The following is a 112,368-nucleotide window of genomic DNA, read 5'->3' on the forward strand; positions in this document are numbered from 1 at the left end:
ACGTATGTACTGGGGGGTTTTGCTTTTTAGGGCGGCCAAATTGGCTTCCGCCTCAATCACGTCGGCAGCGCGACTCCGATGACCGCGTAAGAGGCCCGCGCCGCGGCCCCACTGTCGCGTCCGCCCGTCAGAACCCCCGCATTGGCATGCATCAGGGTACTGGAGCCTTCCTTCCCCCATATCGTTCTGTTACCGTAGCTCCAAGCGCGGCTCGGGAAGCTGCGTGAAGCGGTTCGATGCATTGCGCAGTTCGAAAGATTTTCCAGAAAACCAAGGTCAGGCGACGCCGTCGCGCGCCGCGACAGGCCGCGGGATCCAGGTTTGGGGGAACGATGGCGGCCAGATTTTGCCTGCCGGCGCTGACCGGCGTGGTTGGCGCGCTTATTTTGGCGGGTTGCGGCACATTGGGAACACCTCCCCAGGAGCAGGTCTCGGCCGTGCAGTCGGGACCGGGCGCCATCGCCGCGCCGTCGGCGATCGACTGCGGCCGCTTCGCGGCGCATATCGAGGCGCTCAAGCAGGCCAGCCTGTCCGAGACAGGCGCTTCGGCCGACCGTCCCGCCGAGAAACTGATGGCCGCCAACGCGGCCGGCGCCGAAGCCGAATCGCTCACCGATGCGGTCGAGCCGCCGCCCCTGCTGGCGCGGCTGCCGCTGTTTTCCTCAGCTCCCGCCGGGAGTGCCGAACCACCCGGCTGGCAGCCCTGGAAGGTCAATCGCAACAAGACGCCCACGCGCTATACGCTGACGGAAGTCGGGCATCGCACGGTGTTGCATGCAGAAGCCGACAGTTCGGCCTCCGGCCTGTACGTGCCGCTGATCAGCCGCGACCCCGGCATGCTCAACTGGACCTGGAAGACGCGCGACGTGATCCGCAGCGCCGACAACGCCCAGGCGCCGCGCGAGGATTCGCCGCTGCGCATCTTCGTGGCATTCGATGGCGACAAGGGCAGCCTGTCGCTCAAGGACCAGCTGATGTACGAAATGGCGCGGCTGACCACCGGGCGCGAGATGCCCTATGCCACGCTGATGTACGTCTGGGGCAGCCGCAAGCCGGAAGGCTCGGTGGTCTCCAACCCCCACACGGACCGCGTGCGCATGATCGTGGTGGACTCCGGCACCGCCCACGCCAACGAATGGCGCTGCCATCGCCGCGACCTGAGCGAGGATTACCGCAAGGCCTTTGGCGCCGATCCCGGCAAGGTGCTGGCGATCGGCATCATGACCGACACCGACAACACCAGGAGCCACGCGGAAAGCTGGTACGGCGACATCGCGTTCGACTGAAACCCGCGCCGCGCGAACCCCGCATCGCAAGGCGAACCATCAAACAAAAAGCGCCGGAAGTCCTCCGGCGCTTTTTGTTTTGCGAACGGGACCGCGGCAGCGCGCTCAGGCAGGCGCCAGCCACTTCTCCACCAGTTTGACGAAGAACGTGGAGCCTACCGGAAGGATCTCGTCGTTGAAGTCATAGCTGGGGTTGTGCAGCATGCACGGGCCGAGGCCGTGGCCGGCTTCGCGATGCACGCCTTCGCCATTGCCGATGAACAGGTAGCAGCCCGGCCTTTCCTGCAGCATGAAGGAAAAGTCCTCGGCGCCCATCGTCGGCTCGTACTTGCCGTCGACATTGCCCGCGCCCACCAGATCGGCGGCGACCTCCACGGCGAAAGCGGTTTCCGCCTCGCTGTTGACCGTGGGCGGATAGTTGCGGCGGAACTCGAAATCGACGGTGCAATCGAACGCGCTGGCGACGGCGCGGGACACCTCTTCCATGCGGCGCTCGATCAGGTCGAGCACCGGCAGCGTGAAGGTGCGCACCGTGCCGCCGATCCAGGCCTGGTCGGGCACGATGTTGGTGGCGTCGCCGGCATGGAACTGCGTGACCGAGATCACCGCGGCGTCGATCGGGCGCTTGTTGCGCGTGATGATGCCCTGCAGCGCGGAGACGATCTGCGCGCTGGTGAAGACCGGGTCGTTGCCGTTGTGCGGCAGCGCGGCGTGCGCGCCCTTGCCGCGCACGACGATGCGGAATTCGTTGCTGGACGCCATGAACGGTCCCGGCGTGGTGCCGAACGAGCCGGCCGGCATGCCGGGCCAGTTGTGCATGCCGAACACGCCGTCGCACGGGAAGCGCTCGAACAGGCCGTCCTTGATCATCTCGCGCGCGCCGCCGCCGCCTTCCTCGGCCGGCTGGAAGATCAGGTTGACGGTGCCGTCGAAATTGCGGTGCTCGGCCAGGTAGCGGGCCGCGCCCAGCAGCATGGTGGTGTGGCCGTCGTGGCCGCACGCATGCATGCGGCCGTCGTGCTGCGAACGATGGCCGAAGGTATTGGCTTCCTGCAGCGGCAGCGCGTCCATGTCCGCGCGCAGGCCGATGCTGCGCCCGCTGCTGCCGTTGCGGATGACGCCGACCAGCCCCGTGGTGCCGAGCCCGCGATGGACTTCGATGCCCCACGCGGCGAGTTTCTGCGCCACCACGTCGGAGGTGCGCTGCTCATGGAAGCACAGTTCGGGATGGGCGTGGATGTCGCGTCGGATGGCGCGCATCTCGGTTTGCGCCTGAAGGATTTCGGGGAGAAGAGTCATGATGCCGGTTTGCCGGTGTCGGGCGTTGGATACCCGGATCATACGATGCCTGCGGATAAAGCGCCAAAGCGGCCCGGCGCGCCGGCGGCCCGCGCGGAGCGCCGCAGCGGCCGCGCCGGGTTGCATCCAGGGGGCATCCAGGCAGCATGCGGGCGGCACGCGGATCGCGTCCAGGCGCGCGTCCGCGCGCGGGGGTTTCCCCGCATTGCCCCGCTTGGTCCACTGCTGGAACAGTTCATGCTTGATGTGCCTGCCCGGCAACGCTGCCGCATCCGGCCGTCCAGCCGCCGCACCAAAATGCGGCGCGGGGGACGATGCGCCGCGCTGTCCCAACTGTCGTTTGCTACATTACTTTCCTGGAGAGTCGCGCGATGTCCCTTCGCACATGCAAGAAGGCATTTGGTGCCGTGGTAGTGACCGCAGCCATGAGCTTCGGCCTTGCCGGACAGGCCCAGGCAGTCGATTTCAAGCTGGCCATGAGCTCGCCGCCGACCTCGATGGACCCGCACTTCTACAACCTGTTCTCCAACATCAACGTCTCCGAGCACGTCTTCGAGTGCCTGGTGAAGATGGACGCGGACAGCAAGATCATCCCGGGCCTGGCCGAGTCCTGGAAGCTGGTCAACAACCTGACCTGGGAATTCAAGATCCGCAAGGGCGTGAAGTTCCACGACGGCTCGGAGCTGACCACCGACGACATCGTCTGGTCGCTCGACCGTCCGTCCACCATCCAGAACAGCCCCGGCAAGTTCGACGTCTACACCAAGGCGATCATCAACAAGAAGGTGATCGACAAGTACACCATCCAGCTCACCACCAACGCGCCGTATCCGCTGATGCTGAACGACCTCACGTCGATCTTCGTCGTGCAGAAGAAGGCCACCCAGGGCCTGACCTCGGACGACTTCGCGCAAGGCAAGGGCATGGTCGGCACCGGCCCGTTCAGGTTCGTCAGCTACGCGCGCGACGACCGGGTCGAGCTGGTCAGGAACCCCGATTACTGGGGCCCGAAGCCGGCCTGGGACAAGGTCACGCTGCGCTTCATCCCGAACCCCGCCACGCGCATGGCGGCACTGCTGTCGGGCGACGTGCAGGCCATCGAGAACGTGCCCACGCCGGACCTGCCGCAGGTGCGCAAGGACCCCAAGCTGAACTTCTTCTCCAAGATCTCGCACCGCGTGATCTACCTGTACACGGATGACAAGCACGACAAGTCGCCGTTCGTCACCACCAAGGACGGCGCGCCGATGGACAAGAATCCGCTCAAGGACACGCGCGTGCGCACCGCCATCAGCATGGCCATCAACCGCCAGGGCATCAAGGACCGCCTGATGGAGGGCCTGTCCGAGCCGACCAACAACCTGGTGCCGCCCACGCTGTTCGGCTACAACCCCAACCTGAAGACGGTCAAGTACGACCCCGACGGCGCCAGGAAGCTGCTGGCCGAGGCTGGCTACCCGAACGGCTTCGGCATCACGCTGCACACGCCCAACAACCGCTACGTCAACGACGAGAAGATCGCCCAGACCATCGCGCAGAACCTGACCCGCATCGGCATCGCCACCAAGGTCGAAGGCATGCCGATGGCGACCTACTCGGCCAAGGGCATCAAGCACGAGTTCTCGTTCGGCCTGCTGGGCTGGGGCGCGCAGACCGGCGAGGTGAGCTCGCCGCTGCGCGCGCTGCTGGCGTGCGAGGATGCCAAGAAGGGCTTCGGCACCGTGAACTGGGGCGAATACTGCAATCCGAAGATGGACGTGGTGCTGGAAAAGGCCCTGTCCACCGTGGACGACGGCGAGCGCTCCAAGCTGCTGCAGGAAGCCACCGCGATCGCCATCAACGATGACGGTATCATCCCGATCCATCAACAGGTGACGACCTGGGCCACGCAGAAGGGCATCACCTACGTGCCGCGTACCGACGAACGGACCTACGCGCACAATTTCCGGCCGCAGTGACGTGACGGCGGGGCGCGGCCACGAGGGCGCGCCCTTGCTGCATGACAATGTCGGCTTTTGCCGGCAGGCGCCCGCGGTCTGGGCGGGCGCCTGCCGCAGAATCACCCCCGGACGGTAGCCGGGCCTAGCCACAAGCCGACTGCCGGTGCAGCCGCGCGGCGCCCGACCGGCGCCGCGGCGGCCACCGGCGAAGGAAAGCTTCCGAACATGCTGGTCTTCATCATCCGGCGCCTGATGCAGAGCGTGGTCGTGCTCTTCGTCATGTCGCTGCTCGTTTTTCTCGGCGTCTTCGCCATCGGCAACCCGGTCGACATCCTGATCAATCCGCAGGCCGACCAGGAAGACATCAAGCGCACCATCGCCGCGCTCGGGCTCGACAAGCCGCTCTGGGAACAATACTGGATCTTCCTGCGCAACGCGCTGCACGGCGACCTGGGCATCTCGTTCGCGCACGGCACGCCGGCGCTCAAGCTGATCTTCGAGCGCATGCCGGCCACGATGGAGCTGGCCATCTGCGCCATCCTGCTGGCGGTGCTGCTCGGCATCCCGCTCGGCCTGTGGGCCGGCCTGCGCCCGAACGGCGTGGCGGGCAAGACCATCATGGGCGTGTCCATCCTCGGCTTCTCGCTGCCCACCTTCTGGGTCGGGCTGATGCTGATCATGGTGTTCGCGGTGCAGCTCGGCTGGCTGCCGTCCAACGGCCGCGGCGAGACCGTGCCGCTGCTCGGCGTGCCGGTCAGCTTCCTCACCGTGGACGGGCTGCGCCACCTGCTGCTGCCCGCGGTGACGCTGTCGCTGCTCAACATCGCGATGGTGATCCGCCTCACGCGCGCCGGCACGCAGGAAGCCATGCTGCAGGACTACGTCAAGTTCGCGCGCGCCAAGGGGCTGTCCAACACCCGCATCGTCGGCGTGCACGTGCTCAAGAACATCATGATCCCGATCGTCACCGTGATCGCGCTGCAGTTCGGTTCGATCATCGCGTTCGCCATCGTGACCGAATCCATCTTCGCCTGGCCCGGCATGGGCAAGCTGATCATCGACTCGATCCAGCTGCTGGACCGGCCCGTCATCGTCGCCTACCTGATGGTGATCGTGACGCTGTTCATCCTGATCAACCTGTTCGTGGACATCATCTACAGCGTGCTCGATCCGCGCGTGCGCATCGCCGACAACAAGGGCTGAGCCATGACAACCGCAACCGAAACCACCGCGGCGCCGGCGCCGCGCGCCGAGCAGACCCCGCTGCGGCGCTTCGCCAGCCAGTTCTTCTCCAGCAAGATCGCCGTCACCGGGCTGGTGCTGCTGGTCATCATCGTGCTGATCGCGCTGTTCGCGCCGTGGCTGTCGCCGCAGAACCCGTACGACCTGGCCACGCTCGACGTGCTCGACGCGCGGCTGCCGCCCGGCGAGCAGTCCGCCGCCGGCATGACCTTCCTGCTTGGCTCGGACGAGCAGGGCCGCGACATCCTCTCGGCGGTCATGTACGGCCTGCGCATCAGCATCGGCGTGGGCGTGGTCAGCACCGTGATCGCGCTGCTGCTGGGCGCCACGCTGGGGCTGATCGCCGGTTTCCTCGGCGGCCGCGTCGAGGCGATCATCATGCGCGTGGCCGACCTGCAGCTGTCGTTCCCGCCGATCCTGCTGGCGCTGATCCTGCTGGCCTTCCTGCGCCCCGGCATCGGCAACATCGTGATCGCGCTGGTGGCGGTGCAGTGGGCCTACTACGCGCGCACCACGCGCAGCGCCGCGCTGGTCGAGCGCCGCAAGGAATACATCGAGGCCGCCACCTGCCTGGGCCTGCCGCCGGGCCGGATCATGTTCCGCCACCTGCTGCCCAACTGCCTGCCGCCGCTGATCGTGATCGCGGCGCTGCAGGTGGCCTCGGCCATCACGCTGGAGGCCACGCTGTCCTTCCTCGGCCTGGGCGTGCCCATCACCGAGCCGTCGCTGGGCTCGCTGATCGCCAACGGCCAGCAGTACATGCTGTCGGGCAAGTACTGGATCAGCTTCTTCCCCGGCATCGCGCTGGTGGTCACCATCGTGGCCATGAACCTGGTCGCCGACCAGCTGCGCGACGTCCTCAATCCGCGCCTGCAGACGCAGTAACGCAGCACGACAGGAGCGAACATGAGCAAACCTACCCTGGTGGTGGAAGGCCTCAAGACCCAGTTCTTCACCCGCGCCGGCGTGGCGCGCGCCGTCGACGACGTCTCGTTCTCGGTCAACCGCGGCGAGATCATGGGGCTGGTGGGCGAGTCCGGCTCGGGCAAGTCGATGACCGGCTATTCGATCATGGGCCTGATCGACCCGCCCGGCAAGGTCGTGGACGGCCGCATCGAGCTGACCAGCCGCGACGGCGTCACGCGCGACCTGCGCCGCCTCACGCCCGCGCAGCAGCGCGACGTGCGCGGCAACCGCATCGCCATGATCTTCCAGGATCCGATGATGACGCTCAACCCGGTCCTGCGCATCGACACGCAGATGATCGAGGCGGTGCTGGCGCACGAGAAGGTCGACAAGGCGGTGGCGCGCGAGCGCTCGCGCAACGCGCTGGCGCGCGTCGGCATTCCCTCGCCGGACGAGCGCCTGCGGGCCTATCCGCACCAGTTCTCGGGCGGCATGCGCCAGCGCGTGGCGATCGCCATCGCGCTGCTCAACAAGCCCGACCTGATCATCGCCGACGAGCCCACCACCGCGCTGGACGTGACCATCCAGGGCCAGATCCTCTACGAGATGCAGAAGCTGTGCCGCGAATCCGGCACCGCGCTGATCTGGATCACGCACGACCTGTCGGTGGTCGCCGGGCTGGCCGACACGGTGTGCGTGATGTACGCCGGCAAGATCGTCGAGGCCGGCGACGTGCGCCAGGTGCTGGAGCGGCCCGAGCATCCCTATACCCACGGCCTGATCGGCTCGGCGCCGTCGCGCAATCCGCGCGGCGCGCCGCTGCGGCAGATTCCCGGCATGACGCCGTCGCTGCTGAACCTGCCCGCGGGCTGCGCCTTCCGCGAGCGCTGCGCCTATGCCACCGACGTGTGCAAGACGCCGCCCCCGCTCGACACCGCGGCCGACGGGCGCCGCCTGCGCTGCTTCCATCCGGTTCTGTCCCAGCAGGAGGCCGCATGAGCGCAGCCGTGATCGATCCCGCCCTCGCCTCGCGCATGCCCGAACCCGCCGCCGAGCCCACGCCCGGCGCGCCGATCCTCCAGCTCGAAGGCGTCTCCAAGCGCTTCGTCAAGTCGCTCGACGCCGCCGCCCGCATCGCCAACGTGTTCGGCGCCGGCGCGCGCGAGGAAGTCGTGCACGCGGTCGACCGCGTCGACCTGTCCATTCGCACCGGCGAGGTGGTCGGGCTGGTCGGCGAGTCCGGCTGCGGCAAGTCCACGCTGGGCCGCATGGCGGTCGGGCTGCATTCGCTGACCGAAGGCGCGCGCCGCTGGAAGGGCGTGGACCTGGACCGCCTGCCGCCCGAAAAGAAGCGCGAGAAGCAACTGGCGATCCAGATGATCTTCCAGGACCCCTACGCTTCGCTCAACCCGCGCCTGCGCGTGATGGACATCGTCGGCGAGGCGCCGGTGGTGCACGGCATGGTGCCGCGCGGCGAGCAGAAGCGCTATGTGGAAGACATGCTGGTGCGCGTGGGCATGGACCCCACCGTGCTGCGCCGCTTCCCGCACCAGTTCTCGGGCGGGCAGCGCGCCCGCATCGGCATCGCGCGGGCGCTGGCGGTCAAGCCGGAATTCCTGGTGTGCGACGAATCGGTCGCCGCGCTCGACGTGTCGATCCAGGCCCAGGTGCTGAACCTGTTCATGCGCCTGCGCGAGGACCTCGGCCTGACCTACCTGTTCATCAGCCATGACCTCGGCGTGGTCAAGCACATCAGCGACCGCGTGGTGATCATGTACCTGGGGCGGGTGGTGGAGTCGGCGCCGGCCGAGGACGTGTTCGCCAGCCCCAACCATCCCTACACCCAGGCGCTGCTGGCCGAGGCGCCCAGGCTCGAGGTCGGCAAGAAGACCTTCGTGGCGATCAAGGGCGAGATTCCCTCGCCGCTGCATCCGCCGCCCGGCTGCCACTTCCATCCGCGCTGCCCGCACGCGATGCCGCGCTGCCGCGAGGCGCAGCCGCTGCTCAGGGAAATCGCGCCGCAGCGGTTCTCGGCCTGCCATCTGAACGACATGGCGTGATCCGGCGGCCCGCTGCGCGGGCCGCCGCCGGTTGCCGTCCTGGCGCCGTTCTAGCGAATCACCTGCCCGCGCGAGTTGATGATGGTCATCTCGACGAATTTCGAGCCGATGTGGCTGTCCGGGCCGAAGTTGATGATGTAGCCGCCCAGGTCGTAGTTCTTCATGGTTTCCAGCGCGGCGATCAGCTTGTCGCGCGTGAGGTCCTTGCCGGCGCGGCGCAGGCCCTCGACGAAGGCCTTGGCGGCGATGAAGCCCTCGATGCTGGCGTAGTCGAAGTCGTTGTGCTTGCCGGCCGCCTGCAGCAGGCGCAGGTATTCGCGCACCACCGGCAGCGTGGCGTTGCCCGGATGCGGCATGACCTGCGAGATGATCACGCCGCTGCCCTTGGGACCCACTTCCTTGGCCAGCGCCTGCGTGCCGACGAAGGACACGTTGTAGAACTGGCCGTTGTAGCCGCGCCGCAGCGCTTCCTTGACGAAGGCGCCGGCGGTCCGGTACGCGCTGATCATGACCACCGCGTCCGGCGTGGCCTTCATCGCGCCCTGCATGGCGTCGCCGATTTCCGCGGTGTTGCGCACCACGCCCTCGCGCGCGACGATCTGCACGCCGCTGTCCGGCGCCGCCTTGAGCGCGCGCTCGAGGCCGTCCAGCCCGGCCTTGCCGTAGGCGTCGTCGTTGTAGACCACGGCCACGCGCTTGAGGCCGGTGGTCTGGATCTGGCGCAGGATCGCGGCGGTTTCCTCGTTGTAGCCGGCGCGCACGTGGAAGGCGTAGCGGTTGAACGGCTGGCGCAGCGACTGCGCGCCCGTGAACGGCGCGAAGAACGGCACCCGCGCCTGCGTCGCCAGCGGCAGCGAGGCCTCGCTGGTGGCGGTGCCGACGTAGCCGAACAGCGCGAAGACGTGGGCGTCGTCGATCAGCGCGCGGGTGTTCTTGGCCGCGGCCTCCGGCTCGTAGTAGTCGTCGAGCGCCTTGAGCTCGATCTTGCGGCCGTACACGCCGCCTTGCTGGTTGATGAAATCGAAATAGAGCTGCGCGCCGGCGTTCATCTGCTTGCCGAGCACCGCGGTGGGCCCGGTGAGCGCCGCCGACTGGCCCAGCATGATGCTGTCCGCGCTGACGCCGGGCTGCGCGCTGCCCTGCGCGCCGGCATTGGCAATGAACGAGCCGATGGCGCATGCCACCAGCAGGCTGGCGATGCGCCGGCCCCTGACCCCAGAATGCACTTGCATGGTTCCCCCGCGAAAACGGTCTGTTTTTCTTACCCGTGGATGCCTGCCGGTCTGCGCCGGCGCTGCCGTGCCGCCCGCCGTGGCATGGTTCCCCGGCGCAGCGCCGGGCTATCATAATCGAATACAATCGGAGCCTGATAATTTCTCCCAGCGGCGCCCGCCGGGACGACGCCGGCGTACAACACGCGAGGCAACCCGCGAGGCCCGGCCCGCGTGCCAGGCATCGGCTGGCGGCCGGCCGGAGCGGCACGGCCAGGCCCGCGGCGCGGTGTGACCGCCCGGCCGCCCGGCTCCCCGGCAATGGCAGCGCCGCCGCCCCCACTCGCTTGCCAGGAGATTTCATGGCTTCCCGCATCGTCCGTGCCGCCTGTCCGCACGATTGTCCCGACACCTGCGCCTTGCTCGTCACCGTCGAGGACGGGCGCGCCGTCAAGGTGGCCGGCGACCCCGACCATCCCGGCACCCAGGGCGTGCTGTGCACCAAGGTCTCGCGCTACCCGGACCGCACCTACCACCGCGACCGCCTGCTCACGCCGATGAAGCGCGTGGGCGCCAAGGGCGAAGGCCGGTTCGAGCCGATTTCCTGGGACGAGGCGCTCGACACCGTGGCCGCGCGCCTGTCCGCCATCGCCGCGCGCGACGCCCAGGCGATCGTGCCCTACAGCTATGCCGGCACGATGGGGCTGGTGCAGGGCGAAAGCATGGCGGCGCGCTTCTTCCACAAGCTCGGCGCCTCGCTGCTGGACCGCACCATCTGCGCCAGCGCCGGCGCCACCGCGCTGCGCTACACCTACGGCGCCAGCCTCGGCATGGACATCGAGCACGTGCCCGACGCCCGGCTCATCATCATCTGGGGCGGCAACCCGATCGCCTCCAACCTGCATTTCTGGACGCGCGTGCAGGAAGCCAAGCGGCGCGGCGCCACGCTGGTGGCGATCGACCCGTACCGCTCGCTGACCGCCGAGAAGTGCCACCGCCACATCGCGCCGATGCCCGGCACCGACGGCGCGCTGGCGCTGGCCATCATGCACGTGCTGATGCGCGACGACCTGCTCGACCACGAGTACATCGCCAGCCACACGCTGGGCTTCGAGGCGCTGCGCGAGCGCGCGCAGGCCTTCACGCCGGCGCGCGCGGCCGCGCTGTGCGGCATCGACGCGGCCGACATCGAATGGCTGGCCGGGCTGTACGGCAACCTCGCCGTGCGCGAGCGCCAGCCGGTGGCGATCCGCCTCAACTACGGCATGCAGCGCGCCCACGGCGGCGGCCAGGCGGTGCGCGCGGTGGCCTGCCTGCCGTCGCTGGTGGGCGCCTGGCGCCATGCCGCGGGCGGCCTGCAACTGTCCACCTCCGGTTTCTTCCCGGTCGACACGCAGCGGCTGCAGCGCCCGGACCTGCTGCCCACGTTGCCGGCGCTGCCGCGCACGGTCAACATGAGCACCATCGGCGACGCGCTGCTCGACGCCGGCAACGGCGCCGGCGGCCCGAAGATCGAGGCGCTGGTGGTCTACAACAGCAACCCGGTGGCGGTCGCGCCCGATTCGAGCAAGGTCGCCGCCGGCTTTGGCCGCGAAGACCTGTTTACCGTGGTGCTGGATCACTTCCGCACCGACACCGCCGACTACGCTGACATCCTGCTGCCGGCCACCACCCAGCTCGAGCACGTCGACGTGCACAAGGCCTACGGCCACACCTACTTCCTGGCCAACAACCAGGCCATCGCCCCGCTCGGCGAGGCGCTGCCCAACACCGAGATCTTCCGCCGGCTGGCGCGGCGCATGGGCTTCACCGAGCCGTGCTTCGCCGACAGCGACGAGGACATCGCCGCCCAGGCCATCGTCGCGGCCGACCCGCGCGCGGCCGGCATCAGCTGGGCGTCGCTCAAGGAAAAGGGCTGGCAGAAGCTCAACCTGCCGGCCGCGCCGCTGGCCGAAGGCGGCTTCGCCACGGCCTCGGGCAAGTGCGAGTTCTATTCCGAGGCCATGCGCCGCGACGGCTTCGATCCGCTGCCCGGCTACGTGGCGCCCTACGAGACGCCGGCCACCGCGCCGGAGCTCGCCGCGCGCTACCCGCTGGCGATGATCTCGCCGCCGGCGCGCAATTTCCTCAACAGTTCCTTCGTCAACGTCGACAGCCTGCGCGCCACCGAAGGCGAGCCGCACCTCGACATCCACCCGGAAGACGCCGCCGCGCGCGGCATCGCCAACGGCGGCATGGTGCGCGCCTTCAACGACCGCGGCAGCCTGCTGGCGCGCGCGCGCGTGACCGACCGCGCCCGGCGCGGGCTGGTGGTGGGGCTGTCGATCTGGTGGAAGAAGCTCGCGCCCGACGGCAAGAACGCCAACGAGCTGACCAGCCAGCGCCTGACCGACCTGGGCCGCGCGCCGGTGTTCTACGACTGCCTGGTGCAGGTGGAGGCCGCGCCGGCCGTGGCCGCGGCCACGCCGGAGCCGGCCGCGCCATGAGCCGCTGGCCGGCCCGCGTGCTGCTGGCCCTGGCCTTGCCGGGGCTGGCCGCCATGCTGGCCGGCTGCGACACGGTCGGCTACTACGCCCAGTCGATCGGCGGCCACCTCGGCCTGATGGCCGAATCCCGGCCGCTGCCGGACGCCATCGCCGCCGCGCGGGAGGCCAAGGACACGCGGCTGGCGCAGCGCCTGGCGCTGGCCGGCACCATCCGCGACTTCGCCTCGAAGGCGCTCAAGCTGCCCGACAACGGCAGCTACCGGCGCTACGCCAACCTGCACCGGCCCTACGTGGTGTGGAGCGTGTTCGCCACGCCCGAGCTGTCGATGGAGCTGCACAAGTGGTGCTTCCTGGTGGTGGGCTGCATCAGCTACCGCGGCTACTACGACCAGGCCGACGCCGACCGGTACGCCGAAGGCCTGCGCAAGGACGGGCTCGAACCCTACGTGGCCGGCATCCCGGCCTATTCCACGCTGGGCTATTTCGACGACCCGCTGCTCAACACCTTCGTCTACCAGCCCGAGGGCGAGCTGGCCCGGCTGATCTTCCACGAGCTGGCGCACCAGGTGGTGTACGTGCGCAACGACACCACCTTCAACGAGTCCTTCGCCACCGCGGTGGAGACCGCCGGCGTGGAGCGCTGGCTGGCGCTGGCGGCGTCGCCCGAGGCGCGCGCCAGCTACCGCCAGTACGACCTGCGCCGCCAGCAGTTCCGCGCCATGCTGCTCGAGACGCGCGACCGCCTCGACGCGCTCTACCGCTCGGCGCTGGCGGACGACGCCAAGCGCGCCGGCAAGGCCGCGATCTTCGCCGGGCTGCGCGCGCAATACGCGCGGCTCAAGGTGGAGTGGGGCGGCTACAGCGGCTACGACCGCTGGTTCGAGAAGCCGCTGACCAACGCGCAACTGGCCGCGGTGGCGACCTACCAGCAATGGGTGCCGGCCTTCACCGCGCTGCTGGCGCGCAACGGCGGCGACTGGACCGCCTTCTATGCGGCCGCCAGGCGCATCGGCGACCTGCCGCGCGCCGAGCGCGACGCGCGCCTGCGCGAGCTGGCGCCGCCGGCCACCAGGGGCGAGCCGATCCAGGCCGGCGAGGGTGGCGGCGGCGCGGCGGGCGGGGCCGTGCCGGGTGCGGCGCGCGCCAGCGGCGCGCCGGACATGCCTACCGCGCAGAATGCGCCGGCGGCGCCGGCCACTTCGGCCACTTCAGCCATAACGAGCGCGCCGGCGCCCGCCGCCCGGCCCTGATCCGGCACGTCAGGCACGTGCGCGCATCGGGCGCATCAGGCGCCCGCGGGCCGCTTCATCCGGCACAGCGACGGCAGGTTGAGGTCCCGCGCCGGCGTCATGCCGTCGAAGCGGAAACCGTACTGCGTGCCTTCCACGCCGACCTTGACCGTCTTGCCGTCCACCGGCGCGATGGTCGACACCACCTGCGGCATCAGCAGCTGGTGGTCGCCCTTGCGCATCAGCACCTCGCCGACGGCGGAGCGGTACTGCATGCCTTCGAGCGCCAGCGCGACGCTGGCCGCCTCGTCGGACTGCGCGCGGCGCATGGCCTCGCCGAGCATCTGCACGGCGATCAGCACGCGCGGCGCGAAATACTCGCCGGCCGGGGTCTGCCGCACGCGCGCGGCGAGCGCGTTGAGCGCCGCGTCGTCGCCGTTGGGCATGTACTCGGCGACCCAGGTCAGGCGCGCGTTCCTGGCCTGCGCCACGGCCGCCACCGTGCCGGGCGCGCCGCCGCCGCTGTTGTTCAGGTAGTTCAGCGCATAGCCGGTGTCGCCGGCGGCCTTGACCAGCAGGCTCAGGTCCTGGCCCCAGTTGCCCGTGACCACGGTATCGGCGCCGCTGGCCTTGATCATGCCGACGTAGGGCGCGAAGTCCTTGACCCGGGCCAGCGGATGCAGCGCCTCGCCGACGAACTCCACGTCGGGCCGCGCGTTGGCGATCATCTGCCGGCCCAGCGCCGCCCACACGCGCCCCTGGGTGTAGTCCTGATTCAGCAGGAAGACCTTGCGCATGCCGCGGTCGCCGCGCGCGAACTCGGCCAGCGCGCGCATCTTCATGGCCGCGTTGGCTTCGGTGGAGAACAGCCAGAAGCTGCAGCGCATGCCGGTCAGGTCCGGGTCGAGCGAGGCGTAGTTGACGACCAGGACGCGCTGGCCTGGGTTGCGCTCGTTGTGGCGGTTGACGGCCTCGACCAGCGCGCTCACCACCGGCGAGCCGGAGGCGCCCGTGAACACGATGCGCACGCCGGCGTCGATGGCGCCCTGCAGCGCGGTCAGGCTGGCCTGCGGCGAGAGCTTGTTGTCATAGCTGAGCAGCTCGTACTTGCGCCCCAGCACGCCGCCCTGGGCGTTGGCGTCGTCGAGCGCGAACTTCAGGTTGGCCAGGAAGATCTCGCCGACGTTGGCCAGCGGCCCGGAAAGCTGGTCGATGAACGCGACCCTGATCGGCCCGGCCGGCGGCGGCACGTCCTGCGCGCGGGCCGGCAGCGGCAGCGCCGCGGCCAGCGTGAGTGCCGCCGCCACCGCCATCGTCGCCAGCCGTCCGGCCATGCCGGCCGGGCGCATCCACTGTCCAAGCATTGCTAACCCCCTTGCGTCGGTTTTCCGGCTGGTCCCGCATGTCCCGCGTGTCCCGCAGGTGTCGATGCGGCGGCGCGCCGGGGTCGCCCGGGTGGCGCGGGGCGCCGGCGATGCGGCCGAAGGCCCGCCCTTCGATGCGGACCAGCGCGGTGATCATGCCGCCCCCGCAGGCGGCGCGCAACTCCGGCGCCCGCATGCGCTCCGGTTTCCCGTGGCCGTGGAAGCCCTGCGTCCGGGCGCGGGAAGAGCGGATTCGCTCCCGTACGTGTCCGGGGAAATCTACTCTTTGGTACGTTCATATACCATTGGGTATGATGCTATGGACAATGCCGGGTCAGGTCAAGCGCAGTGCCTTTGCCCGCCCGTCCCGCCCCCGCTGCATGCGAGAATCGCATCATGCCGACTGCACAGAAAACCGTTCCCGCCGAGGTGGTTCCGGAGGTCGCTCCCGACGCCGCGCGCGCGCGTTCGCACATCGCCGAGCGCCAGGAGGCGCGCCGCCGCCAGATCCTCGATACCGCCGCGCAGTTGTTCTACACCAAGGGCTATCCCGGCATGACCATGAACGACCTGTGCCGGGCGCTGGGCGTGACCAAGCCCGCGGTCTACTATTACTTCACCGACAAGTACGAGATCTTCGACATCCTGTGCCGCGAGTCGGCGCAGACCTGCCTGCCGGTCATCCGCGAGACCGCGGACCCGGCGCTGCCGGTGCGCGAGCGCCTGCATGCCTGCCTGCTGGAAATGGCGCGCCGCTGCATCGACTGCTACGTGCCGGCCACGCTGAGCTTCCGCGACAACCAGTACCTGCGGCCCGAGACCGTGGCATGGCTGGGCAGCATGGCGCGCGCGTTCTACCGCGATCTCTACGCGCTGCTCGAGGAAGGCCGGCGCGCCGGCGTGTTCCGCTACGGCGACGCGCGCGTGACCGCGCACGCGATCGGCAGCGTGGTCGGTTTCATGTACACCTGGCACGAGCCGGACCGCCTGCCGCCGCGCGCGCTGGCCGAGGAACTGGCGACCAACATGATGAAGATGGTGCTGCCGGTGGAAGCCTGACTAGGGAATTCCCGCGGGCCGCCTGAACTGTGCGCTAGACTTCACGTCAAACCACGGAGTTTGCCCAGAGGACTTCATCTAACGTGTTGTCTTAACAGGGTGTCGCGTTTAGCATCTGTCGAAAATCGAACGACCATTCAGAAAATCAGGAGACGGTGCATGGAAAGACTATGGCTTAAGCACTACCCGGCGGGCGTGCCCGCCGAGATCGACGGCAGCCAGTACCGTTCGCTGGCCGCCCTGCTTGAGGAATCCTTCCGCACCTACGCCGACCGCCGCGCCTTCGTCTGCATGGACAAGGCCATCACCTACGGCGAACTCGACCGGCTTTCGCGGCAGTTCGCGGCCTGGCTGCAGACGCGCGGCCTCAAGCCCGGCGCGCGCGTGGCCATCATGATGCCGAACGTGCTGCAGTACCCGGTGGTACTGGCCGCGGTGCTGCGCGCCGGCTACGTGGTGGTCAACGTCAATCCGCTCTACACCCCGCGCGAGCTCGAGCACCAGCTCAAGGACAGCGGCGCAGAGGCCATCGTCATCCTGGAGAACTTCGCCACCACGCTGCAGCAGGTGCTGCCGGTCACGCCGGTCAAGCACGTGGTGGTGGCCAGCATGGGCGACCTGCTGGGCGGCCTGAAGGGCGCCATCGTCAATTTCGTGGTGCGCAACGTCAAGAAGATGGTGCCGGCGTGGGAGCTGCCCAACTGCGTGCGCTTCAACACCGTGCTGCAGGAAGGCAGCCGGCTGGAACTGAAGCCGGCCAATACCGGCCCGGACGACATCGCCTTCCTGCAGTACACGGGCGGCACCACGGGCGTGTCGAAGGGCGCCGTGCTGCTGCACCGGAACATCGTCGCCAACGTGCTGCAGTCCGAGGCGTGGATGCAGCCGGCGCTGGCCAAGGGCGCGCCGATGGAACAGTTGATCACCATCACCGCGCTGCCGCTCTATCACATCTTCGCGCTCACGGTGTGCTGCCTGCTGGGCATGCGCGGCGGCGGCCTGGGCGTGCTGATCCCCAATCCGCGCGACATTCCCGGCTTCATCAAGGAGCTGCAGAAGTACAGGTTCAACACGTTCCCGGCGGTCAACACGCTCTACAACGCGCTGATCAACAGCCCGGACATCGGCAAGGTCGATTTCTCCGGCCTGCGCGTGGCCAACGGCGGCGGCATGGCGGTGCAGGAGGCGGTCGCCAAGAAGTGGCTGGAGAAGACCGGCTGCCCGATCATCGAGGGCTATGGCCTGTCGGAGACCTCGCCTTCGGCCACCTGCAACCCGACCGACACCGACGCCTTCTCCGGCACCATCGGCCTGCCGCTGCCGTCGACCGAGATCGCCATCCGCGACGACGACGGCCGCGACGTGCCGCTCGGCCAGCCCGGCGAGATCTGCATCCGCGGCCCGCAGGTGATGGCCGGCTACTGGAACCGCCCCGACGAGACCGCCAAGGTCATGACGCCGGACGGCTTCTTCAAGACCGGCGACATCGGCGTGATGGACGTGCGCGGCTACACCAAGATCGTCGACCGCAAGAAGGACATGATCCTGGTGTCCGGCTTCAACGTGTACCCCAACGAAATCGAGGGCGTGGTCGCCGAATGCCCGGGCGTGCTGGAAGTCGCCGCCGTGGGCGTGCCCGACGAGCACTCGGGCGAGGTGGTCAAGCTGTTCGTGGTCAAGCGCGACCCGGCGCTGACCGAGGCCGAGCTGATCGCCTTCTGCAAGGAGCGCCTGACCGGCTACAAGCGGCCCAAGTACATCGAATTCCGCGGCGAGCTGCCCAAGACCAACGTGGGCAAGATCCTGCGCCGCGAACTGCGCGACAGCCGCAAGGCGGCATAGGCAGGCGCCCGTGCGCTCGTCGGATGTCAGGTTGCCGACAGCGTTTCTATAACCAGGGGTTTTGCGCCCCTCTCCCGCACGCGGGAGCGGGGCGACCAAGAAGCGGCAAAGCCGGCCCCGTCGGCAACGCATCGGCCTCCCGCCAGGGAGGCCGTTTTCATTGGGGCGCCGCCGACGCCATCGTCAGTTCAGCATTCAGCCGACGGCACGATGCGCGGCGCCGTCCCGTCGTCGGGATAGATCATGCGCACGCAGGCGCCGGCGTCGAGTCCCGGCGCCGCCGGGCCGCTGACGGTGGCGAGCGGGCTGCCGTCCAGCGCCGTCACCTTGTACTGGTAGAGCTCGATCTGCGGCCGCGGCTGCGGGTTGAGCAACTGGTTCAGGTTCACGGCGAAGCCCATGCTCATGCCGCCGCCGCCCCAGCCGTTGCCGCCGGCCGCGCCCATGCCCACGGCGGAGCCGAAGGCGCCGGTGCCGGGCGCGTCCACGGTGCCGGCCGCGGTCTTCTCGCTGATGTGGCCGAGCCTGACGGTGTAGTCGAGCGGCGTGACCTTCGGCTGCGGCGGGCCGCTCTGACAGGCGGCCGCCAGCAGCAGCGGCGCCAGGCAGGCGGCCAGCCGCAGCGGGCGCGCGTGGGGTGCCGCGTTCATGCGCTGGCCAGCCCGCTCTTGAGCCGGCCCAGCAGGCGGAACAGCGCGCGGCGGTCGGTTTGCGGCAGGCCGCCGAACAATTGCTCGATCCAGTCTTCGTGCGCGCGCGCCATCTTCGAGAACGCCGTGCGCCCGGCCGGCGTGAGGCGGATCAGGTAGGCGCGGCGGTCGCTCGGCAGCGCCTCGCGCGATACCAGGCCTTCTTCCTGGAGCTGGTCGGTGATGCCGGTGACGTTGCCGCCAGTGACCATCATGCGGCGCGACAGCTCACCCATCTTGAGGCCCTCGGGGTGGCGGTCCAGTTGCGCCATCAGGTCGAAGCGCGGCAGCGTGCAGGCGAATTCCTGCCGCAGCCGCGAGCGGATGTCGGCTTCCACCAGGTTGGTGCAGGTCAGCAGGCGCAGCCACAGGCGCAGGCCGTCATGGCTGGCATCATCGGCGCGGGTTTCGAGATCGACCGGCGGTTCGTCGGCGCCGGCCTTGACGGGGATCTCGGCGGCAGTCGTGGTGGGCATCGCGGCAGGCAGGTTGTTTGATGCCTCAAGTATATGCCCTCCCGCGCCGGGCGGCGCGGGGATCGGCGGGTGCTCAGTCCACCTTGGCGCCCGAGTCCTTGACGACCTTGGCCCACTTGGTGTGTTCGGCGCGGATGAACACGACGAACTGTTCCGGCGTGTTGCCGACCGGTTCGGCGCCCTGGGCCTGCAGTTTCTCGCGCACGGCCGGCGTGGCCAGCGAGCGCGTGACTTCCTGCTGGATGCGCGCGACGATCTCGTGCGGCGTGCCGGCCGGCGCCAGCAGCCCGAACCAGGAGCTGGCCTCGAAGCCCGGCAGCTTGCCGGCCTCGGCCACCGTGGGCACGCCCGGCAGCGCGGGCGAGGGCCTGGCGCTGGTCACGGCCAGCGCCTTGAGCTTGCCGGCCTTGATCAGCGCCATCGAGGACGGCAGGTTGTCGAACATGAGCTGCATGGTGCCGCCGGCAAGGTCGGTCAGCGCCGGGCCGCTGCCCTTGTACGGGAAATGCACCATGAAGGTATGCGTCTGCGTCTTGAACAGTTCGCCGGCGAGGTGGATCGAGGTGCCGTTGCCGCTCGACGCCATGTTGAGCTTGCCGGGATTGGCGCGCGCGTAGGCGATCAGGTCCGGCACGCTGTTGATGCGGTTCTGCTGCGCGAAGGCGGGGTTGACCACCAGCACGTTGGGCACCGACGCCACCTCGGTGATCGGCGCGAAATCCTTGATCGGGTCGAACGGCAGCTTGCCGTACAGCGACTGGTTGATGCCGTGCGTGCCCACCGTGCCCATCAGCAGCGTATAGCCGTCGGGCGCCGACTTGGCGACCATGTCGGCGCCGATGTTGCCGCCGGCGCCGGGCCGGTTGTCCACCACCACGTTCCAGCCCGGCAGCTTGGACAGCTCCGCCGCCACCGCGCGCGCCAGGATGTCGGTGGTGCCGCCGGCCGGGAACGGCACCACCAGGCGGATCGGCTTGTTCGGGTAGGGATCGGCGGCCAGCGCCGGCGCGGCGCCGGCAAACAGGCCGAGGCAGGCGCTGGCGGCGCTGGCAAGCAGCATGAGGGTCGCGCGGCGGCGGTGGCGGTGCATGGTGTCTCCTGGCTGGTCTGGCCGCGCCGCACGGTTGCGGCTGCGGGTTTGCTGCATTCTAGGGCTCGCCGCCGGAGGTGCCGATGAGGTGATGCCCTAGGCCGCCGGCCCCGCCAACGGCAAAAAGGCACCCGAAGGTGCCGTTGCCAGGTCGCGCGGACGCGCTCAGAACTTGTGGCGGATGCCGAGGCCCACGCCGAGCATGGTCGTCTTGCCCGGGCCCAGCGGGTAGCCGTTGGCGAAGGCGATGGCCGAGGTGTCGAGGTTCACCCCCGCGTACTTCGAGAACGCGGTGGTCAGGTAGAGATCGGTGCGCTTGGACAGGTTGTAGTCGGCGATGAACGAGATTTCCCACGGATTCGGGACATTGACGCCGCCCTGGTTCTTCACGTTGTCGTAGTTATATTGCAGCGTCAGGCCCAGCGCCGCGGTGACCTGGTAGTTGGCGCCGATCCAGTAGTAGTCGTCGCGCAGCACCGTCGTGCCGTTCTGCGCCTTGCTCTGGCCCCAGCGGTAGCCGCCCATGAGCTTGGCCGGGCCCCAGGCGTAGCTGGCGGCGACGGCGGCCTTCTTGACCGTGCCGGTGCCGGCGAAGGTGGTGCCGGCCATCACGCTCGGGTTGTACTGGTCGTAGGCGATGGTCGCGCCGACCGGGCCGGCGAAATAGGACACGCCCGCGCCGTAGCCGGTGTCGCGGCGGAACTGGCCGGGGGCTTCGCCGCCGCCGGACACGCCGTTGCCGAACGACCAGTGCGCGATCGCCGTCACCGGGCCGAACACGCCGGTGTACTTGGCGGTGTTGTCCGAGCGGAAGTTCAGGCCGAGCTGGGCCACCACCGGCTCGTACTGGGTCGCGTAGCCGCTGGGCGAGAAGTTGGCGAGCAGGTCGAACAGCGTGGTGTACTGGCGGCCGAAGGTGAAGCGGCCGACCTGGGCGCTTTCCAGGCCCACGTAAGCCTGGCGGCCGAACAGGCGGCTGCCCTGCTGTGCCTTGCCGTCATCGAGGCCAAAACCGTTTTCGAGCACGAACAACCCCTTCAGGCCGCTGCCCAGGTCTTCGACGCCGCGCAGACCCCAGCGCGAGCCGGACAGGCCGCCTGACGTCAGGCGGTATGCGTTGTCGCCGGTGGGGCCGAGATGGCTGACGTATTCGACGTTCATGTCGACGACGCCATACAGCGTCACGCTGGACTGGGCTTGCGCAGCACCGGCGAAAAGGCCAAGCGCCGCCAACGCAAGAAGCGATTTTTTCATGCTCGATGATCTCCATGTAAGAATTATTGGTGGTCAGCGGGGAAACCTCCTGAGTCTCCATCGCCCGCTTACCCAACTTCGTCAGAAGTTGCCAACCACTGTAACAAACCGCCTCCGTTTCACAATCCGGGGTGCTGCCCTTGTCAGCTTTTCACAACTCAGGGTTTTGGAGTATCGGAAGCGCGGCAGGCAAGGCGAGCGCTGGCGCCGCCGCGGCAAGGCCGCCACGGCGGGCACGGTACAATGCGGGAAATCCCGAGGCCGGATCCGCGCGGGTCCGCGCAGGTCCCGTTTCCTTGCCGGCCGCGCCGCGGAGCGCGCGCGCGGGCAATCACGAGTGCAAGCATTGATGGATACCTTGATTCGAGAATTCGATGTGGCCCTGCGCGCGATCGCGGGCGTGACGCGGGCCGAGCGGGCCAATCCGGCCGCGGCGCTGGCGCCGGACGACGGCCGCCTCGACGAGCGGGAACGCCACCACGTGGCCGGGCTGATGCGCATCAACCATGTCGGCGAGGTCTGCGCGCAGGCTCTCTACCAGGCGCAGAAGCTCACCGCGCACACGCCGCAGGTGCGCGCGCAGATGGACCAGGCCGCGCGCGAGGAAGAAGACCACCTGGGCTGGTGCGCCGAGCGCCTGCGCGAGCTTGGTTCGCGCACCAGCCTGCTCAACCCGCTCTGGTACGCGGGCGCGTTCGCCATCGGCTGGGCCGCCGGCCGCGCCGGCGACCGCGTCAGCCTCGGCTTCGTGTCCGAGACCGAGAGCCAGGTCGAGCAGCATCTCAACGGCCATCTCGAACAGCTCCCCGCCGCGGACCAGCGCTCGCGCGCGATCCTGGAGCAGATGCGCGACGACGAGGTGCGCCACGGCGCCACCGCCCGCGAGGCCGGCGGCATCCCGCTGCCGGCGCCGGTGCGCGCGATGATGCGGGCCGCGTCGCGCGTCATGACCACGGCTGCCTATCGGATCTAAGGGATCCGAGGGATTCGAGAGGCCCGGCCGCCGGGCCGGCGCGGGTCCCCGCGCGGGCGGGGTAGACAACAAAACGTTGTATCCTTCCATCGGTCTCGCGAGACGGATTTTCGTGCGGCAGGCAGTTCCTTCCCCGGTCGTTCTCAGGTGGTTTCTCTGCTTTCCTCCATAAGATCTTCATTTCATTAGGGATTCACTTTTTCGGTGCGTGAAGAGTGCGCGCTAAGTCATTGTTCTGATTAAAAAAACCCGGTTTGTTGCCCCGCGGCGAGCCTTGACCCGCCAAATCGCTTCCTCTAAAGTGGGAAATAGTGTGAGGAAGTGTATTTTTGTGTGAAAAAGCGGGCTGGCTGTGGGATCATCCCCCAACGTCGGCTTTACTGGGTTTACCGTGCCAACCGACGGCAGAGCGGGCGGACACGGATCGGGAGCGAGCTTGTTTCAGGGCGCATCGGCGCTGTCACTGGATGCCAAGGGCCGGATGTCGATTCCGGCGCGGCACCGTGAAGCGCTGCAACAGCAGGCCGAGGGCCGGGTAACGCTGACAAAGCACCCGGATGGCTGCCTGCTGCTGTTTCCGCGGCCCGAATGGGAAAGCTTCCGGGCCCGCATCGCCGCTTTGCCGATGGACGCGCACTGGTGGAAGCGCATCTTCCTCGGCAACGCGGCGGACGTCGACATGGACGGCGCGGGCCGCGTGCTGATCGCGCCCGAGCTGCGCAGCGCCGCGCAGCTCGACAAGGAAGTCATGCTGCTCGGCATGGGCAGCCATTTCGAAGTCTGGGATGCCGCGACCTACGCCGCCAAGGAACAGCAGGCAATGGCGCAGGGCATGCCGGAAGCATTGAAGAACTTCTCTTTCTGACGAGGTCATGAGCTCAACTCAAACGCCGGGGACCACCGCCCTGCGCCATCGCACCGTGTTGCTGGACGAGGCTGTCGAAGCGCTCGTCTGGCGGCCCGATGGCGTCTATGTGGACGGCACCTTCGGCAGAGGGGGGCACAGCCGGGCCATATTGGCCCGGCTGGGGCCGGCCGGGGCACTGGTGGCCTTCGACAAGGATCCGGCAGCAATCGCAGAGGCGGGCACCATCGAGGATGCCCGCTTCTCCATTGAGCACACCAGCTTCGCCGACATGGCCGGCCGTCTGGCGGCCCGCGGCCCGGTGGCCGGGATACTGCTCGACCTGGGTATCAGCTCGCCCCAGATCGACGATGCGCAGCGGGGGTTCTCCTTCCGCTTCGAGGGCCCGCTGGACATGCGCATGGACACCACGCGCGGCGTCACCGCCGCCGAGTGGCTGGCGCAGGCGGAAGAGCAAGACATCGCGAGGGTGATACGGGACTATGGGGAAGAACGGTTTGCTGTACAGATTGCAAAGGCGGTTGTTGCTCGCCGGAGCGAACCCGGCCTTGGCGGGCCACTCGCCACTACGGCCGAGCTTGCCGCACTCGTGGCGAAAGCCGTCAAGACTCGCGAGAAGGGCCAGGACCCTGCGACCCGCACCTTTCAGGCTCTACGGATTCACGTCAATCAAGAGCTTGCGGACCTCGAAAGAGGACTGAGCGCGGCATACGATCTGCTGCAGGCAGGAGGGCGGCTGGTGGTGATCAGCTTTCATTCGCTCGAGGACCGCATCGTCAAGCGGTTCATGCAGGCGCACGCCCGTCCGCAGCAGGATGCCGACCCGGCCCTGCGCCGCGCGCCGCTGCGCGCCGACCAGCTGCCGCAGCCGACGCTCAAGCTGCTCGGCCGCGTCAAGCCGGGCGCCGACGAAGTGGCCGCCAACCCGCGCGCGCGCTCGGCCGTGATGCGGGTGGCCGAGAAACTGCCGGCGCGCGCGCCGGCACAGGCTGGCCACGCATGAACCGCCTGACTTTCTTCCTGCTTGCCGCGCTGATCTTCTGCGCGCTCTCCCTGGTGAGCGCGCAGCACCAGGCGCGCACGCTGTTCGTCGCCCTCGAGCGTGCCCAGGCGGAAGAAAAGCAGTTGGACATCGACTGGTCGCGCCTGCAGTACCAGCAGAGCGCGCTCGGCAAGAGCGCGCGCATCGCCGACGCGGCCCGCACCCAGCTCAAGATGACGCCGGTCATTCCCGGCCGTACCCAATACCTGGCCGGCGTGGTGCTCGACACTCCGCCGGCTACCGTGGCGACTGCGGCTTCCGCTGCGGCGGCGGCCTCGGCGCCCGCGGGGAGCAAGCCATGACCATCGCCCATCCCTCGCAGCGCGGCCAGCAGCGCGGCAGCCCCTCGCGCCCGCGCACCGGCCAGTTCGCGGCCAGCCCGGTGCTGGGCCTGCGCCTGCCGATGTGGCGCTCCAAGCTGGTGGTGTTCATGATGTTCTCCGCCTTCGTGGCGCTGGCCGGGCGCGCGCTGTGGATCCAGGGCCCCGGCAACCAGTTCTACGAGGCCGAGGGCAAGAAGCGCTTCCAGCGCACGCTCGACCTGCCGGCCACGCGCGGCAAGATCCTCGACCGCAACGGCCTGGTGCTGGCCACCAGCCTGCCGGTCAAGGCCATCTGGGCGGTGCCCGAGGACGTGCCCGACCAGATCGACGCGGACAAGATTCGCCAGCTCGGCAAGCTGCTCGACATGAGCGACAAGGAGCTGCGCCGCAAGTTTACGGAAGACAAGAGCTTCGTCTACCTGAAGCGCCAGGTGCTGCCCGACGCCGCGGACAAGATCGCCGCGCTCAAGATCGAGGGCATCCACCAGACCCGCGAATACAAGCGCTTCTACCCCGAAGGCGAGGCGATGGCGCACATCGTCGGCTTCACCAACGTCGAAGACCGCGGCCAGGAAGGCATGGAGCTCGCGCGCGAGCCGGTGCTGGCCGGCAGGTCCGGCGCGCGCCAGGTCATCAAGGACCGCCTCGGCCGCGTGGTGGAGGACGTCGGCATCCTCAAGACGCCGCGCGACGGCGAGGACCAGCAGCTTTCCATCGACGCCAAGATCCAGTATCTGGCCTTCAACGAGGTCAAGGCCATCGTCGAGCGCAGCAAGGCCAAGGCCGCCAGCGCGGTGGTGCTGGACGCCCAGACCGGCGAGGTGCTGGCGCTGGCCAACTGGCCGACCTACAACCCCAACGACCGCACCCGCCTGTCGGGCGAGCAGCTGCGCAACCGCGTGCTGACCGACACCTTCGAGCCCGGCTCGATGATGAAGCCGATCACCATCGGCCTGGCGCTGCAGCTCAAGCGGGTCACGCCGTCGACGGTGTTCGCCACCACCGGCAAGTTCACCTACGAAGGCGCCACCATCAGCGACACCCACAACTACGGGGCGCTGACCGTGGCCGGCATCATCCAGAAGTCCAGCAACATCGGCACCACCAAGATTTCGATGCTGCTCAAGCCGCAGGAGATGTGGGACATGTTCACCAGCGTGGGCCTGGGCCAGGCGCCCAAGCTCGGCTTCCCCGGCGCGGTCGCCGGCCGCGTGCGCCCGTACAAGAGCTGGCGCCCGATCGAGCAGGCCACCATGTCGTATGGCTACGGCCTGTCGGTGTCGCTGTTCCAGATCGCGCATGCCTACACCATCTTCGCCCACGACGGCGAGCTGATTCCCGTCACCATGTTCCGCCGCGACGGCCCGGTCAGCGGCGAGCGCGTGCTGTCGCCCGAAGTGGCGCGCCAGGTGCGCGGCATGCTGGAAACCGTGACGGCGCCCGGCGGCACCGCGCCCGAGGCCCAGGTGATGGGCTACCGCGTCGGCGGCAAGACCGGCACCGCGTACAAGCACGTCGGCCGCGGCTACGACCGCAGCAAGTACCGCGCCTCGTTCATCGGCCTGGCGCCGATGTCCAACCCGCGCGTCATCGTGGCGGTCAGCGTGGACGAGCCCACTTCCGGCAGCCACTACGGCGGCGCGGCGGCGGGCCCGGCCTTTGCCGCCATCACCGGCGGCACGCTGCGCGCGCTCAACGTGCAGCCCGATTCGCCGATCCGCCAGCTGGTGGTCAGCGACAAGGTGCAGGAAAGCGAGCCGTGGAGCGCATCCCAATGAGCCGCCAGCTGCTGCCCCTCGAAATCGCCGCCCAGGCCGCCGACGCGCTGGCCTGGCTGCGCCAGCGCGCGCCCGCCGGCGCCCGCCTCACCGGCGACACGCGCCGCCTGACCCAGGGCGACGTGTTTTTCGCCTACGTGCTGGGCAACCAGCGCCTGTCGACCGACGCGCGCCCGCACATCGCCCAGGCCATCGCGCGTGGCGTCAGCGCCATCCTTTATGAAGCGGACGGCTTCGCCTGGCCGCACGGCGAGGCGGTGCCGCATCTCGGCATCGCCGGCCTGCACCAGCTGGCCGGCCCGATCGCGGCCGGCTGGTACGGCAACGACGCGCGCGGCCTGGTCGTGACCGGCATCACCGGCACCAACGGCAAGACCTCGTGCGCGCAATGGCTGGCGCGGCTGCTGCAGGCCGCGGGCAAGCCCTGCGCCACCATCGGCACGCTCGGCACCGGCTTTCCCGGCGCGCTGGCCGTCACCGGCTTCACCACGCCCGACGCGGTGCAGCTGCAGGACAGCCTGGCCGCGCTGCACGACGCCGGCGCCCGCGCGGTCGCGATGGAAGTGTCCTCGCACGGCCTGGAGCAGGGCCGCGTGGCCGGCACGCATTTCGACGTGGCGGTGCTGACCAACCTGACCCAGGACCACCTCGACTACCACGGCACGATGGCCGAGTACGAGGCGGCCAAGGCGCTGCTGTTCCAGTGGCCCGGCCTGCGCGCCGCGGTGGTCAACCGCGACGACGGCATGGGCGCCCGCCTGCTGGCCGGCAAGCAGGCCGCCGCGCAGGTCATCGAATACGGCCTCGACGGCCCGGCCGCGGCCACCCGCAAGGGCGGCCAGTGGCTGCGCGCCAGCGGCGTGCGCGCCACCGCCGCCGGCACCGCCTTCCGCGTGGACGGCAGCTTCGGCAGCGCCGACGTCGCCACGCCGATGATCGGCGGCTTCAACGTCAGCAACCTGCTCGCCGTGCTCGGCGCGGCGCTGGCCAACGGCATCGCCTGGGACGCCGCCGTCGACGCGCTGCGCGCGCTCAGGCCGGTCGACGGCCGCATGGAACTGTTCGGCGGCGGCCAGGACGGCCCGCTGGCGGTGGTCGACTACGCCCACACGCCCGACGCGCTGGACAAGACCCTGGCCGCGCTGCGCCCGGTGGCGCAGGCCCGCAACGGCCGCCTGTGGTGCGTGTTCGGCTGCGGCGGCGACCGCGACCCGACCAAGCGCCCGCTGATGGGCGCGGTGGCCGAGCGCCTGGCCGACGAAGTCGTGCTGACCAGCGACAACCCGCGCAGCGAAGATCCGCTCGACATCCTCGACGCCATCGCCGACGGCATGGACGAGCGTGGCCGCGCCCACCTGATCGAGGACCGCGCCGCCGCCATCCTCTACGCCATCAAGCACGCCGCCGCGGCGGACGTGGTGCTGGTGGCCGGCAAGGGCCACGAGGCCACCCAGGAAGTGCAGGGCCGCAAGCGGCCGTTCTCCGATCGCGAACACGTCCGGCTGACGCTGGGCACGCGCGGGGTGGCCGCATGAACCGGAACACGATGACCAATCTGCAGCAAGCCGCCGGCTGGATCGCCGGCGCGCGCCTTTCCATGCCCGCCGCCGCCGATGCGGCCGCCCTGGGCTTTGCGCGCGTGCTGACCGACAGCCGCGCCGTGCAGCCCGGCGACCTGTTCGTCGCGCTCAAGGGCGAGCGCTTCGACGCCCACGATTTCCTCGCCGACGTGGCCGCGCGCGGCGCCGCCGCGGTGCTGGTGGCGCGCGCGCCCGACGCCGCGCTCGGCCTGCCCGCCATCGTGGTGCCCGACACGCGCCTGGCGCTGGGCGAACTGGCCGCCGGCTGGCGCCGCCGCTTCAGCCTGCCGGTGGTGGCCGTGACCGGCAGCAACGGCAAGACCACGGTCAAGGAAATGATCGCCGCGATCTTCGCCGCGGCGGTAGGGGAGGGCGCCCGCCTGGCCACCGGCGGCAACCTGAACAACGACATCGGCCTGCCGCTGACGGTGCTGCGCCTGGACGCCGCGCACCGGCTGGCCGTGCTCGAGCTCGGCATGAACCACCCGGGCGAGACCATTTACCTGGCCGGCATCGCCCAGCCGACGGTCGCCGTCGTCACCAACGCCCAGCGCGAACACCAGGAGTTCATGGTGAGCGTGGAAGCGGTGGCGCGCGAACACGCGGCGGCCATCGCGGCGCTGCCCGCCGACGGCGTGGCGGTGTTCCCGCTCGACGCCGAGGGCGGCGGCGCGCATGCCGGCATCTGGCGCGAGGCCGCCGGCCAGCGCCGCGTGCTGTCGTTCGGCCTGGCCGCCGGCGCCGACGTGCGCGCCGACGTGCATCTCGACGACGGCGTGCAGGTGATGCGGGTCACGGCGCCGGGCGGCGCCTTCGAGGTGCGCCTGTCGGTGCTGGGCACGCACAACGTGCGCAACGCGCTGGCGGCGACGGCCTGCGCGCTGGCGGCCGGCGTCGGCCACGAGGCCATCCGCGCCGGGCTGGCCGGGTTCGCCGCGGTCAAGGGGCGCCTGCAGGTCAAGCACACCGCCGCCGGCACGCTGGTGATCGACGACACCTACAACGCCAACCCGGACTCGGTGCGCGCCGCCATCGACGTGCTCGCCGGGTTTGCCGCGCCGCGCCTGCTGGTGCTGGGCGACATGGGCGAAGTGGGCGACCAGGGCCCGGCCTTCCACGCGGAGATCGGCGCCTACGCCGCCGCGCGCGGCATCGAGGCCCTGTGGGGCACCGGCGCGGCCATGACCGACGCGGTGCGCGCGTTCGGCGCGCAGGGCGGCGGGCAGGCGCGCCATTTCGACAGCGCCGAGGCGCTGGCCGGCGCGCTGGCGCGGGACGAGGACGGCATCGTGGCCCGCGCGGGCGCGGTGCTGGTGAAGGGATCGCGCTTCATGCGCATGGAACGGATGGTGGATGCGCTGGTCGCAGACACGTCCGCGCCGAAAGCGTGAGGGGCGTGACAGGCATGAGGGGCATGAAGGATGCGGCCGGTGGCCGGCAACGCCCGATCAGGTAATCGCAAGCAAACGAGAAGCCCGGCGCCGCCGGGCGATTGTCGAAAGGAATACGGAACACGATGTTATTGGCTCTGGCCCAGTGGCTGCAAAACGACTACAGCTTCCTGCGGGTCTTCAACTACCTGACCTTCCGCGCGGTGATGGCCAACCTCACCGCGCTGTTGATCGGCCTGTGCCTGGGCCCGTGGGTGATCCGCAAGCTGACCGAACTGAAGATCGGCCAGGCGGTGCGCACCATCGGCCCGCAGTCGCATCTGGTCAAGGCCGGCACGCCCACCATGGGCGGCGTGCTGGTGCTGGTGTCGATCGGCATCTCCACGCTGCTGTGGTGCGACTGGGGCAACCGCTTCATCTGGGTGGTGATGCTGGTGACGCTGGGATACGGCGCGATCGGCTGGGTGGACGACTACCGCAAGGTGGTCTACCGCGACCCGCGCGGCATGTCGAGCCGCGAGAAGTTCTTCTGGCAGACCCTGATCGGCCTGGTGGCCGCGGTCTACCTGGCGTTCTCGGTGTCGGAAAGCAGCAATGTGCGGGTGTGGGACCTGTTCCTGGGCTGGGTCGAGAGCGGCATGTCGCTGGACATGCCCTACAAGTCCAACCTGATCGTGCCCTTCTTCAAGGAAGTGAGCTACCCGCTGGGCGTGGCCGGCTTCATCGTGCTGACCTACCTGGTGATCGTCGGCTCGAGCAACGCGGTGAACCTGACCGACGGCCTCGACGGGCTGGTGATCATGCCGGTGGTGCTGGTCGGCAGCGGGCTGGGCGTGTTCGCCTACGTGATGGGCAGCGCGGTCTACAGCAAATACCTGCTGTTCCCGCACATCCCGGGGGCGGGCGAGCTGCTGATCTTCTGCTCGGCGCTGACCGGGGCGGGCCTGGCCTTCCTCTGGTTCAACGCCCACCCGGCCCAGGTCTTCATGGGCGACGTGGGCGCGCTGGCGCTGGGCGGCGCGCTCGGCACGGTGGCGGTGATCGTGCGCCAGGAGATCGTGCTGTTCGTGATGGGCGGCATCTTCGTGGTGGAAACGCTGTCGGTGATGCTGCAGGTGACGTGGTTCAAGATCACCAAGCGGCGCTACGGCGAGGGCCGGCGGCTGTTCAGGATGGCGCCGCTGCATCACCACTTCGAATTGTCGGGCTGGAAGGAAACGCAGGTCACGGTGCGCTTCTGGATCATCACCATGCTGCTGGTGCTGATCGGGCTGTCGTCGCTGAAGCTGCGCTGAGCGCGCGGCCGGCATCGGTGTAACAACGTAACGAAAAGGGCGGAAAACGAAGTGTTTGGCGAGTTGCAGAAACCTCATGTGCTGGTGCTGGGCCTCGGTGAATCGGGGCTGGCGATGGCGCGCTGGTGCGGCCAGTACGGCGCCCCCGTGCGCGTCGCCGACACGCGCGAGGCTCCCGCCAACCTGGTCTTCCTGCAGGCCGAGCTGCCCTCGGCGCAATTCATCGGCGGCGCGTTCGACGTGGCGCTGCTCGACGGCATCGGCCTGGTGGCGATCAGCCCCGGCCTGCCGCCGGGCGAGCCCGCCACCGCCGCGCTGCTGGCGGCGGCGCGCGAGCGCGGCATCCCGGTGTGGGGCGAGATCGAGCTGTTCGCGCGGGCGCTGGCCCACCTGCGGGCCGAATCCGGCTACGCGCCCAAGGTGCTGGCGATCACCGGCACCAACGGCAAGACCACCACCACCGCGCTGACCGGCCGCCTGGTCGAGCGCGCCGGCAAGACCGTGGCGGTGGCCGGCAACATCAGCCCGTCGGCGCTGGACAAACTGGCCGCCTGCATCGCCGCGGCCACGCTGCCCGAGGTCTGGGTGCTGGAACTGTCCAGCTTCCAGCTCGAGACCACCTATACGCTGGCGCCGCACGCGGCCACCGTGCTCAACGTCACGCAGGACCACCTCGACTGGCACGGCGGCATGGAAGCCTACGCCGCCGCCAAGGCGCGCGTGTTCGGCCCGGCGCCCGCGCCGGGCGAGCCCGGCTGCCTGCAGGTGCTCAACCGCAACGACCGCCTGAGCCTGGAGATGGCGCGCGCGGGCACCGTGCCCGTCACCTTCGGCACCGACCTGCCGGAGACGCCCGGCAGCTTCGGCGTGCTGCGCGAGGGCGGCATGCCGTGGCTGGTGATCGCCGAGGCCGACAGCGAGGCCGAGGGCGAGAACAAGCCGCGCCGCCGCAAGGCCGCCGCCGAGGCCGAGCCGGCCGTGCCGGTGCGCCACAAGCGCCTGATGCCGGCCGACGCGCTGCATATCCGCGGCATGCACAACGCCACCAACGCGATGGCCGCGCTGGCGCTGTGCCGGGCCATCGACCTGCCGCTCAACGCCCTGCTGCACGGCCTGCGCGAATACCGCGGCGAGCCGCACCGCGTGGAGTGGGTCGCCACGGTGGACGACGTGGAGTATTTCGACGACAGCAAGGGCACCAACGTGGGCGCCACCGTGGCCGCGCTGTCGGGCCTGGACAAGCGCGTGGTGCTGATCGCCGGCGGCGAAGGCAAGGGCCAGGATTTCTCGCCGCTGGCCGCGCCCGTGGCGCAGTACGCGCGCGCCGTGGTGCTGATCGGCAAGGACGCCGGCGAATTGCGCCGCGCGCTGGCCGGCACCGGCGTGACGCTGGCCGACGCCGCCACGCTGGAGCAGGCGGTCACGCTGGCCGCCTGCGCCGCGCAGGGCGGCGACGCCGTGCTGCTGTCGCCGGCCTGCGCCAGCCTCGATATGTTCCGTAACTACGTGCACCGCGCGGAAGTGTTCCGTGCCGCGGTGGAAGAACTGGCGATGTCCCGGGGGATCGTGCCATGAGCGACGCACAGGTCAAGCGCAGCGGTTTCATCGGCGCCACCATCGGCAATGCCTGGGGTGGCCTGCGCGACGCGGTGTCCGGCGTCAAGCCGACCCGCTCGCGCATGATGGAGTACGACCAGCCGCTGCTGTGGGTGTCGATCGTGCTGCTCGCGCTCGGCCTGGTGATGGTGTACTCGGCCTCGATCGCGCTGCCCGACTCGCCGCGCTACGCCAACTACCGCGAGAGCCACTTCCTCGCGCGGCATGCGTTCGCGCTGTTCGTCGGCCTGTCCGGCGGCCTGCTGGCGTTCCAGATCCCGGTCAAGTTCTGGGACCGCTACGCGCCCAAGCTGTTCGTGATCGCGCTGCTGCTGCTGGTGGTCGTGCTGGTGCCCTTCGTCGGCAAGGGCGTCAACGGCGCGCGGCGCTGGATTCCGCTGGGCATCATGAACTTCCAGCCGTCCGAGCTGATGAAGCTCGCGGTGGTGCTCTACGCCGCCAACTACACCGTGCGCAAGCAGGAGTGGATGCAGAACGTGGGCAAGGGCTTCCTGCCGATGGGCGTGGCGGTGGTGGTGGTGGGCATGCTGCTGCTGCTGGAGCCCGACATGGGCGCCTTCCTGGTGGTGGCCACCGTGGCGATGGGCATCCTGTTCCTGGGCGGCATCAACGGCAAGCTGTTCGCCGGGCTGGTCGGCGTGGCGGTGGGCGCGTTCGCGCTGCTGATCACGGCCTCGCCGTGGCGGCGCGAGCGGATCTTCGCCTACCTCAACCCGTGGGAAGAAGCCAACGCGCTCGGCAAGGCCTACCAGCTCACGCACTCGCTGATCGCCTTCGGGCGCGGCGAATGGACCGGCGTGGGGCTGGGCGGCAGCATCGAGAAGCTGCACTACCTGCCCGAAGCGCACACCGACTTCATCCTCGCCGTGATCGGCGAGGAATTCGGCTTCGTGGGCGTGCTGGTGGTGATCGTGCTGTTCTACTGGCTGGTGCGCCGCGCGTTCGAGATCGGCCGCACCGCGCTGCAGCTCGACCGCACCTTCGCCGGCCTGGTGGCCAAGGGCATCGGCGTGTGGGTCGGCTGGCAGACCTTCATCAACATGGGCGTGAACCTGGGCCTGCTGCCGACCAAGGGGCTGACCCTGCCGCTGGTGAGCTACGGCGGCTCGGGCATCCTGATGAACTGCGTCGCGCTGGCGATCTTGCTGCGGGTCGACTACGAGAACCGGGTGATGATGCGTGGGGGGAAGGTATGAGCGCTGCGCGCACCTTGCTCGTGATGGCCGGCGGCACCGGGGGGCATGTGTTCCCCGGGCTGGCGGTCGCGCGCGCGTTGCGCGAGCAGGGCTGGCGCGTGGTGTGGCTGGGCAACCGCAGCGGCATGGAAGCCACGCTGGTGCCCAAGTACGACATCCCGATGGAGTTCATCCAGTTCGGCGGCCTGCGCGGCAAGGGGCCGCTGACCAAGCTGCTGCTGCCGCTGAACCTGCTGCGCGCGTTCTGGCAGAGCCTGCGGGCGCTGCGCCGCGTGCGGCCCGACGTGGTGCTCGGCATGGGCGGCTACATCACCTTCCCGGCCGGCATGATGGCCTCGCTGCTGGGGCGCCCGCTGGTGCTGCACGAGCAGAACTCCATCGCCGGGCTGGCCAACAAGGTGCTGGCCAGGGTGGCGGACCGCGTGCTCTGCGCGTTCCCCAACGCGCTGCCGGACAGCGAGTGGACCGGCAACCCGGTGCGCGAGGAGCTGGCCCGCATGCCCGCGCCGGACCAGCGCTACGACCAGCGCAGCGGCCCGCTGCGCCTGCTGGTGGTGGGCGGCAGCCTTGGCGCGGCGGCGCTCAACGAGATCGTGCCCAAGGCGCTGGCGCTGCTGCCGGAAGCTGCGCGCCCGCTGGTGAAGCACCAGGCCGGCGCCAGGCAGATCGACACGCTGCGCGCCAACTACCAGGCGGCCGGCGTGCAGGCGGAAGCCGTGCCCTTTATCGACGACATGGCCGGCGCCTACGCCGAGGCGGATCTGGTGATCTGCCGCGCGGGCGCCATGACCGTGTCGGAGGTGGCGGCGGCGGGCGTGGCGGCGCTGTTCGTGCCGTTTCCCCATGCCGTGGACGACCACCAGACCACCAACGCGGAATTCCTGTCGCGGCAGGACGCGGCCTTGCTGGTCCAGCAGAACGAACTGACCGCGCAGGGGCTGGCGCGCACGCTGGCCTCGCTCACGCGGACCCGACTCAAAGAGATGGCGCACCAGGCGCGCGGTCTCGCCAAGCCGGAAGCGACCCGGCGCGTGGCGGAGATCTGCAGCCAGATGGCCAGGGATTGAAACAAACGGATTCATGAAGCACATCGTCAAGAACATCCACTTCGTAGGCATCGGCGGCGCCGGCATGAGCGGCATCGCGGAGGTCCTGTTGAACCTGGGCTACAAGGTCTCGGGCTCCGACGTGGGCAGCAACGCCGCCACGCGGCGCCTGGCCTCGCTGGGCGCGACCGTGATGCACGGCCATGACGCCGCCAACATCAACGGTGCCAACGCCGTGGTGGTGTCCACCGCCGTGACCGGCGACAACCCCGAGGTGCTGGCCGCGCGCGCCAGGCGCATCCCGGTGGTGCCGCGCGCGGTCATGCTGGCCGAGCTGATGCGCCTCAAGCAGGGCGTGGCCATCGCCGGCACCCACGGCAAGACCACCACCACCAGCCTGGTGGCCTCGGTGCTGGCCGAAGGCGGGCTCGACCCGACCTTCGTGATCGGCGGCCGGCTCAACTCGGCCGGCGCCAACGCGCGCCTGGGCACGGGCGACTTCATCGTGGCCGAGGCCGACGAGTCGGATGCGTCGTTCCTCAACCTGTTCCCGGTGATCGAGGTCATCACCAACATCGACGCCGACCACATGGACACCTACGGGCACGATTTCGCCCGGCTCAAGCAGGCGTTCGTGGAGTTCACCCAGCGCCTGCCGTTCTACGGCATCGCGGTGCTGTGCGCGGACGATCCCAGCGTGCGCGAGATCATGCCGTTCGTGTCCAAGCCGATCGTGCGCTACGGTTTCGCCGAGGATGCCCAGATCCGCGCGGTCAACGCGCGCGCGGTCGACGGCCAGATGCACTTCACCGTGCTGCGCCAGCTCAACGGTCACGCCGAGCCGCCGCTGGACGTGGTGCTGAACCTGCCCGGCATGCACAACGTGCAGAACGCGCTGGCCGCCATCGCCATCGCCACCGAGCTGGAGGTGGCCGACGCCGCCATCGTCAAGGCGCTGCGCGAGTTCCACGGCGTGGGCCGGCGCTTCCAGCGCTATGGCGAAGTGGCCTGCACCGGCGCGGACGGGGCCGAAGGCACCTTCACGCTGGTCGACGACTACGGCCACCACCCGGTCGAGATGGCCGCCACGCTGGCCGCGGCGCGCGGCGCGTTCCCGGGCCGCCGGCTGGTGCTGGCGTTCCAGCCGCACCGCTTCACCCGCACGCGCGACTGTTTCGAGGACTTCGTCAAGGTGCTCGGCACCGTGGACGCGCTGCTGCTGACCGAGGTCTATGCCGCCGGCGAGACCCCCATCGTGGCCGCCGACGGCCGCGCGCTGACGCGCGCGCTGCGCGTGGCGGGCAAGGTTGAACCCGTTTTCGTGGAGCAGATCGAGGAAATGCCGCAGGCCATCCTGAACGCCGTCCGGCCCGGCGATGTCGTGGTGACGATGGGCGCCGGCACCATCGGCGGCGTGCCGGGGCAACTGGTTTCGCAACAAGCATCGCAACAGGCATCGGGAGGCCACGCATGAGCTTCGTCGCCCATCCCAATATCGACCCGAAATCGCTCGGCAAGGTCGGCGTGCTGCTGGGCGGCCGCTCGGCCGAGCGCGAGATCTCGCTGATGTCCGGCAACGGCGTGCTGGCCGCGCTGCGCGCGCGCGGCGTCGATGCGCACGCCTTCGACCCGGGCCTGCAGCCGGTGGCCGAGCTGGCCGCGGCCGGCTTCGACCGCGTCTTCATCGCGCTGCACGGCCGCTACGGCGAGGACGGCACCATGCAGGGCCTGCTGGAGCAACTCGGCGTGCCCTACACCGGCAGCGGCGTGCTGCCCTCCGCGCTGGCGATGGACAAGCAGGCCACCAAGCGCCTGTGGCTGACGCACGGCCTGCCCACGCCGCGCTTTGCCATGCTCGATGCCGGCACCGACTTCGCCGCCGTGGTGGCCGACCTGGGCCTGCCGCTGATCGTCAAGCCGGCGCGCGAGGGCTCGTCGATCGGCCTGAGCAAAGTCACCGACGCCGGCCAGATGCGGGCCGCCTTCGAGAAGGCCGCGGCGCTGGACAACGACGTCATCGCCGAGGCATTCATCGACGGCGCCGAGCTGACCTGCCCGATCGTGGGGGAGGGCGCCGGCGCTGAGGCGCTGCCGGTGGTGCGCATCGTCGCGCCCGGCGCCAACTACGACTATCAAAACAAGTACTTTACTGACGTTACCCAATACTTGTGCCCGTCGGGCCTGCCGGACGACGTCGAGGCCGAGGTCCGGCGCCTGGCGGTGCAGTCGTTCCGCGTGCTGGGCTGCCGCGGCTGGGCGCGCGCCGACGTGATGCTGCGCGCCGACGGCAAGCCGTTCCTGCTCGAGATGAACACCTCGCCCGGCATGACCGGCCACTCGCTGGTGCCGATGGCGGCGCGCGCGGCCGGCATCAGCTACGAGGATTTCGTGCTGCAGGTGACGGCCGCCGCCACGCTGGACCTGCATCCGAACGACGCCTGGAAACCCGACTGAGCAACAGAAGCCGACCGAACCTGAACCGACCGAACGGAAACGCCCCAAGCCATGTGGCACAACACCCGCCTGCTCAACCTGATCGCCTCCACGCTGTACGCGCTGGTGGCGCTGATGGCGTTCGCCGCCGGCCTGCTGTGGCTGGCGCAGCGGCCGGTGTTCGCCATCACGCACGTGGAGCTGTCGGCGATGGCGGGCGGCACGCTGCGCCACGTCAACGCGCCGGGCGTGCGCGCCAACGCGCTGGGCAAGCTGAGCGGTAACTTCTTCACGCTCGACCTCAACGAGGCGCGCCAGAGCTTCGAGTCCGTGCCCTGGGTGCGGCGCGCCAGCGTGCGGCGCGAATGGCCCAACGGCCTGGCGGTCGAGGTCGAGGAGCACGAGGCGCTCGGCACCTGGGGCAATGCCGACGGCGGGCGCCTGATCAACACCTACGGCGAGATCTTCGTGGCCAACCCGGCCGAGGCCGAGGAAGACGCGCAGCTGCTCGCGCTGGACGGCCCGCCCGACAGCGAGTCCGACGTGGTGGACAAGCTCGAGGTCATGCGCGAATGGTTCAAGCCGCTCAAGGTCGAGCCGCTGGCGGTCACGCTGTCGCAGCGCTACGCCTGGCGCACGCGGCTGTCCAACGGCATGGTGATCGAGCTCGGGCGCGAGCAGAACGATGAAGAGCGCGATGCGATGGCGCAGCGCGTGAAGCGGTTCGTGGTGGCCTGGCCCCAGGTCACGGAGCAGTGGGGCAAGCAGATCGAATACGCGGACCTGCGTTATCCGAACGGATTTGCCATCCGCGCGGCCAACGTGCGGTTCCTGACCGATGCGCAGGCCGCGGCGGCCGCCAAGGCCCGCGCGCCCGCGGCAAGCAATCCGACAAACAATCCGACGCGACTCAAGAGCAAGAACGCGGAGAAAACCCGATGAGCAAGGAATACAAGGACCTGTTGGTCGGTCTCGATATCGGCACTTCCAAGGTGGCCGCGGTGGTGGCGGAACTGCGCCCCGACGGCAGCTATGAAGTGATCGGGATGGGCCAGTCGGAGTCCAAGGGTCTGAAGAAGGGGGTCGTGGTCAATATCGAGGCCACCGTGCAGTCCATCCAGCGCGCGCTGGAGGAGGCCGAGCTGATGGCCGACTGCAAGATTTCCGAGGTCTTCACCGGCATCGCCGGCAGCCACATCCGCAGCTTCAACTCCAGCGGCATGGTGGCGATCAAGGACAAGGAGGTCACGCAGACCGACGTGGCGCGCGTGATCGAGACCGCCAAGGCGGTCAACATCCCGACCGACCAGCAGATCCTGCACATCCTGACGCAGGAATTCATCATCGACGGCCAGGAAGACGTGCGCGAGCCGATCGGCATGAGCGGCATCCGGCTGGAGGTGAAGGTGCATATCGTCACCGGCGCGGTCAGCGCGGCGCAGAACATCGTCAAGTGCGTGCGCCGCTGCGGGCTGGAGGTGCACGACCTGATCCTGCAGCCGCTGGCCTCGAGCCTGGCGGTGCTGACCGAGGACGAGAAGGAGCTCGGCGTGGTGCTGGTCGACATCGGCGGCGGCACCACCGACATCGCCATCTTCAGCGAAGGCGCGATCCGGCACACCGCCGTGATCCCCATCGCCGGCGACCAGATCACCAACGACATCGCGATGGCGCTGCGCACGCCCACGCCCGATGCCGAGGACATCAAGATCCAGTACGGCATCGCCAAGCAGGCCATCGCCGACCCGGAGGACATGATCGAGGTCCCCGGCGTGGGCGACCGCGGCACCCGCACGCTGAGCCGGCAGGCGCTGGCCGCGGTGATCGAGCCGCGCATCGAGGAGCTTTACTCGCTGGTGCACCAGGTGGTGCGCGAATCGGGCTACGAGGAACTGCTGTCCTCGGGCGTGGTGATCACCGGCGGCACGGCGATGATGCCGGGCATGGTGGAACTGGGCGAGGACATTTTCCTCAAACCGGTTCGGGTCGGCGTGCCGGAATATCGCGGAAATTTGCACGAAGTGGTAAAGAGTCCGCGCTATTCGACCGTAATGGGACTACTGCTCGAAGGCCGCGTGCAGCGCATGCGCGGGCGCCGGGTGGCGGTGCAGAGCGGCTCCGTCAAGCATGTGTGGGGCCGCATGAAGGAATGGTTCGTCGGCAATTTCTGATATTGCCGGCGCGCGGGATGTTGAAAGATTGACGGCGCTGTCCACCGGATCGGGGGCGGGCCGTTGAAACAGGCAGTTCTTTTTGATGGTTTCTTGTTCAGTAGCCAAGGGTTGCGGCGGGGAGGCCGCAGCGTTTGGCAGCTGATTCTTCTTGGAGGCAGTGATGGACTTTGACATGATCGAAACGGAAATGCAGGACGGCACCATCATCAAGGTGGTGGGCGTGGGCGGCGCGGGCGGCAACGCCGTGCAGCACATGATCAGCCGCGGCGTGCAAGGCGTCGAATTCATCTGCATGAACACCGACGCCCAGGCGCTCAAGCGCTCTTCCGCCTCGCGCGTGCTGCAGCTCGGCAACACCGGCCTGGGCGCCGGCGCCAAGCCGGAAGTGGGCCGCAACTGCGCCGAGCAGGCGCGCGAGCAGATCGCCGACTCGCTGCGCGGCGCGCACATGGTCTTCATCACTGCCGGCATGGGCGGCGGCACCGGCACCGGCGCCGCTCCGATCGTGGCGCAGGTGGCCAAGGAAATGGGCATCCTGACCGTGGGCGTGGTCAGCAAGCCGTTCGAGTTCGAAGGCGCGCGCCGCGCCAAGGTGGCGGAGTCCGGCTCGAGCGAGCTGGAGTCCAGCGTCGACTCGCTGATCGTGGTGCTCAACGAGAAGCTGTTCGAGGTGATGGGCGACGACGCCGAGATGGACAAGTGCTTCCAGTGCGCCGACGACGTGCTGCACAACGCCGTGGCCGGCATCGCCGAGATCATCAACGTCGATGGCCTGGTGAACGTCGACTTCGAAGACGTCAAGACGGTCATGGGCGAGCAGGGCAAGGCCATGATGGGCACGGCCACCGTGTCGGGCGTGGACCGCGCCCGCCTGGCCGCCGAGCAGGCCGTGGCCAGCCCGCTGCTCGAAGGCGTGGACCTGTCCGGCGCGCGCGGCGTGCTGGTCAACATCACCGCCAGCCGCTCGCTCAAGCTGTCCGAGACCAAGGAAGTCATGAACACCATCCGCAGCTACGCCGCGGAAGATGCCACGGTGATCTTCGGCACGGTGTACGACGACTCGATGGGCGACGCGCTGCGCGTGACCGTGGTGGCCACGGGCCTGGGCCGCTCGGCCAAGAAGCAGCAGCCGATGACCCTGCTCAAGACCGGCACCGACAACATGCCGGTGCAGATGATGGGCAACATGACCAACACCGTGAACGCGGGCCACAGCAACGCGCCGGACTACAGCAACCTGGACACGCCGGCGGTGTGGCGCAGCTCGCGCGAATCGGCGTCCGCCCACGTCGCCGCGCTGCAGGAGAAGGGTGTGGATACCTACGATATCCCCGCCTTCCTGCGCAAGCAGGCGGACTGAGTCGGCACGGCAAGGTGCAGGCCTCCAGGCCGGCTGCCCGCCGGGCCGCGGCCACGGAACAGCAAGACACGCAGGCGCTCCCTATCCGCCCGTGTCGCGCCCCGTGGCTGCGCCCGGCTCGGCAGCCAGCCGGCCCGCGCCCGCGCTGACGCCCTCAGCTCGCATCCCGTCGCCGGGACAGGCGTGCCACCGGCCGCCTCCCCGGACTGGTCTCCCGCCCTCCCGGCCGGGATGTGCCGTCGTCCGCGCGGCGATCGCAAGATCGCCGCGCGCGTTGCATTTTTCAGCCCCGCTGCGGCACCGCGCTCGCGGCGCCGTTTCAAGCACGCGCCGGGGTTAAGGTTTAGAGTCGCACTGGAATCGCATCGGGCCCCCGCCCAAGCGCGCCGGCACCGCGGCGGACAGGCTTCGCCTTGGGCGCGGCAGGTGCGCGCACTATGATGCTAGACAGGGTTTTTACCGAGACAGGAAGAGAGACAGCATGATCGAAACAGGAGCGCGTGTGCCCGACGCCACGCTGAACGAATTCTTCGACACCGAGACCGGCGGCTGCAGCCTCGGGCCCAACGCCTTTTCGGTGGCGGAACTGGCGCGCGGCCGCAAGATCGTGGTGTTCGGGCTGCCCGGCGCCTTCACGCCGACCTGCTCGGCCAAGCACGTGCCGGGCTACGTCGCCCAGGCCGAGGCGCTGCGCGCCGCCGGCGTGGACGAGGTGTGGTGCGTCTCGGTCAACGATGCCTTCGTGATGGGCGCCTGGGGCCGCGAGCAGAACACCGCCGGCAAGGTGCGCATGATGGGCGACGGCAGCGCCGAATGGACGCGCAAGCTGGGGCTGGATATGGACCTGACCGCGCGCGGCATGGGCGTGCGCTCCAAGCGCTACGCGATGGTGATGGAAGACGGCGTGGTGACTGGCCTGTGGGTCGAGGCGCCCGGCGAATTCAAGGTCAGCAGCGCCGAAGCGGTGCTGGCGGCGTTGCGCGCTTAATACGCGATTGTGACAATTCGACCCTCGCGAGTGACGCAAGTTAGACTTGCGGGGGTGAATTCTTACGCCACTAACAGGCCGAAACAAAGTGGCGCAGCGCAGCAAACGAAGCGATGGTAAAATCGCTGTATCAGTAAGTTCAGTCAATAGATTTTAATAATAGCTGAGAACGTCATGCTCAAACAGCGCACCATCAAATCCCTGGTCAAGACCGTAGGCATTGGCTTGCACTCGGGCCGTAAAGTGACGCTGACGCTGCGCCCCGCCCCGGCAGACACCGGCATCGTGTTCACCCGCGTGGACCTGCCCGAGGCCGTCGAGATCCCCGCGAGCGCCGGCGCCATCGGCGACACCCGCCTGGCTTCGGTCCTGCAGAAGGACGGCGCGCGGGTTTCCACCGTGGAGCACCTGATGTCCGCCTGCGCGGGCCTCGGCATCGACAACCTGTACGTGGACGTCGACGCGGAAGAAATCCCCATCATGGACGGCAGCGCCGCGTCCTTCGTGTTCCTGCTGCAATCCGCCGAGATCGAGCAGCAGTCCGCGCCCAAGCGCTTCATCCGCGTGAAGAAGGCCGTGGAAGTGCGCGAGGGCGACAAGCTGGCCCGCCTCGAGCCGTTCTTCGGCTTCAAGCTGGCCTTCACCATCGATTTCCGCCACCCGGCGGTGGACAAGACCGGCCAGACTTTCGCCATCGACTTCGCCGACACCAGCTACGTGCGCGAGATCGCGCGCGCGCGCACCTTCGGCTTCGCCCATGAGGTCGAGGCGCTGCGCGAGATGGGACTGGCGCGCGGCGGCAGCCTCGACAACGCCATCGTGCTCGACGAGCACCGCATGCTGAACAACGAGGAACTGCGCTACGGCGACGAGTTCGTGCGCCACAAGATCCTGGACGCGATCGGCGACCTCTACGTGATCGGCCACCCGCTGATCGGCGCGTACATCGCCAACAAGTCCGGCCACGGCCTCAACAACCAGCTGCTGCGCGCCCTGCTGGCCGACCAGGAAGCCTACGAGATGGTCACGTTCGAGCGCGTCGAGGACGCGCCGCCGGCCTTCCTGCCGCAGTTGCAGCCGGCATTCGCGTAAGCCGCGGGCGTCCTGGCGCCGCAAAGAGAAAGCCGGTCGCTCGACCGGCTTTTTTTCATGCTGGGGATACCGTCTTTCAGCCCTTCGGCCCCGGACCGTGATGCGACAGCAGCGTCTTCAGCGCGTCGCGCAGCGGCGAATCGGGCAGGTCGCGCGTGAGCTGGTCCAGGCTCGCCAGCCCGGTGGCCGACATCCTGCCGTTCCTCGGCCGCTCCACCGGCCCGGTGTCCCAGTCCCCCTGGCGGCCCACGTCCGGTTGAACGCGCACCCGGATTGCGGTAATCTGCGAGCCCCGCTGTTGCAGTCTTCCAAGTAGCGTCGGCACCACCTGTCTTACCCGTGCCGCGGCGGCGCCATGCGCCGCCAGCAACAGCAGTGTCCGCTCCCCCTGGCCTTGCCCGATGGCGCGGGCGTCCTGCTTGACGCCTGCCACGGCGATGCCGTCCTGCAGTCCGCGAGGCAGGAGCGACAGCACCTCAGTTTCCAGCACAGCCAGTTCCCGCGCCGTCTGCATCAGGGCGGAGACCGGGCCGGCCTTGGCCAGCCAGTCGTTGAGCGGCTTGGCGGCGGGCGTCTGGAGGGCGTGGTGGGTGAACATGCGCATGCGCGCATTCTAGCGTGCCGCCGCTTGCGTGCGGCGCCGGGCCTCGCATTGGGAGAAGGGAGCCGCCTCATGCAGATCATCGTGCTTCATCCGCGCCTGCCGCAGGTGCGCCATTTCACGCTGTCGCGCGGGCGGCTGGCCGCCGCCGTGCTGCTGCTGTGCCTGCTGGTCGCGCTGGCCTCGTCGGCGCTGACCTGGTTCGCCGCGCGCGCGGGGCTGGCCGGGTCCGGCGCGCCGGCGCGCGCGCCCGGCGACGACGCCTACCTGCGCGCCAACCTCAATGTGCTGGCCGCCCGCGTGGGCGAGATCCAGGCCCGCATGGTGCGGCTGGACGCGCTGGGCGAGCGGGTCTCGGGCCTGGCCGGCATCGCGCCGAAGGAGTTCGACTTCCGCCAGCCGCCCGGGCGCGGCGGCCTCGCGCCGACCGCTCAGTCGCGCGCGCCCAGCCTGACGGAGCTGCAGCTGGCGCTGGCGCGCCTGTCCGACCAGGCCGAGCAGCATGCCGACTATCTCGACGTGGTGGCGACCACGCTGCTGGACCGCCAGAGCGAGGACCGCCGCGTGCCGCGCGTGCTGCCGGTGGCGTCCGGCTACGACGCCTCGGGCTTCGGCTGGCGCTTCGATCCGTTCACGGGGCGCCGCACCCCGCACGACGGTGTGGACTTCTCCGCGCCGGCCGGCACGCCGATCGTGGCGGCCGCCGGCGGCGTGGTGGTGGCTGCCGAATGGCACCCGGAATACGGCAACCTGATCGACATCGACCACGGCAACGGCCTCAAGACCCGCTACGCGCACAGCGCCAAGATGCTGGTCAAGCCCGGCGACCTGGTCAAGCCGGGCCAGCAGATCGCGCTGGTCGGCTCGACCGGGCGTTCCACCGGCGCGCACCTGCACTTCGAAGTGCACGTCAACGGCGTGCCGCAGAACCCCAGCCGCTTCCTCGCGGTGGCGAAACCCGCACCCGCGCAGCTGGCCCAGGCGCCCGAGCCGACCGACCGCACCGCCATCCGCTGAAGCGGCGCCGGCGCGCCGTTGAAGAACCGCGGGGCCGCCCCGATGTCCGAAGGGAACTGGGTGCGCGGGGCGCGTCCGGGCCAGGGGGCGCGAGGGCGGGGTGAACGGCCGGCGCGGCGTCGGCGGGCGTGCGCGCGATCGGCGCGCCATCGCCGCTGCATCGCCGCCGTGGCGTCAAGTCCCGGCTGCCGCGGGGTGTGGTTTGCGCATCGCGCGGACCGCCGCGTGCTTCCGGCCGTGACACCCGCGCGTGATAAACTCGGCGTTTTGCGCCAATCTTCCTATTTCCTCGCGCGGTTCGCCCTGGGCTGCCGGCCTGACCGGCGGCCAGGCCGCCGGTGCATGGCACAGCGGCGTACCACGGCAGACCTCTCGCGTAGGTGAAAGCAATCGATGATCACGGGCCTTCTCAAGAAAGTCTTCGGCAGCCGCAATGAACGGCTGGTCAAACAATATGGCAGGACCGTCGCGCAGATCAATGCGCTGGAACCGAAGTTCGCGGCGCTGTCGGACGACGACCTGCGCGCCATGACCGAGACCTTCCGGCAGCGCCACGCCGCGGGCGAGTCGCTCGAGGCCATGCTGCCCGAGGCGTTCGCGGTGTGCCGCGAGGCCAGCAAGCGGGTCATGAAGATGCGCCACTTCGACGTGCAGCTGATCGGCGGCATGGTCCTGAACGACAACAAGATCGCCGAAATGCGCACCGGCGAGGGCAAGACCCTGACCGCCACGCTGGCGGTGTACCTGAACGCCATCACCGGCAAGGGCGTGCACGTGGTCACGGTCAACGACTACCTGGCCCAGCGCGACGCCGAGTGGATGGGGCGCCTGTACAACTTCCTGGGCCTGTCGGTGGGTGTGAACCTGTCGCAGATGCCGCACGACCAGAAGGCGGCGGCCTACGCGGCCGACATCACCTACGGCACCAACAACGAGTTCGGCTTCGACTACCTGCGCGACAACATGGTCTACGATCCGGGCCAGCGCGTGCAGCGTCCGCTGCACTACGCGATCGTCGACGAGGTGGACTCGATCCTGATCGACGAGGCGCGCACCCCGCTGATCATCTCGGGCCAGGCGGAGAACCACACCGACCTGTACCAGCGCATGAACGGCATCCCCAAGCTGCTCGAGCGCCAGATCGGCGAGGAAAAGGCCGACGGCACCGGCGTCGAGAAGCCCGGCGACTACTACGTCGACGAGAAGGGCCACCAGGTCTACCTGACCGAGGCCGGCCACGAGAAGGCCGAGGAAATCCTCGCGCAGCAGGGCCTGATCGGCGAGGGCGAGTCGCTCTACGCGCCGCAGAACATCACGCTGATGCACCATCTGTACGCCGCCCTGCGCGCGCACAGCCTGTTCCACCGCGACCAGCACTACGTGGTGCAGAACGACGAAGTCGTGATCGTCGACGAATTCACCGGCCGCCTGATGACGGGCCGGCGCTGGTCCGACGGCCTGCACCAGGCCGTGGAAGCCAAGGAAGGCGTGACCATCCAGCAGGAAAACCAGACGCTGGCCACGATCACCTTCCAGAACTACTTCCGCATGTACGAGAAGCTGTCCGGCATGACCGGCACGGCCGACACGGAAGCCTACGAGTTCCAGGAAATCTACGGCCTCGAAGTGGTGGTGATCCCGACCAACCGGGCTGCCCAGCGCAAGGACTTCCAGGACCAGATCTACAAGACCTCGAACGAGCGCTACGACGCCGTGGTGCGCGACATCCGCGACTGCCACGAGCGCGGCCAGCCGGTGCTGGTCGGCACCACCTCGATCGAGACCTCGGAATACCTCTCGGGCCTGCTCAACAAGGCCAAGCTGCCGCACCAGGTGCTCAACGCCAAGCAGCACGAGCGCGAAGCCGAGATCGTGGCGCAGGCCGGCCGGCCCAAGATGATCACCATCGCCACCAACATGGCGGGCCGCGGCACCGACATCGTGCTGGGCGGCAACGTGGAAAAGCAGGCCGGCTTCATCGAGGCCGACGACAGCCTGCCCGAAGCCGAGAAGGCCACGCGCATCGCCAAGCTCAAGGACGAGTGGCAGTCGCTGCACGAGCAGGTCAAGACCGCCGGCGGCCTGCACATCGTCGGCACCGAGCGCCACGAGTCGCGCCGCATCGACAACCAGCTGCGCGGCCGCGCCGGGCGCCAGGGCGACCCGGGCTCGTCGCGCTTCTACCTGTCGCTGGACGACCAACTGCTGCGCATCTTCGCCGGCGACCGCGTGCGCGCGATCATGGAGCGCCTGAAGATGCCCGAGGGCGAGCCGATCGAGGCCGGCATCGTCACGCGCTCGATCGAGTCCGCGCAGCGCAAGGTCGAGGGCCGCAACTTCGACATCCGCAAGCAACTGCTGCAGTACGACGACGTCGCCAACGACCAGCGCAAGGAAATCTACAAGCTGCGCAACGAGGTCCTGGAATCGCAGGACGTCGGCGAGATGGTGAAGAACCTGCGCGAGAGCGTGCTGGTCGAGATGTTCCGCGACCACGTGCCGGCCGACACGATGGAAGAGCAGTGGGACATCGCCGGCCTGGAAACCAAGCTGCGCGAGGAATGGTCGCTCAACGTGCCGCTCGCCGCCACGGTCGAGGCCGCGCAGAGCATCGAGGACGAGGAACTGCTGAACCTGATCGTGCGCGCCGCCGACGAGCGCTACGAAGGCAAGGTCGCCCAGGTCGGCCGCGAGTCGTTCGCCGGCTTCGAGCGCTCGGTCATGCTGCAGAGCATCGACACGCACTGGCGCGAGCATCTGGCCGCGCTGGACCACCTGCGCCAGGGCATCCACCTGCGCGGGTATGCGCAGAAGGACCCCAAGCAGGAATACAAGCGCGAGTCGTTCGAACTGTTCGCGCGGCTGCTGGACCTGATCAAGGTCGAGGTCACGCGCGTGATCTTCAACGTGCAGATCCAGTCGCCGGAGCAGCTCGAGCAGGCCTCGGAGCAGATCGAGGAAGGCCTTTCGCACCTCGGCAACGTGCAGTACCAGCATGAGGAGTTCGACGAGGCCAGCCAGGCCGCGGAGGCGGCCACCGCGCCCGAGCGCGCCGGCATCGCCTACGCCGCCGCGGCGGCGGCCGAGACCGCCGGCATGGCCAAGGTGGGGCGCAACGATCCGTGCCCCTGCGGCTCCGGCAAGAAGTTCAAGCAGTGCCACGGCAAGCTCAGCTAGGCCGCGCACGGTGAAGTCAGCAAACATGCCCGCGCAAGCGGGCATGTTCGTCAGGGCGGTGCGGAATCCGCAGGCAACAAGCGCGGAATCCGCGATGCGCGGGCTGCGCATGGGCGCTCCGCTCCGGCCTGGCGCCCGCCAACCAGCAACGAAGAACGCATAGAGGAACGCACATGGCCGTCAACCTGCCCCTGCCGCTGGCAGAGAACCTGAAACCTGTCGCCGGCGTCGAGCTCGGCTGGGCCGAAGCGGGCGTCCGCAAGGCCAACCGCAAGGACGTGCTGGTGGTGCGCGTGGCCGCGGGCAGCACCGTGGCCGGCGTGTTCACCCGCAACCGCTTCTGCGCCGCGCCGGTGCAGGTCTGCCGCGAGCACCTGGCCGCCGGCAAGGGCATCCGCGCGCTCGTGGTCAACACCGGCAACGCCAACGCCGGCACCGGCGAGCCCGGTCTGGCCGCGGCCCGCGCCACCTGCGACGCGCTCGCCGCGCAGCTCGGCATCGCCGCCGAGCAGGTGCTGCCGTTCTCGACCGGCGTGATCCTGGAGCCGCTGCCGGTGGACCGCATCGCCGCCGCGCTGCCGGCCGCCATCGCCAGCGCGAAGCCGGACAACTGGCTGGCCGCGGCCGAGTCGATCATGACCACCGACACCCAGCCCAAGGCCGCTTCGCGCACCGTGCAGATCGGCGGCAAGACCGTCACGCTGTCGGGCATCAGCAAGGGCGCCGGCATGATCCGCCCGAACATGGCGACCATGCTCGGCTTCATCGCCACCGACGCCACCGTGGCGCAGCCCGTGGTGCAGGCGCTGGTGTCCTACGCGGCCGACCAGTCGTTCAACAGCATCACCATCGACGGCGACACCTCGACCAACGACTCGTTCGTGCTGATCGCCAGCGGCCAGGCCGGCGCGCCGGCCATCGAGCGCGCCGAGGGTGCCGACTTCGAGGCGCTGCGCGCCGCCGTGACGGACCTCGCGCAGGAACTGGCGCAGATGATCGTGCGCGACGGCGAAGGCGCCACCAAGCTGATGACCATCCGCGTGGAAGGCGGCAAGGACGTCGCCGAATGCCGCCAGATCGCCTATGCGGTGGCGCACTCGCCGCTGGTCAAGACCGCGTTCTACGCCTCCGACCCCAACCTCGGCCGCATCCTGGCCGCGATCGGCTACGCCGGCGTGGACGACCTCGACGTCGGGCGCGTCAACCTGTGGCTCGACGACGTGCTGGTCGCGCGCGACGGCGGGCGCAATCCCGACTACCGCGAGGAAGACGGCCAGCGCGTGATGAAGCAGGCCGAGATCACCGTGCGCGTCGCGCTCGGCCGCGGCGATGCCGCCGCCACGGTGTGGACCTGCGACCTCTCGCACGACTACGTTTCGATCAACGCGGACTACCGCTCGTAAGCTCTGCCCCGGGGAGCGGCGCCCGCGCGGGCGCCGCTCCCGGCTTCCCGCCAAGATCCGCTTGCCCGTTTTTCCTCGCCTCTCCTGCCCAGCCGCCATGTCCGACCTCGCCTCCCGCCTCGACAGTTTCCTCGCCCGCCTCGAACAATGGTTGCCGCCGCAGTTGAGCGACGCCGACTGGGAGCAGGCCGTCGCATTCCGCTGGCGCAAGCGGCAGAGCCTGTTCGGCAACATCGGCTACCTGCAGGCGATCCGCCAGCTGCCGCCGATCCACCTCGACGACCTCAAGAACATCGAGCGCCAGAAGGACGCCATCGTCGCCAACACGCGCCAGTTCGTGCGGTGCCTGCCGGCCAACAACGTGCTGCTGACCGGCGCGCGCGGCACCGGCAAGTCCTCGCTGATCAAGGCCTGCCTCAACGCCTTCGTCAAGGACGGCCTGCGCCTGGTGGAAGTGGACAAGGACGATCTGGGCGACCTCGGCGACATCGTCGAGCAGCTGGCGGCGCGCCCGGAGCGCTTCGCCATCTTCTGCGACGACCTGTCGTTCGAGGACGGCGAGTCGGGCTACAAGTCGCTCAAGTCGGCGCTGGACGGCTCGGTGGCCGCGCAGTCGGACAACGTGCTGATCTACGCCACCTCCAACCGCCGCCACTTGCTGCCCGAGTACATGAAGGACAACGAGACCTACCGCCACACCGACGACGGCGAGATCCATCCCGGCGAAGTAGTGGAGGAAAAGATCTCGCTGTCCGAGCGCTTCGGCCTGTGGCTGTCGTTCTACCCGCCCAAGCAGGACGAGTACCTGGCCATCGTCGGCCACTGGCTCCAGCATTTCGGCTGCTCGGACGAGGACGTGGCCGCCGCGCGCGGCGACGCGCTGGTGTGGGCGCTGGAGCGCGGCTCGCGCTCGGGCCGCGTGGCCTGGCAGTTCGCGCGCGACTGGGGCGGCAAGCACGGCAAGCCGTTCGTCGCCTCGGCCGAAGGCCAGGCATGAGCGAGGCCCCGCAAAGCGCCGCCGGCACCGCGCGCAAGGTGACGGAGGTCGCCGTGGGCGTGCTGGTGCAGCCCGACGGCCGCTTCCTGCTGGCGCAGCGCCCGGCCGGCAAGCCCTACGAAGGCTATTGGGAATTCCCGGGCGGCAAGCTCGAGCCGGGCGAATCGGTGGAGGAAGCGCTGGCGCGCGAACTGCACGAGGAGCTCGGCATCGCGGTGTCGCAATCGGTGCGCTGGCAGGTGCTCGAGCACGATTACCCGCACGCCTACGTGCGCCTGCATTTCTGCAAGGTCACGGCATGGTCGGGCGAGCTGGTGGGGCGCGAAGGGCAGGCGTTCTCATGGCAGTCGGCGCCGGTCGAGGTGGGACCGCTGCTGCCGGCCACGGTGCCGGTGGTGGCGTGGCTGGCTGACGAGGGCAAGCGCTAAGGCTGCGCTTCGTCGGGCAAACCGGTGGCATGCGGGGCGCAGCGACTGTGACCACAGGCGCGGGCCGGCGATGCGCGATGGCGGTATGAACCGCGGCAGACGCCGGCCAACGCCGCGCCTCAGTCCTCGTCGTCCTGCTCCGCCGACGGATCCTCGCCGGGTTTGCCGCCGATCACGTATTTTTCCGAGGCCCACGCGCCGAGGTCGATCTGCTTGCAGCGCTCGGAACAGAACGGGCGGAACTTGTTCTCCGGCACCCAGGCCACATCCTTGCCGCAGGTGGGGCACTTGACTACGGTTGTCATCGCTTCAGAAATTGCAGAGCTTGAGCAGGAAGGGAATGTCGGCATCCACCGAGCGCGGGCGCAGGTCGCCGTCCTGCTGCGTGAAACGGACCCACAGCATGTACTTGTTGGCGCTCATCTCGGGGATGAAGGCCAGCAGCGAGTCGTCGAGCATCACCTGCATGAGCTGATAGCTGCGGCCCGACAGCATCTGCTGGTAGCTGCCGCCGGTGGCGATGACCTTGCCGCTCTGGCCGGACTCGCGCAGCAGCCGCAGCACGGTGTTGGTGCCCATGCGCAGCGCCACCAGCGGGCGCGCCCACTTGAGGATGTCGGCGCGGCGGTCCTCGGCCGGGCGATGCTGCCATGCGTAGTAGGCCGGCAGGTCGAATTCGCAGGTGCCGCCGGGAATGATGGCGCGGCTGCGGATGCTGGTGAGCCACTCGTTGTCGGTCAGCAGCTGGCCTGCCTTGCCCACCACCTGGTTGAGCTGCGACATGGCCTGCTCGATCTCGCCGATGACCGCGTCGAGCGCGCCCTGGTCGATCTGCGGGTTGGCGCGCAGCGCGGCCAGCGCCTGGCGCTGGCGTTCCAGTTCCTTGAGCAGGTCGGTCTTGAGGTCCGCGCGGCCGGCCACGTCGATGATCTCGAACAGTGTCGTCAGCGCCACGTGGTGCTGCAGGGCATGATCCTGGCCGAGGAAATAATCCAGGCGATCGAACAGGTCTTCCAGGCGCAGGAGAGTCCTGATGCGTTCGTTGAAAGGATATTCGTACAGAATCAAGTGATTGTCCGGGCGGCAGGGCGGTTTGGCGGGCGGCGTTGCTGGCGGGGTTGCTGGCTACGGGGCCCAGTATGGGACCATTTCCCGCTTGTATCCAGCGCATTCTATGCGAGTCCGCGTGGCAGGACAACGAAAGCGCCGACTAAAGGTGCATCCCGCGCCACCGGTTCCCGCCGGCCGTATCAGCGCCATCGGCGCCATCGGCTGCATCGGCTTCCCGGGCGGCCCCATCGGTTCCTTCGGCGCTCAGCCGGCGGCGAGCGCGCGGTAGAGCCGGTCGAGCCGCTCCACCTGCGGCGCCAGCGCCTCGGGCGGGCCGTCGTTGTCGACCACGTCGTCGGCGCGGGCCAGCCGCTCGGCGCGGCGGGCCTGCTTCGCCATGATGGCCTCGACCTGCGCGCGCGTGAAGCCGTTGCGCGCCATCACGCGCGCCACCTGCGTGGCCTCGCTGCAATCGACCACCAGCACGCGGTCCACGCGGCTGGCCCAGGTGCCGGACTCGACCAGCAGCGGCACCACGTAGATCAGGTAGGGATGCCGGCCCGCCGCGCGGATCTCGGCGGCGCGGGCCTCGGTCAGCTGGCGGATCAGCGGATGGGTGATGGCTTCGAGCCGGGCCTTGGCCGCGGGGTCGGCAAACACCAGCGCGCGCATGGCGTCGCGGTCCATCGCGCCGTCGGCGCGCAGGCAGCCGGGGCCGAAGGCCGCCACCAGCGCGGCAATGGCCAGCCCGCCCGGCGCGGTGATCTCGTGCGCCAGCAGGTCGGTGTCGATCAGGGCGGCGCCGCGCGTGGCGAACAGGTCCGCCACGCGGGTCTTGCCGGAGCCGATGCCTCCGGTCAGTCCGATTTGCAGCATGTCCGTATCCAGGCTATCCAGGCTTGCATGGGTGGGCGGCGCGCCGTCAGCCCGCCAGGCCCAGCGGCAGCACGTTGGCGCCGAAGAACAGCACCAGCAGGCCGGCGCCGGCGATATAGGGGCCGAAGGCGAAATGCGTATCGCGATCCTGACGGCGCAGCGCGATATTGGCAAGCGCGAACACCAGCCCCACCACCGACGACAGCAGCACCAGCGCCGGCAGCGCCTGCCAGCCGAACCAGCCGCCCAGCGCCGCCATCAGCTTGAAGTCGCCGTAGCCCATGCCTTCCTTGCCGCGCACCAGCTTGAACGCCCAGTACACCGTCCACAGCAGCAGGTAGCCCGCCGCCGCGCCGGTCACGGCGTCGGCCAGCGGCGCGAACAGCCCGCCGAGGTTGAGCAGCAGGCCCAGCCACAGCAGCGGCAGCGTGATCTGATCGGGCAGCAGCTGCGTGTCCGCGTCGATCAGGGTGAGGGCGATCAGCGCCCAGATCAGGGCGATGGCCGCCAGCGCCTGCCAGGTCGGGCCGAAGTGGGCCGCGGCCAGCGCCGTGAGCAGCGCGGTGCCGGCTTCCACCAGCGGGTAGCGCTTGCCGATCGGCGCCTTGCAGGCCGAGCAGCGCCCGCGCAGCGCCAAGTAGCTCAGCACCGGGATGTTCTCCAGCGCGCCGATCGCGTGGCCGCAATGCGGGCAGGCCGAGCGCGGCACCATCAGGTTGTAGGTCTCGGGGTGGGGCAGCGGGTCATCGCGCAGCGAGGCGATGTAGTTGGCCTCGTCGTGCTCCATCATGCGCGGCAGCCGGTGCACCACCACGTTGAGGAAGCTGCCGACCACCAGGCCGAGCAGCGCCGCCGCCGTCACCAGGAACCAGGACGGCAGCAGCGCCAGCGACGCGATGGCCTGCGCGGGCGCCGCCGGCGGGGAAAACGCGGAGAGCGCGCCGGCGGCGCCGTGCGCGGAAAACAGCCACTGCATGCGTTACACCACCTGTCCCAGTTTGAAGATCGGCAGGTACATCGCCACCACCATGCCGCCGATGAGCACGCCCAGCACCACGATGATGAGCGGCTCGATCAGGCTGGAGATGGCGGCCACGGCGTCGTCCACCTCGCGCTCGTAGAACTCCGCCACCTTCAGCAGCATGTTGTCCAGCGCGCCCGACTCCTCGCCGATCTGCGTCATCTGCAGCACCATGTTGTCGAACACGTGGGTGGCCTGCATGGCGTTGGTCAGGCTGGTGCCGATGCGCACCGACTGCTCGATCTCCCGGGTGGCGTCGTAGTAGACCCAGTTGCCGGCCGCGCCGGCCACCGACTCCATCGACTCCACCAGCGGCGTGCCGGCGGCGAACATGGTGGCCAGCGTGCGCGTCCAGCGCGCGATCACGGCCTTGCGGAACAGCGAGCCGAAGATCGGCAGCCGCAGCAGCATCCGGTCGCTGGCGCGCTGCACCTTCTCCGAGCGCTTGAGGCTGCGCAGGTAGAAGGCGATGCCGAACACCGGCACGCCGATCACGATGTACCAGTTGTTGACGAAGAAGTCCGACATGGCGATCACGGCCAGCGTCGGCGCCGGCAGGTTGGCGCCGAAGCTCGAGAACACGCCCTTGAAGGCCGGGATCACGAAGATCATCAGGATCACCGTCACGGCGAAGGCCACCGTCAGCACCGCGATCGGGTAGATCATGGCCGACTTGATCTGGCTCTTCAGCGCGATGGTCTTTTCCATGTAGAGCGACAGACGCTCCAGCAGGGCGTCCAGGATGCCGCCCTGCTCGCCGGCGTCGATCAGGTTGCAGTAGAGCGTGTCGAAGTAGCGCGGCTGGCGGCGGAAGGCCTGCGCCATGCTGCTGCCCGATTCGATGTCGAAGCGGATCTCGGCCAGCAGCTGCGTGAAGTTCGGGTTGGCGTGGCCGCGCGCGATGATGTCGATCGACTGCAGCAGCGGGATGCCCGCCTTGAGCATGGTCGAGAGCTGGCGCGTGAAGTACGCGATGTCCTTCTCGGTGATCTTGCGCCCGCGCGCGGCGCGCCGCTTCTTGAGCTTGACCACGGTGAGGCCCTGCTTGCGCAGGGTGGCGTTGACCTCGGCCTGGCTCTCGGCGCGCAGCTCGCCCGTGAACACCTTGCCCTTGCGGTCCTTGCCCTCCCACTCGAAGATGTACTGCGTGGGCGCCTTACGCCCAGATTTCCCCTTGGGCGCAGCCGCCTTGCGAGCGGCGGCGGCTGGTGCGCGTGTCGCCATGATTGACCCCAAATGACATGCTTTGTTGTTTTACATATTGGTTGTTGCCAGCACTTCTTCCAGCGAGGTGACGCCCTGCTTCACCTTGGCCAGGCCGGCTTCGCGCAACGATAGCACGCCGTCGCGGCGCGCCTGCTCGGCGATCTGCAGCGCGGTGCCGTGCGCGAGGATGATCTGCTGCATCGCCTCGGTGATCGGCATCACCTGGTAGATGCCGCAGCGGCCCTTGTAGCCGGTGCCGTTGCAGCGCTCGCAGCCGACCGGGTGGTAGGGCTGCCAGCTGCCGTCGAGGTCGGCTTCCTGGAAGCCGGCGTCGACCAGCACCTCGCGCGCCAGCTCGCCGGGCCGCTTGCACGTGCACAGGCGGCGCGCCAGCCGCTGCGCGGTGATCATCAGCACGCTCGAGGCGATGTTGAACGGCGCCACGCCCATGTTCATCAGGCGCGTGAGCGTGGTCGGCGCGTCGTTGGTGTGCAAGGTGGAGAACACCAGGTGGCCGGTCTGGGCCGCCTTGATCGAGATGTCGGCGGTTTCCAGGTCGCGGATTTCGCCGACCATGATGATGTCCGGATCCTGCCGCAGGAACGAGCGCAGCGCCGCGGCGAAGGTCAGGCCGGCCTTCTCGTTGACGTTGACCTGGTTGATGCCGGGCAGCTGGATTTCGGCCGGGTCCTCGGCCGTGGAGATGTTGATGTCGCCCTGGTTGAGCCGGTTCAGGAAGGTGTACAGCGACACCGTCTTGCCGCTGCCGGTGGGGCCCGTCACCAGCACCATGCCGTAGGGGCGCTTGATGACGTCGAGCAGCAGCGCCTTCTGCGCCGGCTCGTAGCCGAGCTGGTCGATGTCCAGCTTGTCGGAGGACGACTCCAGGATCCGGATCACGATCTTCTCGCCGAACAGCGTCGGCAGCGTGGAGACGCGGAAGTCGATCGCCTTCTCGACCACCTCCTTGGGCTCCTTGCCGTCCTTGCCGTCTTTCTCGGCGTTCTTGTCCTTGGGCAGCGCGATCAGCAGCTTCATGCGGCCGTCCTGCGGCACGCGCTTTTCCGAGATGTCCAGGCGCGACAGCACCTTGATGCGGGTGGCGATCTTGTCGCGGATGTCGACCGGCGGGCGCGCCACCTCCTGCAGCACGCCGTCGACGCGGAAGCGGATGCGGTAGAAGGTCTCGAACGGCTCGAAGTGCAGGTCGGAGGCGCCGCGGTGGAAGGCTTCGGTCAGCAGCTTGTGCAGGAAGCGCACCACCGGCGCGTCGTCGATGTCGCCGGCGGTCTTGTTGCGCTGGGCGGCGGCGGAGGCGACCGGGTCGTACTCGATCATCTTGCGCTCGGCCTGCACCGGCGCGATCGACTTGAGCGTGCCGCCGCCGTCCTCGCTGGCGGAGCGCACGTACTGCATCAGCTTGTCGTGCTCGACGACGACGGTATCGACCGGCAGGTTGTACTTCTGCTTGATGGCGTCGAGCCCGGCCTGGTTGCCCGGGTCGGACAGGGCCAGGACCAGGCGGTTCTCGCGCCGGCCCAGCGGCAGCAGCCGGTGCGCGTGGAACTCGCGGTTGCCGGCCAGCGCCGGCGGCACCTTGTTCAGGTTGTACTGGCCCAGATCGACCAGGGGCAACTGATATTTATCAGCCGCGAAGATCGCCACATCGTGCGCAGTCATGGTGCCGCTGGCGATGATCTCGTCGATCAGCTGCGACTTTTTTTCTCGTGCCGACTGTTCAAGCTGGGCGAGCAGGGCAGGCGCGATGCGCCGGCTCTGTGCAAGAGCTAGACCAAGTGTCATGGCAAAAAAGCTGGTGGCCGGCAAGCGGCCGAAAGACCCCGAATCGGCGCAGTTTGCAGGCGGGGTCACTTTTTGTAAAGGCGAGGCGCGCCCGGCGTTGGCGTTTGCGCGACAGGTGCGCAACCCTACTGGCGCGGGGGGATGGGCGTGGGGGCCGGCGGCGGGGTGGCCAGGAGGCGTCAGGCGGCGGCGGTCCGGCCGCAGCATGGCGAGGACACGGACCGGAGACGCGGACGAAAAAATCGCGCGGACGAACGCGGACGAAAAAAAGCCGCACATCGCTGTGCGGCTTTTCTTGTACGGTCTTGCCGACCGTGAAAACTGGTCGGGGTGAGAGGATTCGAACCTCCGGCCTCTACGTCCCGAACGTAGCGCTCTACCAGGCTAAGCTACACCCCGTTTTTCTTGCTTTTTTCTATCGCTGCGCCAGAAATATTGTTGCAGCGAGAAAGCACACAAGTGTAGCAGCCTTTTTTTCGGATGGGAAGAGGCAACCGCATGTTCCTTGTGTTTTTGCTGTCAGGCCCGCTTGCCGGGGCCGCCCGATTTCACGACTGGCGCTGCAGCGAAAACGCGCACAGGTCGATCAGCGTCTGCTTGAGCGGCGACTCGGGGAATTGCCGCGCGGCCTTCTCCGCCGCCTCGGCTTCGCGCCGCGCGGCTTCGAAGGTGACTTCGAGCGCGCCGCTGTCGTGGATCGCCGCGAACACCGCGTCGAAGTGCTCGGTGCCGCCTTGCACGATGGCGTCGCGCGCGAGCGCGCGCTGCGCGTCGGTGCCGTGCTCGAGCAGGTGCAGCAGCGGCAGCGTGGGCTTGCCCTCGCGCAGGTCGTCGCCGGCGTTCTTGCCCATCTGCTCGGCGCTGGCGGTGTAGTCCAGCATGTCGTCGATGAGCTGGAAGGCCGTGCCGATGCGCCGCCCGTATTCGGCCGCGGCTTCCTCGGCGGTGGCGTCCGCGCCGGCCAGCACGGCGCCGAGCTGGGCCGAGGCCTCGAACAGCTTGGCGGTCTTGTAGCGGATCACCTGCAGGTAGCGCTCCACGGTGACGTCGGGGTCGTGCATGTTGAGCAGTTGCAGCACCTCGCCCTCGGCGATCACGTTGGTGGCGTTGGAGAGGATCTCCATGATGCGCATGCTGCCGGCGTCCACCATCATCTGGAACGCGCGCGAATAGAGGAAGTCGCCCACCAGCACGCTGGCGGCGTTGCCGAACACCGCGTTGGCGGTCTGGCGGCCGCGCCGCAGCTCGGACTCGTCGACCACGTCGTCGTGCAGCAGGGTGGCGGTGTGGATGAACTCCACCACGGCGGCCAGCTCGTGGTGGCGGTGGCCGTCGTAGCCGAAGGCCCGCGCGGACAGCAGCAGGATCACGGGGCGCAGGCGTTTGCCGCCGGCGCTGATGATGTATTCGCCGATCTGCTCGATCAGCGGCACTTCGGAGGCGAGCCGCTGGCGGATCACCGAATCGACGGCGCGCATGTCGGCAGCGACCGGGGCAAGCAAGGCAGTGGCGGAAGACTGGGACAAGATGTTCACCGTTACGCAAAACCCGCCGATTATAAGCGATGCGGGTGTATGTATGTCCCCTGAACGGGGGGTGCCGGGGTCGCGGGCCGGGGCATGCGCGTGGCGCGGGCGCCATGCACGCGCGGCCTATAATGTCCGCATGACCGAAAGACATTTTTCTTCGCGTCGCCGGCTGCGCCGCACCGCCTGGTGGGCTGCCTTCGCCGCCCTGGCGGGCTTCCTGCTGGCGGACCTGATCTGAGCCGGGCCCGCGCCGGACCCCGTCCGAGCGCCACGCAATGTGCGCGAGGCGCCGCCGGACAGGCTATGTACCTGTTTTCTTTGTACTTTTACCGGATCTGGTATAGAATCACGGGTTTCCTCCGGCCGCTTTGCATTGTTTACGGCTGCGCCGGCGGGAGATAACCGGCGCCAATTGGGCTGTCCGGGCCATCCGGACCCTCCTGCCCAAGCAGGGCGGACGGAGCGCCAGGGCAGGCCGGCATTGGCTTTCGGCGTTTTATTTCACATCGAGAGGTTCGACAATGTACGCGGTCGTAAAAACCGGCGGCAAGCAATACAAGGTTGCTGCTGGCGAAAAACTTAAAGTAGAACAGATACCGGCAGACATTGGCGCAGAAATCACGCTCGACCAGGTGCTCGCAGTGGGCGCCGGCGACCAACTCAAGTTTGGTACGCCGCTGGTGAGCGGGGCTTCCGTCAAGGCTACCGTTATCTCCCAAGGTCGTCACGACAAGGTGAAGATCTTCAAGATGCGCCGTCGCAAGCACTACCAGAAGCGTCAAGGCCATCGTCAAAACTACACCGAGCTGCGCATCGAATCGATCGTCGCCTGAGCTGCCGCTCAGTCCACATCGAAATCGAATTCAAGCGTAACCAGGTAAAGTCAAGCGACAGGAGTTAGTCATGGCACAGAAAAAGGGCGGCGGTTCCACACGGAACGGCCGCGATTCCGAATCGAAGCGTCTGGGCGTCAAGGTGTACGGTGGCCAGGCCATCAACGCCGGCAGCATCATCGTGCGTCAGCGCGGTACGCGCGTGCACCCGGGCGAGAACGTCGGCATTGGCAAGGATCACACCCTCTTTGCCCTGATCGACGGTCACGTGCAGTTCGCCGTCAAGGGCGCTGCCAAGAAGCAGCAGGTCAGCGTCGTTCCGGCAGCCTGATCACCGCCTTTGCAGCACGAAGGCCCCGCAGCACTTGCGGGGCTTTTTCATTTCTGGCGACAATCCCGTTGTCGCCATCCGCCACGCCCGCGCTCCCCGCCCTTCCGGCCGGGCGCGCGGCGCGGCCGCTCCACCACGGAAGGTCATCATGAAGTTCATCGACGAAGCCAGAATTGAAGTCATTGCCGGCAATGGCGGCAATGGCAGCGCATCGATGCGGCGCGAGAAATTCGTCCCCTTCGGCGGACCGGACGGTGGCGACGGCGGCCGCGGCGGCAGCGTGTTCGCGGTGGCGGACCGCAACATCAACACCCTGATCGACTTCCGCTACGCCAAGAAGCACGTGGCGCGCAACGGCGAGAACGGCCGCGGCGCGGACTGCTACGGCGCCGGCGGCGAGGACGTGACGCTGCGCATGCCGGTCGGCACGCAGATCCTGGACATGGACACCGGCGACCTGATCGCCGACCTGACCGAGCACGGCCAGACCGTGTGCCTGGCCGAGGGCGGCATGGGCGGCTGGGGCAACCTGCACTTCAAGTCCAGCACCAACCGCGCGCCGCGCCAGCAGGTCGACGGCAAGCCCGGCGAGCGCCGCATGATCAAGCTCGAACTCAAGGTGCTGGCCGACGTGGGCCTGCTGGGCATGCCCAATGCCGGCAAGTCCACGCTGATCTCGCACATCTCCAACGCGCGCCCCAAGGTGGCGGACTATCCGTTCACCACGCTGCACCCGAACCTGGGCGTGGTGCGCGTCGACCACGAGCAGTCCTTCGTGGTGGCCGACATCCCCGGCCTGATCGAAGGCGCGGCCGAGGGCGCCGGGCTGGGCCACCAGTTCCTGCGCCACCTGCAGCGCACCGGCCTGCTGCTGCATATCGTGGACCTGGCGCCGTTCGACGAGAACGTGGACCCGGTGGCGGAGGCGCGCGCCATCGTCAACGAGCTGAAGAAATACGACGAGAGCCTCTACGACAAGCCGCGCTGGCTGGTGCTCAACAAGCTGGACGTGGTGCCGGAGGACGAGCGCGAGAAGCGCGTCAAGGATTTCGTCAAGCGCTACAAGTGGAAGGGCCCGGTGTTCCGCATCTCCGCCCTGACCGGCGAAGGCTGCCGCGAACTGATCTACGCGATCAAGGACCACCTCGCCGCGATCAAGGCCGAGGAGGCCGCCGCGCTGGCCGAGCCGGACATCCGCTTCGACGAGCGCCTGCACAATATCGACCATTCCGGCACGGAGCAGGACTGATCCGCTCCGCGCCAGCCAGCAAGCAACGACAGCCGCAGTACCCAGGAGACAGGATCCCGCCATGCAATCGGTCATCGCCCAGGCAAAACGTATCGTCGTGAAGGTCGGGTCCAGCCTGGTGACCAACGACGGCAAGGGGCTCGATCACGACGCCATCGCCCGCTGGGCGGCCCAGATCGCCAAGCTGCGCATGGCCGGCAAGGAAGTCGTGCTGGTCAGCTCGGGCGCCATCGCCGAGGGCATGCAGCGTCTGGGCTGGGTGCGCCGCCCGAAGGAAATCCACGAATTGCAGGCCGCCGCCGCGGTGGGCCAGATGGGGCTGGCGCAGGTCTACGAAAGCCAGTTCGGCCGCTACGGCATCCGCACCGCCCAGGTGCTGCTGACCCACGCCGACCTGGCCGACCGCGAGCGCTACCTGAACGCGCGCTCGACCCTGCTGACGCTGCTCTCGCTCGGCGTGGTGCCGATCATCAACGAGAACGACACGGTCGTCACCGACGAAATCAAGTTCGGCGACAACGACACCCTCGGCGCGCTGGTCACCAACCTGATCGAAGGCGACGCGCTGGTGATCCTGACCGACCAGCGCGGCCTCTACACCGCCGACCCGCGCCGCGACCCGCAGGCCGTCTTCGTCGAGGAAGCGCTGGCCGGCGCGCCCGAGCTCGAGGCGATGGCCGGCGGCGCCGGCAGCTCGATCGGCCGCGGCGGCATGCTGACCAAGATCCTGGCCGCCAAGCGCGCGGCCAAGTCGGGCGCCCACACCGTGATCGCCTCGGGGCGCGAAGCCAACGTGCTGGAGCGGCTGGCCGGCGGCGAAGGCATCGGCACCCAGCTGCTGGCGCCGACCGGGCGCCTGAACGCGCGCAAGCAATGGATGGCCGACCACCTGCAGATGCGCGGGCGCGTGGTGATCGACGCCGGCGCGTGCGAAAAGCTCACCAGCGGCGGCAAGTCGCTGCTGCCGATCGGCGTGGTGGAAGTGGAGGGCGAGTTCGCGCGCGGCGAGGTCATCGCCTGCGTCGACGCCGGCGGGCACGAGGTGGCGCGCGGCATCACCAACTATTCCAGCGCCGAGGCGCGCCTGATCGCGCGCAAGCCGTCGTCCGAGATCGAGCGCGTGCTGGGCCACCAGAACGAGCACGAGCTGATTCATCGCGACAATCTCGTGCTGGTCTGATCCGCCCGGCCGGCACCGGCGAGCGGGAGCTCAGAAGCAAAAAGGCTGCACGGTGTGCAGCCTTTTTGTTCGCCGGCAACCTCCGATCATCGAAGGTTTGCTCCCCTCTCCCGCGCGCGGGAGAGGGGAGAACACAAGCGGCAAGCCGATGCTGTCTGTCAGTAGCTCGCGGCCCGCTGCCGCCCGCTGCCGCTCAGCGCGAGAACAGGCTCTTGCGCGGCGCGTCCCCGCGCATCTGCCGGACGATCTCCTCCGCCGTGCCGGCCGCCCCGCGGCCCTCGCAGAGGAAGTCGGTGGCGAGCGCGTTGGCGTAGTTGTTGCGCGTGCCCTTGACCACGCGGATCCAGCCGTCGCGGTCGTCGCTGCCGTTGCGCACCCATTCCTTGGCGCCCTTGGGCAGCGTGGCGAACAGCTTGCGCTCGTAGGAATCGCAGCGGAAGCCTTCGAAGCTGCTGGTGCGCGTGCCGCCCGGGCCGCGGATCACCACCGTGTAGCGCACCGCGCCGTCCTTGCCGACCACGACCGACTTGGCGTCCACGGCGAAGTCGAAGTTGCCGGTGGGGCTGACCTCGAACGGGATCAGGTCGGCGTCCTGCGGCAGCGCGGGCAGCGGCGTCGCCGCCTCGTTGAACTCGCGCGGCCCGAACAGCGGCGCGAACAGGCTCGATTCCTTCTTGGGCGTGTAGTCCTCGGCGTCTTCGTCCGGGGTGTCGACCTGGGTGTAGTTCGGCTTGGTGCTGCCGCAGCCGGCCAGGCCCAGGGAAAGGGTTGCCGCCAGCAGGCAGGCGGCGGTCAGCCGGGAGCGAAAGCCCCGGCCGGCGGATTCAATCATCGGTACTCCGTTCTGTGGACGCCGGCATGGCCGGCGGTGTTGGGCCGTGATCGCCGGCCTGCTCGTCGCACGGGCCCTGCGGCTCGTGCGCGAGGCGGCCGTCGGTCCCGGCGTGTTCGTCCGGCGCGCCACGGCCCGCGGGGCGTGCCGCGGCGTGCCTGCCGTGCGCGCCGTGGGTCCCGTAGGGGCTCAGCGGCGCGCGCGCATTGCGCTGCAGGAAGCGCGACAACTCGTTCAGCGCGAGCTGGTACACCTCGCGCTTGAACTCGATGACGGCATCGAGCGGTACCCAGTAGTGGCTCCAGCGCCAGGCATCGAACTCCGGATGGTCGGTGGCGCGCAGGCGGATGTCGCAATCGCGGCCCGCCATGCGCAACAGGAACCAGATCTGCTTCTGCCCCCGGTAATGGCCGCGGATCTCGCGGCGGATGAACTTGTCCGGCACCTCGTAACGCAGCCAGTCGCGCGTGCGACCGACGATCCTGACGTGCTCGGGCAGCAGACCGACTTCTTCATGTAGCTCGCGGTACATCGCCTGTTCCGGCGTTTCGCCGTATTTGATGCCGCCCTGTGGAAACTGCCATGAATGCTCGCCGATGCGCTTGCCCCAGAACACCTCGTTCCGTGCGTTGATGAGGATGATGCCGACGTTCGGGCGAAAGCCTTCACGATCGAGCATGACTGCACCTCGAATCCTTTAGAATTACGTCGATTATAAAGGAAGCGCGTAATGCGGCTTGTGCAACGGGATGCTGGTTTTCCCCGAGCGAAAAGCGCTGTTTCAGGCACGCGCGCGCCACGAATTCGCGCCAGTCCCCGCCCGCGCTCCGCGGGACGGGCATGGCCTTACGAGAAAGCAACGGATGAAAGCCTCGCAATTCTTCATTTCCACCCTCAAGGAAGCCCCTTCCGACGCGGAAATCGTCTCGCACAAGCTGATGACGCGCGCCGGCATGATCAAGAAGCTCGGCGCCGGCATCTACAACTACATGCCGGTGGGCCTGCGGGTCATCCGCAAGGTGGAAAACATCGTGCGCGAGGAAATGAACCGCGCCGGCGCGGTCGAGCTGTCGATGCCGGTGATCCAGCCCGCCGAGCTGTGGCAGGAAACCGGCCGCTGGGACAAGATGGGCCCCGAGCTGCTGCGCCTGAAGGACCGCCACGAGCGCGACTTCGCCGTGCAGCCGACCTCCGAGGAGGTCGTCACCGACATCGCCCGCAGCGAAATCCGCAGCTACAAGCAGCTGCCGGTCAATTTCTACCAGATCCAGACCAAGTTCCGCGACGAGCGCCGGCCGCGCTTCGGCATCATGCGCGGGCGCGAGTTCACCATGAAGGACGCCTACTCGTTCGATCGCGACGTGGCCGGCCTCAAGGTGTCCTACGACAAGATGTTCAACGCCTACGTGCGCATCTTCGAGCGTTTCGGCTTGGAATTCCGCGCCGTGGCGGCGGACAACGGCGCCATCGGCGGCTCGGGTTCGCACGAGTTCCACGTGATCGCCGATACCGGCGAGGACGCCATCGTCTATTGCCCGACCTCGGACTACGCCGCCAACATGGAGGCGGCCGAAGCCCTGCCGCTGCTGGCCGGGCGCGCCGCGCCGGCCGAGGCGCTGGTGAACACGCCCACGCCGGGCAAGGCCAAGTGCGAGCAGGTCGCCGAGCTGCTGGGCATCCCGCTGGCGCGCACGGTCAAGTCGATCGTGCTGGCCACCGACGGCGAGGCCGGCGCGCAGATCTGGCTGCTGCTGCTGCGCGGCGACCACGAGCTCAACGAGGTCAAGGCCTCCAAGGTGCCCGGCCTGGCCGAGTTCCGCTTCGCCAGCGAGGCCGAGATCGTCGAGACCTTCGGCACGCCGCCCGGCTACCTGGGCCCGATCGGCACGAAGAAGCCCGTCAAGGTGGTGGCCGACCGCACCGTGGCCAACATGAGCGACTTCGTCTGCGGCGCCAACCAGAAGGACTACCACCTGACCGGCGTGAACTGGGGCCGCGACCTGCCCGAGCCGGCCGTGGCCGACCTGCGCAACGTGGTGGCGGGCGACGCCTCGCCGGATGGCAAGGGCGTGCTGGAAATCTGCCGCGGCATCGAGGTGGGCCACGTGTTCATGCTCGGCACGCGCTATTCGGAGTCGATGGGCGCCACCTTCCTCGACGAGAACGGCAAGACCCAGCCCATGCAGATGGGCTGCTACGGCATCGGCGTCACGCGCATCCTGGGCGCCGCCATCGAGCAGAACTTCGACGAGCGCGGCATCATCTGGCCGGCGGCCATCGCCCCGTTCGCGGTGGTGATCTGCCCGGTCGGCTACGATCGCTCGGACGCGGTCAAGGCCGAGGCCGACCGCATCCACGCCGAGCTGCTGGCGGCCGGCGTCGACGTGATCCTGGACGACCGCGGCGAGCGCCCCGGCGCGATGTTCGCCGACTGGGAGCTGATCGGCGTGCCGCACCGCGTGGTGGTGGGCGACCGCGGCCTCAAGGAAGGCCGCGTGGAGTACCAGGGCCGGCGCGATGCCGAGGCCACGCAACTGCCGGTGGCCGACGTGGTCGGCCACGTGCGCGGCCTGCTGACCGCCTGAGCCCATGCGCGCCGCGGGCAGACGCGCCGGTGCAAGCCGCCACCGCCTGAGCCTGGGCGCGCGCCTGGCGCGCGCCGGCGCCGGCCTGCTGCTGGCGCTGAGCGCGGCCGCGCACGCGGGCGCGCAGAAGGAAGAAGACCTCGCCGATTCCGTGCGCGGCGCGCTGGCCGCCGCCATCGCGGACAGCCGGCCGCTGCGCCCGGCCTTCGCCACCGGCGGCGAGCAGCTCGCCTACGTGAAATGGCTGGAGGAGATGTCGCACCGGCTGGCCGCGCGCATCCCCGAGCCGCAGGTGCGCATCGAGCTGATCGAGACCGCCTACTACGAGGCCAAGCGCGCCGGCCTGGAGCCCGCGCTGGTGCTCGGGCTGGTGCAGGTCGAGAGCAATTTCCGCAAGTACGCCATCAGCGGCGCCGGCGCGCGCGGCCTGATGCAGGTGATGCCGTTCTGGTCGCGCAGCATCGGCGACGGCGACGCGCGCAAGCTGTTCCACCTGCAGAGCAACCTGCGCTACGGCTGCACCATCCTGCGCTACTACCTGGACCGCGAGCAGGGCGACCTGTTCCTGGCGCTGGGGCGCTACAACGGCAGCCGCGGCCGGCCCGAGTATCCCAACGCGGTGCTGGCGGCGTGGAAGCGCTGGCAGTATTCCGAGGCCAGCGTCACGGTGGCCGGCGACCCCGATCCCGCCGCCGCGCGCGCGCGCGTGCTGCCGCCCGAGGCGCCGTCGCGCAACCCGTTCTCGCCGCAGCGGCTGGCCAATCCCTCATGAGCACGCCCGGCGGCCCCGCGGGCGGCGGTTCCGGCAAGGCCGGCTACGCCAGTTCCTCGCCGGACCTGGAGCGCTGGCTGCGGCGCCATATCGGGCAGGGCTTCAACGCCGAGGCGCTGGTGCAGTCGATGTGCCAGTCGGGCTACGACGCCGGCTTCGCGCGCGCCACGGTCGGCGCGGCGCTGGCCGCCATGCGCGGCCCGGCCGAGGGCGATGAGGCCGACGCGGGCGGCGCGAACACCGCTGGCGCCGCCGGGATTGCCGGTGCCGCCCGGGAAGCCGGCGGCCCGGCGTCGCCCGCCACGGCGCGCGGCCACGCCACCGGCTTCCCGGCGCGCAACGCCGCGCACCATGCCGGGCGCGACATCCCCATCCTGTTCGCGCTGGCCGCGCCGCGCGTGGTGCTGTTCCAGCAACTGCTGACCGGCGACGAATGCGACGCCCTGGTGGCGCTCGCGCGCGGCCGCCTGGCGCGCTCGCCGGTCATCAACCCGGACACCGGCGACGAGAACCTGATCGACGCGCGCACCAGCATGGGCGCGATGTTCCAGGTCGGCGAGCATCCGCTGATCGAGCGCATCGAGGACTGCATCGCCAGCGTCACCGGCATCGCCGCCGACCGCGGCGAGGGCCTGCAGATCCTCAACTACAAGCCCGGCGGCGAATACCAGCCGCACTACGATTTCTTCAATCCGCTGCGCCCCGGCGAGGCGCGCCAGCTCCGCGTGGGCGGGCAGCGCGTGGCCACCGTGGTGATCTACCTCAACAGCCCGCCGGCCGGCGGCGCCACCGCCTTTCCCAAGCTCGGCCTCGAAGTGGCGCCGGTCAAGGGCAACGCGGTCTATTTCAGCTACCGCAAGTCCGACGGCACGCTCGACGAACGCACGCTGCACGCCGGCCTGCCGGTCGAGCAGGGCGAGAAGTGGATCGCCACCAAGTGGCTGCGCGAGCGGCCCTACCGCACCGGATGACACCCGTCCAGCCGGGCCGGCCCGGTCGCTACTGGTTCGACCCGGCCATGCCCTTCGTCGAGAGCCGCTGCGCCAGCGACAGCGGCGCGGCCTATCTGCCGCACACCCATCCCACGCTGTCGGTGGGCGCGGTCGACGGCGGCCACAGCCTGTTCAGCACCGAAGCCGGCGCGGTGCGGCTGTCGCCCGGCGACGTGGTGGTGATCCCCGCCGGGCAGGTGCACGCATGCAACCCGGAGCCGGACCGGCGCTGGAGCTACCAGATGCTGCATGTCGACGCGGCGTGGGCGGCCGCGGCGCTGGCCGCGCGCGGCGCGGCGGCGCCGGCCGCGCTCGCGCGCGTGCGCATCACCAGCGCGGCCGACACCTACGCCGCGCTGTGCGCGCTCAACCGCCTGCTGTTCTCGGCGGCGCCGTGCGCGTGCAAGGCGGCCGCGCTGGCCGCCTTCCTCGCCGCGCTGCTGGGCGACGCGGACCCGCGCCAGACCGTGCGCGCGCCGCGCCCGCCGGCCGGCCGCGCGCGGCTCGCCCGCGTCGTGGCGACGCTGCGCGAGCGCCATGCCGAGCCGCTGCCGCTGGCCGAGATGGCGCGCGCCGCCGGCATGAGCCGCTACCAGCTGATCCGCGCGTTCCGCGCCGAGACCGGCATGACGCCGCACGCCTACCAGCTCGACCTGCGCATCAACCATGCGCGCCATCTGCTGCGCGCGGGCGGCGCCCCGGCCGACGTCGCCCAGGACCTGGGCTTCTCCGACCAGAGCCATTTCCAGCGCGCCTTCAAGCAGCGCGTCGCGCTCACGCCGCGCGGGTTCCAGCGCCGCGCCGGCTGAGCCGCGCGGCCGCGCGCCGCAATTTTCTCCAATACCGCCGCCCGCCACGCCGGCCAGACTTCGTGCTCGACACGAAAGGACTGGCATGGACTCATTCGCGGCATCCGGCTTCGGCCAATTCGCCATGGTGGCGGGCGCGCATTTCCTCGCGCTGCTCAGCCCGGGGCCCGACTTCTTCCTGGTGGTGCGCAGCTCGCTGGTGCTCGGCGCGCGCCGCGCCGCCGCCGTCTGCCTGGGCATCGCGCTCGGCAACGGGGTGTTCATCGGCGCCGCGCTGGCCGGGCTGGCCGCCACGCGCGCCAGCCACGGCGTGCTGGCGCTGCTGCAGTGGGGCGGCTGCCTGTACCTGGCGTGGCTGGGCTGGCGCCTGCTGTCGGCCAGCGGGGAAACCGCGCTGCCCGGCGAGAGCGACGAGAGCGACGAGAGCGACGAGAGCGACGAGAGCGACAACGGCGACAACGGCGACAACGGCGACAACGGCGGCGGCCGGCCAACGCCGGGCGGCGGCTGCGCGGCGCAGCTCGTCGCCGGCTTCCTGTCGGCCGTGCTCAACCCGAAGAACGCGCTGTTCTATGCCAGCCTGTTCTCGGTGCTGGCCGGCCGCCGCACGCCGGCCGCGGCGCAGCTCGGCTACGGCCTGTGGATGTTCGCCGTGGTCTTCGGCTGGGACCTGCTGGTGGCCTGGGGCGTGCGCCTGCCGCCGGTGCGCGCGCGCTTCGCGCGTTCGGTGCGCGGCGTGGAGCGCGTCACCGGGCTGGTGTTGTGGGGCATCGCGCTGTGGGTGGCGGCGGCCGCGTTGCAGGCAGGGCGTTTCTAGGCGGCGCGTCGCGGGGTGCCGGCCTGCCGCGCGGGCCGCGACTGGCGGAGGCCGTACCGCCAGTTTTCCGGCTGACCGTACCGGTACTGTACTGGCGTGCTCGGCTAGACTGGGCTGCCTCGTTGTCCGCCCCCGATGGAGTCAGTCATGGCAGTTCCCCAGCTCGTTGCCGGATCCGGCGTGTTCGCCGCGTTCTCTGCGTTCGCCCTCGTGTCGTCGATCACGCCCGGCCCCAACAACACGATGGTGCTCGCCTCGGGCGTCAATTTCGGCTTTGCGCGCACGGTGCCGCACATCCTCGGCATCAGCCTGGGCTTCGCCGTGATGGTGGCGGTGGTCGGGCTCGGGCTGGGCTCGCTGTTCGCCGCGCTGCCGTGGACCTGGACGGTGCTGCGCGTGGTGGCGGCGCTTTATCTCGCCTGGCTGGCGTGGCAGCTGGCCAGCTCGGGCGGCGTGCAGGAGCGCCAGGTGGCGCAGCCGATGGGCTTCCTGCCGGCCGCGGCGTTCCAGTGGGTCAACCCGAAGGCGTGGGTGATGGCGGTGGGCGCGTGCAGCACCTACGTGCTGCACGGCAACGTGTGGCTCAACGTGCTGCTGCTGGCCGGCGTGTTCGCGGTGATCAACCTGCCCAGCGTGGCGATGTGGGCGGTGTTCGGCTCGGCGCTGCGGCGCTGGCTGGCGCAGCCGCGCGTGCTGCGCGTGTTCAACGTGGCGATGGCGCTGCTGCTGCTGGCCTCGCTGTGGCCGATCCTCAGCGCAAGGCCCTGATCGCGGGCAGGTTGCGCCAGTAGCCGTGCGCGTCCATGCCGCAGCCGAAGACGTAGCGCTCCGGCACCGTGAAGCCGCAGAAGTCCGGGTGCATGGGCTTGGGCTTTTGCAGCACCTTTTCGCACAGCACCGCGGCGTAGACGCCGGTGGCGCCCATGTCCAGGATGCGCTGGCGGATCGCCGCCATCGTCTCGCCTTCGTCGAGGATGTCGTCGAGCACCAGCACCGTGCGGTCCTTGACGGACTCGCGCGGCGCCACGCGCCACTGCATCTCGCCGCCCACGGTCTTGTTGTTGTAGCGCGAGAGGTGGATGTAGTCGAACTCCAGCGGGAACGCCAGCTTGGGCAGCAGCATGCCGGTGAAGACCACCGCGCCGCCCATCACGGACAGCACCAGCGGGAAGGTGTCGCCCATCTTGGCCGTGATCTCGGCGGCCATGCGGTCCAGCGAGTCCTGCACCGCCTGCGCGCTGACGATTTCCTCGGAGTTGGCCCACAGCTCGCGGGCCTGTTCGGCGCTCATCATGATGTCGATCCTGTCTCAGACTGTCTTTGTCGGTGGCCGCGCGGGGGCCTTGCGATGGTCCCGGCGGTCGGCCCGGGTTTGGCTCAGCGGTTGAAGAGGCCTTTCATGCCGCCCTTCATGGCGCCCATCGAGCGCATCATCTTCATCATGCCGCCGCCCTTGAGCTTCTTCATCATGCCCTGCATCTGGTCGAACTGGTTGAGCAGGCGGTTGACCTCCTGCACCGGCACGCCGGCGCCGGCCGCGATGCGGCGCTTGCGGCTGGCCTTGATCAGCTCGGGCTTGGCGCGCTCGGCGGCGGTCATGCTGTTGATGATGCCTTCCATGCGGCGCACCTGCTTTTCCGCCACGTCCATGTTGGCGCCCTGGGCCTGCTGGGCGAACTGCGCCGGCAGCTTGTCCACCAGGCTGCCCAGGCCGCCCATCTTCTTCATCTGGCCGATCTGGGTCTTGAAGTCCTCGAGGTCGAAGCCGCCGGTCTTCTTGATCTTCTTGGCCAGCTTCTCGGCCGCTTCCATGTCCACGCCGCGCTGGGCTTCCTCGACCAGCGCGAGGATGTCGCCCATGCCCAGGATGCGCTGGGCCATGCGCTCGGGGTAGAACGGCTCGAGGCCGTCGAGCTTCTCGCCCACGCCGACGAACTTGATCGGCCGGCCGGTGATGTGGCGCACCGACAGCGCCGCGCCGCCGCGCGCATCGCCGTCGAGCTTGGTCAGCACCACGCCGGTCAGCGGCAGCGCGTCGTGGAACGCGCGCGCGGTGTTGACCGCGTCCTGGCCCAGCATGGCGTCGACCACGAACAGGGTTTCGGCGGGCTTGAGCTCGGCGTGCAGCGCGGCGATCTCCTGCATCATCGCCTCGTCGATGCCCAGGCGCCCGGCCGTGTCGACGATCAGCACGTCGTGGTAGTGCTTGCGCGCCCAGTCCACCGCCGCGCGGGCAATGTCCACCGGCTTCTGGTCCGGCTGGGAGGGGAAGAAGTCGGCGCCGACCTGCTCGGACACGGTCTTGAGCTGGGCGATGGCGGCGGGGCGGTACACGTCGCACGACACCGTCAGCACTTTCTTCTTCTTGTTTTCCTTGAGCCACTTGGCCAGCTTGCCCACGGTGGTGGTCTTGCCGGCGCCCTGCAGGCCGGCCATCAGGATGATGGCGGGCGGCTGCACGGCCAGGTTCAGCTCGCCGCTCTTGTCGCCGGCGGTGAGGCTTTCCTCGCCGCCGATGACGGCGGTCAGCTCGCGCTGCACCACGCCCACCAGCGCCTGGCCGGGGGTGAGGCTGGACACCACGTCCTCGCCCAGCGCCTTTTCCTTCACGCGGGCGATGAATTCGCGCACCACCGGCAGGGCCACGTCGGCCTCGAGCATGGCCAGGCGCACCTCGCGCAGCATTTCGGCGGTATTGGCTTCGGTCAGGCGAGCCTCGCCGCGCATGGTCTTGACGACCCGCGCCAGGCGTTGAGTGAGATTGTCCAGCATGGCAGAGAAGTCCGGGGGTAGGGCTTGTTTGGGGGCCCGGGCGGCACCGGGCCGGCGTCTCGCGAGGCCGGGCGCAGGTTCCGGGGCCAGGCTCACGCGCGGCTCGGGGGCGGCTCGAGCGCGGCGCCACCGGGGCGGGGGCGCTAGGGTAAACTGTGCAAATGGCCATTGTACTGTATGCCTTGACGGCACTTCTCTATTGCGGCCTGGCCTTTCACGGCTGGGCGACGCGCAATCCGCAGCTCGCGGCTGCCGGTGCCGCCGGCGCCGGCGTGGGCGGCACCACCGCCACCGTGCTGCTGCAGGGCGGCGGCGGCACGCGCGGCGAGGGGCGCCCGGCCTGGTGGCATGTGCTGATGCTGGCCGCGCTGGCCAGCCACGGCCTGCTGCTGCACGAGACCATCTTCCCGGCCGACCGCATGATGTTCGGCTTCGCCTTCGCGCTGTCGGCCATGCTGTGGCTGGGCGTGGGCATCTACTGGATCGAGAGCTTCTTCTTCTCGCTGGCCGGGCTCGGGCTGATCGTGTTCCCGGTGGCGCTGCTGGCCAGCCTGATCCCGCTGGCCTTCCCCGGCGCGCAGATCCTCGGCTACGCCGCCGCGCCGCTGTTCAAGCTGCACTTCGTCATCGCCAACGTGGCCTACGGGCTGTTCACGCTGGCCGCCTTCCACGCCTTCCTGATGCTGCTGGCCGAGCGCCGCCTGCACGGCTTCAACCGCTCGCCGCAGGCCGGCGCGGGCGCGGCGCCGGCGCAGTGGGTGGGCCGCTGGCTGGACCTGCTGCCGCCGCTGCTGACGCTGGAGAAGCTGCTGTTCCGCCTGATCGGCGCGGGGTTCGTGCTGCTGACCCTGACCATCCTGTCGGGCCTGCTGTTCTCCGAGCAGCTGTTCGGACGCGCGTTCCGGCTGGACCACAAGACCGTGTTCGCGCTGCTGTCGTGGCTGATGTTCGCCGGCATCCTGGCCGGGCGCAGCTTCTACGGCTGGCGCGGGCGCACGGCCTTGCGCTGGGTGATCGCGTCGTTCGGCATCCTGCTGCTGGCCTACGTAGGCAGCCGCTTCGTCATCGAAGTCATCCTGCACCGGTTCTGAGTCCCGCATGGCACGCATCGTCCTCGTCCTGGCCGTGTTGCTGGGCTTCTTCTGGTGGCTGCGCCAGCGCGCCGAGGCGCGCCAGGCCGGCGAGCGCGACGCGCGCCCGCCCCGGCCCCGCCCCCAATCCCAACCGCAGCCCGCGCCGCAGGAGCCGATGGTGCAATGCGCGCGCTGCGCCGTGCACCTGCCGCGCGGCGAGGCCATCGCCTACCGCGGCCTGCACTATTGCCGGCGCGCGCATCTGCCGCCGGACAGCGACGCGGACAATCCCGCCGCATGAAGGGGGCCGCGCCACCGCCCGCGCCGTCGCGCCCGCCGGCCCGCTCCGGCGCCTGGGGCGCCGTCGCCGCGCTGTGGCGGCGGCCCGAGCCGCCTGAATTCCACTGGCGCCTGCTGCGCTATTTCTGCTGGGCGCGCCTGGCCGTGGCCGCGCTGCTGCTCGGCTACGCCTGGCTGCCGGCGCAGCGCGGCGAGACCGAGCGGCTGGCGCAGGCGCTCGGGCAGGCCCAGGCCGCGCTGCCGCTGGCGGTGCCCTATGCGCTGATGGCGCTCGCCATGACCGCCGCCGCGCTGTGGTGGCGGCGCGGCTTCCACCTGCGCGTGCACATGCAGGTGCTGGCCGACCTGCTGCTGCTGGGCCTGATCTTCCACGCCCACGGCTACCGCAGCGAAGGCATGGCCATGATCTTCCTGCTGCCGGCGCTGCAGGCCGGCGCGCTCACCAGCCTGCTGTTCGCGCTGTCCACCGCCGCGGTCTCGGCGCTGGTGGTGATGAGCAGCCCGTTCGCGCAGACCCTGCTGCTGCACCGGGCCGATGCCGGCCTGCTCGGCTCCGGGCTGTACGGCCTGGTGTTCATGATCGCGGCCTCGCTGATGTACCTGCTGGCCAACCGCCAGCTCGCGCAGGAGCGCCTGGCGCTGGCGCGCGAGCAGGAGCTGCGCCTGCAGCAGTTGGTCAACCGGCTGATGGTCAACGACATGCAGGACGGCGTCATGCTGCTGCGCGCCAACGGCGCCGTGGTGGCCGCCAACCCGGCCGCGGTGGTGCTGCTCGGCGTGCAGCCGGCTGAGCGCGGCAAGGCCGTCACCACGCCCGGCACCGGGCGCGACGCGCTGTTCGACCTGCGCCAGATCCCGCGCCTGCAGCCGCTCATGGAGATGCTGCGCGACTGGGTGCGCAGCAAGGACGACGCGCCGCGCATCCTGCAGTTGCTGCCGTTGCCGTCGCGGCCGTCCTCGGGGCGCGGCCCGATCCTGCACACGCGCCTGCGCCTGCGCTTCCTGCTGCCGGGCCTGGCCAGCCTGCGCTCGACCTTCGCCTCGTCGCTGTCGGTGTCGCTGAGCGCGCAGCAGGCGATGGACACCGCCACCTGGAACGAGCTCACGCCCGAGGCGGCGGCGCGCCTGCGCCTGGCCATCGCCCAGAACGAGGCGATGGCCTGGCGGCCCGAGGACGAAGCCCTGCTGCGCAGCGAGATGCGCGACACCGTGCTGGTCCACATCGAAAGCTGGGAGCGCATCGCCGAGCAGGTGCAGCAGGAAAAGCTGGCGGCGATGGGCCGGCTGGTGGCCAGCGTGGCGCACCAGATCCGCAATCCGCTGGCGGCCATCAGCCAGGCCAGCGAGCTGCTGTCCGAGACCGGGCGCGGGCGCCCCGACGGCGACATCGACGCGCGCCTGCTGCGCATCATCCACGACAACGTGCAGCGGCTCGACCAGGTGGTGTCGGACGTGCTGCAGATGTCGCGCCGCCCGCGCACCGAGCGCACCGTGGTGGACCTGAACCAGGCGCTGCCCGAGATCGTCGACCGCTGGCGGCTGGAGATGCGCGCGCGCTCCGCCACCCACGACCCGATGGGCGCGAGCCGCATGCCGCGCCCGGCCGAGATCAACGCCAACGCGGTGCGGCTCACGGTGGACGTGGCGCGCCCGGTCATCTTCGACTCGTCGCAGCTGCAGCAGGTGCTGGGCAACCTGCTCGACAACGCATGGCGCTACTGCAGCCGCCTGCCCGGTGCGATCCGCCTGCTGGCCCACGCGCTGGACCAGCACCATGCCGAGCTGATCGTGTGGAACGACGGCGTGGAGGTCTCGCGCGAGCACCAGCGCACGCTGTTCGAGCCGTTCTTCACCAGCAACGCGCAGGGCACCGGCCTGGGCCTGTTCATGGCGCGCGAGCTGTGCGGCGCCAACGATGCCCAGGTGCGCTACGGCACCATCTCGCTCGACGCGCTGCTGGCGCGCACCGGCATGCTGGCCCCGGCGTCACGCGATACACTGCCGGCCAAGGCCTTCGTGCTGACCCTGCGCATCCATGCGCCGGACCAAGCCGGCGGCTGACCGCTTCCCGCCCGCCTCACCACCGCGCCAGACCCATGTCCCTCAAGACGCCAGGCCCAGATCCGATCCTCGTCATCGACGACGAGGCCGACCTGCGAGAACTGCTCGACATCTCGATCCGCCGCATGGGCCACGACGTGGTGCTGGCGGGCTCGCTGGCCGAGGCGCGCGCGCAGCTCGCGGCGCGCCGCTACAGCCTGGTGCTGACCGACATGCGCCTCGGCGACGGCCAGGGCATCGACATCGTGCGCCAGCTCTCGAGCGCGCCCGAGCGCGTGCCGGTGGCGGTGATCACCGCCTACGGCAGCGCCGACAACGCGGTCGAGGCGCTCAAGGCCGGCGCCTTCGACTACATCGCCAAGCCGGTCTCGCTGGACCAGCTGCGCAGCCTGATCCTCAACGCGCTGGGGCGCCAGCAGCGCGACCCGGCCGAGGGCGGCGACGGCAGCGAGGGCGGTGAGGGCGGCGCCGCGGCCGGCACCGCGGACCGCGCCGTCAACCTGCTGCCCGGGCATTCGGCGGCCATGCACGAGGTGCGCCGCTCGCTGTCGCGGCTGGCGCGCAGCATGGCGCCGATCGTCATCAGCGGCGAATCGGGCAGCGGCAAGGAGCGCGCGGCGCGCGCCATCCACGCCATCAGCACGCGCGCGTCGCACCCGTTCGTGGCGGTCAACTGCGGCGCCATCCCCGAGACGCTGATGGAGTCCGAGTTCTTCGGCTACGTCAAGGGCGCCTTCACCGGCGCCGACGCCGAGCGCGGCGGCTTCTTCCAGGCCGCCCACGGCGGCACGCTGCTGCTCGACGAGGTGGCCGACCTGCCGCTGGCCATGCAGGTCAAGCTGCTGCGCGTGCTGCAGGAGCGGCGCGTGCGCAAGATCGGCGCCAGCCGCGAGGAAAACGTCGACGTGCGCGTGCTGTGCGCCAGCCACAAGGACCTGGCTGCGATGGTGGCCGCCGGCCAGTTCCGCCAGGACCTGTTCTACCGGCTCAACGTGCTGGCGCTGCGCATGCCCACGCTGCGCGAGCGGCGCGAGGACCTGCCGGTGCTGGCCGGCGCCATCCTGGAGCACCTCGCGGTGCGCTACGGCGACCGCCACCCCAAGCGGCTGTCGACGGCGGCGCAGCAGCGCCTGGCGGAATATCCGTTCCCGGGCAACGTGCGCGAGCTGGAGAACCTGCTCGAGCGCGCCTACGCCTTCGCCGAGGGCGACGCCATCGAGGTGGACGACCTCGGCCCGCTGGAGCCCGGCGCGGCGCCGCCCGGCGGCGCCTACGCCGGCGCGCCCGCGGGCAGCCCGCCGCCGGCCGCCGCCGCGCCCGGCGTCCCGTCCGACGCCCGCTACGCCGGCCGCGCCGAGGCGCTCGACGCACACGGCGGGTACGGTGAACCGGCGCCGGGCGACGCCGCCGGCGAGGCCGGCCGCGTCACCTTTCCGATCGACCTGCCCGGCCGCCTGGAAGCGCTCGAGCGCGACCTCATCCTGCAGGCCCTGCAGCAGACCGGCTTCAACCGCACCGCGGCGGCGCCGCTGCTGGGCCTGAGCTTCCGCCAGCTGCGCTACCGCATCCAGCAGCTGGGCATCCGCGAAGGCCGCGAGGATGCCGCCGACGACGCCGGCGGCGAGGGCCTGGATGCCGCCGCCCACGGAGGGCGCGATGCCTGAGCACGTCCACGGCGCCGCCGTGCCTTCCGCCCCGGCCGCCTTCCGCCCCGACCCCGCAGGCTGGGTGCCGGCCGCGCGCCGCGTGCCGTCGCCCAACTTCGACGCGCGCCCGGCCGGCCTGCCGGTGGACCTGGTGGTGATCCACAACATCAGCCTGCCGCCCGGCCAGTTCGGCAGCGGCGACATCGAGGCCTTCTTCCAGAACCGGCTCGACCCGTCGCGCCATCCGTTCTTCGCCACCATCCACGAGGTGCGTGTCTCGGCGCATTTCCTGGTGACGCGCACCGGCGAGCTGGTGCAGTTCGTGTCCTGCCTGGACCGCGCGTGGCACGCGGGGCAGTCCGAGTTCCTCGGCCGGCCGCGCTGCAACGACTTTTCCATCGGCATCGAGATCGAAGGCAGCGACGACCAGCCGTTCACGTTGGCGCAATACCACACCGCCGCGGCGCTGGCGCGTGCGCTGCTCGCCGCCTACCCGGTGCGCGCGCTGGCCGGGCACAGCGACATCGCCCCGGGGCGCAAGACCGATCCGGGCCCGCATTTCGACTGGGCGGCCTTCGCGGCGGCCGCCGGCCTGGCTTCCGGGATGCTGCCCTACCGCAAAGGGCGGTCCTGAGGCAAGCCCGCGCCGCGCGTTCTGGGGGGATCGAGCGGGCAAGGGAAAACCCTGATAAAGTCCGGCCCCTATCGAAGCGGCCCGGGCAATCGAAAAAATTTCTTTTCATGGTGCGGTAACGTACCGCCGGGCGGGATCCCTTGCGTCTCTTGGGCTGGCGGGTTTGGTGCGGGACCGCATGCCCCCGCCGCCACCGGCTCCGCTTCAAAAAGGCGCTTGTCAAGACTGGTCAAGCCGCTTCATTTCACTATACTTAGTCCAGTTTTTCGCATCGACCACTATATCTAGTGGTGCTTTTCGGGGAGCCAGCCTAGGTGTGCAGTTACCGCCGCGGCGCGACAGCGCGTAGCGTGCGGTCCGCCCGAGGACTGGCGCGTCACAAGAGTCCCAGCAGAATCCAGCAATGCAGTTCGCCCCGGCCGGTCAGGGCCGGGCGAGCCGTTCCATCTTGCGGTTTTTTGCTCGGGACTCTTTGTCACTCATAAAACACGGGTAAGAACAGGAGTTCCTCATGCAGACAGCCCAGAACGAATTTTCCACCGGCGCCGTCGCCGCCGGTGTCGCAGCCAACCCGCAGTCGAGCCCCGCTGCTGCCGGCGCTGGCAACTACCAGGACTACAAGATCATCCGCCGCAACGGCGCCGTGGTGGCGTTCGAGCCGAGCAAGATCTCGGTGGCCGTGACCAAGGCCTTCCTGGCCGTCAACGGCGGGCAGGGCGCCGCTTCCGCGCGCGTGCGCGAAGTGGTCGAGCTCGTCACCCAGAACGTGGTGCGCGCGCTGCTGCGCAGCCGCCCGAGCGGCGGCACCTTCCATATCGAGGACGTGCAGGACCACGTCGAGCTGGCGCTGATGCGCTCGGGCGAGCATGAAGTGGCCCGCTCCTACGTGCTGTACCGCGAGAAGCGCACCCAGGAACGCGCCCAGGCCAATGCCCAGGCGGTTGCCCGCGTGCAGGAAGGCGGCGCCACCTTCAACGTGAGCGACGGCGGCGTGGCCCGCGTGCTCGACGTGAGCTCGCTGCACGCGCTGATCGACAACGCCTGCTCGGGCCTCGGCGACGCCGTCAGCGCCGAGCCGATCCTCCGGGAAACGCTGAAGAACCTGTACGACGGCGTGCCCATGACCCAGGTCTACGACTCGGCCATCCTGGCCGCGCGTACCCTGATCGAGAAGGACCCGGCCTACAGCCAGGTCACCGCGCGCATCCTGCTGCACACCATCCGCAAGGAAATCCTGGGCACCGAAGTGACCCAGACCGAGATGGTGTCGCGCTACGCCGACTACTTCCCCAAGTTCATCGCGCGCGGCATCGAAGCCGAGCTGCTCGACGAAAAGCTGGCCACCTTCGACCTGGCCCGCCTGGGCGCCGCGCTGGACGCCCAGCGCGACTTCCAGTTCAACTACCTCGGCCTGCAGACCCTGTACGACCGCTATTTCCTGCACATCGACGAGACGCGCATCGAAATGCCGCAGGCCTTCTTCATGCGCGTGGCGATGGGCCTGGCGCTGGGCGAGAAGGACCGCGAAGGCCGCGCCATCGAGTTCTACCAGCTGCTGTCGTCGTTCGACTTCATGTCGTCCACGCCGACCCTGTTCAACGCGGGCACGCGCCGCTCGCAGCTGTCGTCGTGCTACCTGACCACCGTGTCGGACGACCTCGAAGGCATCTACGAGGCGCTCAAGGAAAACGCGCTGCTGTCCAAGTTCGCCGGCGGCCTGGGCAACGACTGGACCAACGTGCGCGCGCTCGGCTCGCACATCAAGGGCACCAACGGCAAGTCGCAGGGCGTGGTGCCGTTCCTCAAGGTGGTCAACGACACCGCCGTGGCGGTCAACCAGGGCGGCAAGCGCAAGGGCGCGGTGTGCGCGTACCTGGAAACCTGGCACCTGGACATCGAGGAATTCCTCGAGCTGCGCAAGAACACCGGCGACGACCGCCGCCGCACCCACGACATGAACACGGCGAACTGGATTCCCGACCTGTTCATGAAGCGCGTGATGGAAAACGGCGAATGGACACTGTTCTCGCCGGCCACCTGCCCGGACCTGCACGACAAGGTCGGCCGCGCCTTCGAGGCCGCCTACCTCGGCTACGAAGCCAAGGCCGCCAGCGGCGAGCTCAAGCTGTTCAAGAAGATCCCCGCCATGCAGCTGTGGCGCAAGATGCTGGGCATGCTGTTCGAGACCGGCCACCCGTGGATCACCTTCAAGGATCCGTGCAACATCCGCAGCCCGCAGCAGCACGTGGGCGTGGTGCACAGCTCCAACCTGTGCACGGAAATCACGCTCAACACCAACGAGAGCGAGATCGCCGTGTGCAACCTGGGTTCGGTGAACCTGGTGGCGCACCTGAAGCAGCAGGCCGACGGCACCCAGGTGCTCGACCACGCCAAGCTCGAGAAGACCATCCGCACCGCCATGCGCATGCTCGACAACGTGATCGACATCAACTACTACGCGGTCGACAAGGCCAAGAACTCCAACCTGCGCCACCGTCCGGTCGGCATGGGCATCATGGGCTTCCAGGACTGCCTGCACGTGCTGCGCCTGCCGTACGCCAGCGACGCGGCCGTCAAGTTCGCCGACACCTCGATGGAAGCGGTGTGCTACTACGCCTACCTGGCCTCGACCGAGCTGGCCGAGGAGCGCGGCCGCTACAGCAGCTATGACGGCTCGCTGTGGGACCGCGGCATCCTGCCGCAGGACTCGCTCAAGCTGCTGGCCGAGGAGCGCGGCGGCTACCTGGAAGTCGACATGTCCTCGTCGATGGACTGGACCGGCCTGCGCGCGCGCATCAAGCAGCACGGCATGCGCAACTCGAACTGCATCGCGATCGCCCCGACCGCGACCATCTCGAACATCATCGGCGTGTCGGCCTGCATCGAGCCGACCTTCCAGAACCTGTACGTGAAGTCCAACCTGTCGGGCGAGTTCACCGTGGTCAACGACTACCTGGTGCGCGACCTCAAGGCGCGCGGCCTGTGGGACGAGGTCATGGTCGCCGACCTGAAGTACTTCGATGGCTCGCTGTCGCGCATCGACCGCATCCCGCAGGACCTGCGCGACATCTACGCCACCGCGTTCGAAGTCGAGCCGAGCTGGCTGGTGGAAGCGGCCAGCCGCCGCCAGAAGTGGATCGACCAGGCCCAGTCGCTGAACATCTACATGGCCGGCGCCTCGGGCAAGAAGCTGGACGACACCTACAAGCAAGCCTGGCTGCGCGGCCTGAAGACCACGTACTACCTGCGCACCATGGCGGCCACGCACGTGGAGAAATCCACCGTGTCGCGCGGCTCGCTCAACGCCGTGTCGTCGGGCAGCGACGGCGGCCTGGCCGCCTCCGGCCTGGACCGCGCGGCGGCCTCGGCGCCGGTCATGCCGGAAGCCGAAGGCGCGGTCTGCACGATGCGCCCGGGCGACCCCGGCTTCGAAGAGTGCGAAGCCTGCCAGTAAGCTGAAAGCCGCCCCCGTAAGCCCAGAGTGGGCCGCGGGTGCGGCCCACTGAAGAATTTCACGGAGAACCACATCATGCTGAGCTGGGACGACGACGTTCAAGCCACTCCGCAGGCCGCACCGCAGCCTGCTCCCCAACCCGCTTCCCAACCCGCCCTGCAAGCCGGCCTCGGCGCCGACCAGCAAGGCGTGCTGCCGCCCGCCGCCACCCAGCCGGCCGGCGCGGGCATCCTCGGCAACCATGCGAACGCCGCCGCCGTGCAGAGCGACCGCCGCGTCAACGTGGCCGACAAGCGCGTGATCAACGGCTCGACCGACGTCAACCAGCTGGTGCCGTTCAAGTACAAGTGGGCCTGGGAAAAATACCTGGCCGGCTGCGCCAACCACTGGATGCCGCAGGAAATCAACATGTCGCGCGACATCGCGCTGTGGAAGGACCCGAACGGCCTGACCGAGGACGAGCGCCGCATCATCAAGCGCAACCTCGGCTTCTTCGTCACCGCCGACTCGCTGGCCGCCAACAACATCGTGCTGGGCACCTACCGCCAGATCACCGCGCCGGAATGCCGCCAGTACCTGCTGCGCCAGGCCTTCGAGGAAGCGATCCACACGCACGCCTACCAGTACATCGTGGAGTCGCTCGGCCTCAACGAAGCCGAGATCTTCAATGCGTACCACGAGGTGCAGTCGATCCGCGACAAGGACGAGTTCCTGATCCCGTTCATCGACACGCTGACCGATCCGTCGTTCAAGACCGGCACGCCCGAGAACGACCAGAAGCTGCTCAAGTCGCTGATCGTGTTCGCCTGCATCATGGAAGGCCTGTTCTTCTACGTCGGCTTCACGCAGATCCTGGCGATGGGCCGCCAGAACAAGATGACCGGCGCCGCCGAGCAGTACCAGTACATCCTGCGCGACGAGTCGCTGCACTGCAATTTCGGCATCGACCTGATCAACCAGATCAAGCTCGAGAACCCGCACCTGTGGACCGCCGAGTTCAAGGCCGAGCTCACCGAACTGTTCAAGAAGGCCGTGGACCTGGAATACCGCTACGCCGAGGACACCATGCCGCGCGGCGTGCTGGGCCTGAACGCGCCGATGTTCAAGGGCTACCTGCGCTTCATCTGCAACCGCCGCTGCCAGCAGATCGGCCTGGAGCAGATGTTCCCGAACGAGGAAAACCCGTTCCCGTGGATGAGCGAGATGATCGACCTGAAGAAGGAACGCAACTTCTTCGAGACGCGCGTGATCGAGTACCAGACCGGCGGCGCGCTGAGCTGGGACTGAGGCGCTGCCGGGCCGTCGCCCGGCAACTGCCGACAAGCCCCCCATGCCTGTGGCATGCGGGGCTTTTTTTTGTCCGCGCCGGCCGCGCGCGGCCGTCAGCCGCCGATCTGCCGCAGCGCCTTCTCGATGGCCTCGGCGCCGTCCGGGCGCACCAGCCGCGCCACTTCCACGCCGTCGCGCAGGAACACCAGCGTGGGCCACAGCCTGACGCGGAACGAGCGCCCCAGCGGCCGGCCGCTGCCGTCCTCGACCTTGACGTGGCGCACGCCGGGGTAGGCCTGCAGCGCGCGCGCCAGGTGCGGCTGGGCGCGCAGGCAGTAGCCGCACCAGGGCGCGCCGAACTCGATCAGCGCGGGGCCGCGGAGGGCGTCGATCTCGGCGCGCGCGGGTTCGTGCGCGGCATATTGCTCGGTCATCGTCATGCTGGCGTCTCCTGGCCGGTGGTAGCGGCAAGCTTAGCCGATGGCGCTCAGGCCTGTGCCGGCGGCGCGGCGAGCGCGGGCTCCGCCTTGCCGAACCGCACCGTCGCCAGCAGCGACGCCGCCACGATCAGGCCGCCGCCGGCCCAGGCCGTGGCGGAAATCCGCTCGCCCAGCCAGAGGCTGGCGAACAGCGCGCCGAAGGCCGGCTCGCTGCCCATCAGCAGCGCCACGCGCGTGGGGCTGCTGCGCCGGATGGCGTAGTTCTGCGCGAAGAAGGCGAACAGCGTGCAGGCCAGCACCAGGTAGATCACGCTGCCCCAGAACGCGCCGTGGCCGGCCAGCGCGGGCAGCGGCTGCCACTGCGCCGGCATCAGCGCCAGCGCCACCGCGGCGCTGCCGCCGGCTACCACGCCGGACTGCACCGCGGTCACCGTCAGCGCCGGCAGCGGCGCGGCGCGCATGACGCGCTTGGTCGCGCAGACGATCAGCGCGCGCAGCGCCGCGGCGGCCAGGATCAGCGCGTCGCCGGGATTGAAGGCGAGCGCGCCGTCGCCGGCCAGCAGCCAGGCGCCCGCCAGCGAGAGCGCCACCGCGGCCCATTCGAGGCGCGCCGGGCGGCGCTTGAGCAGCAGCCATTCCACCAGCGGCGTGAGCACCACGCACAGGCTGATGAGGAAGGCCGCGTTGGCCGCGCGCGTGAGCAGCACGCCGAAGGTCTCGCACAGGAAGATGCCGAGCAGCAGCACGCCGGTGCCGAGCACGCCGCGCAGGGCGGCGCGGTCGGCGTGGCGCAGCGCGGCCAGCGCCGGGCTGAGCAGCACGAAGGTGATGCCGAAGCGCAGGGCCAGCAGCCCCAGCACCGGGTAGAAGGCCAGCGCGCCCTTGACCACGCCGTAGCTGCTGCCCCACACGATGGCGACGGCGAGCAGCATGAGGTCGGACAGCATCAGCAGGCGTCTGGAGGAGGTCGGGGTGGGCATGGTCGGTTCCGGGATGGCAGGGAGGGCGGAAGAGACATTGTCCGGTTTTGCGCGGGCGCTGATAATCGGGTCTGCGTGCACAGCTTTCATGTCGCCGATGCATAGATCCGGGCGCTACCCGCCCGCCACCGCCGCCGTGCCGGAGTGCCGATGAACCCGACCGATTTCCTTGCCCTGCTGCCCGACATGGCGGTGTTCGCGCGCGTGGTGGACGCCGGCAATTTCTCGCTCGCCGCGCGCCAGCTGGGCAGCACGCCGTCGACGGTGAGCCGCCAGATCAAGCGGCTGGAGGAGGCGCTGGCCACGCGCCTGCTGGAGCGCTCCACGCGCAAGCTGCGCATGACGGAGTCGGGCGCGCAGGTGTACCGCCATTGCCGCGACATGGTGAGCGCGGCCTCCGGCGCCGTGGATGCCGCCGGCCAGCTGGCGGCGCGGCCGCAGGGCACGGTCAGCGTGAGCGCGCCGACCGCGTTCGCCAAGACGGTGATCCACCCGCTCGTGCCGGGCTTCCTGCGCGCGCACGACGGCATCGACCTGCGGCTGGTGTTCACCGACCACGAGGTCGATCCGCTCGAGCACGACCTCGACCTGGTGATCCGGCTGACCGGGCAGCCGCCGCCCGGGCTGGCGGGGCGGCGGCTCGGCGCGGTGCGCTGGGTGCTGTGCGCGTCGCCGGCCTACCTGCGCGCGCGCGGCACGCCCGCGCATCCGCGCGAGCTGGCGCGGCACGACTGCCTCTATCTCGGCGAGACCGCCGACGACAACCGCTGGCGCCTGCGCCGCGACGGGCAGGTCCATGCGGTGGAGGTGAGGGGACGCTATATCGCCAACCATGCCGGCGCGCGGCTGGAGGCCGCCCAGCAGGACCTGGGCATCGCCGCGCTGCCGGAGTTCGCCGCCGCCGGGGCGCTGCGCGACGGCACGCTGGTGCGCGTGCTGGCCGACTGGGAGTTGCAGGCGCGCGCCTACGTCGGGCCGGTGTGGCTGCTGTATCCGCCCAACCGCTTCCTGCCGCCCAAGGTGCGCGTGCTGATCGACTACCTGGCCGCGCACCTCGGGGCCGGCTGAGCCACGCTTTCCCGAGCTTTCCCGAGCCGCGCTTCCCCGCGGTTTCCCGGCCGGCCGCCCGTGCGGCATTGCCGCGCCGCGCGCCGGCGGATCGTCGCCTCAGGCGGCCTTGCGCTCGCTGCCGGCGGCCTCGGCGGTCTTGCGCTCGCCGCCGAGCGCCGCGGTCAGGTCGGCCAGCAGGCCGGCCAGCTCGCCCGCCATCATGGCGAAGTCGCCGTCGAAGCGCTCGTCCTCGTCGCGCGCGCTCGGATCGGCCTGCTCCTTGATGACGTCCAGCGGGGCCACGCGCTTGACCGCCAGCGATTCGGTCAGCACGAAGGAGACGCGGTCGTTCCAGGTCATCGCCAGGCGCGTGCAGCGCTTGCCGGCGGCGATGTGGCGGCGCAGGTCCTCGGGGTCGAGCGGGTGGCGCACGTAGCGCACGGTGGCCTTGCTCTCGGCGCTGGACTGCAGCTCGATCTCCTGGTCCACGGTGAAGCCGGCCGGCGCCGTGTCGCTGGACAGCCACTCGGTCATGGCGGCCACCGGCGACAGGTTGACCTGCAGCGTTTCCAGCGGCAGCGGGTCGATCGACTTGAACAGCAGGCTGCGCACTTCGTCGGCCTTGGTCGGGGCGGCGGCGTCGATGGCCAGCCAGCCGTTGACCGGGTCGATCCACACGCGCGTGTCGCGGCGGATGCTGAAGGCGCGCGGCAGCAGTTCCTCGGTGACTTGTTCCTTGAGCTCGCGCATCTGCTTGCGGCCGGGCTTGAAGCCCTGCTGCTCCTCGATCTCGGCGGCGCGCGCCTTGGTGACCTGGTTGACCACGGTGGTGGGCAGGAGCTTCTTCTCGGTGCGCAGGGTCAGCAGCATCTGCTTGCCGACCAGGTGGACCAGCGCGCCGTTTTCACGCGGGGAGGCCCAGCCCTGGGTCTGCATTTCCAGGCTGGTGCCCGGGAAGAAGGCGTGGCGCGCGAGGCCGGCCTCGACTTCGTCGGCGGCAAGGGTCCACGGCGCGGACAGGCGGTGCAACTGGAGGTTCTTGAACCACATGGGAATTCGGCCAAAGGGACCGATTCTAGCCGGTTAGCGTGACCGATGCGGTAACAATGCGTGAAGCGCCCGCGCGGGACGCCGCGGGGCAACGCGGAAGCGGCGCGCAGGAAAGCAAAGGGGCCGGGCTGCCCTGTGGCAGCCCGGCCCCGTCCGCGCCGCTGGCTCAGATGTCGAGCTTGCTGATCTTCGAGCCTTCCAGCGACAGGCCCGCCATCAGGCCGGCGTTGGTCACGACGAAGCCGACGATCGGCTGCTGGGCGGTGTTGGTGTCGATGGTGCCGTTGGCGCCGATGGTGGCCAGCGCCACGGTGGCGTCGCCGCCCACGGTCCAGCCGCTGCTGTTGACGAACTTGTCGAGCGCGTCCTGGGTCATGAACATCAGGATGATGGCCTTGGACTGCGCGCCGATCTGCCAGCCCACCGAACCCGAGATGATGCGGTAGTAGCCGCGCGTGGCGCCGCCCGTGCGCAGCGCGCCGTCGCCGTACTCGCCGCCGATCACGAAGCCGGCCGACAGCGTGTTGGGGAACACCAGGATGCCGCGCGCGCGGTTGGCGAGCTGGCGCGAGCTGCCCGCCGTGGCGTACAGCTTGTTGAGGGCGCCATCCACGCCGCCATCGATCTCGCGGCGCTTGGCCGCCTTGTCGGTGGGCGCGCTCGGCGTGGTGGTGCAGGCGCCCAGCAAGCCCGAAGAAGCCACTATCAGTCCTGCCCCAGCCGTCAGAAACGATCTGCGTTCCATACTCACTCTCCTGATTGTTTTACCTCACACTGCGTCCATACCCCGGAGCGAACCGCGCACTCCCCGTGCTCAAGGATAGGCGTAATCGGCACTTGTAGAAATGTGAATCGCGCCCGAACATGCGGCGTTGGCTTTTCCCGGCGTGCCGTCCAAACCTCTGCGTTTCTGGAGAAATATACAAGGCAAGCGGCGCAAGCGGTGTAGGACGAAACTGCAATTTGCGGCGGGACCGTCCTACAAAGCGGCGGCGGTGTGCGGCAGTTTGCGGCCCGTTCGCCGCCTGTCCGCCATCCATCCGCCGCCTGTCCGCGCGGGCAGGAACCCCGCGGCGCCGCGCCGGTCCATGAAGCATGAAATCCGTTCTCGCCCTCATCCCCGTCACCCTGCTGGCCGCCGCCTGCGCTTCGCGCCCGCCCGCAGCCGATCCCCAGGCCCAGGAGCAGGCCAATGCGCAGTGGCAGTCACTGCGCGCGGACTACACCAACTGCGCGCGGGAACAGGCCGACGCCGGCCTGCCCGGCCGCGGCTCGCCGCAGGACCTGGCCGGCGCCGCGCTCAAGGCGTGCCAGTCCAGGCTCGACGCCATGCGCGGCGCGTTCCGCGACTACCTCGATGCGCAGATGGTGTCCTCGCACGGCCACGACAGCGCGCGCCAGGCCGCCGACCGCCTCGCCCGCGACGCCGAGGCCAAGACCCGCGCCTACCTGGTCCGCTATGTCGAGCGGGAGCGCTACAACGCCGGCCTGCGCTAGCCGCGGCCGGCGCGCCGCCGCTGTGGTGTAATGCGCGGGCATGCCTTCCTCACTCCATTGCGGCCATTGCGGCCATTGCCGATGACTCTCTCTCCCGAACGCCTCCAGCTTGCCCACGAGCGCTTCCTCGCCGACAACCCGGAGGTGGTGTCGCTGCTCAAGGCCATCACCGAGCGCCACGCGCGCGCGGCCGGCATGAGCGTGGAGGCCTTCCAGCGCGACGAGCTCGAGCGCGCCATCGGCCGCGAGGCGCGGCAGCGGCGCATGACCGCCGCCGAGCTGCTGCTGGTCTACCTGGGCGAGCGCGCGGCGCCGGCGCCGCGCCGCTGAGCCGCCGCCGGCGCCTGTCCGGCATCACCACTCGCCAGCGACACGTTAGCCTTGGTCCACCGCCTTCAGGCCGCCGGCGCCAGCGGGCGCAGCTCGCCGAGCATGGTCGGCACCAGCTCGGACACCGTGGGATGGACATGCACGGCGCGCTGCAGCACGGTGTAGGGCGCGCGCGCGTACATGGTGTCGAGCACGCCGTGGATGACCTCGTCGCCACCCACGCCCAGCACCGCCGCGCCCAGGATCTCGCGGCTGTCGGCATCGACCAGGATCTTCATGAAGCCCTGCGTCTCGCCTTTCTCCACGGCGCGGGCCACGCGCGTCATCGGGCGCATGCCCACCAGCACGCGGCGGCCGGACGCGCGCGCCTGCTGCTCGGTCATGCCGGCGCGGCCCAGCGGCGGGTCGGTGTAGAGCGCGTAGCACGCAATGCGCTCGCCCACGGTGCGCGGCGCCGCGCCGGGCGCCGCGTCCAGCAGGTTGGCGGCGACGATCTCGAAGTCGTTGTAGGCGGTATGGGTGAAGGCGCCGCGCCCGTTGCAGTCGCCCAGCGCCCAGATGCCCGGCACGCTGGTGCGCAACTGGTCGTCCACCTCGATGTAGCCGTGCGCGTCGGTGGCCACGCCGGCGCGCTCCAGGCCCAGGTCGTCGGTGTTGGGGCGGCGGCCCACGGCCAGCAGCACGTGGGAGCCCACCACCTCCGGCGCGCCGTCCGCGCAGGCCATTGTCACCGCCACCTGCTCGCCGCGCCGCGCCAGCGCGATGCATTCGGCGTCCAGGCGCAGGCCGATGCCCTCGGCGGCGAGGATGCCGCGCACCGCCTCCGACACGTCCGCGTCCTCGCGCGGGATCAGGCGCGGGCCGCGCTCCACGATGGTGACTTCGCTGCCGAAACGGCGGAACATCTGGCCGAACTCCAGCCCGATATAGCTGCCGCCCACCACCAGCAGGTGCGCGGGCAGTTCGTCCAGCCGCATCATGCTGGTGTTGGTGAGGTAGTCCACCTGGTCCAGCCCCGGCATCGGCGGGGCCGAGGCGCGCCCGCCCACGTTGATGAAGATCTGCTCCGCGCGCAGCACGGCTTCGCCCACGCGCACGGTGTCGGGACCCTCGAAGCGCGCGTGGCCGAGATGGACGGCGACGTTTTCCAGGCCGCGCATCCAGGCCTCCACGCCGTGGCTGGAGCGGGCGACGATGCCGTCCTTGCGCGCCTTGACGCGCGCCATGTCGACCGTGACCGGGCCGCCCACGGCCACGCCGAAATCGGCGCCGCGCCGCGCCAGGTGGGCGGCATATGCGCTGGCCACCATCGCCTTGGTCGGGGTGCAGCCGTCGTTGACGCAGGTGCCGCCGAAGGCCCGGCGCTCGATCACGGCCACCTTGCGCCCGGCCGCGGCCAGGCGCGCGGCGAGCGAGGGGCCGGCCTGGCCGGAGCCGATGATGATGGCGTCGTAGTCGATGGGCATGGCGGCTTCCTTGGCTGGCGCGAAGGCGGCGCGGGCCGCCGTGCCGGGGATCAGAGCATTTCCAGCGGGCGCGGGCCGCGCGGCGGCGGGAAGGCGGCGTCGAGCTCGGCCAGCTGCGCCGGCGAGAGCCGCCGCGCCAGCGCGCCGTGGTTCTCGCGCAGGCGTTCGCGGTGGCTGGTCTTGGGGATGGCGATGACGTCGTCGCGCGCCAGCAGCCAGGCCAGCGCGGCCTGGGCCGGGCTCATGCCGTGCTGCTCGGCGAAGCGGGCCAGGCGCGGGTTGCGCAGCAGCGCCGCCTGCTCGACCGGCGAGTAGGCCATCAGCGGCACGTGGTGGCGCCGCAGCCAGGGCAGCAGGTCCCACTCGATGCCGCGCCGCGTGAGGTTGTAGAGCAGCTGGTTGACCGCCGTCTGCTCGCCGCCGGGCACGCGCCACAGCGCTTCCATGTCGCCGAGGTCGAGGTTGCTGACGCCGAAATGGCGGATCTTGCCGGCCTGCCGCAGCGCCTGGAAGGCGGCCACGGTCTCCGCCAGCGGCACGCCGCCGCGCCAGTGCAGCAGGTAGAGGTCGATGCGGTCGGTGCCGAGCCGGCGCAGGCTGCGCTCGCAGGCCGCCACCGCGTCCTTGCGGCCGGCGTTGTGCGGATAGACCTTGCTGACCAGGAAGACCTCGTCGCGGCGCCCGGCGATGGCCTCGCCGACCAGCGCTTCCGAGCGGCCTTCGCCATACATCTCGGCGGTGTCGATCAGGCGCAGGCCGAGGTCCAGCCCGAGCCGCAGGGTGGCGAGCTCCTCCGCGCGCGCGGCCGGCTTCTCGCCCATGTTCCAGGTGCCCATGCCCAGCGCGGGAACGGTTTCGCCGCCGGGCAGATTCACGGTTTTCATGCGGTGTCTCGGGTCGTGTGTGACGGTCGGTGGACAGCGGTCGGCGGCGCCGGCGGCGACGACAGGGCAGGCAGGCACGCGCCGCCGCCCGGCCTACCCACCCACACTAGCCAAGGACGGCGCGATGCACAAGGCGCGCCGTTCGGGCTTGGCCGGCTCAACCGGGCTCAACCGGGCTCAACCGTGATGGTAGCGGTATTCCTGGGTCAGGCCGCCGTAGCCGTAGGTGGCCGCGCGCGCGTCGATCACGTGGATGTACGAGACCGGATGCACGTTGCCGACCAGCTCGGCCAGGACCTCGAACGCCTCGCGCAGGAATTGCGCCTTCTCCGCCTTGGTGTTGGTCTCGTCGGTCACGCTGATGTCGAGGTGGAAGGCGTTGCGCCCCTGCTCCGACAGCGGCGCGCCGCCGATGATCCAGGCGTCGTGGTCCACGTACTGCACGGCCACGGCGATCACCTCGGGCTTCTTGCCGAGCACGCGGCGGGTGACGTCGGCCACGGCGGCGGCGGCGCGGCGGGTGAGGGCGGCATCGGGCTTGCCGGAGATCTGCAGGTTGATGTGGGGCATGGCTGGCTCCTAGGGTCTGGGAGGCGGCCCCGGGGCGGGGCTGCCGGAGATGCCAGTCTAGGGTTTGGCGCGTCATCGGAAAAACGGGAATTTGCGATACCATCCATCGTCAATACCGAAATATGCGAAACCCGCGGGAGGCCGCCATGCGCGCGCTGGAACTCGATCAACTACGCACCTTCGTCACGGTGGCGGACGCCGGCAGCCTGTCCGCCGCGGCGCCGCGGCTGTTCCTGTCGCAGTCGTCGGTCAGCGAGCAGTTGCGCAAGCTCGAGGAGCGCGCCGGCGTGCCGCTGCTGGTGCGCGGCAAGCAGGGCGCGGCGCCGACGCCGGCCGGCCTGCGCCTGCTGGCGCACGCGCGCCGCATCCTGGCGCTGTCCGAGCTGGCCTTGCAGGACCTGCGCGGCCATACGCTCGACGGCGAGCTGCGGCTGGCCGTGACCGACTACTTCCGGCCCGGCGAGATCGCCGGCATGCTGCGCCGGCTGCGCGAGCGCTATCCCCGCCTGCGGCTGCACGTGACCGTGATGAAGAGCGGCATGATCGAGGCCGGCGCGCAGAGCGATGCGTTCGACATCGGTTTGTCGATGCGGCTGCCGGGCGCGCGCAAGGCGGCAGCCGGCCGCGGCGAGCGCGGCGCGGTGCTGCGCCGCGAGGCGCTGGCCTGGGTGGCGGCGCCGGGCGAGAGCGGGGCGCTGGACGCGCCGCTGCCGCTGGTGCTGCTGCCCGATACCTGTTCGCTGCACCAGTACGTGGTGCAGATGCTGCGGCGGCGCCGGCTCGACTACGTGGTGGCGCATTCCGCCTCGGGCGTGGCCGGGCTGCAACTGGCGCTGGCGGCGGGCCTGGGCCTGTCGTGCCTGAACGAGTCCGCCATCGGCCCCGGCGTGGCGCGCATCGACGCCGCCACCGCCGCCCGGCTGCGGCTGCCGGCGCTGCCGGCGGCCGAATTCTTCCTGCTGCCCGCGCGCGCCGGCGAGGCGCCGCTGGTGGGGCAGGTGCGCGCCGCGCTGGCCGAGCAGTTCGCCTGAGTGGTGGTGCGGCGCTACCCGCGCGCGGTCAGGTCTCGGACCACTGGCGCAGCAGGTTGTGGTAGCAGCCCACCAGCGAGCGCCGCGCGCCTTCGTCGGCGCCGGTCTGGTTCAGCTTCTGGATCGCGTTGTCGAGGTCGAACAGCAGCGCGCGCTGCGCGTCGTCGCGGATCAGGCTCTGGATCCAGAAGAAGCTGGCCACGCGCACGCCGCGCGTGATGGGCGTGACCTGGTGCAGGCTGGTGGCCGGGTAGACCACCATGTCGCCGGCCTCGAGCTTGACGCTGTGCACGCCGTAGGTGTCCTCGACCTGCAGCTCGCCGCCGTCGTAGCTGGCCGGGTCGCTCAGGAACAGCGTGGCGGAGATGTCGGTGCGCAGCTTGCGGCCGTTGTGCGGGTGGATGCGCACGCTGCCGTCCACGTGGGCGCCGAACGTCATGCCCTCGCCGTAGCGGTTGAACATCGGAGGGTAGACGATGTTGGGCAGCGCCGCGCTGATGAACAGCGGGTTGCGCTCCAGCATGGCGAGGATCAGCTGCTGGCACTGCGCGGCCGTCTCGGAGCGCTCGTCGATCTGCTGGTTGAACTTGACGGGAGCGCCGGAGTAGCCGGCGGTGACGCGGCCGTCGACCCAGGCCTCGCCGGCCGAATCGAGCTGCTGGCGCAGCATGGCGAGCTGCTCCGCGTTGAGGACCTTGGGAATGCAGACAAGCATGGCGATCTCGGCAGGGTGGTGCGCGGGCGCCGCCGGGGGAGGCGGCGTCGCGTGGCGTGACTGGACGTCACGCCACTTTACCTCAGCGCATGGCTGCGCTTACATGCGATAGGTGAACGACAGCATGGCGGTGCGGCCGGTGCCCGGCACCGAGCGGCCGCCGTCGGACTGGATCAGCGCGTCGTAGTACTTCTTGTCGAAGATGTTGAACAGGTTCAGGCGCACGTCGTACTTGGGCTGGTGGTAGGCCACCATGCCGTCCCAGCGCACGAAGCCGCCGACCTGGGTGGTGTCGGTGTTGTTGGCGTAGCGCTGCGACATATAGAAGGCGCCGCCGCCGACTTCCCAGCTCGGCAGGATGTTGTAGCTGGTCCACGCCGTGGCGGTGTGCTTGGGCGTGTTGCCCGGGATCTTGCCCTGCGTGCCCGAGGCGATGCCGTTCTCGATCACCGCGTTGAGGTAGGTGTAGCCGGCGAAGACCTGCCACTTCGGCGTGATGCGGCCGGTGGCGCCGAAGCGCACGCCGTCGACCTGGATCTTGCCGGTCAGCGCGTAGGTGGTGGCGTCGATCTGGCTGCGCGCGTTGTCCTTGGTGATGCGGAAGATGGCCGAGGTCAGCGACAGGTCGCCGCCGGCCAGGTCCCACTTGCCGCCGGCCTCGTACGACTTGTTCTTTTCCGGGTCGAGGTTGGTCTGGCCGACGGTGCCGGTCAGTTGCTCCAGCGACGGGTTGAACGAGGTGCCGTACGACACATAGTAGGACTGCGCCTCGGTCGGCTGCCAGATGCCGCCCAGCCGCACGCTGGTGAAGTTGACGGTCTGCTGGGCATTGGCCAGCGCGGTGTTGCCGGCGGTGTTCTGCGAGTTGATGGAGTTGCTGATGCTGGCGATGTAGCGGTCATAGCGCAGGCCGGCCACCAGCTTCCATTGCTTGGTGAACTCGATCGAGTCGTTGGCGTAGACGGCGATGGTGTTGGCCGAGGCGCCCTGCAGGTTGCCCGGCGTGGTGATCGCGCTCGACGGCGAGTCCTGGTAGACCGGGTCGATCACCGGCACGCACGCCACGAAGCCCTTGCACGGGCCGGCGGGGTTGCCGCGCGCGTAGGCCTGGTTGTCGTAGCCGTCGTGGCCGATTTCCACGCCGGTCAGCAGCGTGTGCTTGATGAAGCCGGTCTCGAACTTGGCGGTCAGCTCGGTCTGGTTGAAGATCGAGTAGTCGCGGATGTTGCGGTCGTGGCTCTGCTGGCGCACGAACAGCGCCGACAGCGGCAGGTTGGTGGTGGTCAGCGGCGTGTAGACGCCGTTGGCGATCGAGCCGACCGACTGCGGCGCGGTCTCGCGCGCGTCGGTCTCCACGTAGTTGAACTGGGTCTGGTTGCGCAGGCGCAGGTTCGGCGAGAACTTGTGGTCGACGCCGGCGGACAGCGCCACGATGTCCTGGCGCGTGTAGTCGTTGTTGTTGCCGTAGTAGGTGTTGCGGTTGACGTTGACCGGGTGGCCGTTGATGGCCGGCAGGCCGTAGTCGGGCATGTCCTCGTTGTGCTGCAGCAGCGCGGACAGGGTGATCTCGGTGGAGGTGCCGATACCGTACTTCCACGACGGCGCGATGCCGAAGTCCATCGCGCGCATCTCGTCGCGCGTGCTGGGCTTGCCGTCCTGCGCCATCGCCGAGATGCGGAACGCGGAGGTGTCGCCGGTCGGCGTGTTGACGTCGGCGGTGGCGCGCACCATGCCGTTGGTCGTGACCGAGCCGGTCACGGTGGTCGCGGCCTTGAGCGACGGCTTCTTGGTGACCTGGTTGATCACGCCGCCGGTCGAGCCGCGGCCGAACAGCATCGACGACGGGCCCATCAGCACTTCGACCGAATCCAGCGCGAAGACGTCGCGGTAGTACTGGCCGCGGTCGCGGAAGCCGTCGAGGTAGATGTCGGTGCGCGCGGAGAAGCCGTTGAGGTTGATGTTGTTGCCGATCTGGCCGCCCTCGGCGCCGCCGATGGTGATGCCCGGCACGTTGCGCAGCGCGTCGGCCAGCGAGGTGGCGCCCTGCGCGTCGATCAGCGCCTTGTTCACCACCGTCACCGATTGCGGGACGTCGCGCAGGTCTTCGGGCAGCTTGCTGACCGAGTTCTTCACCGCGCCGTAGTCATCGGTGGCGCGGCCGCCCTGTATCACCACTTCCCTGAGCGTTGCCGGAGGCTGGCCGGTGGCGGGAGCGGGCGGGGCCGTCTGGGCCAGGGTGACAACGGGAGTGGCAAAGAGCGCGAGCAGCGCGGTCGCGATCGGAGTGCGGCGGGTCATGTCGTTTCTCGGTTCCGGTACGGCCATTGGGGGCGAGCTGGCTGGCAGCGGACGGAAGTTGCATGCCTGTGGTTCGGCCAACGGCGGGGGCAAAAAGGTTGGGCGAGCCGGAATATAAATGCGAATGATTAGCGTTGCAATTCAGCTTTGCTTTTTCATCACAGACATTAGTCGCTATGCCTAAATGTCTTTGTAAAAGGACAAAGCCATTACATGAAGTTACACAAGCTCACAAATGCCTTACAAAGCGGCGCCTGCGTCTCAATCCGAAAACAAAAAAGGCCTGCATGTAGCAGGCCTGGTACAGACATTTGCCGCCACCCGGGGCGGCAGCAAAAAAATTTTTCTTAATCCGCCGTCATATTGGCGGCCTTGGCGATCCGTCCGAGCCGTTCGCGCTCGGACTTGATGAAGGCGACGAAGCTCTCCTGCGAGCCGCCGGCCGGCTCGATGCCGTTGGGGATCAGGCGGTCGCGCGTCTCCTGCGTCTGCATGGCGGCGCTCATCTCGGCGTTCATCTTCTTCAGGATGGCCGGGTCGGTGCCCTTGGGCGCGAAGATGCCGGCCCAGTGTCCGATGCGCACTTCCGGCATGCCCTGCTCGGCGGTGGTCGGGATGTTGGGCGCCGCGCTCATGCGCTTGTCCCAGGTCGCGCCCAGCGCCTTGAGCTTGCCGGCCTTGATGTTGGGCAGCACCACCACGCTCGCTTCCGAGGTGGCCGCGACCTGGCCGCCGATCACGGCGGTGATGCTCTCCGAGCCGCTCTTGTACGGCACCACGGTCAGCACCGCGCCTTTCTCCTTGAGCATCTCCTCGACGAAGTGCGGCGTGCTGCCGCTGCCCGCGGTGGCGAAGTTGGCGCCGGCCGCGCCCTGCTTCTTCGAGTACTCCACCAGCTCCTTGAGGTTGTTCACCGGCAGCGAGGGCGAGGCCACGATTACCGAGGGGCTCACCGCGACCAGCGACACGGGGATCAGGTCGTCCGGCGCGTAGGGCATCTTGGTGCGGATCAGGCTGTTGGTGACGGTGCCCACGGCGCCCACCAGGAAGGTGTAGCCGTCCGGCTTGGCCTTGGCCACGTAGTCCGCGCCGACCACGCCGCCGGCGCCGGGACGGTTCTCGATCACCACGGTCTGGCCGAGCCGCTTGCCGACCGCGTCGGCGGCGGCGCGCGCCACGAGATCGTTGGCGCCGCCCGCGGTGAACGGCACCACGAACTTGATGACGTGCGTGGGCCAGGCATCGGCGGCGCGCGCGGGCGCGGCGAGGCTCGTGGCGAACAGTGCGGGCGCGGCGAGGGCCAGCGCGCGGCTGGCGGTGGAAATGCGCATGGTTGTCTCCAATGGTCTTGGTCTTGGTACCGATCCTGGTACCGGCTCTGGCATGGGTGCCGGCGCTCGGCCGCGCCGGATGCCGGATGTCGTGGCCCGGCTTTTTTTCTCGCGGGCAAGCTCCGGCCTGCGAGCGATGATAAACAGCAAAGCTGTCAATTTGCTGAACCCGCCGGCGGACCCGCGGCGGCGTCTCCGCGATTGTCGGCGATGCGCGCGTGGTGCGTGGTGTGGTGTGTCGCGGCGGTGTGCAGCCTGTCGTTCGCGGCGGCGTCGTCGACGCGCTTCGCGCGGTGCGATGCGCAGAGCGAAGCGCGAGGCGCGAGGCGCGAAGCGGGGGGGAGATACGACGGGTACGGGAAGTGCCGCAAGTGCGGCGCGGGAAAGGCGGCGTGGATGCCGGCCGCCGGCGGCGATGGCGCGCGCGGGCGGCGCGCTAGTGCTCGCGCTCCCAGGTCTGGGTGCGGCCCAGCAGGCTGATGCCGATGAAGCCGCGCACGTTGAGCTTGTTGCCGTCGTCCGCGAGCGACATGCGGGTCTTGTAGACCTTGCCGTTCTCGGGGTCGAGGATCTCGCCGCCGCCCCATTCGTTGTCGCCGGTCTTGCGCACGCCGGTGATGATGGTCAGGCCGATGATGGGCTGGTCGCGGCGCGCGTCGGTGCACTTGTCGCACACCTTGGACTTGCCTTCCGCGTCGACGAAGCTCTTGACCAGCCTGCCGCTGTAGACGCCGTTGCTCTCGGTGATCTCCACCAGGCCGCGCGGCTTGCCGGTGTTGTCGTCGATGGTCTTCCACGAGCCGGCGGGCGAGGCCTGGGCCAGTGCCGCGGCGCTGGCCAGCAGCGCGCCGGCGAGCACGGCGAGCCGGGCCGCCGTGACGGCGGCGCGCGCGGTGCGTCGGGGGGCAGAAAAGTGCATCGGGTTCTCCTCTCTCAGGTTGGTGCGCGCGACCGCGCGGCACGGTCACGCCAATCTACTGGCGAAGGGCGCCAGCCGCAATGCGCGGGCACCGTTTGCGCACGCACCAGGCGGACCTTTGCCGCTGCCCGGAAACCGGCGCGGTTGCTGGCGCCCGGGGTATTTTGTCGTGCAGCAAAACCGGCTCTTTCCAGGTCTCCGAAGCAATCCTCTAGGCGTTCGTTTCAAGTGCGGGCAGCGTGCCGCGCGCCGGCATCGCGGGCGCGTTCGCGGGCGCTCGTCGCGCCATGCGCCCGCATCGCCCGCCGCGCGTCGCGCGTCGCGGACGACGCCGGAGAACATCGCGCCGGACCGCGCGCAGTCGGACCGTCGCCGGACCGTTGCCGGCACGCATGCCGATGGATGCGGAGCGGCGCCCGCCGGCCGCATCGATGCGACGGCGCTCGCGTCGCGAGAGCGCATGCGTTCATCGGCGGGCGCGCATCGACGGCACAGCGGATGGGAGGCGAGCGGAAGACGGCGGCAAGACGAACACGAAGCGATGCACGCCGACGCGGACCGACACCAATCGCGTTGCGCATGACGATGTGCGAAGCCGGTTCGTCGTGCTCGCGTCGCGAAGGAGACGGACAGACCGTTGCGTCGACGCATCACTGCGCGCGCTGTGCGAGCGAGCGCGCGGCGTGCCCGCGCGGCGCGTGCGCCGACGCTGCGCCGAGACGCGATGGCGAGGCGCAGCGCATGATGCCGCGGCATGCTTCGTCGCGCGCCGTCGCGACGTTGCGTGGCACGCGCGCGCCACCGATGCGCTCGCGCGCCGCGCTTGCGCGAGCGCATTGCCGCTTCCCGCAAAGCCTTTGCCGGCGCGGCTTTCCGGGATGACGTCAGCGGCGGTGAAGAGGCCGCGCATGCGCGCCGGCAGCGCGCGCGGCGACGTGCGCGAGGAAAAATCCGAAGCATCGCGGCAAGGGTTCCGCGCTCTCGCGATGCCGCTTTTCTTGTCGCGTCAGCGGGCTCGCGCGAGGCGATTTCGCATGCGATGGAACGCGTCGAGAGCGCGTCGCGCGCAGGTGAAGCGCAGGCCGGCGAAGCGCTGCGATGGCGACGAAGAAGTTGTCATGCGCGCGCGCGTGTTTTTTTGCACTTTTTTCTTAACATCGCCGAACAAACGAATTATGATTCGCCTTGACAAGAGTCTCACTTCATTGCATGGCCGTGGTCGTAGTCGTAGTTGGCAGGATCGAAGCAAGCTCGAACGATGATGTCGGACGCGATGCTTCACGATGAGCGATGCGCTCCGCCACGATAAGCGCCCCCCGCTTCGATGCAATGAGACAGGTAGCTCAGGAGCACCAGAACTTTGACGCAGACCAAGCCGTACTGGTTTTCTAAAACGCGTGCAGTCTCCTTTGGCCCAGTAGCGGGATGGGCGAACTACCCCCAGACGAATGCAGACCGTGGTGCGCGTGGCCTAGCCCGCATCGCGGCAATGCCGGCCGATATCTCTTCTATTGATGCTGCGCGCCGATCCGGCGGATGGCGCGGGCAGACCGAATATTCCAGGGCGCGGCAAGCGTCAGAAGCCCGGTTGCGGGCTCCGCTTGACCACATTCGCACCGCGCGCCGCGGTGCCCCTGCCACCGAATTCATTAGCGTGCGGACGCAGTGTTGCCGTGCGCCGATGAATCGCTCGCTCGATTGGGGTCGCAGCGCTGTATCGCGCCTCGGGTCGGTCGGGTCGCCAACTTAGGTCATTCGATATTCACTCTCTAGTGAAGGAGTTATCCATGGCAACGACTGCAAAGAAGAAACCGGCGGCCAAGAAAGCCGCCAAGCCTGCTGCCAAGAAGGCAGCAGCCCCGGCCAAGAAGGCCGCAGTGAAGAAGGTCGCCGCCAAGAAGGTCGTGGCGAAGAAGGCTGCACCGGCCAAGAAGGCTGCGCCGGCGAAGAAGGCTGCTGCCAAGAAGGTCGTAGCGAAGAAGGCAGCGCCGGCCAAGAAGGTCGCCGCCAAGAAGGTCGTAGCGAAGAAGGCCGCACCGGCCAAGAAGGCTGCTGCCAAGAAGGTCGTGGCGAAGAAGGCCGCACCGGCCAAGAAGGTTGCCGCCAAGAAGGCTGCGCCGGCCAAGAAGGTTGCTGCCGCCAAGAAGGCCGCACCGGCCAAGAAGGCTGCTGCCAAGAAGGCCCCGGCCAAGAAGGCTGCCGCCAAGAAGGCTGCGCCTGCTGCCAAGCCTGCCGCTGCGCCTGCTGCCGCGCCCGCAACGACCTCGAAGACCGTGCTGAACCCGGCCGCTGCATGGCCGTTCCCGACGGGCACCCGTCCGTAAGCCGTGCCGCTGACGGATTCCTGCGGGAATCCCCAAGGCACGCAGCGCGTGCCGCACTGACCGGATACGCGGTATCCGGTCTGCAAGACGCCAGTCTTGCCAACCCGCCGACGGCGCAAGCCCGGCGGGTTTTTTCATGCCCGCGCGGACCGGCGCAGCGCGGCGCAGGGCCAATGAAAAAGGCGCCGCTCCGTGTGGGAGCCGGCGCCTCGGCGAGCGGCCTGGCGGGCCTGCGGGTGAACCCGCAGACGGACCCGCTGGTGGACCCGTAGGTGGACCGCTGGTGGATCTCCGTAATGCCGCCGCGGCAGGGCCCCGCAACGGCGTCAGGATCGTCCTAGGGTAACTTCCTAGTGGGTGACACGGGTGGTGCCGCCCGAGGACAGCAGGCGCACGCGCTCGCCCGGGCGGAAGGCTTCGTCGGCGTCCTGCACGATCGCGCGCATCTCGCCGTTGTCGAGCTTGACGGTGATCTCCAGGCCACGGCGCTGGTTGATCCGGTTTTCCGCCGCGCTGCCGGCGATGCCGCCGAGCACGGCGCCGAGCACGCCGGCCGCGACCGAGCCGCCGCCGCTGCCGATGGTGCTGCCCGCGGCGATGCCGCCGATCGCGCCGCCGGCGATGGTGCCGGCGCCGGTCTGCTCACCCTGGATCAGCACTTCGCGCACGCTCTCGACCACGCCAAAGCGCAGGATCTGCTCGCGCTGCGCCTGGCCCGGCGTGTAGATGCTGGCGGAGTTCGATTGCGAGGCGCAGCCGGCCACGAGGGTGGCGGCTGCGGCGAGCGCGAGGGCGCTGGTGCGAATCAGGGTATGCATGAGATCGATCCCGGAAAAGTTACTCGTAGCGATAGCCGAACGCCGACTGGAAGCGTTGGCCGATTTCGTCGCGCGACGGCTTGTGGTTCTGCGGACCCTGGTGCGCGATCTTGATGGAGCCCATCAGGCTGGCGAGGCGCCCGGTGGTTTCCCAGTCGAGGCCCTGCTCGATGCCGTACAGCAGTCCGCCGCGGAAGGCATCGCCGCAGCCGGTCGGATCGACCACGCGCTCCGCCTGCACGGCCGGAATATTGTACTGCCGCTGGTCGGCGTGGACGCTCGCGCCTTTCTCGCCGTGGGTCACGATGAAGGCGCGCACCTGGGCGGCGACCTGCTCGCTGGTCCAGCCGGTACGCGAGAGCAGCACCTGGGCTTCGTAGTCATTGACCGTGACGTAGCTGGCGAGTTCAACGAACTGGCGCAGGTCCTCGCCGTTGAACAGCGGCATGGCCTGGCCCAGGTCGAAGATGAACGGCACGCCGGCGTCGGCGAACTGGCGCGCATGGTGCAGCATGCCCTCGCGGCTGTCCGGCGCGACGATGCCCAGCGCCGGCGGGTTGGCGCCCTTGAGCGCGTCCTGCACGTGCGAGAGCTGCGACTGGTTCATCGCGCCCGGGTGGAAGGCGGTGATCTGGTTGTTGTCCAGGTCGGTGGTGATCATCGCCTGCGCGGTGAAGGTGTCGGGCAGGGTGCGGATGTGCTCGGTGCCGATGCCGAGTTCGCGCAGGTATTGCAGGTAGGGCTCGGCGTCCACGCCCACGGTGGCCATGACTACCGGGTCGCCGCCCAGCAGCTTGAGCGTGTAGGCGATGTTGCCGGCGCAGCCGCCGTACTCGCGGCGCATGCCCGGCACCAGGAAGGACACGTTCAGCATGTGGATCTGGTCGGGCAGGATGTGTTCGCGGAAGCGCCCCTCGAACGTCATGATGGTGTCGTAGGCGACGGAGCCACAGATCAGGCTGGACATGCTCTCTCCAAATGCAGGTAATCGGGTGATCGGGTGATGGCCGGCGGCGCGCGCTGGCCGGCGGCCGCCGAAAAAAAGGCCACCCATGATACCGGGTGGCCGGACCGCGGGGCGCGGCGCTTACTTCAGCGCGGCCAGGGCGGCATCGTAGTTCGGCTCGTTCTTGATCTCGGGCACCAGCTCGCTGTACTTGACGGTGTCGTTCTCGTCGAGCACCACCACCGCGCGCGCGGTCGCGCCGGCCAGCGGGCCGGTCTTGATGTCCACGCCGTAGCTGTCCTTGAAGCCGGCGCCGCGCATCAGCGACAGCGGCACCACGTTGGCCAGGCCTTCGGTGGTGCAGAAGCGGCTCATCGCGAACGGCAGGTCGGCCGAGATGGTCAGCACCACGGTGTTGGCCAGGCCGCTGGCGGCCTCGTTGAACTTGCGCGCCGAGGTCTGGCAGACCGGGGTGTCCAGGCTCGGGACGATGTTGAGCACCTTGCGCTTGCCGGCGAAGTCGGCCAGCGCGACGTCCTTCAGGTCCTTGCCGACCAGCGAGAAGGCGGGGGCCTTGTCGCCGGCTTGCGGAAACTTGCCGCCGACTTCGATGGGGTTGCCGCCGAGGGTGACGCTGCTCATATGTGCTCCTGTGTGAATGGTGGGCCCGCACGCGCGGTGCGGGTCCCGGGGGCGCGACGGGAACGCCCGGGGCGGGCGTCGGACCCGTCTGGAATTCAGGGGTAGAAGATCAGCACGCGGTAGTTGGCCGCCGCCTGCTGCGTGCGGAATCGTACCCGAACCGGCAGCTCCGTGCCGGCGCGCAGGCCCAGCGTGGCGAACGCCTTCTGCGCGGGCTCGAGATAGTCGGCCGGCTGCAGCACCTTGCGCAGCAGGAGCTGGTCCTGCAGGTCGGTCATGACCAGCTCGATGGCGGGCAGCGCCACCGTGGCGCGGCTCTGGTTGCGCATGGTGACGGCCAGCAGGTAGGCGTCGGATTCCTCGTCCTGCTTCTGCAACTGCGAGCTTTCGATGCGCAGCGCGTCGATGTCGCGCCACGGCGCCACCTCGCAGCGCAGCGGCGCGCACAGCGCCTCGAAGGCCGGGCGCAGCACCGGGAACTGGCCGGCGAGCTGGCTGCGCGCGAGGAAGGCGAGCTGCGCCAGCGCCGCCACCGCCAGCACGCCGATGGCCGCCTTCTGCAGGCGCCGCCTGCGCCGCGCGGGGCCGGGATCGCGCTCGCGCGCGTGGCGCAGGAAGTCCGGCGCGAACACCGGCGCGTCGGGCGCGTTCTGGCTGGTCCACTGGCGCACCGCCTGCTCGCGCGCGATGGCGGCGGGAATCTCGGGGAAATCGTCCTGCGCTTCGGCGCGCAGGTAGCCGCCCGCGCTCGGGATGGCGGCGGTCTCGGCGGGCGCCATGCCGGACGTGGCGCTCGCGGTGATGCTGGACGTGACGCCGAGCGCGGTGTCGGACGTGATGTCGGCGGCGATGCCGGCCGCGTGCGCGGCGTCGTCGCTGCCGGTTTCCGGCGGCAGCGGCGGCAGCGATGCGCTGGCTTGCGCAGCCGCTGCCGTGTCCGCCTGCGCCGCGCGGGCAATGCCGGCGGCCTCGGGCGCGGCGGCGGGCGCGAACGGCGGCAGGTCGTCGGACAGCGTCCTCGGGTCCAGCGTGGGCCACGGCGTGGCGGCGGGCGCCGCAGCGGCTTCGGCGGTGTCCGTGGTCTCGGCCGCTTCCGTCGCTGCCGTCGCTTCCGCCGCATTCACCGTTTCCACCGCTTCCGTCTCCCGGGGCGGTTCGGCCGCGGACCCGGCTGCCGTGGTCCCGGCCTGCGCCGGCGCATCGCCATCTTCGCGCGTGGCGGCTTCGTCCGGCTCCGGCTCGATCACGCCGGGCACGAAGACCGCGGACGGTTCGTCGTCTTCCGCGGCGGCGCTGCCTGCATGCTGTTCCTGCTGCCGGGCGGCCTCGGCCGCCTGCACGGCCTGGTCGGCCTCGGCCTGCGTCTGGTACAGCATGACGGTGGGCGCGTCGAGCGCCGGCACGTCGTAGCCGGGGTCGAAGGGCGGGATAAAGGGCGAGGTAAAGGGCGGAACGGCGGCCGGCGCGTCGTGTCCGGCCTCGGCGGGCGCATCCGGCGCGGGATGTGGCTCGGCATGCGGCCCGGCATGCGCGCGCTTGCGCGGGGCGCGTGTCGCGCGCGCATGCGCGGCTTCGTGGGTGTCTTCATGGGCGCCTTCGTGGCCGCCGTCATGGGCGTCCTCGAAGGTCTTCTCGTGCGTGGCGCGCGTGGCGCGATGGCGTGGCTCGCCGTGCGCGGGTGGCGCTGCCGGCGCCGGCGCGTCCGGTGCGGGCGCGGGGGTGGTCTCGGGGGCCGCCTCGGGCGCGGGCAGCTCGATCAGGTGCTCGCGCGCGTCGAACACGGTGTCGCACTGGCCGCAACGCACCAGCCCCTGGCGCAGGCGCAACTGGTCGGCTACCAGCCGGAAGGCGGTGCGGCAGGCCGGGCAACGTGTGACGAGCTTGGCTGCGGCCATCGGCGGGGCTCAGTGCGGGACGCCGGCGCCTTCGCCGCGGGTGCCGTGCAGGCACACCCAGCCTTCCTCGCTGCGCCATACCGACATGGCGAGCCAGGGCGCATAGGCGGCGGCGACGTCGTCGGCCTGCCGCTCGAGCACGCCGGACAGCACCAGCCGGCCGCCCGGGCGCACGCGCGCGCTCAGCATGGCGGCCATCACCTTGAGCGGGTTGGACAGGATGTTGGCCACGACCAGGTCGTAGCTGGCCTCGGACACGCTTTCCGGCAGCGCGAAGGTGGCTTCGACGCGGTTGCGTTCCGCGTTGTGGCGCGAGGCTTCCACCGCGTTGGGGTCGATGTCGATGCCGAGCGTGGCGCCGGCGCCGAGCTTCTTCGCCACGATGGCGAGGATGCCCGAGCCGCAGCCGTAGTCGAGCACCGACTCGCCCGGCCCGAGGTTCTGCTCGAGCCACTGCATGCACAGCCGCGTGGTCGGGTGGCTGCCGGTGCCGAAGGCTAGGCCCGGGTCGAGCTCCAGCACCACGGCGTCGGGCTCGGGCGCCTCGTGCCACGACGGCACCACCCAGATGCGCTCGCCGATGCGGATCGGCGCGAACTGGGATTGCGTCAGGCGCACCCAGTCCTGGTCCTCGACCGGGCGCAGCGCGTAGGCCGGCACCTCGGCGGCGCCGAGCGCGTTGGCCGCGGCGGCCACCGCCAGCGCGGGGTCGGTGGCGTCGTCGAACAGCGCCACCACGCGCGAACGGTTCCACGCCAGGCGGGTGGGTTCCAGCCCGGGCTCGCCGAACAGCGGCTGCTCGTCGGGCGTGTCGGCATCGGCGTCTTCCACCGAGACCGACAGCGCGCCGAGGTCGAACAGCGCGTCGGACCAGGCTTCGGCCTGGTCCTGTGCGATTTCAATCACACATTCCTGAAATGCCACTGGCGATCCTTGTCGATCCGTTGTTGTCAGTCCACTGCGTCATTTCCAAAGCCCCCCGTTCGACTGCGCCTCAAGGCCGCATGCGTCGTTGCAGATGCTCGCAATAGCGAGCTATTGCGGCGCTTTGCGCCTGGCCTGCGACCTCGATGCACAGCCGACCCGGGGCGTTTTCCCTGACGCAGTGGACTAGGCCGCGCCGGGCTTCAGATCTTGCCGCCCTTGGCCACGGTCTTCTGGGCCAGGCGATGCTCGAGATAGTGGATGCTGGTGCCGCCTTCGACGAAGTTGGCATCGAGCATCAGCTCGCGGTGCAGCGGTACGTTGGTCTGGATGCCGTCCACCACCATTTCCGACAGCGCGATCCGCATGCGGGCGATGGCCTGCTCGCGGGTGGCGCCGTAGGTGATGATCTTGCCGATCATCGAATCATAGTTGGGCGGCACGAAGTAGCCATCATACGCGTGCGAGTCCACCCGCACGCCGGGGCCGCCCGGCATGTGCCAGGCGGTGATGCGGCCCGGCGACGGAATGAACTTGAACGGATCCTCGGCGTTGATGCGGCACTCGATGGCGTGGCCGCGCAGCTGGATGTCCTTCTGGCGCCAGCGCAGCTTCTCGCCGAAGGCGATGCGGATCTGCTCCTGCACGATGTCGATGCCGGTGATCATCTCGGTGACGGGGTGCTCGACCTGCACGCGCGTGTTCATCTCGATGAAGTAGAACTCGCCGTTCTCGTACAGGAACTCGAAGGTGCCGGCGCCGCGGTAGCCCATCTTCTTGCAGGCCTCGGCGCAGCGGTCGCCGATGCGTTCGATCAGGCGGCGCGGGATGTGCGGCGCGGGCGCTTCCTCGATGACCTTCTGGTGGCGGCGCTGCATGGAGCAGTCGCGCTCGCCCAGCCAGACCGCCTGGCGGTGCTGGTCGGCCAGGATCTGGATCTCGACGTGGCGGGGGTTCTCCAGGAATTTCTCCATGTAGACCTCCGGGTTGCCGAAGGCGCGGCCGGCTTCCTCGCGCGTCATGTTGACCGCGTTGACCAGCGCCGCCTCGGTGTGCACCACGCGCATGCCGCGCCCGCCGCCGCCGCCGGCGGCCTTGATGATGACCGGATAGCCGACGTTGCGGGCCGTCGCCAGGATTTCCTTGGGATCTTCCGGCAGCGCGCCTTCCGAGCCCGGCACGCACGGCACGCCGGCCTTGATCATGGCCTGCTTGGCCGAGACCTTGTCGCCCATCAGGCGGATGCTCTCGGGGCTCGGGCCGATGAAGACGAAGCCCGATTTTTCCACGCGCTCGGCGAAGTCGGCGTTTTCCGACAGGAAGCCGTAGCCCGGGTGGATGGCCTGCGCGTCGGTCACTTCGGCGGCCGAGATGATGGCCGGCATGTTCAGGTACGACAGCGGCGACGGCGCCGGGCCGATACAGACGGCTTCGTCGGCCAGCTTGACGTATTTGGCTTCCTTGTCGGCCTCCGAATACACCACGACGGTCTTGATGCCGAGTTCGCGGCAGGCGCGCTGGATGCGAAGGGCGATTTCACCGCGGTTCGCGATCAGAATTTTTTCAAACATAGTCACTCTCTGCGAGGAGAAGGGCAGTCCCGCCGCGGTGGCTCGTGGCGCCCCCGGCGGCGCGGCCGGAGTGCGGGCGGAGGAACTGGCAGCCGGACGGGGAGCGTCCGGTCCGCCGGCGCCGGCGCGGCCGTCCGGATCTTCCGGCGCGGGCTGCGGGCGGCGCGGCATGCCGATCAGTATCAGCCGATGATGAAGAGCGGCTGGCCGTATTCGACCGCCTGGCCGTTCTCGACCAGGATTTCCTTGATCACGCCGGCCTTGTCGGATTCGATTTCGTTGAGCAGCTTCATCGCTTCGATGATGCAGACCGTCTGGCCTTCCTTGACGGTGTCGCCCACGTTGACGAAGGCGGCCGCGCCCGGCGACGGCGCGCGGTAGAAGGTGCCGACCATCGGCGAGGTCACGACATGGCCGGACGGCAGCTGCGGCGCAGCGGGCTCGGCGCTGGCGACCGCGGCGGCGGGAGCGGCGGCCGCGGGCGGCAGCGCCTGCATCGGCTGCATGGCCATCGGCGCGGCCACGACCTGGGGCGGCGCCTTGACGATACGTACCTTGCCTTCGCCTTCGGTGACTTCCAGCTCGGAGATGCCGGACTCGGCCACCAGGTCGATCAGCGTCTTCAGCTTGCGCAGGTCCATCTTCTATCCTCCTGAATCGGGTTGTCCGGCGCGCTGCGCTGGGGCGGCTGCGTCCGGGTAAATTGCATGCGTCCGGCGTATTGCCTCCGTCCACCGCGAGCAGCGGGCAGGGCAGGCGCCGGGGGCGCGGTCATCGTCGATGAAATCGAAATCAGCGGGCGGGTCAGGCCGCGGGGGGCGCCGGTTCAGGCGCCTGCCCGAGGACATAGTCCAGCGCCAGCAGGTAGCCTTGCCAGCCAAGTCCGCAGATCACTCCGACCGCGATATCGGAGAAGAAGGAGTGATGACGGAAGTTCTCGCGGCGATGCACGTTCGACAAATGGACTTCGACGAACGGAATCGCCACCCCGGCCAGCGCGTCGCGCAAGGCTACGCTGGTGTGCGTGTAGGCGGCCGGGTTGATGATGATGAAGTCGACCCCCTCGTCGCGCGCCGCATGGATGCGGTCCACCAGCGCACCCTCGTGGTTGGACTGGAACGTCGCCAGGGCGAGGCCGGTTTCGCGCGCACGCTGCGCCAGGGCCAGGTCGATGTCGACGAGCTTCGTATGCCCGTAGGTTTGCGGCTCGCGCGTGCCCAGCAGGTTCAGGTTGGGCCCGTGCAGGACCAGCACCTTGCGGTAGCGGGCGGAGCGGCTTTCTGGCGGCGTATCGATCACGGCGACTCGACCATTTCAACGAAATTGCGCGGAGATTACCGTAGCTTAGAGTGATTTGTCTAGCAGCGCAGACATAGGGCAGCCTCGATTTCCGGTCTTCCGGCGGCATTTCCGGGCCGGTGCCGGCCTGTTTTGCGGTTTCGAGGCTAATTCGCAAAAATTACGGGACAATCGAACAAGGTTAGTTGAAATTCACCGCAAATCAAGCGTCTCGCCGTCATCCGCGCGGCAGTGCAGCACGCAGGTCATTGGGGGAAACCCTACCCATCTTGCGGTAGGTGACGGTGCCGTCCGGCGCGATCACCACCGTATAAGGCAGGCCGCCGGCCGCATTGCCGAAGTTGCGCGACAGCTCGGTGCCGGCGAAGCCGGCCACCGCCAGCGGATACGCGACCGGCACTTTCTTGATGAACTGCTGGATGTTGCTGGCCGAATCGATGCCGATGCCGACAAATTCCACCTTGCGGCCCGAATACTCCTGGTACAGCGCGGTCAGGTCGGGCATTTCCTCCACGCACGGGCCGCACCACGGCGCCCAGAAGTTCACCACCACCGTCTTGCCGCGGAAATCGGCCAGCCGCAGCTTGCCGCCCTGCGGGTCGGGCAGCTCGGTGCTCAGGAAGGTCTCCACGGCGGCGTCGGACGCCGGCCGGGGCGAGAACACGTAGTGGCCGGCAAGGGCGCCCGCCACGGCGGCGGCGATGGCGACGAGCCAGATCCAGAGGCGGCTGCGGCGGGCGGGGCGGGTGGTGGCAGTGGTCATGGCGGTGGCAGGAGTCGGAAACCAGGCGCAAGGCGCGGCGGTGGCGGGAAGCTCTTCTATATATGACTATGACGGCGCCAGCGCGGGTCAGGCGGCGGCCGGCGTGCCGGGCGCATCCGGCGCGTCCGGCGTGGCCGCCACCAGCGCCTGCACGGCGGCGAGGTCGGCCCGCGCCACGCGGCCGCCGGCATCGGCGCGCACCGCGCCGCGTTCGTCGTCCGCATCATACAGCGCGATGTGGATGCCCACCGGCTGGCCCAGTTCGGCCCGCACCTCGCCGGCCAGCAGGCGCGCCTCGCGCTGGGCCGGCCACTGGCCTTTCCACAGGAAGCTCAGCGTCTCCACGTCGCCGCGGCCGGCGAAATGCCGCGATTCGCTGGTGTCGAAATCGACGCCCGCGTTGAGCAGGTGCAGCGTCAGGTCCTTGGGGCTGTCGCAGAAGCATTGCAGATAGATGTCCGAATGCTCGGTGGCGGTGCCGTTGAGCACCGCGCCCGCCAGGTAGGGCCGGAAGCCGGCCAGGTCGCGCATGGCCAGCAGCGCCAGCCGGCGCAGCAGGGCCAGGATGCGGGGCTGGCTGTCGGCGTGGAACAGCGCCTGGTAGGCGCGCACTTCGGCTTCCACGGTCTCGTTGTCGGGCAGCCACTCGCCGGCCACGCGCACGTCGCCCAGCAACTGGCGCGCGGCCTTGCGCTTGGCGGTGGCGTAGTCGGCACCGTCTTCCGCGATCATGCGGGCGGCGGCCTGGGCGATTTCCTCGCGCAGGCGGATGGGGTCGAGGGGGGTGCGACGGGACATGGAGGGATGATACCGGAGGGGGAGGAGGCTGGACTCTTAGAGTCTACGCGGCGGGGCGGGTTCGCGCGCGCCGGCGAGATACCGGCAATTGCCGCCATACCCCTCGGGTACAATCCCTTTCCATCCCGTAGCAACAGGGGCCCGGCCCGCCAGGCCCGCCCCGCGACCCGAACTCCCATGCATATTCACATCCTCGGCATCTGCGGCACGTTCATGGGCGGCCTGGCCGTGCTGGCCAAGCAGGCCGGCCACCGCGTGACCGGCTGCGACGCCAACGTCTATCCCCCCATGAGCACCCAGCTCGAGGCGCAGGGCATCGAGCTGATCGAGGGCTTCGACCCGGCGCAACTGGCGCTGGAGCCGGACCTGTTCGTGGTCGGCAACGTGGTGTCGCGCGGCAATCCGCTGATGGAGGCCATCCTCAACCGCAACCTGCCCTATACCTCGGGCCCGCAGTGGCTGGGCGAGCACGTGCTGCGCGGCAAGTGGACGCTGGCGGTGGCCGGCACGCACGGCAAGACCACCACCACCTCCATGCTGGCCTGGATCCTGGAAGATGCCGGCTACCAGCCGGGCTTCCTGGTGGGCGGCGTGCCGCAGAACTTCGGCGTGTCGGCGCGGGTGACGGCATCGGACTTCTTCGTCATCGAAGCCGACGAATACGACACCGCTTTCTTCGACAAGCGCAGCAAGTTCGTCCACTACCGTCCGCGCACGGCCATCCTGAACAACCTCGAATACGATCACGCCGACATCTTCCCCGATCTTGCCGCGATCGAAACCCAGTTCCACCACCTGGTGCGCACCGTGCCCGAGCAGGGCCGGCTGATCGTCAACGGCATGGAGGAAAGCCTGGCGCGCGTGCTGGAGCGCGGCTGCTGGAGCGAGACCGAGCAGTTTGGCCTGGGCGAGTGGCGCGCCGGCGAACCGGTGGAGCTGGCCGGCGCGGACACGGAGCGGGACCGCTTCGACGTGTGGTTCGGCGACGCCGTGCAAGGCCGCGTCGACTGGACCCTGCAGGGCACCCACAACCGCATGAACGCGCTGGCCGCGATCGCCGCGGCGCGCCACGTGGGCGTGCCGCCGGCGCAGGCCATCGACTCGCTGGCGCGCTTCGCCAACGTGAAGCGCCGCATGGAGGTGCGCGGCGAGGCCGGCGGCATCACCGTCTACGACGATTTCGCCCATCACCCCACCGCCATCCAGACCACGCTCGCGGGGCTGCGCCGGCGTGTCGGCGCGGCGCGCATCCTGGCCGTGCTGGAGCCGCGCTCCAACACCATGAAGCTGGGCGTGATGAAGGCGCAGCTGCCGGCCAGCCTGGAAGCGGCCGACCTCGTGTTCGGCTACGGCGCGGCCAGCGGCAAGGACGCGCTCGGCTGGGACCTGGGCGAGGCGCTGGCGCCGCTGGGCGAGCGCGCCGCCGCCTTCAGCGACCTCGCCGCGCTGGTGCGGGCGGTGCGCGCCGCGGCGCGCCCGGGCGACCACGTGCTGGTGATGAGCAACGGCGGCTTCGGCGGCGTGCACCAGAAGCTGCTGGATGCCTTCGCCGCCGGCGCGGCGGCCTGAGCGGGGCGCGGCATGCTGCTGTACCTGCATGGTTTCCGTTCCTCGCCGCAGTCGTTCAAGGCGCGCATGGTGCAGGAGCGCATGCGCGCCTGGGGCGCCGCGCGCTACTACGCCTGCCCGGTGCTGAACGTGTCGCCGGCGGCGGCCATCGCCCAGGCGGAGGCCGCCATCGCCGCCTCGCAGGCCGGCGGCGCGCAGCCGCTGGCCATCATCGGCTCGTCGCTGGGCGGCTTCTACGCGCGCTGGCTGGCCGAGCGCCACGGCTGCCGCGCGGTGCTGCTCAACCCGGCCGTGCATCCATGGACCGACCTCGAGCGCTACCTGGGCGACCAGCCGCTGTGGCACGGCGGCGGCTCGGTGCGCGTGGAGCGCCATCATCTGGACGAACTGCTGGCCCTGCGCGTCGAGACGATCACGCGGCCCGAGCGCTATTTCCTGCTGGCCGCGACCGGCGACGAGGTGCTCGACCACCGCGAGATGCTGGCGGCGTTTCCCGGCGCGCGCACGCGCGTGATCGAGGGCAGCGACCACGGCATCAGCGAATTCGCCGACTATGTCGACGAAGTGCTGGCTTTCTGCGGCTATGGCCCCGGCGGCCCGGTGCCGCAGGACGGGCCGGGGATGCCGGCATGAGCGCGGCATGAAGGCGGCGCACCTGCGCCGCGGCGCCTGGCACGCCCATTTGCCCGAGGACCGCGCCATCGGCGCCAACCTGCGGCGCTGGGTGTGCGGCGAGGGCTCGCTGACCGCCCGGCTGGTGGCCGCCTCGGCGCGCTTTCGCGTGCGCCGCCTGGCGCAGCGCATGGAAGTGGCGCTGGCCGACGAATGGCAGGCGCTGGGGCTGCCGGCGCGCCGCCGCGCGCTGGCGCGCGAGGTGCTGCTGGTGTGCGACGGCACGCCGGCCATCTTCGCCCACACCGTGGTGGTGGCCGCGCACGCCCGGCGCGACTGGCCCTTCCTGCGCGGCCTGGGCGAGCGCCCGCTCGGCGGCGCGCTGTTCGTCGACCCGCGCGTGCGGCGCGAGCCGTTCGCGTTTGCCCGCCTGCCGGCGCACCACCCGCTGCGCCGGCGCCTGGCGCTGGCCGTGCCGGCCATGCGCGAACTGGCCCCCAACGTGACGCTGCCGGCACGCCGCTCGCTGTTCCGCCGCGGCGGCGGCGCCATGCTCGTGACCGAGGTCTTCCTGCCCGACCTGCGCGCGCGCCGCGCGCCGGAGCTCGCCGGCGGCCAGTGAAGCCACGGTCACGACATCGACACGAACACAGGTAAACCTACCAACACCAACCGCGCCCCCACCACCACCAACGCCACCAGGAACTAGGGACCGACATCATGAAATTGCAGGGACGGGTTGCCATCATTACCGGCGCGGCTGCCGGCATCGGCTTTGCCACCGCGCAGCGCTTCGCCGCCGAAGGCGCGATCGTGGTGCTGTGCGACGTGCAGGAAGAGCGCGTGCACGCCGCCGCGGCGCAGATCGCGCAGACCGGCGCCACCGCGCTGGCCTTCAAGGTCGACGTGACGCACCGCGACGAAGTCGACGCCGCCGTGGCCGCCACGCTGGCCGCGCACGGCCGCATCGACATCCTGATCAACAACGCCGGCATCACCAAGGACGCGCGCCTGGTCAAGATGAGCGAGGCCCAGTTCGACGCCGTGATCGACGTCAACCTCAAGGGCGTGTTCAACTGCGCGCAGGCGGTGGCCGAGATCATGGTCGAGCAGGGCCGCGGCGTGATTCTCAATGCATCCAGCGTGGTCGGCCTGTACGGCAACTTCGGCCAGACCAACTACGCCGCCACCAAGTTCGGCGTGATCGGCTTCACCAAGACCTGGGCGCGCGAGCTGGGCCCCAAGGGCGTGCGCGTCAACGCGGTGTGCCCGGGCTTCGTCGCCACCGACATCCTGCGCACGGTGCCGGAGAAGGTGCTCGACGGCATGAAGTCCGCGTGCTGGCTGCGCCGCCTGGCCGAGCCGGCCGAGATCGCCAGCATCTACGCCTTCCTCGCCAGCGACGACGCCAGCTACGTCAACGGCGTGGCGATCGAGGCCAGCGGCGGCATGTCGCTGTAGCACGGCGGGCCGCGCCCGGCTGGCGGCCGGCGCGGTGCGGTATCATCTCGGGTCCGGTCGCCGCCTCGCCTGAAGGCGGCTCCTTGCTTCATTTCTCTCACCGGGCCGTTCCGAGCGGCGTTGCCCGACGCCAGGCGCCGGCTTCGCCGGGCGGCTCCCGGCATTTCTGAAAGTACCGATCCATGCAGTTGCTGTTCGAAGAAGGCGGCGAGATTCGCGCCGGCACCGTGCTGACCCAGCAGGGCGAGGCCTACCAGGTGGAATTGCCCGCGGGCAAGCGCACCAAGGTCAAGTCGCGCGACGTGCTGCTGCAGTTTGCGCAGCCCTCGGCGATCGAGCTGGTGCGCCAGACCGCCGAGCTGGTCGGCGAGATCGACCTGGACTTCCTGTGGGAATGCGCGGCCGAGGAAGAGTTCGGCTTTGCCGACCTGGCCGCCGAATACTACGGCGCGGGCGCGGGCGTGGTGCAGCAGGCCGCGCTGGCGCAGGCGCTGCACGGCAACCCGGTCTATTTCCGCCGCAAGGGGCGGGGCCGCTACCAGCGCGCGCCGGAAGACCAGTTGAAGGCCGCGCTGGCCGCGCTCGAGCGCAAGAAGCAGCAGGCCCAGGTGCAGGCCGAGTACGAAGCCCAGCTCAAGGCGCTGGCGCTGCCCGATGCGTTCCGCGGCAAGGCGCTGCAACTGCTGTTCAAGCCCGACAAGAACAGCCTCGAATACAAGGCGATGGACGCCGCCTGCACCGCGCTGGGCATGTCGCCGATGCGGCTGATGGTGGCGGTGGGCGGCATCGCCAGCCCGCGCGCGCTGCACGAGGCCAAGTTCCTCTCCGAATGCTTCCCCAAGGGCACCGGCTTTCCCGAGGTGGCCGTGCCCGAGCCGGCCG

Annotated in this window: 101 protein-coding genes and 1 tRNA gene (1 of these 102 only partly in view); 61 read left to right on the forward strand and 41 right to left on the reverse strand. The window is 69.5% G+C overall.

Features of this window, described 5'->3' with window-relative positions:
- Positions 1 to 332 precede the first annotated feature (332 nt).
- On the forward strand, positions 333 to 1,286 hold the full coding sequence (locus tag KF708C_RS23390) for a DUF3047 domain-containing protein (RefSeq protein WP_029043951.1): 954 nt from the start codon (positions 333 to 335) through the stop codon (positions 1,284 to 1,286).
- 105 nt (positions 1,287 to 1,391) lie between these two features.
- Here the strand turns inward: KF708C_RS23390 and KF708C_RS23395 are convergent, their stop codons facing one another.
- Positions 1,392 to 2,585 carry a M20 aminoacylase family protein gene (locus tag KF708C_RS23395; RefSeq protein ID WP_029043952.1) on the reverse strand — a complete coding sequence of 398 codons (1,194 nt, stop codon included), beginning with the start codon at positions 2,583 to 2,585 and terminating at the stop codon, positions 1,392 to 1,394.
- 371 nt (positions 2,586 to 2,956) lie between these two features.
- On the opposite strand from KF708C_RS23395, the gene KF708C_RS23400 reads away from it, so the two are divergent.
- The 5 genes from KF708C_RS23400 (at position 2,957) to KF708C_RS23420 (ending at position 8,733) form a co-directional block, all read left to right on the forward strand.
- Positions 2,957 to 4,543 (forward strand): ABC transporter substrate-binding protein, encoded by a 1,587-nt coding sequence (locus KF708C_RS23400; protein ID WP_059413460.1) that lies wholly within the window; start codon positions 2,957 to 2,959, stop codon positions 4,541 to 4,543.
- Between the two features lie 207 nt (positions 4,544 to 4,750).
- Entirely contained in the window at positions 4,751 to 5,728 is a 978-nt protein-coding gene (locus tag KF708C_RS23405; RefSeq protein ID WP_020204699.1) for an ABC transporter permease, read from the forward strand.
- 3 nt (positions 5,729 to 5,731) lie between these two features.
- Positions 5,732 to 6,652, forward strand: coding sequence for an ABC transporter permease (locus KF708C_RS23410; RefSeq protein ID WP_059413461.1), 921 nt, complete (start codon positions 5,732 to 5,734; stop codon positions 6,650 to 6,652).
- Positions 6,653 to 6,673: 21 nt separating this feature from the next.
- On the forward strand, positions 6,674 to 7,672 hold the full coding sequence (locus KF708C_RS23415; RefSeq protein WP_020204701.1) for an ABC transporter ATP-binding protein: 999 nt from the start codon (positions 6,674 to 6,676) through the stop codon (positions 7,670 to 7,672).
- Positions 7,669 to 8,733: an ABC transporter ATP-binding protein gene (locus KF708C_RS23420; protein WP_059413462.1), complete on the forward strand. Its 1,065-nt coding sequence runs from the start codon at positions 7,669 to 7,671 to the stop codon at positions 8,731 to 8,733. Before KF708C_RS23415 ends, KF708C_RS23420 begins: the two co-directional genes overlap by 4 nt.
- A gap of 50 nt (positions 8,734 to 8,783) precedes the next feature.
- Here KF708C_RS23420 and KF708C_RS23425 read toward each other — a convergent pair whose 3' ends face one another.
- Complete coding sequence (locus KF708C_RS23425; protein WP_059413463.1) at positions 8,784 to 9,965, reverse strand: ABC transporter substrate-binding protein; 1,182 nt, start codon at positions 9,963 to 9,965, stop codon at positions 8,784 to 8,786.
- Between the two features lie 341 nt (positions 9,966 to 10,306).
- Between KF708C_RS23425 and KF708C_RS23430 the strand changes: the two genes are divergently transcribed.
- Positions 10,307 to 12,430 (forward strand): molybdopterin-containing oxidoreductase family protein, encoded by a 2,124-nt coding sequence (locus tag KF708C_RS23430; RefSeq protein WP_059413464.1) that lies wholly within the window; start codon positions 10,307 to 10,309, stop codon positions 12,428 to 12,430.
- Positions 12,427 to 13,680: an aminopeptidase gene (locus tag KF708C_RS23435; protein WP_059413465.1), complete on the forward strand. Its 1,254-nt coding sequence runs from the start codon at positions 12,427 to 12,429 to the stop codon at positions 13,678 to 13,680. The genes KF708C_RS23430 and KF708C_RS23435 overlap by 4 nt, the downstream gene beginning before the upstream one ends.
- A 35-nt stretch (positions 13,681 to 13,715) precedes the next feature.
- Here KF708C_RS23435 and KF708C_RS23440 read toward each other — a convergent pair whose 3' ends face one another.
- Positions 13,716 to 15,023: a branched-chain amino acid ABC transporter substrate-binding protein gene (locus KF708C_RS23440; RefSeq protein ID WP_231586564.1), complete on the reverse strand. Its 1,308-nt coding sequence runs from the start codon at positions 15,021 to 15,023 to the stop codon at positions 13,716 to 13,718.
- Between the two features lie 396 nt (positions 15,024 to 15,419).
- Here KF708C_RS23440 and KF708C_RS23445 point away from each other — a divergent pair, with 396 nt between their 5' ends.
- Both KF708C_RS23445 and KF708C_RS23450 read left to right on the forward strand, forming a co-directional pair.
- Positions 15,420 to 16,082: a TetR/AcrR family transcriptional regulator gene (locus tag KF708C_RS23445; RefSeq protein ID WP_043367005.1), complete on the forward strand. Its 663-nt coding sequence runs from the start codon at positions 15,420 to 15,422 to the stop codon at positions 16,080 to 16,082.
- 159 nt (positions 16,083 to 16,241) lie between these two features.
- On the forward strand, positions 16,242 to 17,924 hold the full coding sequence (locus KF708C_RS23450; RefSeq protein ID WP_059413466.1) for a long-chain fatty acid--CoA ligase: 1,683 nt from the start codon (positions 16,242 to 16,244) through the stop codon (positions 17,922 to 17,924).
- Positions 17,925 to 18,112: 188 nt separating this feature from the next.
- Here the strand turns inward: KF708C_RS23450 and KF708C_RS23455 are convergent, their stop codons facing one another.
- The 4 genes from KF708C_RS23455 to KF708C_RS23470 form a co-directional block, all read right to left on the reverse strand.
- Positions 18,113 to 18,574, reverse strand: a complete 462-nt coding sequence (locus tag KF708C_RS23455; protein WP_059413467.1) for a hypothetical protein — start codon at positions 18,572 to 18,574, stop codon at positions 18,113 to 18,115.
- Positions 18,571 to 19,089 (reverse strand): MarR family winged helix-turn-helix transcriptional regulator, encoded by a 519-nt coding sequence (locus KF708C_RS23460; RefSeq protein WP_020204710.1) that lies wholly within the window; start codon positions 19,087 to 19,089, stop codon positions 18,571 to 18,573. Before KF708C_RS23460 ends, KF708C_RS23455 begins: the two co-directional genes overlap by 4 nt.
- Before the next feature lie 73 nt (positions 19,090 to 19,162).
- A complete protein-coding gene (locus KF708C_RS23465; protein ID WP_059413468.1) occupies positions 19,163 to 20,179 on the reverse strand; it encodes a Bug family tripartite tricarboxylate transporter substrate binding protein in 1,017 nt (338 codons plus the stop codon).
- Positions 20,180 to 20,344: 165 nt separating this feature from the next.
- Positions 20,345 to 21,433 carry a porin gene (locus KF708C_RS23470; protein ID WP_029043957.1) on the reverse strand — a complete coding sequence of 363 codons (1,089 nt, stop codon included), beginning with the start codon at positions 21,431 to 21,433 and terminating at the stop codon, positions 20,345 to 20,347.
- Positions 21,434 to 21,782: 349 nt separating this feature from the next.
- On the opposite strand from KF708C_RS23470, the gene coq7 reads away from it, so the two are divergent.
- The 18 genes from coq7 to lpxC all read left to right on the forward strand — a co-directional run bounded on the left by coq7 (position 21,783) and on the right by lpxC (position 42,586).
- Positions 21,783 to 22,406, forward strand: a complete 624-nt coding sequence (gene coq7 / locus KF708C_RS23475; protein WP_059413469.1) for a 2-polyprenyl-3-methyl-6-methoxy-1,4-benzoquinone monooxygenase — start codon at positions 21,783 to 21,785, stop codon at positions 22,404 to 22,406.
- A 436-nt stretch (positions 22,407 to 22,842) separates the two neighbouring features.
- Positions 22,843 to 23,271: a division/cell wall cluster transcriptional repressor MraZ gene (gene mraZ / locus KF708C_RS23480; protein ID WP_029043959.1), complete on the forward strand. Its 429-nt coding sequence runs from the start codon at positions 22,843 to 22,845 to the stop codon at positions 23,269 to 23,271.
- Positions 23,272 to 23,278: 7 nt separating this feature from the next.
- A complete protein-coding gene (gene rsmH, locus KF708C_RS23485) occupies positions 23,279 to 24,274 on the forward strand; it encodes a 16S rRNA (cytosine(1402)-N(4))-methyltransferase RsmH (RefSeq protein WP_020204715.1) in 996 nt (331 codons plus the stop codon).
- Complete coding sequence (ftsL, locus tag KF708C_RS23490; protein WP_020204716.1) at positions 24,271 to 24,615, forward strand: cell division protein FtsL; 345 nt, start codon at positions 24,271 to 24,273, stop codon at positions 24,613 to 24,615. Before rsmH ends, ftsL begins: the two co-directional genes overlap by 4 nt.
- Positions 24,612 to 26,414, forward strand: coding sequence for a peptidoglycan D,D-transpeptidase FtsI family protein (locus KF708C_RS23495; RefSeq protein ID WP_020204717.1), 1,803 nt, complete (start codon positions 24,612 to 24,614; stop codon positions 26,412 to 26,414). The genes ftsL and KF708C_RS23495 overlap by 4 nt, the downstream gene beginning before the upstream one ends.
- Positions 26,411 to 27,949 (forward strand): UDP-N-acetylmuramoyl-L-alanyl-D-glutamate--2,6-diaminopimelate ligase, encoded by a 1,539-nt coding sequence (locus KF708C_RS23500; protein ID WP_059413470.1) that lies wholly within the window; start codon positions 26,411 to 26,413, stop codon positions 27,947 to 27,949. Before KF708C_RS23495 ends, KF708C_RS23500 begins: the two co-directional genes overlap by 4 nt.
- Positions 27,946 to 29,385: a UDP-N-acetylmuramoyl-tripeptide--D-alanyl-D-alanine ligase gene (locus tag KF708C_RS23505; RefSeq protein ID WP_059413471.1), complete on the forward strand. Its 1,440-nt coding sequence runs from the start codon at positions 27,946 to 27,948 to the stop codon at positions 29,383 to 29,385. Before KF708C_RS23500 ends, KF708C_RS23505 begins: the two co-directional genes overlap by 4 nt.
- A 125-nt stretch (positions 29,386 to 29,510) precedes the next feature.
- Positions 29,511 to 30,680, forward strand: a complete 1,170-nt coding sequence (mraY, locus tag KF708C_RS23510) for a phospho-N-acetylmuramoyl-pentapeptide-transferase (RefSeq protein ID WP_029043962.1) — start codon at positions 29,511 to 29,513, stop codon at positions 30,678 to 30,680.
- A 51-nt stretch (positions 30,681 to 30,731) separates the two neighbouring features.
- Entirely contained in the window at positions 30,732 to 32,255 is a 1,524-nt protein-coding gene (gene murD / locus KF708C_RS23515; RefSeq protein WP_059413472.1) for a UDP-N-acetylmuramoyl-L-alanine--D-glutamate ligase, read from the forward strand.
- A complete protein-coding gene (gene ftsW / locus KF708C_RS23520) occupies positions 32,252 to 33,493 on the forward strand; it encodes a putative lipid II flippase FtsW (RefSeq protein WP_020204722.1) in 1,242 nt (413 codons plus the stop codon). The genes murD and ftsW overlap by 4 nt, the downstream gene beginning before the upstream one ends.
- Positions 33,490 to 34,560, forward strand: a complete 1,071-nt coding sequence (gene murG, locus KF708C_RS23525) for an undecaprenyldiphospho-muramoylpentapeptide beta-N-acetylglucosaminyltransferase (RefSeq protein ID WP_059413473.1) — start codon at positions 33,490 to 33,492, stop codon at positions 34,558 to 34,560. Before ftsW ends, murG begins: the two co-directional genes overlap by 4 nt.
- A gap of 13 nt (positions 34,561 to 34,573) precedes the next feature.
- Complete coding sequence (murC, locus tag KF708C_RS23530) at positions 34,574 to 36,013, forward strand: UDP-N-acetylmuramate--L-alanine ligase (protein WP_059413474.1); 1,440 nt, start codon at positions 34,574 to 34,576, stop codon at positions 36,011 to 36,013.
- Positions 36,010 to 36,993, forward strand: a complete 984-nt coding sequence (locus KF708C_RS23535; RefSeq protein WP_020204725.1) for a D-alanine--D-alanine ligase — start codon at positions 36,010 to 36,012, stop codon at positions 36,991 to 36,993. Before murC ends, KF708C_RS23535 begins: the two co-directional genes overlap by 4 nt.
- Before the next feature lie 51 nt (positions 36,994 to 37,044).
- Positions 37,045 to 37,914: a cell division protein FtsQ/DivIB gene (locus KF708C_RS23540; RefSeq protein WP_020204726.1), complete on the forward strand. Its 870-nt coding sequence runs from the start codon at positions 37,045 to 37,047 to the stop codon at positions 37,912 to 37,914.
- Positions 37,911 to 39,143 (forward strand): cell division protein FtsA, encoded by a 1,233-nt coding sequence (gene ftsA / locus KF708C_RS23545; protein ID WP_020204727.1) that lies wholly within the window; start codon positions 37,911 to 37,913, stop codon positions 39,141 to 39,143. Before KF708C_RS23540 ends, ftsA begins: the two co-directional genes overlap by 4 nt.
- 163 nt (positions 39,144 to 39,306) lie before the next feature.
- Positions 39,307 to 40,506, forward strand: a complete 1,200-nt coding sequence (ftsZ, locus tag KF708C_RS23550) for a cell division protein FtsZ (protein WP_020204728.1) — start codon at positions 39,307 to 39,309, stop codon at positions 40,504 to 40,506.
- A gap of 481 nt (positions 40,507 to 40,987) precedes the next feature.
- Entirely contained in the window at positions 40,988 to 41,494 is a 507-nt protein-coding gene (locus KF708C_RS23555) for a peroxiredoxin (protein ID WP_059413475.1), read from the forward strand.
- A 174-nt stretch (positions 41,495 to 41,668) separates the two neighbouring features.
- Positions 41,669 to 42,586 (forward strand): UDP-3-O-acyl-N-acetylglucosamine deacetylase, encoded by a 918-nt coding sequence (gene lpxC / locus KF708C_RS23560; protein ID WP_020206687.1) that lies wholly within the window; start codon positions 41,669 to 41,671, stop codon positions 42,584 to 42,586.
- Positions 42,587 to 42,662: 76 nt separating this feature from the next.
- Here the strand turns inward: lpxC and KF708C_RS23565 are convergent, their stop codons facing one another.
- Positions 42,663 to 43,190 (reverse strand): hypothetical protein, encoded by a 528-nt coding sequence (locus KF708C_RS23565; protein ID WP_020206688.1) that lies wholly within the window; start codon positions 43,188 to 43,190, stop codon positions 42,663 to 42,665.
- Between the two features lie 69 nt (positions 43,191 to 43,259).
- Between KF708C_RS23565 and KF708C_RS23570 the strand changes: the two genes are divergently transcribed.
- From KF708C_RS23570 to KF708C_RS23590, 5 genes are all read left to right on the forward strand, one after another.
- Positions 43,260 to 44,204: a M23 family metallopeptidase gene (locus KF708C_RS23570; protein ID WP_059413476.1), complete on the forward strand. Its 945-nt coding sequence runs from the start codon at positions 43,260 to 43,262 to the stop codon at positions 44,202 to 44,204.
- Positions 44,205 to 44,597: 393 nt separating this feature from the next.
- Positions 44,598 to 47,381 (forward strand): preprotein translocase subunit SecA, encoded by a 2,784-nt coding sequence (gene secA / locus KF708C_RS23575; protein WP_059413477.1) that lies wholly within the window; start codon positions 44,598 to 44,600, stop codon positions 47,379 to 47,381.
- A 173-nt stretch (positions 47,382 to 47,554) separates the two neighbouring features.
- Complete coding sequence (argJ, locus tag KF708C_RS23580) at positions 47,555 to 48,784, forward strand: bifunctional glutamate N-acetyltransferase/amino-acid acetyltransferase ArgJ (RefSeq protein ID WP_059413478.1); 1,230 nt, start codon at positions 47,555 to 47,557, stop codon at positions 48,782 to 48,784.
- Between the two features lie 97 nt (positions 48,785 to 48,881).
- Positions 48,882 to 49,781 (forward strand): ATP-binding protein, encoded by a 900-nt coding sequence (locus KF708C_RS23585; protein WP_020205780.1) that lies wholly within the window; start codon positions 48,882 to 48,884, stop codon positions 49,779 to 49,781.
- Entirely contained in the window at positions 49,778 to 50,209 is a 432-nt protein-coding gene (locus KF708C_RS23590; protein WP_020205781.1) for an NUDIX domain-containing protein, read from the forward strand. Before KF708C_RS23585 ends, KF708C_RS23590 begins: the two co-directional genes overlap by 4 nt.
- Before the next feature lie 119 nt (positions 50,210 to 50,328).
- Here the strand turns inward: KF708C_RS23590 and KF708C_RS23595 are convergent, their stop codons facing one another.
- The 8 genes from KF708C_RS23595 to ispB form a co-directional block, all read right to left on the reverse strand.
- Positions 50,329 to 50,514: a DNA gyrase inhibitor YacG gene (locus KF708C_RS23595; RefSeq protein WP_029044199.1), complete on the reverse strand. Its 186-nt coding sequence runs from the start codon at positions 50,512 to 50,514 to the stop codon at positions 50,329 to 50,331.
- Between the two features lie 4 nt (positions 50,515 to 50,518).
- Entirely contained in the window at positions 50,519 to 51,277 is a 759-nt protein-coding gene (gene zapD, locus KF708C_RS23600; protein ID WP_059413479.1) for a cell division protein ZapD, read from the reverse strand.
- Between the two features lie 246 nt (positions 51,278 to 51,523).
- Positions 51,524 to 52,135, reverse strand: a complete 612-nt coding sequence (coaE, locus tag KF708C_RS23605; protein WP_059413480.1) for a dephospho-CoA kinase — start codon at positions 52,133 to 52,135, stop codon at positions 51,524 to 51,526.
- Between the two features lie 46 nt (positions 52,136 to 52,181).
- A complete protein-coding gene (locus tag KF708C_RS23610) occupies positions 52,182 to 53,111 on the reverse strand; it encodes a prepilin peptidase (RefSeq protein ID WP_231586565.1) in 930 nt (309 codons plus the stop codon).
- A 3-nt stretch (positions 53,112 to 53,114) separates the two neighbouring features.
- Positions 53,115 to 54,380: a type II secretion system F family protein gene (locus KF708C_RS23615; protein ID WP_029044200.1), complete on the reverse strand. Its 1,266-nt coding sequence runs from the start codon at positions 54,378 to 54,380 to the stop codon at positions 53,115 to 53,117.
- Positions 54,381 to 54,410: 30 nt separating this feature from the next.
- Entirely contained in the window at positions 54,411 to 56,165 is a 1,755-nt protein-coding gene (pilB, locus tag KF708C_RS23620) for a type IV-A pilus assembly ATPase PilB (RefSeq protein ID WP_059413595.1), read from the reverse strand.
- 322 nt (positions 56,166 to 56,487) lie between these two features.
- Positions 56,488 to 56,564, reverse strand: a tRNA-Pro gene (locus KF708C_RS23625).
- A gap of 149 nt (positions 56,565 to 56,713) precedes the next feature.
- On the reverse strand, positions 56,714 to 57,643 hold the full coding sequence (gene ispB, locus KF708C_RS23630) for an octaprenyl diphosphate synthase (protein WP_020205788.1): 930 nt from the start codon (positions 57,641 to 57,643) through the stop codon (positions 56,714 to 56,716).
- A 572-nt stretch (positions 57,644 to 58,215) separates the two neighbouring features.
- Between ispB and rplU the strand changes: the two genes are divergently transcribed.
- The 4 genes from rplU (at position 58,216) to proB (ending at position 61,287) form a co-directional block, all read left to right on the forward strand.
- A complete protein-coding gene (rplU, locus tag KF708C_RS23635; RefSeq protein ID WP_020423953.1) occupies positions 58,216 to 58,527 on the forward strand; it encodes a 50S ribosomal protein L21 in 312 nt (103 codons plus the stop codon).
- 70 nt (positions 58,528 to 58,597) lie between these two features.
- Positions 58,598 to 58,858 (forward strand): 50S ribosomal protein L27, encoded by a 261-nt coding sequence (gene rpmA, locus KF708C_RS23640; protein ID WP_020205791.1) that lies wholly within the window; start codon positions 58,598 to 58,600, stop codon positions 58,856 to 58,858.
- Between the two features lie 148 nt (positions 58,859 to 59,006).
- Complete coding sequence (gene cgtA / locus KF708C_RS23645) at positions 59,007 to 60,107, forward strand: Obg family GTPase CgtA (protein WP_020205792.1); 1,101 nt, start codon at positions 59,007 to 59,009, stop codon at positions 60,105 to 60,107.
- Positions 60,108 to 60,168: 61 nt separating this feature from the next.
- The gene (gene proB / locus KF708C_RS23650; RefSeq protein ID WP_020205793.1) at positions 60,169 to 61,287 is read left to right on the forward strand and encodes a glutamate 5-kinase; all 1,119 of its coding nucleotides are present in this window, start codon (positions 60,169 to 60,171) and stop codon (positions 61,285 to 61,287) included.
- Between the two features lie 193 nt (positions 61,288 to 61,480).
- Here proB and KF708C_RS23655 read toward each other — a convergent pair whose 3' ends face one another.
- Both KF708C_RS23655 and KF708C_RS23660 read right to left on the reverse strand, forming a co-directional pair.
- Positions 61,481 to 62,119, reverse strand: coding sequence for a CNP1-like family protein (locus KF708C_RS23655; protein ID WP_059413481.1), 639 nt, complete (start codon positions 62,117 to 62,119; stop codon positions 61,481 to 61,483).
- Positions 62,112 to 62,798: an RNA pyrophosphohydrolase gene (locus tag KF708C_RS23660; protein WP_059413482.1), complete on the reverse strand. Its 687-nt coding sequence runs from the start codon at positions 62,796 to 62,798 to the stop codon at positions 62,112 to 62,114. The genes KF708C_RS23655 and KF708C_RS23660 overlap by 8 nt, the downstream gene beginning before the upstream one ends.
- 184 nt (positions 62,799 to 62,982) lie before the next feature.
- On the opposite strand from KF708C_RS23660, the gene KF708C_RS23665 reads away from it, so the two are divergent.
- From KF708C_RS23665 to KF708C_RS23690, 6 genes are all read left to right on the forward strand, one after another.
- Positions 62,983 to 64,704, forward strand: a complete 1,722-nt coding sequence (locus KF708C_RS23665) for a proline--tRNA ligase (protein ID WP_059413483.1) — start codon at positions 62,983 to 62,985, stop codon at positions 64,702 to 64,704.
- Between the two features lie 4 nt (positions 64,705 to 64,708).
- The gene (locus KF708C_RS23670; protein WP_020205797.1) at positions 64,709 to 65,476 is read left to right on the forward strand and encodes a lytic transglycosylase domain-containing protein; all 768 of its coding nucleotides are present in this window, start codon (positions 64,709 to 64,711) and stop codon (positions 65,474 to 65,476) included.
- Positions 65,473 to 66,447, forward strand: a complete 975-nt coding sequence (locus tag KF708C_RS23675; protein ID WP_059413484.1) for a 2OG-Fe(II) oxygenase — start codon at positions 65,473 to 65,475, stop codon at positions 66,445 to 66,447. The genes KF708C_RS23670 and KF708C_RS23675 overlap by 4 nt, the downstream gene beginning before the upstream one ends.
- On the forward strand, positions 66,444 to 67,277 hold the full coding sequence (locus KF708C_RS23680; RefSeq protein WP_197090418.1) for a helix-turn-helix domain-containing protein: 834 nt from the start codon (positions 66,444 to 66,446) through the stop codon (positions 67,275 to 67,277). The genes KF708C_RS23675 and KF708C_RS23680 overlap by 4 nt, the downstream gene beginning before the upstream one ends.
- An 85-nt stretch (positions 67,278 to 67,362) precedes the next feature.
- On the forward strand, positions 67,363 to 68,094 hold the full coding sequence (locus tag KF708C_RS23685; protein WP_059413486.1) for a LysE family translocator: 732 nt from the start codon (positions 67,363 to 67,365) through the stop codon (positions 68,092 to 68,094).
- 147 nt (positions 68,095 to 68,241) lie between these two features.
- Positions 68,242 to 68,862 carry a LysE family translocator gene (locus tag KF708C_RS23690; RefSeq protein ID WP_082079761.1) on the forward strand — a complete coding sequence of 207 codons (621 nt, stop codon included), beginning with the start codon at positions 68,242 to 68,244 and terminating at the stop codon, positions 68,860 to 68,862.
- Here KF708C_RS23690 and KF708C_RS23695 read toward each other — a convergent pair.
- Entirely contained in the window at positions 68,846 to 69,388 is a 543-nt protein-coding gene (locus tag KF708C_RS23695; RefSeq protein ID WP_020205802.1) for a hypoxanthine-guanine phosphoribosyltransferase, read from the reverse strand. The genes KF708C_RS23690 and KF708C_RS23695 overlap by 17 nt on opposite strands.
- 83 nt (positions 69,389 to 69,471) lie before the next feature.
- Complete coding sequence (gene ffh / locus KF708C_RS23700) at positions 69,472 to 70,866, reverse strand: signal recognition particle protein (protein WP_020205803.1); 1,395 nt, start codon at positions 70,864 to 70,866, stop codon at positions 69,472 to 69,474.
- Between the two features lie 161 nt (positions 70,867 to 71,027).
- Between ffh and KF708C_RS23705 the strand changes: the two genes are divergently transcribed.
- The 7 genes from KF708C_RS23705 to KF708C_RS23735 all read left to right on the forward strand — a co-directional run bounded on the left by KF708C_RS23705 (position 71,028) and on the right by KF708C_RS23735 (position 81,321).
- Positions 71,028 to 71,957 (forward strand): cytochrome C assembly family protein, encoded by a 930-nt coding sequence (locus tag KF708C_RS23705; RefSeq protein WP_059413488.1) that lies wholly within the window; start codon positions 71,028 to 71,030, stop codon positions 71,955 to 71,957.
- Positions 71,958 to 71,964: 7 nt separating this feature from the next.
- Positions 71,965 to 72,240 carry a PP0621 family protein gene (locus KF708C_RS23710; RefSeq protein ID WP_059413489.1) on the forward strand — a complete coding sequence of 92 codons (276 nt, stop codon included), beginning with the start codon at positions 71,965 to 71,967 and terminating at the stop codon, positions 72,238 to 72,240.
- The gene (locus KF708C_RS23715; protein WP_059413490.1) at positions 72,237 to 74,300 is read left to right on the forward strand and encodes a sensor histidine kinase; all 2,064 of its coding nucleotides are present in this window, start codon (positions 72,237 to 72,239) and stop codon (positions 74,298 to 74,300) included. The genes KF708C_RS23710 and KF708C_RS23715 overlap by 4 nt, the downstream gene beginning before the upstream one ends.
- Before the next feature lie 35 nt (positions 74,301 to 74,335).
- A complete protein-coding gene (locus KF708C_RS23720; protein ID WP_059413491.1) occupies positions 74,336 to 75,964 on the forward strand; it encodes a sigma-54-dependent transcriptional regulator in 1,629 nt (542 codons plus the stop codon).
- Positions 75,957 to 76,580, forward strand: coding sequence for a 1,6-anhydro-N-acetylmuramyl-L-alanine amidase AmpD (ampD, locus tag KF708C_RS23725; RefSeq protein ID WP_059413596.1), 624 nt, complete (start codon positions 75,957 to 75,959; stop codon positions 76,578 to 76,580). The genes KF708C_RS23720 and ampD overlap by 8 nt, the downstream gene beginning before the upstream one ends.
- 511 nt (positions 76,581 to 77,091) lie before the next feature.
- Positions 77,092 to 80,034 carry a ribonucleoside-diphosphate reductase subunit alpha gene (locus KF708C_RS23730; protein ID WP_020204266.1) on the forward strand — a complete coding sequence of 981 codons (2,943 nt, stop codon included), beginning with the start codon at positions 77,092 to 77,094 and terminating at the stop codon, positions 80,032 to 80,034.
- A 75-nt stretch (positions 80,035 to 80,109) separates the two neighbouring features.
- Positions 80,110 to 81,321: a ribonucleotide-diphosphate reductase subunit beta gene (locus tag KF708C_RS23735; RefSeq protein WP_029043871.1), complete on the forward strand. Its 1,212-nt coding sequence runs from the start codon at positions 80,110 to 80,112 to the stop codon at positions 81,319 to 81,321.
- Positions 81,322 to 81,416: 95 nt separating this feature from the next.
- Here the strand turns inward: KF708C_RS23735 and KF708C_RS23740 are convergent, their stop codons facing one another.
- Positions 81,417 to 81,743 (reverse strand): thioredoxin family protein, encoded by a 327-nt coding sequence (locus KF708C_RS23740; RefSeq protein ID WP_059413492.1) that lies wholly within the window; start codon positions 81,741 to 81,743, stop codon positions 81,417 to 81,419.
- Between the two features lie 47 nt (positions 81,744 to 81,790).
- The gene (locus KF708C_RS23745; RefSeq protein ID WP_020204269.1) at positions 81,791 to 82,723 is read right to left on the reverse strand and encodes a DMT family transporter; all 933 of its coding nucleotides are present in this window, start codon (positions 82,721 to 82,723) and stop codon (positions 81,791 to 81,793) included.
- A gap of 150 nt (positions 82,724 to 82,873) precedes the next feature.
- On the opposite strand from KF708C_RS23745, the gene KF708C_RS23750 reads away from it, so the two are divergent.
- Entirely contained in the window at positions 82,874 to 83,791 is a 918-nt protein-coding gene (locus KF708C_RS23750; protein WP_059413493.1) for a LysR family transcriptional regulator, read from the forward strand.
- Between the two features lie 99 nt (positions 83,792 to 83,890).
- Here KF708C_RS23750 and KF708C_RS23755 read toward each other — a convergent pair whose 3' ends face one another.
- Positions 83,891 to 84,823 (reverse strand): recombination-associated protein RdgC, encoded by a 933-nt coding sequence (locus tag KF708C_RS23755; protein ID WP_059413494.1) that lies wholly within the window; start codon positions 84,821 to 84,823, stop codon positions 83,891 to 83,893.
- 166 nt (positions 84,824 to 84,989) lie between these two features.
- A complete protein-coding gene (locus KF708C_RS23760) occupies positions 84,990 to 85,568 on the reverse strand; it encodes a BPSL1445 family SYLF domain-containing lipoprotein (RefSeq protein ID WP_029043872.1) in 579 nt (192 codons plus the stop codon).
- A gap of 350 nt (positions 85,569 to 85,918) precedes the next feature.
- Here KF708C_RS23760 and KF708C_RS23765 point away from each other — a divergent pair, with 350 nt between their 5' ends.
- Positions 85,919 to 86,320, forward strand: coding sequence for a hypothetical protein (locus tag KF708C_RS23765; protein WP_059413495.1), 402 nt, complete (start codon positions 85,919 to 85,921; stop codon positions 86,318 to 86,320).
- A gap of 81 nt (positions 86,321 to 86,401) precedes the next feature.
- On the forward strand, positions 86,402 to 86,650 hold the full coding sequence (locus KF708C_RS23770) for a DUF6388 family protein (protein ID WP_020204274.1): 249 nt from the start codon (positions 86,402 to 86,404) through the stop codon (positions 86,648 to 86,650).
- Between the two features lie 65 nt (positions 86,651 to 86,715).
- On the opposite strand, the gene KF708C_RS23775 is transcribed toward KF708C_RS23770, so the two are convergent.
- The 3 genes from KF708C_RS23775 to KF708C_RS23785 form a co-directional block, all read right to left on the reverse strand.
- Positions 86,716 to 88,116: an FAD-containing oxidoreductase gene (locus KF708C_RS23775; protein ID WP_059413496.1), complete on the reverse strand. Its 1,401-nt coding sequence runs from the start codon at positions 88,114 to 88,116 to the stop codon at positions 86,716 to 86,718.
- Between the two features lie 50 nt (positions 88,117 to 88,166).
- A complete protein-coding gene (locus tag KF708C_RS23780) occupies positions 88,167 to 89,000 on the reverse strand; it encodes an aldo/keto reductase (protein WP_020204276.1) in 834 nt (277 codons plus the stop codon).
- 177 nt (positions 89,001 to 89,177) lie between these two features.
- Positions 89,178 to 89,570, reverse strand: coding sequence for a tautomerase family protein (locus KF708C_RS23785; RefSeq protein WP_059413497.1), 393 nt, complete (start codon positions 89,568 to 89,570; stop codon positions 89,178 to 89,180).
- A 146-nt stretch (positions 89,571 to 89,716) separates the two neighbouring features.
- On the opposite strand from KF708C_RS23785, the gene KF708C_RS23790 reads away from it, so the two are divergent.
- Positions 89,717 to 90,601, forward strand: coding sequence for a LysR family transcriptional regulator (locus KF708C_RS23790; RefSeq protein WP_020204278.1), 885 nt, complete (start codon positions 89,717 to 89,719; stop codon positions 90,599 to 90,601).
- A gap of 28 nt (positions 90,602 to 90,629) precedes the next feature.
- Here the strand turns inward: KF708C_RS23790 and KF708C_RS23795 are convergent, their stop codons facing one another.
- From KF708C_RS23795 to KF708C_RS23810, 4 genes are all read right to left on the reverse strand, one after another.
- The gene (locus tag KF708C_RS23795; RefSeq protein ID WP_020204279.1) at positions 90,630 to 91,316 is read right to left on the reverse strand and encodes a Fe2+-dependent dioxygenase; all 687 of its coding nucleotides are present in this window, start codon (positions 91,314 to 91,316) and stop codon (positions 90,630 to 90,632) included.
- Positions 91,317 to 91,415: 99 nt separating this feature from the next.
- Positions 91,416 to 93,614: a TonB-dependent receptor gene (locus KF708C_RS23800; protein ID WP_029043873.1), complete on the reverse strand. Its 2,199-nt coding sequence runs from the start codon at positions 93,612 to 93,614 to the stop codon at positions 91,416 to 91,418.
- A 347-nt stretch (positions 93,615 to 93,961) separates the two neighbouring features.
- Complete coding sequence (locus tag KF708C_RS23805; RefSeq protein WP_020204281.1) at positions 93,962 to 94,945, reverse strand: Bug family tripartite tricarboxylate transporter substrate binding protein; 984 nt, start codon at positions 94,943 to 94,945, stop codon at positions 93,962 to 93,964.
- Positions 94,946 to 95,381: 436 nt separating this feature from the next.
- Positions 95,382 to 95,864 (reverse strand): DUF2147 domain-containing protein, encoded by a 483-nt coding sequence (locus tag KF708C_RS23810; RefSeq protein WP_020204282.1) that lies wholly within the window; start codon positions 95,862 to 95,864, stop codon positions 95,382 to 95,384.
- Positions 95,865 to 96,687: 823 nt separating this feature from the next.
- On the opposite strand from KF708C_RS23810, the gene KF708C_RS35885 reads away from it, so the two are divergent.
- Both KF708C_RS35885 and KF708C_RS34830 read left to right on the forward strand, forming a co-directional pair.
- Entirely contained in the window at positions 96,688 to 97,053 is a 366-nt protein-coding gene (locus tag KF708C_RS35885) for a hypothetical protein (protein WP_156173934.1), read from the forward strand.
- A gap of 598 nt (positions 97,054 to 97,651) precedes the next feature.
- A complete protein-coding gene (locus KF708C_RS34830; protein ID WP_081651466.1) occupies positions 97,652 to 98,188 on the forward strand; it encodes a histone H1-like DNA-binding protein in 537 nt (178 codons plus the stop codon).
- A gap of 350 nt (positions 98,189 to 98,538) precedes the next feature.
- Here the strand turns inward: KF708C_RS34830 and KF708C_RS23820 are convergent, their stop codons facing one another.
- From KF708C_RS23820 to KF708C_RS23865, 10 genes are all read right to left on the reverse strand, one after another.
- Complete coding sequence (locus KF708C_RS23820) at positions 98,539 to 99,006, reverse strand: membrane protein (protein ID WP_020204285.1); 468 nt, start codon at positions 99,004 to 99,006, stop codon at positions 98,539 to 98,541.
- A 19-nt stretch (positions 99,007 to 99,025) separates the two neighbouring features.
- Positions 99,026 to 99,973 (reverse strand): carbohydrate kinase family protein, encoded by a 948-nt coding sequence (locus KF708C_RS23825; RefSeq protein ID WP_020204286.1) that lies wholly within the window; start codon positions 99,971 to 99,973, stop codon positions 99,026 to 99,028.
- A 120-nt stretch (positions 99,974 to 100,093) separates the two neighbouring features.
- Complete coding sequence (gene tpx / locus KF708C_RS23830; RefSeq protein ID WP_020204287.1) at positions 100,094 to 100,594, reverse strand: thiol peroxidase; 501 nt, start codon at positions 100,592 to 100,594, stop codon at positions 100,094 to 100,096.
- Positions 100,595 to 100,689: 95 nt separating this feature from the next.
- Entirely contained in the window at positions 100,690 to 102,489 is a 1,800-nt protein-coding gene (locus KF708C_RS23835; RefSeq protein WP_059413498.1) for a DUF3426 domain-containing protein, read from the reverse strand.
- A 9-nt stretch (positions 102,490 to 102,498) separates the two neighbouring features.
- Entirely contained in the window at positions 102,499 to 103,413 is a 915-nt protein-coding gene (gene prmA, locus KF708C_RS23840) for a 50S ribosomal protein L11 methyltransferase (RefSeq protein ID WP_029043874.1), read from the reverse strand.
- A gap of 203 nt (positions 103,414 to 103,616) precedes the next feature.
- Positions 103,617 to 104,984 (reverse strand): acetyl-CoA carboxylase biotin carboxylase subunit, encoded by a 1,368-nt coding sequence (accC, locus tag KF708C_RS23845; RefSeq protein WP_020204290.1) that lies wholly within the window; start codon positions 104,982 to 104,984, stop codon positions 103,617 to 103,619.
- Positions 104,985 to 105,166: 182 nt separating this feature from the next.
- A complete protein-coding gene (gene accB, locus KF708C_RS23850; RefSeq protein ID WP_020204291.1) occupies positions 105,167 to 105,625 on the reverse strand; it encodes an acetyl-CoA carboxylase biotin carboxyl carrier protein in 459 nt (152 codons plus the stop codon).
- A gap of 163 nt (positions 105,626 to 105,788) precedes the next feature.
- Complete coding sequence (gene aroQ / locus KF708C_RS23855; protein ID WP_020204292.1) at positions 105,789 to 106,283, reverse strand: type II 3-dehydroquinate dehydratase; 495 nt, start codon at positions 106,281 to 106,283, stop codon at positions 105,789 to 105,791.
- A 217-nt stretch (positions 106,284 to 106,500) separates the two neighbouring features.
- Positions 106,501 to 107,046: a TlpA family protein disulfide reductase gene (locus KF708C_RS23860; protein WP_020204293.1), complete on the reverse strand. Its 546-nt coding sequence runs from the start codon at positions 107,044 to 107,046 to the stop codon at positions 106,501 to 106,503.
- 87 nt (positions 107,047 to 107,133) lie between these two features.
- Positions 107,134 to 107,844: a hypothetical protein gene (locus KF708C_RS23865; RefSeq protein WP_059413499.1), complete on the reverse strand. Its 711-nt coding sequence runs from the start codon at positions 107,842 to 107,844 to the stop codon at positions 107,134 to 107,136.
- A 177-nt stretch (positions 107,845 to 108,021) separates the two neighbouring features.
- On the opposite strand from KF708C_RS23865, the gene mpl reads away from it, so the two are divergent.
- From mpl to KF708C_RS23890, 5 genes are all read left to right on the forward strand, one after another.
- On the forward strand, positions 108,022 to 109,413 hold the full coding sequence (gene mpl, locus KF708C_RS23870; protein ID WP_059413500.1) for a UDP-N-acetylmuramate:L-alanyl-gamma-D-glutamyl-meso-diaminopimelate ligase: 1,392 nt from the start codon (positions 108,022 to 108,024) through the stop codon (positions 109,411 to 109,413).
- 12 nt (positions 109,414 to 109,425) lie between these two features.
- Positions 109,426 to 110,046 carry a YqiA/YcfP family alpha/beta fold hydrolase gene (locus KF708C_RS23875; RefSeq protein WP_020204296.1) on the forward strand — a complete coding sequence of 207 codons (621 nt, stop codon included), beginning with the start codon at positions 109,426 to 109,428 and terminating at the stop codon, positions 110,044 to 110,046.
- 7 nt (positions 110,047 to 110,053) lie between these two features.
- On the forward strand, positions 110,054 to 110,647 hold the full coding sequence (locus KF708C_RS23880) for a chorismate--pyruvate lyase family protein (protein WP_020204297.1): 594 nt from the start codon (positions 110,054 to 110,056) through the stop codon (positions 110,645 to 110,647).
- 98 nt (positions 110,648 to 110,745) lie between these two features.
- Positions 110,746 to 111,486, forward strand: a complete 741-nt coding sequence (gene fabG / locus KF708C_RS23885) for a 3-oxoacyl-ACP reductase FabG (RefSeq protein ID WP_020204298.1) — start codon at positions 110,746 to 110,748, stop codon at positions 111,484 to 111,486.
- A 182-nt stretch (positions 111,487 to 111,668) separates the two neighbouring features.
- Positions 111,669 to 112,368, forward strand: partial view of a ribonuclease catalytic domain-containing protein gene (locus KF708C_RS23890; protein ID WP_059413501.1) — the start only. Its footprint extends 1,445 nt past the window's final position; the window shows 700 of its 2,145 coding nt (coding positions 1–700); it begins with the start codon at positions 111,669 to 111,671; its stop codon lies off the right edge, out of view.

Source organism: Cupriavidus basilensis, assembly GCF_000876015.1.
Classification (GTDB): Bacteria; Pseudomonadota; Gammaproteobacteria; order Burkholderiales; family Burkholderiaceae; genus Cupriavidus; species Cupriavidus basilensis_B.

Bases quoted from the DNA above. Each gene is read 5' to 3' on its own strand.
- KF708C_RS23790 (WP_020204278.1), top strand. From the start codon at position 89,717: ATGCGCGCGCTGGAACTCGATCAACTACGCACCTTCGTCACGGTGGCG.
- KF708C_RS23740 (WP_059413492.1), bottom strand. From the start codon at position 81,743: ATGACGATGACCGAGCAATATGCCGCGCACGAACCCGCGCGCGCCGAG.
- coaE (WP_059413480.1), bottom strand. From the start codon at position 52,135: ATGCTGCAAATCGGACTGACCGGAGGCATCGGCTCCGGCAAGACCCGC.
- KF708C_RS23765 (WP_059413495.1), top strand. From the start codon at position 85,919: ATGAAATCCGTTCTCGCCCTCATCCCCGTCACCCTGCTGGCCGCCGCC.
- KF708C_RS23670 (WP_020205797.1), top strand. From the start codon at position 64,709: ATGCGCGCCGCGGGCAGACGCGCCGGTGCAAGCCGCCACCGCCTGAGC.
- KF708C_RS23535 (WP_020204725.1), top strand. From the start codon at position 36,010: ATGAGCTTCGTCGCCCATCCCAATATCGACCCGAAATCGCTCGGCAAG.
- KF708C_RS23400 (WP_059413460.1), top strand. From the start codon at position 2,957: ATGTCCCTTCGCACATGCAAGAAGGCATTTGGTGCCGTGGTAGTGACC.
- mraY (WP_029043962.1), top strand. From the start codon at position 29,511: ATGTTATTGGCTCTGGCCCAGTGGCTGCAAAACGACTACAGCTTCCTG.
- KF708C_RS23860 (WP_020204293.1), bottom strand. From the start codon at position 107,046: ATGACCACTGCCACCACCCGCCCCGCCCGCCGCAGCCGCCTCTGGATC.
- KF708C_RS23415 (WP_020204701.1), top strand. From the start codon at position 6,674: ATGAGCAAACCTACCCTGGTGGTGGAAGGCCTCAAGACCCAGTTCTTC.
- KF708C_RS34830 (WP_081651466.1), top strand. From the start codon at position 97,652: ATGGCAACGACTGCAAAGAAGAAACCGGCGGCCAAGAAAGCCGCCAAG.
- KF708C_RS23555 (WP_059413475.1), top strand. From the start codon at position 40,988: ATGATCGAAACAGGAGCGCGTGTGCCCGACGCCACGCTGAACGAATTC.
- argJ (WP_059413478.1), top strand. From the start codon at position 47,555: ATGGCCGTCAACCTGCCCCTGCCGCTGGCAGAGAACCTGAAACCTGTC.
- KF708C_RS23435 (WP_059413465.1), top strand. From the start codon at position 12,427: ATGAGCCGCTGGCCGGCCCGCGTGCTGCTGGCCCTGGCCTTGCCGGGG.
- KF708C_RS23425 (WP_059413463.1), bottom strand. From the start codon at position 9,965: ATGCAAGTGCATTCTGGGGTCAGGGGCCGGCGCATCGCCAGCCTGCTG.
- KF708C_RS23500 (WP_059413470.1), top strand. From the start codon at position 26,411: ATGAGCCGCCAGCTGCTGCCCCTCGAAATCGCCGCCCAGGCCGCCGAC.
- KF708C_RS23430 (WP_059413464.1), top strand. From the start codon at position 10,307: ATGGCTTCCCGCATCGTCCGTGCCGCCTGTCCGCACGATTGTCCCGAC.
- KF708C_RS23820 (WP_020204285.1), bottom strand. From the start codon at position 99,006: ATGCATACCCTGATTCGCACCAGCGCCCTCGCGCTCGCCGCAGCCGCC.
- KF708C_RS23445 (WP_043367005.1), top strand. From the start codon at position 15,420: ATGCCGACTGCACAGAAAACCGTTCCCGCCGAGGTGGTTCCGGAGGTC.
- accC (WP_020204290.1), bottom strand. From the start codon at position 104,984: ATGTTTGAAAAAATTCTGATCGCGAACCGCGGTGAAATCGCCCTTCGC.
- rsmH (WP_020204715.1), top strand. From the start codon at position 23,279: ATGAGCTCAACTCAAACGCCGGGGACCACCGCCCTGCGCCATCGCACC.
- ftsW (WP_020204722.1), top strand. From the start codon at position 32,252: ATGAGCGACGCACAGGTCAAGCGCAGCGGTTTCATCGGCGCCACCATC.
- KF708C_RS23800 (WP_029043873.1), bottom strand. From the start codon at position 93,614: ATGACCCGCCGCACTCCGATCGCGACCGCGCTGCTCGCGCTCTTTGCC.
- ampD (WP_059413596.1), top strand. From the start codon at position 75,957: ATGCCTGAGCACGTCCACGGCGCCGCCGTGCCTTCCGCCCCGGCCGCC.
- KF708C_RS23590 (WP_020205781.1), top strand. From the start codon at position 49,778: ATGAGCGAGGCCCCGCAAAGCGCCGCCGGCACCGCGCGCAAGGTGACG.
- KF708C_RS23540 (WP_020204726.1), top strand. From the start codon at position 37,045: ATGTGGCACAACACCCGCCTGCTCAACCTGATCGCCTCCACGCTGTAC.
- KF708C_RS23395 (WP_029043952.1), bottom strand. From the start codon at position 2,585: ATGACTCTTCTCCCCGAAATCCTTCAGGCGCAAACCGAGATGCGCGCC.
- KF708C_RS23665 (WP_059413483.1), top strand. From the start codon at position 62,983: ATGAAAGCCTCGCAATTCTTCATTTCCACCCTCAAGGAAGCCCCTTCC.
- KF708C_RS23720 (WP_059413491.1), top strand. From the start codon at position 74,336: ATGTCCCTCAAGACGCCAGGCCCAGATCCGATCCTCGTCATCGACGAC.
- KF708C_RS23780 (WP_020204276.1), bottom strand. From the start codon at position 89,000: ATGAAAACCGTGAATCTGCCCGGCGGCGAAACCGTTCCCGCGCTGGGC.
- KF708C_RS23770 (WP_020204274.1), top strand. From the start codon at position 86,402: ATGACTCTCTCTCCCGAACGCCTCCAGCTTGCCCACGAGCGCTTCCTC.
- KF708C_RS23660 (WP_059413482.1), bottom strand. From the start codon at position 62,798: ATGCTCGATCGTGAAGGCTTTCGCCCGAACGTCGGCATCATCCTCATC.
- KF708C_RS23420 (WP_059413462.1), top strand. From the start codon at position 7,669: ATGAGCGCAGCCGTGATCGATCCCGCCCTCGCCTCGCGCATGCCCGAA.
- KF708C_RS23755 (WP_059413494.1), bottom strand. From the start codon at position 84,823: ATGTGGTTCAAGAACCTCCAGTTGCACCGCCTGTCCGCGCCGTGGACC.
- ftsA (WP_020204727.1), top strand. From the start codon at position 37,911: ATGAGCAAGGAATACAAGGACCTGTTGGTCGGTCTCGATATCGGCACT.
- fabG (WP_020204298.1), top strand. From the start codon at position 110,746: ATGAAATTGCAGGGACGGGTTGCCATCATTACCGGCGCGGCTGCCGGC.
- coq7 (WP_059413469.1), top strand. From the start codon at position 21,783: ATGGATACCTTGATTCGAGAATTCGATGTGGCCCTGCGCGCGATCGCG.
- accB (WP_020204291.1), bottom strand. From the start codon at position 105,625: ATGGACCTGCGCAAGCTGAAGACGCTGATCGACCTGGTGGCCGAGTCC.
- KF708C_RS23595 (WP_029044199.1), bottom strand. From the start codon at position 50,514: ATGACAACCGTAGTCAAGTGCCCCACCTGCGGCAAGGATGTGGCCTGG.
- KF708C_RS23585 (WP_020205780.1), top strand. From the start codon at position 48,882: ATGTCCGACCTCGCCTCCCGCCTCGACAGTTTCCTCGCCCGCCTCGAA.
- ffh (WP_020205803.1), bottom strand. From the start codon at position 70,866: ATGCTGGACAATCTCACTCAACGCCTGGCGCGGGTCGTCAAGACCATG.
- KF708C_RS23745 (WP_020204269.1), bottom strand. From the start codon at position 82,723: ATGCCCACCCCGACCTCCTCCAGACGCCTGCTGATGCTGTCCGACCTC.
- KF708C_RS23455 (WP_059413467.1), bottom strand. From the start codon at position 18,574: ATGAACGCGGCACCCCACGCGCGCCCGCTGCGGCTGGCCGCCTGCCTG.
- KF708C_RS23835 (WP_059413498.1), bottom strand. From the start codon at position 102,489: ATGGCCGCAGCCAAGCTCGTCACACGTTGCCCGGCCTGCCGCACCGCC.
- KF708C_RS23810 (WP_020204282.1), bottom strand. From the start codon at position 95,864: ATGCACTTTTCTGCCCCCCGACGCACCGCGCGCGCCGCCGTCACGGCG.
- tpx (WP_020204287.1), bottom strand. From the start codon at position 100,594: ATGAGCAGCGTCACCCTCGGCGGCAACCCCATCGAAGTCGGCGGCAAG.
- KF708C_RS23825 (WP_020204286.1), bottom strand. From the start codon at position 99,973: ATGTCCAGCCTGATCTGTGGCTCCGTCGCCTACGACACCATCATGACG.
- KF708C_RS23410 (WP_059413461.1), top strand. From the start codon at position 5,732: ATGACAACCGCAACCGAAACCACCGCGGCGCCGGCGCCGCGCGCCGAG.
- KF708C_RS23735 (WP_029043871.1), top strand. From the start codon at position 80,110: ATGCTGAGCTGGGACGACGACGTTCAAGCCACTCCGCAGGCCGCACCG.
- KF708C_RS23775 (WP_059413496.1), bottom strand. From the start codon at position 88,116: ATGCCCATCGACTACGACGCCATCATCATCGGCTCCGGCCAGGCCGGC.
- KF708C_RS23795 (WP_020204279.1), bottom strand. From the start codon at position 91,316: ATGCTTGTCTGCATTCCCAAGGTCCTCAACGCGGAGCAGCTCGCCATG.
- KF708C_RS23705 (WP_059413488.1), top strand. From the start codon at position 71,028: ATGGCCATTGTACTGTATGCCTTGACGGCACTTCTCTATTGCGGCCTG.
- KF708C_RS23495 (WP_020204717.1), top strand. From the start codon at position 24,612: ATGACCATCGCCCATCCCTCGCAGCGCGGCCAGCAGCGCGGCAGCCCC.
- KF708C_RS23715 (WP_059413490.1), top strand. From the start codon at position 72,237: ATGAAGGGGGCCGCGCCACCGCCCGCGCCGTCGCGCCCGCCGGCCCGC.
- KF708C_RS23615 (WP_029044200.1), bottom strand. From the start codon at position 54,380: ATGGCGACACGCGCACCAGCCGCCGCCGCTCGCAAGGCGGCTGCGCCC.
- KF708C_RS23875 (WP_020204296.1), top strand. From the start codon at position 109,426: ATGCTGCTGTACCTGCATGGTTTCCGTTCCTCGCCGCAGTCGTTCAAG.
- KF708C_RS23785 (WP_059413497.1), bottom strand. From the start codon at position 89,570: ATGCCCCACATCAACCTGCAGATCTCCGGCAAGCCCGATGCCGCCCTC.
- KF708C_RS23880 (WP_020204297.1), top strand. From the start codon at position 110,054: ATGAAGGCGGCGCACCTGCGCCGCGGCGCCTGGCACGCCCATTTGCCC.
- KF708C_RS23695 (WP_020205802.1), bottom strand. From the start codon at position 69,388: ATGATGAGCGCCGAACAGGCCCGCGAGCTGTGGGCCAACTCCGAGGAA.
- KF708C_RS23675 (WP_059413484.1), top strand. From the start codon at position 65,473: ATGAGCACGCCCGGCGGCCCCGCGGGCGGCGGTTCCGGCAAGGCCGGC.
- KF708C_RS23750 (WP_059413493.1), top strand. From the start codon at position 82,874: ATGAACCCGACCGATTTCCTTGCCCTGCTGCCCGACATGGCGGTGTTC.
- KF708C_RS23405 (WP_020204699.1), top strand. From the start codon at position 4,751: ATGCTGGTCTTCATCATCCGGCGCCTGATGCAGAGCGTGGTCGTGCTC.
- KF708C_RS23450 (WP_059413466.1), top strand. From the start codon at position 16,242: ATGGAAAGACTATGGCTTAAGCACTACCCGGCGGGCGTGCCCGCCGAG.
- rplU (WP_020423953.1), top strand. From the start codon at position 58,216: ATGTACGCGGTCGTAAAAACCGGCGGCAAGCAATACAAGGTTGCTGCT.
- ftsZ (WP_020204728.1), top strand. From the start codon at position 39,307: ATGGACTTTGACATGATCGAAACGGAAATGCAGGACGGCACCATCATC.
- KF708C_RS23565 (WP_020206688.1), bottom strand. From the start codon at position 43,190: ATGCGCATGTTCACCCACCACGCCCTCCAGACGCCCGCCGCCAAGCCG.
- KF708C_RS23865 (WP_059413499.1), bottom strand. From the start codon at position 107,844: ATGTCCCGTCGCACCCCCCTCGACCCCATCCGCCTGCGCGAGGAAATC.
- KF708C_RS23390 (WP_029043951.1), top strand. From the start codon at position 333: ATGGCGGCCAGATTTTGCCTGCCGGCGCTGACCGGCGTGGTTGGCGCG.
- proB (WP_020205793.1), top strand. From the start codon at position 60,169: ATGCAATCGGTCATCGCCCAGGCAAAACGTATCGTCGTGAAGGTCGGG.
- ispB (WP_020205788.1), bottom strand. From the start codon at position 57,643: ATGCGCGCCGTCGATTCGGTGATCCGCCAGCGGCTCGCCTCCGAAGTG.
- KF708C_RS23655 (WP_059413481.1), bottom strand. From the start codon at position 62,119: ATGATTGAATCCGCCGGCCGGGGCTTTCGCTCCCGGCTGACCGCCGCC.
- KF708C_RS23710 (WP_059413489.1), top strand. From the start codon at position 71,965: ATGGCACGCATCGTCCTCGTCCTGGCCGTGTTGCTGGGCTTCTTCTGG.
- KF708C_RS23685 (WP_059413486.1), top strand. From the start codon at position 67,363: ATGGACTCATTCGCGGCATCCGGCTTCGGCCAATTCGCCATGGTGGCG.
- KF708C_RS23440 (WP_231586564.1), bottom strand. From the start codon at position 15,023: ATGCTTGGACAGTGGATGCGCCCGGCCGGCATGGCCGGACGGCTGGCG.
- murC (WP_059413474.1), top strand. From the start codon at position 34,574: ATGAAGCACATCGTCAAGAACATCCACTTCGTAGGCATCGGCGGCGCC.
- KF708C_RS23760 (WP_029043872.1), bottom strand. From the start codon at position 85,568: ATGGAACGCAGATCGTTTCTGACGGCTGGGGCAGGACTGATAGTGGCT.
- KF708C_RS23460 (WP_020204710.1), bottom strand. From the start codon at position 19,089: ATGCCCACCACGACTGCCGCCGAGATCCCCGTCAAGGCCGGCGCCGAC.
- KF708C_RS23465 (WP_059413468.1), bottom strand. From the start codon at position 20,179: ATGCACCGCCACCGCCGCCGCGCGACCCTCATGCTGCTTGCCAGCGCC.
- lpxC (WP_020206687.1), top strand. From the start codon at position 41,669: ATGCTCAAACAGCGCACCATCAAATCCCTGGTCAAGACCGTAGGCATT.
- cgtA (WP_020205792.1), top strand. From the start codon at position 59,007: ATGAAGTTCATCGACGAAGCCAGAATTGAAGTCATTGCCGGCAATGGC.
- KF708C_RS23610 (WP_231586565.1), bottom strand. From the start codon at position 53,111: ATGCAGTGGCTGTTTTCCGCGCACGGCGCCGCCGGCGCGCTCTCCGCG.
- KF708C_RS23805 (WP_020204281.1), bottom strand. From the start codon at position 94,945: ATGCGCATTTCCACCGCCAGCCGCGCGCTGGCCCTCGCCGCGCCCGCA.
- KF708C_RS23680 (WP_197090418.1), top strand. From the start codon at position 66,444: ATGACACCCGTCCAGCCGGGCCGGCCCGGTCGCTACTGGTTCGACCCG.
- KF708C_RS23470 (WP_029043957.1), bottom strand. From the start codon at position 21,433: ATGAAAAAATCGCTTCTTGCGTTGGCGGCGCTTGGCCTTTTCGCCGGT.
- ftsL (WP_020204716.1), top strand. From the start codon at position 24,271: ATGAACCGCCTGACTTTCTTCCTGCTTGCCGCGCTGATCTTCTGCGCG.
- KF708C_RS23505 (WP_059413471.1), top strand. From the start codon at position 27,946: ATGAACCGGAACACGATGACCAATCTGCAGCAAGCCGCCGGCTGGATC.
- mpl (WP_059413500.1), top strand. From the start codon at position 108,022: ATGCATATTCACATCCTCGGCATCTGCGGCACGTTCATGGGCGGCCTG.
- murG (WP_059413473.1), top strand. From the start codon at position 33,490: ATGAGCGCTGCGCGCACCTTGCTCGTGATGGCCGGCGGCACCGGGGGG.
- KF708C_RS23730 (WP_020204266.1), top strand. From the start codon at position 77,092: ATGCAGACAGCCCAGAACGAATTTTCCACCGGCGCCGTCGCCGCCGGT.
- rpmA (WP_020205791.1), top strand. From the start codon at position 58,598: ATGGCACAGAAAAAGGGCGGCGGTTCCACACGGAACGGCCGCGATTCC.
- pilB (WP_059413595.1), bottom strand. From the start codon at position 56,165: ATGACACTTGGTCTAGCTCTTGCACAGAGCCGGCGCATCGCGCCTGCC.
- KF708C_RS23690 (WP_082079761.1), top strand. From the start codon at position 68,242: ATGGCAGTTCCCCAGCTCGTTGCCGGATCCGGCGTGTTCGCCGCGTTC.
- KF708C_RS23570 (WP_059413476.1), top strand. From the start codon at position 43,260: ATGCAGATCATCGTGCTTCATCCGCGCCTGCCGCAGGTGCGCCATTTC.
- secA (WP_059413477.1), top strand. From the start codon at position 44,598: ATGATCACGGGCCTTCTCAAGAAAGTCTTCGGCAGCCGCAATGAACGG.